Annotated in this window: 108 protein-coding genes; 46 read left to right on the top strand and 62 right to left on the bottom strand. The window is 39.9% G+C overall.

Annotation, left to right across the window (positions count from 1 at the left end; all coding sequences use genetic code 11):
- Positions 1 to 59 precede the first annotated feature (59 nt).
- From S4054249_RS27195 to S4054249_RS22470, 4 genes are all read right to left on the bottom strand, one after another.
- On the bottom strand, positions 60 to 194 hold the full coding sequence (locus S4054249_RS27195; RefSeq protein WP_256370563.1) for a hypothetical protein: 135 nt from the start codon (positions 192 to 194) through the stop codon (positions 60 to 62).
- Between the two features lie 43 nt (positions 195 to 237).
- A complete protein-coding gene (locus tag S4054249_RS22485; RefSeq protein WP_046356028.1) occupies positions 238 to 2,274 on the bottom strand; it encodes a S9 family peptidase in 2,037 nt (678 codons plus the stop codon).
- Positions 2,275 to 2,643: 369 nt separating this feature from the next.
- Complete coding sequence (locus S4054249_RS22480) at positions 2,644 to 3,048, bottom strand: hypothetical protein (protein WP_145925100.1); 405 nt, start codon at positions 3,046 to 3,048, stop codon at positions 2,644 to 2,646.
- A gap of 173 nt (positions 3,049 to 3,221) precedes the next feature.
- On the bottom strand, positions 3,222 to 4,010 hold the full coding sequence (locus tag S4054249_RS22470) for a helix-turn-helix domain-containing protein (RefSeq protein ID WP_046356025.1): 789 nt from the start codon (positions 4,008 to 4,010) through the stop codon (positions 3,222 to 3,224).
- 96 nt (positions 4,011 to 4,106) lie between these two features.
- Between S4054249_RS22470 and S4054249_RS22465 the strand changes: the two genes are divergently transcribed.
- The 3 genes from S4054249_RS22465 (at position 4,107) to S4054249_RS22455 (ending at position 8,288) form a co-directional block, all read left to right on the top strand.
- The gene (locus S4054249_RS22465; protein WP_046356024.1) at positions 4,107 to 4,478 is read left to right on the top strand and encodes a DUF3224 domain-containing protein; all 372 of its coding nucleotides are present in this window, start codon (positions 4,107 to 4,109) and stop codon (positions 4,476 to 4,478) included.
- 234 nt (positions 4,479 to 4,712) lie between these two features.
- Positions 4,713 to 6,662 (top strand): discoidin domain-containing protein, encoded by a 1,950-nt coding sequence (locus S4054249_RS22460; RefSeq protein ID WP_046356023.1) that lies wholly within the window; start codon positions 4,713 to 4,715, stop codon positions 6,660 to 6,662.
- A 273-nt stretch (positions 6,663 to 6,935) separates the two neighbouring features.
- A complete protein-coding gene (locus S4054249_RS22455; RefSeq protein ID WP_046356022.1) occupies positions 6,936 to 8,288 on the top strand; it encodes a M24 family metallopeptidase in 1,353 nt (450 codons plus the stop codon).
- Positions 8,289 to 8,589: 301 nt separating this feature from the next.
- On the opposite strand, the gene S4054249_RS22450 is transcribed toward S4054249_RS22455, so the two are convergent.
- Positions 8,590 to 8,925, bottom strand: coding sequence for an antibiotic biosynthesis monooxygenase family protein (locus S4054249_RS22450; RefSeq protein WP_046356021.1), 336 nt, complete (start codon positions 8,923 to 8,925; stop codon positions 8,590 to 8,592).
- 1 nt (position 8,926) lies between these two features.
- Positions 8,927 to 9,259: an NIPSNAP family protein gene (locus tag S4054249_RS22445; RefSeq protein ID WP_046356020.1), complete on the bottom strand. Its 333-nt coding sequence runs from the start codon at positions 9,257 to 9,259 to the stop codon at positions 8,927 to 8,929.
- A gap of 84 nt (positions 9,260 to 9,343) precedes the next feature.
- Between S4054249_RS22445 and S4054249_RS22440 the strand changes: the two genes are divergently transcribed.
- On the top strand, positions 9,344 to 10,033 hold the full coding sequence (locus S4054249_RS22440; protein ID WP_046356019.1) for an ArsR/SmtB family transcription factor: 690 nt from the start codon (positions 9,344 to 9,346) through the stop codon (positions 10,031 to 10,033).
- Between the two features lie 98 nt (positions 10,034 to 10,131).
- On the opposite strand, the gene S4054249_RS27340 is transcribed toward S4054249_RS22440, so the two are convergent.
- On the bottom strand, positions 10,132 to 10,470 hold the full coding sequence (locus S4054249_RS27340; RefSeq protein WP_052960953.1) for a CPBP family intramembrane glutamic endopeptidase: 339 nt from the start codon (positions 10,468 to 10,470) through the stop codon (positions 10,132 to 10,134).
- A gap of 288 nt (positions 10,471 to 10,758) precedes the next feature.
- Here S4054249_RS27340 and S4054249_RS22430 point away from each other — a divergent pair, with 288 nt between their 5' ends.
- Entirely contained in the window at positions 10,759 to 11,829 is a 1,071-nt protein-coding gene (locus S4054249_RS22430; protein WP_046356018.1) for an esterase-like activity of phytase family protein, read from the top strand.
- Between the two features lie 127 nt (positions 11,830 to 11,956).
- On the opposite strand, the gene S4054249_RS22425 is transcribed toward S4054249_RS22430, so the two are convergent.
- The 9 genes from S4054249_RS22425 to S4054249_RS22385 all read right to left on the bottom strand — a co-directional run bounded on the left by S4054249_RS22425 (position 11,957) and on the right by S4054249_RS22385 (position 21,139).
- Positions 11,957 to 12,508 carry a helix-turn-helix domain-containing protein gene (locus S4054249_RS22425; protein ID WP_230851938.1) on the bottom strand — a complete coding sequence of 184 codons (552 nt, stop codon included), beginning with the start codon at positions 12,506 to 12,508 and terminating at the stop codon, positions 11,957 to 11,959.
- 63 nt (positions 12,509 to 12,571) lie between these two features.
- Positions 12,572 to 13,417, bottom strand: a complete 846-nt coding sequence (locus tag S4054249_RS22420; RefSeq protein WP_046356016.1) for a DUF4437 domain-containing protein — start codon at positions 13,415 to 13,417, stop codon at positions 12,572 to 12,574.
- Positions 13,418 to 13,673: 256 nt separating this feature from the next.
- Positions 13,674 to 14,183, bottom strand: a complete 510-nt coding sequence (locus S4054249_RS22415; RefSeq protein WP_187301408.1) for a hypothetical protein — start codon at positions 14,181 to 14,183, stop codon at positions 13,674 to 13,676.
- A gap of 366 nt (positions 14,184 to 14,549) precedes the next feature.
- On the bottom strand, positions 14,550 to 15,311 hold the full coding sequence (locus S4054249_RS22410; protein ID WP_230851936.1) for an acyl-CoA desaturase: 762 nt from the start codon (positions 15,309 to 15,311) through the stop codon (positions 14,550 to 14,552).
- Positions 15,312 to 15,607: 296 nt separating this feature from the next.
- A complete protein-coding gene (locus S4054249_RS22405) occupies positions 15,608 to 17,680 on the bottom strand; it encodes an EAL domain-containing protein (protein ID WP_230851935.1) in 2,073 nt (690 codons plus the stop codon).
- An 86-nt stretch (positions 17,681 to 17,766) separates the two neighbouring features.
- Positions 17,767 to 18,057 carry a hypothetical protein gene (locus S4054249_RS22400; RefSeq protein ID WP_052960952.1) on the bottom strand — a complete coding sequence of 97 codons (291 nt, stop codon included), beginning with the start codon at positions 18,055 to 18,057 and terminating at the stop codon, positions 17,767 to 17,769.
- A 40-nt stretch (positions 18,058 to 18,097) separates the two neighbouring features.
- The gene (tsaB, locus tag S4054249_RS22395) at positions 18,098 to 18,784 is read right to left on the bottom strand and encodes a tRNA (adenosine(37)-N6)-threonylcarbamoyltransferase complex dimerization subunit type 1 TsaB (RefSeq protein WP_046356014.1); all 687 of its coding nucleotides are present in this window, start codon (positions 18,782 to 18,784) and stop codon (positions 18,098 to 18,100) included.
- Positions 18,774 to 20,696 carry an ATP-dependent DNA helicase gene (locus S4054249_RS22390; protein ID WP_063881454.1) on the bottom strand — a complete coding sequence of 641 codons (1,923 nt, stop codon included), beginning with the start codon at positions 20,694 to 20,696 and terminating at the stop codon, positions 18,774 to 18,776. The genes tsaB and S4054249_RS22390 overlap by 11 nt, the downstream gene beginning before the upstream one ends.
- 131 nt (positions 20,697 to 20,827) lie before the next feature.
- A complete protein-coding gene (locus tag S4054249_RS22385) occupies positions 20,828 to 21,139 on the bottom strand; it encodes a hypothetical protein (RefSeq protein WP_052960951.1) in 312 nt (103 codons plus the stop codon).
- Between the two features lie 264 nt (positions 21,140 to 21,403).
- Between S4054249_RS22385 and hisG the strand changes: the two genes are divergently transcribed.
- The 13 genes from hisG (at position 21,404) to S4054249_RS22320 (ending at position 32,968) form a co-directional block, all read left to right on the top strand.
- Positions 21,404 to 22,303: an ATP phosphoribosyltransferase gene (gene hisG / locus S4054249_RS22380; RefSeq protein WP_046356012.1), complete on the top strand. Its 900-nt coding sequence runs from the start codon at positions 21,404 to 21,406 to the stop codon at positions 22,301 to 22,303.
- Positions 22,304 to 22,306: 3 nt separating this feature from the next.
- A complete protein-coding gene (gene hisD, locus S4054249_RS22375; protein WP_046356011.1) occupies positions 22,307 to 23,602 on the top strand; it encodes a histidinol dehydrogenase in 1,296 nt (431 codons plus the stop codon).
- Positions 23,602 to 24,651: a histidinol-phosphate transaminase gene (hisC, locus tag S4054249_RS22370; protein WP_046356010.1), complete on the top strand. Its 1,050-nt coding sequence runs from the start codon at positions 23,602 to 23,604 to the stop codon at positions 24,649 to 24,651. The genes hisD and hisC overlap by 1 nt, the downstream gene beginning before the upstream one ends.
- Positions 24,652 to 24,660: 9 nt before the next feature.
- Positions 24,661 to 25,722: a bifunctional histidinol-phosphatase/imidazoleglycerol-phosphate dehydratase HisB gene (hisB, locus tag S4054249_RS22365; protein ID WP_046356009.1), complete on the top strand. Its 1,062-nt coding sequence runs from the start codon at positions 24,661 to 24,663 to the stop codon at positions 25,720 to 25,722.
- Positions 25,719 to 26,309: an imidazole glycerol phosphate synthase subunit HisH gene (gene hisH / locus S4054249_RS22360; RefSeq protein WP_046356008.1), complete on the top strand. Its 591-nt coding sequence runs from the start codon at positions 25,719 to 25,721 to the stop codon at positions 26,307 to 26,309. Before hisB ends, hisH begins: the two co-directional genes overlap by 4 nt.
- A gap of 12 nt (positions 26,310 to 26,321) precedes the next feature.
- Positions 26,322 to 27,056, top strand: coding sequence for a 1-(5-phosphoribosyl)-5-[(5-phosphoribosylamino)methylideneamino] imidazole-4-carboxamide isomerase (locus S4054249_RS22355; protein ID WP_046356007.1), 735 nt, complete (start codon positions 26,322 to 26,324; stop codon positions 27,054 to 27,056).
- Positions 27,038 to 27,811 carry an imidazole glycerol phosphate synthase subunit HisF gene (gene hisF / locus S4054249_RS22350; RefSeq protein ID WP_046356006.1) on the top strand — a complete coding sequence of 258 codons (774 nt, stop codon included), beginning with the start codon at positions 27,038 to 27,040 and terminating at the stop codon, positions 27,809 to 27,811. The genes S4054249_RS22355 and hisF overlap by 19 nt, the downstream gene beginning before the upstream one ends.
- Complete coding sequence (gene hisIE / locus S4054249_RS22345) at positions 27,808 to 28,419, top strand: bifunctional phosphoribosyl-AMP cyclohydrolase/phosphoribosyl-ATP diphosphatase HisIE (RefSeq protein ID WP_046356005.1); 612 nt, start codon at positions 27,808 to 27,810, stop codon at positions 28,417 to 28,419. Before hisF ends, hisIE begins: the two co-directional genes overlap by 4 nt.
- A 58-nt stretch (positions 28,420 to 28,477) precedes the next feature.
- A complete protein-coding gene (locus tag S4054249_RS22340; protein WP_046356004.1) occupies positions 28,478 to 28,975 on the top strand; it encodes a hypothetical protein in 498 nt (165 codons plus the stop codon).
- A gap of 1 nt (position 28,976) precedes the next feature.
- The gene (locus tag S4054249_RS22335) at positions 28,977 to 29,735 is read left to right on the top strand and encodes a glycosyltransferase family 25 protein (RefSeq protein ID WP_046356003.1); all 759 of its coding nucleotides are present in this window, start codon (positions 28,977 to 28,979) and stop codon (positions 29,733 to 29,735) included.
- Positions 29,736 to 29,917: 182 nt separating this feature from the next.
- Complete coding sequence (locus S4054249_RS22330) at positions 29,918 to 30,631, top strand: DM9 repeat-containing protein (RefSeq protein ID WP_046356002.1); 714 nt, start codon at positions 29,918 to 29,920, stop codon at positions 30,629 to 30,631.
- 288 nt (positions 30,632 to 30,919) lie between these two features.
- On the top strand, positions 30,920 to 31,942 hold the full coding sequence (gene glf, locus S4054249_RS22325; RefSeq protein WP_331245607.1) for a UDP-galactopyranose mutase: 1,023 nt from the start codon (positions 30,920 to 30,922) through the stop codon (positions 31,940 to 31,942).
- A gap of 3 nt (positions 31,943 to 31,945) precedes the next feature.
- Positions 31,946 to 32,968 (top strand): hypothetical protein, encoded by a 1,023-nt coding sequence (locus S4054249_RS22320; RefSeq protein ID WP_046356001.1) that lies wholly within the window; start codon positions 31,946 to 31,948, stop codon positions 32,966 to 32,968.
- Positions 32,969 to 33,289: 321 nt separating this feature from the next.
- Here the strand turns inward: S4054249_RS22320 and S4054249_RS26230 are convergent, their stop codons facing one another.
- The 15 genes from S4054249_RS26230 to S4054249_RS22250 all read right to left on the bottom strand — a co-directional run bounded on the left by S4054249_RS26230 (position 33,290) and on the right by S4054249_RS22250 (position 49,026).
- Complete coding sequence (locus tag S4054249_RS26230; RefSeq protein ID WP_230851934.1) at positions 33,290 to 33,577, bottom strand: metalloregulator ArsR/SmtB family transcription factor; 288 nt, start codon at positions 33,575 to 33,577, stop codon at positions 33,290 to 33,292.
- 153 nt (positions 33,578 to 33,730) lie between these two features.
- A complete protein-coding gene (arsM, locus tag S4054249_RS22315) occupies positions 33,731 to 34,525 on the bottom strand; it encodes a putative arsinothricin biosynthesis methyltransferase ArsM (RefSeq protein ID WP_046356000.1) in 795 nt (264 codons plus the stop codon).
- A gap of 12 nt (positions 34,526 to 34,537) precedes the next feature.
- Complete coding sequence (locus S4054249_RS22310) at positions 34,538 to 35,740, bottom strand: MFS transporter (protein WP_046355999.1); 1,203 nt, start codon at positions 35,738 to 35,740, stop codon at positions 34,538 to 34,540.
- Positions 35,741 to 35,753: 13 nt separating this feature from the next.
- Positions 35,754 to 37,001, bottom strand: coding sequence for an ATP-grasp domain-containing protein (locus tag S4054249_RS22305; protein WP_046355998.1), 1,248 nt, complete (start codon positions 36,999 to 37,001; stop codon positions 35,754 to 35,756).
- Complete coding sequence (locus tag S4054249_RS22300; protein ID WP_046355997.1) at positions 37,001 to 37,315, bottom strand: hypothetical protein; 315 nt, start codon at positions 37,313 to 37,315, stop codon at positions 37,001 to 37,003. The genes S4054249_RS22305 and S4054249_RS22300 overlap by 1 nt, the downstream gene beginning before the upstream one ends.
- Positions 37,316 to 37,329: 14 nt before the next feature.
- Positions 37,330 to 40,428: an efflux RND transporter permease subunit gene (locus tag S4054249_RS22295; RefSeq protein ID WP_046355996.1), complete on the bottom strand. Its 3,099-nt coding sequence runs from the start codon at positions 40,426 to 40,428 to the stop codon at positions 37,330 to 37,332.
- 17 nt (positions 40,429 to 40,445) lie between these two features.
- Positions 40,446 to 41,321: an HlyD family secretion protein gene (locus S4054249_RS22290; protein WP_145925101.1), complete on the bottom strand. Its 876-nt coding sequence runs from the start codon at positions 41,319 to 41,321 to the stop codon at positions 40,446 to 40,448.
- Complete coding sequence (arsL, locus tag S4054249_RS22285) at positions 41,315 to 42,589, bottom strand: arsinothricin biosynthesis radical SAM protein ArsL (protein ID WP_046355994.1); 1,275 nt, start codon at positions 42,587 to 42,589, stop codon at positions 41,315 to 41,317. The genes S4054249_RS22290 and arsL overlap by 7 nt, the downstream gene beginning before the upstream one ends.
- 35 nt (positions 42,590 to 42,624) lie before the next feature.
- Positions 42,625 to 43,374, bottom strand: a complete 750-nt coding sequence (locus tag S4054249_RS22280; protein WP_046355993.1) for a methyltransferase domain-containing protein — start codon at positions 43,372 to 43,374, stop codon at positions 42,625 to 42,627.
- 10 nt (positions 43,375 to 43,384) lie between these two features.
- Positions 43,385 to 44,188, bottom strand: coding sequence for a phosphate ABC transporter ATP-binding protein (locus S4054249_RS22275; RefSeq protein WP_145925102.1), 804 nt, complete (start codon positions 44,186 to 44,188; stop codon positions 43,385 to 43,387).
- Positions 44,185 to 45,036 carry a phosphate ABC transporter permease PstA gene (pstA, locus tag S4054249_RS22270; protein ID WP_046355991.1) on the bottom strand — a complete coding sequence of 284 codons (852 nt, stop codon included), beginning with the start codon at positions 45,034 to 45,036 and terminating at the stop codon, positions 44,185 to 44,187. Before pstA ends, S4054249_RS22275 begins: the two co-directional genes overlap by 4 nt.
- Positions 45,033 to 45,902, bottom strand: coding sequence for a PstC family ABC transporter permease (locus S4054249_RS22265; RefSeq protein WP_052960950.1), 870 nt, complete (start codon positions 45,900 to 45,902; stop codon positions 45,033 to 45,035). The genes pstA and S4054249_RS22265 overlap by 4 nt, the downstream gene beginning before the upstream one ends.
- Before the next feature lie 2 nt (positions 45,903 to 45,904).
- Entirely contained in the window at positions 45,905 to 46,708 is an 804-nt protein-coding gene (locus tag S4054249_RS22260) for a phosphate ABC transporter substrate-binding protein (protein ID WP_046355990.1), read from the bottom strand.
- A 35-nt stretch (positions 46,709 to 46,743) separates the two neighbouring features.
- Positions 46,744 to 47,184 (bottom strand): hypothetical protein, encoded by a 441-nt coding sequence (locus S4054249_RS22255; RefSeq protein WP_052960949.1) that lies wholly within the window; start codon positions 47,182 to 47,184, stop codon positions 46,744 to 46,746.
- 1,353 nt (positions 47,185 to 48,537) lie between these two features.
- Positions 48,538 to 49,026, bottom strand: coding sequence for a GNAT family N-acetyltransferase (locus S4054249_RS22250; protein WP_046355989.1), 489 nt, complete (start codon positions 49,024 to 49,026; stop codon positions 48,538 to 48,540).
- 579 nt (positions 49,027 to 49,605) lie between these two features.
- Between S4054249_RS22250 and S4054249_RS22245 the strand changes: the two genes are divergently transcribed.
- The gene (locus S4054249_RS22245) at positions 49,606 to 50,157 is read left to right on the top strand and encodes a YkvA family protein (RefSeq protein ID WP_046355988.1); all 552 of its coding nucleotides are present in this window, start codon (positions 49,606 to 49,608) and stop codon (positions 50,155 to 50,157) included.
- 54 nt (positions 50,158 to 50,211) lie between these two features.
- Here the strand turns inward: S4054249_RS22245 and S4054249_RS22240 are convergent, their stop codons facing one another.
- Complete coding sequence (locus S4054249_RS22240; protein ID WP_046355987.1) at positions 50,212 to 51,990, bottom strand: M61 family metallopeptidase; 1,779 nt, start codon at positions 51,988 to 51,990, stop codon at positions 50,212 to 50,214.
- Positions 51,991 to 52,164: 174 nt separating this feature from the next.
- Between S4054249_RS22240 and S4054249_RS22235 the strand changes: the two genes are divergently transcribed.
- From S4054249_RS22235 to ilvN, 8 genes are all read left to right on the top strand, one after another.
- Positions 52,165 to 53,697 (top strand): GGDEF domain-containing protein, encoded by a 1,533-nt coding sequence (locus tag S4054249_RS22235; protein ID WP_046355986.1) that lies wholly within the window; start codon positions 52,165 to 52,167, stop codon positions 53,695 to 53,697.
- A 14-nt stretch (positions 53,698 to 53,711) separates the two neighbouring features.
- The gene (gene ppnN, locus S4054249_RS22230) at positions 53,712 to 55,055 is read left to right on the top strand and encodes a nucleotide 5'-monophosphate nucleosidase PpnN (protein WP_046355985.1); all 1,344 of its coding nucleotides are present in this window, start codon (positions 53,712 to 53,714) and stop codon (positions 55,053 to 55,055) included.
- A gap of 125 nt (positions 55,056 to 55,180) precedes the next feature.
- Complete coding sequence (xni, locus tag S4054249_RS22225) at positions 55,181 to 55,948, top strand: flap endonuclease Xni (RefSeq protein WP_046355984.1); 768 nt, start codon at positions 55,181 to 55,183, stop codon at positions 55,946 to 55,948.
- 78 nt (positions 55,949 to 56,026) lie between these two features.
- Positions 56,027 to 56,422, top strand: a complete 396-nt coding sequence (locus tag S4054249_RS22220; RefSeq protein ID WP_046355983.1) for a DUF3192 domain-containing protein — start codon at positions 56,027 to 56,029, stop codon at positions 56,420 to 56,422.
- Positions 56,412 to 58,097, top strand: coding sequence for a hypothetical protein (locus S4054249_RS22215; protein ID WP_046355982.1), 1,686 nt, complete (start codon positions 56,412 to 56,414; stop codon positions 58,095 to 58,097). The genes S4054249_RS22220 and S4054249_RS22215 overlap by 11 nt, the downstream gene beginning before the upstream one ends.
- A 202-nt stretch (positions 58,098 to 58,299) precedes the next feature.
- On the top strand, positions 58,300 to 59,307 hold the full coding sequence (locus S4054249_RS22210) for an isocitrate dehydrogenase (protein WP_046355981.1): 1,008 nt from the start codon (positions 58,300 to 58,302) through the stop codon (positions 59,305 to 59,307).
- Positions 59,308 to 59,805: 498 nt separating this feature from the next.
- A complete protein-coding gene (locus S4054249_RS22205) occupies positions 59,806 to 61,527 on the top strand; it encodes an acetolactate synthase 3 large subunit (RefSeq protein ID WP_046355980.1) in 1,722 nt (573 codons plus the stop codon).
- Positions 61,527 to 62,024, top strand: coding sequence for an acetolactate synthase small subunit (ilvN, locus tag S4054249_RS22200; protein ID WP_039610358.1), 498 nt, complete (start codon positions 61,527 to 61,529; stop codon positions 62,022 to 62,024). The genes S4054249_RS22205 and ilvN overlap by 1 nt, the downstream gene beginning before the upstream one ends.
- A gap of 174 nt (positions 62,025 to 62,198) precedes the next feature.
- On the opposite strand, the gene hupB is transcribed toward ilvN, so the two are convergent.
- The 14 genes from hupB to S4054249_RS22130 all read right to left on the bottom strand — a co-directional run bounded on the left by hupB (position 62,199) and on the right by S4054249_RS22130 (position 73,070).
- Positions 62,199 to 62,474: a nucleoid-associated protein HU-beta gene (gene hupB / locus S4054249_RS22195; RefSeq protein ID WP_046355979.1), complete on the bottom strand. Its 276-nt coding sequence runs from the start codon at positions 62,472 to 62,474 to the stop codon at positions 62,199 to 62,201.
- 151 nt (positions 62,475 to 62,625) lie between these two features.
- Positions 62,626 to 63,144: a DUF2878 domain-containing protein gene (locus S4054249_RS22190; protein WP_052960948.1), complete on the bottom strand. Its 519-nt coding sequence runs from the start codon at positions 63,142 to 63,144 to the stop codon at positions 62,626 to 62,628.
- Positions 63,116 to 64,381 carry an SAM-dependent methyltransferase gene (locus S4054249_RS22185; protein ID WP_046355978.1) on the bottom strand — a complete coding sequence of 422 codons (1,266 nt, stop codon included), beginning with the start codon at positions 64,379 to 64,381 and terminating at the stop codon, positions 63,116 to 63,118. The genes S4054249_RS22190 and S4054249_RS22185 overlap by 29 nt, the downstream gene beginning before the upstream one ends.
- A 1-nt stretch (position 64,382) precedes the next feature.
- Complete coding sequence (locus S4054249_RS22180; RefSeq protein ID WP_046355977.1) at positions 64,383 to 65,108, bottom strand: DUF1365 domain-containing protein; 726 nt, start codon at positions 65,106 to 65,108, stop codon at positions 64,383 to 64,385.
- Positions 65,101 to 66,357, bottom strand: a complete 1,257-nt coding sequence (locus S4054249_RS22175; protein WP_046355976.1) for an NAD(P)/FAD-dependent oxidoreductase — start codon at positions 66,355 to 66,357, stop codon at positions 65,101 to 65,103. Before S4054249_RS22175 ends, S4054249_RS22180 begins: the two co-directional genes overlap by 8 nt.
- Entirely contained in the window at positions 66,354 to 67,073 is a 720-nt protein-coding gene (locus tag S4054249_RS22170) for an SDR family NAD(P)-dependent oxidoreductase (protein WP_046355975.1), read from the bottom strand. The genes S4054249_RS22175 and S4054249_RS22170 overlap by 4 nt, the downstream gene beginning before the upstream one ends.
- Positions 67,070 to 67,495, bottom strand: coding sequence for a nuclear transport factor 2 family protein (locus S4054249_RS22165; RefSeq protein ID WP_331245602.1), 426 nt, complete (start codon positions 67,493 to 67,495; stop codon positions 67,070 to 67,072). The genes S4054249_RS22170 and S4054249_RS22165 overlap by 4 nt, the downstream gene beginning before the upstream one ends.
- Positions 67,496 to 67,497: 2 nt before the next feature.
- Positions 67,498 to 68,880, bottom strand: coding sequence for a deoxyribodipyrimidine photo-lyase (gene phrB / locus S4054249_RS22160; RefSeq protein WP_046355973.1), 1,383 nt, complete (start codon positions 68,878 to 68,880; stop codon positions 67,498 to 67,500).
- On the bottom strand, positions 68,877 to 69,833 hold the full coding sequence (locus S4054249_RS22155; protein WP_046355972.1) for a YbgA family protein: 957 nt from the start codon (positions 69,831 to 69,833) through the stop codon (positions 68,877 to 68,879). The genes phrB and S4054249_RS22155 overlap by 4 nt, the downstream gene beginning before the upstream one ends.
- A gap of 14 nt (positions 69,834 to 69,847) precedes the next feature.
- On the bottom strand, positions 69,848 to 70,528 hold the full coding sequence (locus S4054249_RS22150) for a ChrR family anti-sigma-E factor (protein WP_046355971.1): 681 nt from the start codon (positions 70,526 to 70,528) through the stop codon (positions 69,848 to 69,850).
- Positions 70,521 to 71,144, bottom strand: a complete 624-nt coding sequence (locus S4054249_RS22145; protein WP_039610349.1) for a sigma-70 family RNA polymerase sigma factor — start codon at positions 71,142 to 71,144, stop codon at positions 70,521 to 70,523. Before S4054249_RS22145 ends, S4054249_RS22150 begins: the two co-directional genes overlap by 8 nt.
- A gap of 58 nt (positions 71,145 to 71,202) precedes the next feature.
- Entirely contained in the window at positions 71,203 to 71,775 is a 573-nt protein-coding gene (locus S4054249_RS22140; protein WP_046355970.1) for an LON peptidase substrate-binding domain-containing protein, read from the bottom strand.
- Positions 71,776 to 71,881: 106 nt separating this feature from the next.
- The gene (locus tag S4054249_RS22135) at positions 71,882 to 72,187 is read right to left on the bottom strand and encodes an MGMT family protein (RefSeq protein WP_046355969.1); all 306 of its coding nucleotides are present in this window, start codon (positions 72,185 to 72,187) and stop codon (positions 71,882 to 71,884) included.
- On the bottom strand, positions 72,177 to 73,070 hold the full coding sequence (locus tag S4054249_RS22130; RefSeq protein ID WP_046355968.1) for a LysR family transcriptional regulator: 894 nt from the start codon (positions 73,068 to 73,070) through the stop codon (positions 72,177 to 72,179). The genes S4054249_RS22135 and S4054249_RS22130 overlap by 11 nt, the downstream gene beginning before the upstream one ends.
- A 107-nt stretch (positions 73,071 to 73,177) precedes the next feature.
- Between S4054249_RS22130 and S4054249_RS22125 the strand changes: the two genes are divergently transcribed.
- From S4054249_RS22125 to S4054249_RS22115, 3 genes are all read left to right on the top strand, one after another.
- Positions 73,178 to 74,257 (top strand): efflux RND transporter periplasmic adaptor subunit, encoded by a 1,080-nt coding sequence (locus tag S4054249_RS22125; protein WP_046355967.1) that lies wholly within the window; start codon positions 73,178 to 73,180, stop codon positions 74,255 to 74,257.
- Between the two features lie 2 nt (positions 74,258 to 74,259).
- Positions 74,260 to 77,328: an efflux RND transporter permease subunit gene (locus S4054249_RS22120; RefSeq protein WP_046355966.1), complete on the top strand. Its 3,069-nt coding sequence runs from the start codon at positions 74,260 to 74,262 to the stop codon at positions 77,326 to 77,328.
- Positions 77,329 to 77,449: 121 nt separating this feature from the next.
- Positions 77,450 to 78,775, top strand: coding sequence for an IS4 family transposase (locus S4054249_RS22115; protein ID WP_069949099.1), 1,326 nt, complete (start codon positions 77,450 to 77,452; stop codon positions 78,773 to 78,775).
- 26 nt (positions 78,776 to 78,801) lie between these two features.
- On the opposite strand, the gene rluF is transcribed toward S4054249_RS22115, so the two are convergent.
- From rluF to S4054249_RS22060, 11 genes are all read right to left on the bottom strand, one after another.
- Entirely contained in the window at positions 78,802 to 79,698 is an 897-nt protein-coding gene (gene rluF, locus S4054249_RS22110) for a 23S rRNA pseudouridine(2604) synthase RluF (protein WP_046358098.1), read from the bottom strand.
- 119 nt (positions 79,699 to 79,817) lie between these two features.
- Positions 79,818 to 80,906, bottom strand: a complete 1,089-nt coding sequence (locus S4054249_RS22105; protein WP_046358097.1) for an ABC transporter substrate-binding protein — start codon at positions 80,904 to 80,906, stop codon at positions 79,818 to 79,820.
- Positions 80,907 to 80,908: 2 nt separating this feature from the next.
- The gene (locus S4054249_RS22100) at positions 80,909 to 81,994 is read right to left on the bottom strand and encodes a DUF418 domain-containing protein (RefSeq protein ID WP_046358096.1); all 1,086 of its coding nucleotides are present in this window, start codon (positions 81,992 to 81,994) and stop codon (positions 80,909 to 80,911) included.
- A complete protein-coding gene (locus S4054249_RS22095) occupies positions 81,994 to 83,211 on the bottom strand; it encodes an EAL and HDOD domain-containing protein (RefSeq protein WP_063881456.1) in 1,218 nt (405 codons plus the stop codon). The genes S4054249_RS22100 and S4054249_RS22095 overlap by 1 nt, the downstream gene beginning before the upstream one ends.
- A 144-nt stretch (positions 83,212 to 83,355) precedes the next feature.
- On the bottom strand, positions 83,356 to 84,885 hold the full coding sequence (locus S4054249_RS22090; RefSeq protein ID WP_046358094.1) for a glycogen synthase: 1,530 nt from the start codon (positions 84,883 to 84,885) through the stop codon (positions 83,356 to 83,358).
- A gap of 9 nt (positions 84,886 to 84,894) precedes the next feature.
- Positions 84,895 to 86,193 carry a glucose-1-phosphate adenylyltransferase gene (gene glgC, locus S4054249_RS22085; RefSeq protein ID WP_046358093.1) on the bottom strand — a complete coding sequence of 433 codons (1,299 nt, stop codon included), beginning with the start codon at positions 86,191 to 86,193 and terminating at the stop codon, positions 84,895 to 84,897.
- A gap of 30 nt (positions 86,194 to 86,223) precedes the next feature.
- Complete coding sequence (locus S4054249_RS22080; protein ID WP_046358092.1) at positions 86,224 to 88,707, bottom strand: glycogen/starch/alpha-glucan phosphorylase; 2,484 nt, start codon at positions 88,705 to 88,707, stop codon at positions 86,224 to 86,226.
- On the bottom strand, positions 88,700 to 90,751 hold the full coding sequence (gene glgX / locus S4054249_RS22075) for a glycogen debranching protein GlgX (RefSeq protein WP_052961144.1): 2,052 nt from the start codon (positions 90,749 to 90,751) through the stop codon (positions 88,700 to 88,702). Before glgX ends, S4054249_RS22080 begins: the two co-directional genes overlap by 8 nt.
- A gap of 2 nt (positions 90,752 to 90,753) precedes the next feature.
- Entirely contained in the window at positions 90,754 to 92,991 is a 2,238-nt protein-coding gene (gene glgB, locus S4054249_RS22070; protein ID WP_046358090.1) for a 1,4-alpha-glucan branching protein GlgB, read from the bottom strand.
- On the bottom strand, positions 92,988 to 94,979 hold the full coding sequence (malQ, locus tag S4054249_RS22065; RefSeq protein ID WP_046358117.1) for a 4-alpha-glucanotransferase: 1,992 nt from the start codon (positions 94,977 to 94,979) through the stop codon (positions 92,988 to 92,990). The genes glgB and malQ overlap by 4 nt, the downstream gene beginning before the upstream one ends.
- A gap of 5 nt (positions 94,980 to 94,984) precedes the next feature.
- Complete coding sequence (locus tag S4054249_RS22060; protein ID WP_046358089.1) at positions 94,985 to 95,287, bottom strand: isoamylase early set domain-containing protein; 303 nt, start codon at positions 95,285 to 95,287, stop codon at positions 94,985 to 94,987.
- 457 nt (positions 95,288 to 95,744) lie between these two features.
- On the opposite strand from S4054249_RS22060, the gene S4054249_RS22055 reads away from it, so the two are divergent.
- Entirely contained in the window at positions 95,745 to 97,658 is a 1,914-nt protein-coding gene (locus S4054249_RS22055; protein WP_046358088.1) for a putative bifunctional diguanylate cyclase/phosphodiesterase, read from the top strand.
- Here S4054249_RS22055 and S4054249_RS22050 read toward each other — a convergent pair.
- A complete protein-coding gene (locus tag S4054249_RS22050) occupies positions 97,655 to 98,083 on the bottom strand; it encodes an Lrp/AsnC family transcriptional regulator (protein WP_046358116.1) in 429 nt (142 codons plus the stop codon). The genes S4054249_RS22055 and S4054249_RS22050 overlap by 4 nt on opposite strands.
- A gap of 152 nt (positions 98,084 to 98,235) precedes the next feature.
- Between S4054249_RS22050 and S4054249_RS22045 the strand changes: the two genes are divergently transcribed.
- From S4054249_RS22045 to S4054249_RS22020, 6 genes are all read left to right on the top strand, one after another.
- Positions 98,236 to 99,441 (top strand): aspartate aminotransferase family protein, encoded by a 1,206-nt coding sequence (locus S4054249_RS22045; RefSeq protein ID WP_046358087.1) that lies wholly within the window; start codon positions 98,236 to 98,238, stop codon positions 99,439 to 99,441.
- 37 nt (positions 99,442 to 99,478) lie between these two features.
- Positions 99,479 to 100,504: an arginine N-succinyltransferase gene (astA, locus tag S4054249_RS22040; protein ID WP_046358086.1), complete on the top strand. Its 1,026-nt coding sequence runs from the start codon at positions 99,479 to 99,481 to the stop codon at positions 100,502 to 100,504.
- A 71-nt stretch (positions 100,505 to 100,575) separates the two neighbouring features.
- Positions 100,576 to 101,379 carry a DUF1338 domain-containing protein gene (locus tag S4054249_RS22035; protein ID WP_046358085.1) on the top strand — a complete coding sequence of 268 codons (804 nt, stop codon included), beginning with the start codon at positions 100,576 to 100,578 and terminating at the stop codon, positions 101,377 to 101,379.
- 160 nt (positions 101,380 to 101,539) lie between these two features.
- A complete protein-coding gene (locus S4054249_RS22030) occupies positions 101,540 to 102,310 on the top strand; it encodes a helix-turn-helix domain-containing protein (protein WP_046358084.1) in 771 nt (256 codons plus the stop codon).
- An 11-nt stretch (positions 102,311 to 102,321) separates the two neighbouring features.
- Entirely contained in the window at positions 102,322 to 103,137 is an 816-nt protein-coding gene (locus tag S4054249_RS22025; RefSeq protein ID WP_046358115.1) for a polyphosphate kinase 2 family protein, read from the top strand.
- Between the two features lie 2 nt (positions 103,138 to 103,139).
- Positions 103,140 to 104,438, top strand: a complete 1,299-nt coding sequence (locus S4054249_RS22020) for a DUF2252 family protein (RefSeq protein ID WP_046358083.1) — start codon at positions 103,140 to 103,142, stop codon at positions 104,436 to 104,438.
- On the opposite strand, the gene S4054249_RS22015 is transcribed toward S4054249_RS22020, so the two are convergent.
- Positions 104,415 to 105,368 carry a ribonuclease Z gene (locus tag S4054249_RS22015; protein WP_046358082.1) on the bottom strand — a complete coding sequence of 318 codons (954 nt, stop codon included), beginning with the start codon at positions 105,366 to 105,368 and terminating at the stop codon, positions 104,415 to 104,417. The genes S4054249_RS22020 and S4054249_RS22015 overlap by 24 nt on opposite strands.
- Before the next feature lie 77 nt (positions 105,369 to 105,445).
- On the opposite strand from S4054249_RS22015, the gene S4054249_RS22010 reads away from it, so the two are divergent.
- The 6 genes from S4054249_RS22010 to zapE all read left to right on the top strand — a co-directional run bounded on the left by S4054249_RS22010 (position 105,446) and on the right by zapE (position 110,642).
- Complete coding sequence (locus tag S4054249_RS22010) at positions 105,446 to 105,979, top strand: isochorismatase family protein (RefSeq protein ID WP_046358081.1); 534 nt, start codon at positions 105,446 to 105,448, stop codon at positions 105,977 to 105,979.
- 49 nt (positions 105,980 to 106,028) lie between these two features.
- Positions 106,029 to 106,292 (top strand): DUF3081 family protein, encoded by a 264-nt coding sequence (locus S4054249_RS22005; RefSeq protein WP_046358080.1) that lies wholly within the window; start codon positions 106,029 to 106,031, stop codon positions 106,290 to 106,292.
- A complete protein-coding gene (locus S4054249_RS22000; RefSeq protein WP_046358079.1) occupies positions 106,285 to 106,602 on the top strand; it encodes a hypothetical protein in 318 nt (105 codons plus the stop codon). Before S4054249_RS22005 ends, S4054249_RS22000 begins: the two co-directional genes overlap by 8 nt.
- A 201-nt stretch (positions 106,603 to 106,803) precedes the next feature.
- The gene (locus S4054249_RS21995; RefSeq protein WP_046358114.1) at positions 106,804 to 108,411 is read left to right on the top strand and encodes an AbgT family transporter; all 1,608 of its coding nucleotides are present in this window, start codon (positions 106,804 to 106,806) and stop codon (positions 108,409 to 108,411) included.
- Between the two features lie 317 nt (positions 108,412 to 108,728).
- A complete protein-coding gene (locus S4054249_RS21990) occupies positions 108,729 to 109,364 on the top strand; it encodes a glutathione S-transferase family protein (protein ID WP_039610979.1) in 636 nt (211 codons plus the stop codon).
- A gap of 192 nt (positions 109,365 to 109,556) precedes the next feature.
- Positions 109,557 to 110,642: a cell division protein ZapE gene (gene zapE, locus S4054249_RS21985; RefSeq protein WP_046358078.1), complete on the top strand. Its 1,086-nt coding sequence runs from the start codon at positions 109,557 to 109,559 to the stop codon at positions 110,640 to 110,642.
- A 442-nt stretch (positions 110,643 to 111,084) separates the two neighbouring features.
- On the opposite strand, the gene S4054249_RS21980 is transcribed toward zapE, so the two are convergent.
- Positions 111,085 to 112,383, bottom strand: coding sequence for a DEAD/DEAH box helicase (locus S4054249_RS21980; protein ID WP_046358077.1), 1,299 nt, complete (start codon positions 112,381 to 112,383; stop codon positions 111,085 to 111,087).
- 57 nt (positions 112,384 to 112,440) lie between these two features.
- Complete coding sequence (locus tag S4054249_RS21975) at positions 112,441 to 113,355, bottom strand: 4-hydroxy-tetrahydrodipicolinate synthase (RefSeq protein WP_046358113.1); 915 nt, start codon at positions 113,353 to 113,355, stop codon at positions 112,441 to 112,443.
- A 150-nt stretch (positions 113,356 to 113,505) separates the two neighbouring features.
- Here S4054249_RS21975 and S4054249_RS21970 point away from each other — a divergent pair, with 150 nt between their 5' ends.
- Positions 113,506 to 114,159 carry a DUF6058 family natural product biosynthesis protein gene (locus S4054249_RS21970; protein WP_046358076.1) on the top strand — a complete coding sequence of 218 codons (654 nt, stop codon included), beginning with the start codon at positions 113,506 to 113,508 and terminating at the stop codon, positions 114,157 to 114,159.
- A 115-nt stretch (positions 114,160 to 114,274) separates the two neighbouring features.
- On the opposite strand, the gene S4054249_RS21965 is transcribed toward S4054249_RS21970, so the two are convergent.
- Positions 114,275 to 114,550 carry a hypothetical protein gene (locus S4054249_RS21965; protein WP_046358075.1) on the bottom strand — a complete coding sequence of 92 codons (276 nt, stop codon included), beginning with the start codon at positions 114,548 to 114,550 and terminating at the stop codon, positions 114,275 to 114,277.
- A gap of 192 nt (positions 114,551 to 114,742) precedes the next feature.
- On the opposite strand from S4054249_RS21965, the gene S4054249_RS21960 reads away from it, so the two are divergent.
- Together S4054249_RS21960 and ykgO are read left to right on the top strand one after the other, a co-directional pair.
- Positions 114,743 to 115,000 (top strand): type B 50S ribosomal protein L31, encoded by a 258-nt coding sequence (locus S4054249_RS21960; protein ID WP_039610316.1) that lies wholly within the window; start codon positions 114,743 to 114,745, stop codon positions 114,998 to 115,000.
- 87 nt (positions 115,001 to 115,087) lie between these two features.
- A complete protein-coding gene (ykgO, locus tag S4054249_RS26225) occupies positions 115,088 to 115,228 on the top strand; it encodes a type B 50S ribosomal protein L36 (protein ID WP_080760261.1) in 141 nt (46 codons plus the stop codon).
- The last annotated feature ends 115 nt before the right edge of the window (positions 115,229 to 115,343 follow it).

Below are 115,343 nucleotides of genomic sequence, written 5' to 3'. Positions count from 1 at the left end.
ACTCGTCCAAACCATCATATGTGTCTAAAATATCACTACTTAGTGGCTAACAGACCCGTTTACGTTAAGTTAAATTGAACAAAAAACAGCTCACCATACAAAATTTGTGTTTTAAAGCGCCCATCTTGGAAATGGTCTTTGCAACCATCTTCTTCAACGGGCTTACACTTGATATCTTCATTTAGCAGGTGCATAAATAAAGGAGATCTAATCACCTTTATTTATGCTTTAAACAAATTAACCTTTATAACGCTCAAACCATGCCAAAATATGCTCTATGCGAGCAACTAGATTGGTTGGCTTGCCTGAGCGTGATAGTGAGTGCGTTTCTCCTTTAAATATCACCATTTCTACAGGGACTTTATTCACCTTAAGGGCATAGAACCATTCTTGTGCCTGTCCAATTGGTGTGATCATATCTGCATCACTATGAATAATAAGCGTTGGTGTTGACACTTTGTCCGCGTATTTTAGTGGTGATCTATACCAGTACGCATTAAAGTTATTCCATAAATGGCCACCAAATTCTACCGTCATTTGGTTAGGGGTATATTCCTGAGTACCAGCTTCTGAAATCCATGAGCTCACACTGCGTTGAGTGACTGCGGCTTTAAATCTATCTGTTTTAGTCGTGATCCAATTAGTCAAAAAGCCACCGTGACTTCCACCGGTAACAAACAGCTGGTCTTTATTCATCCATGTGTTTTTAGCCAACACATTATCAAGAAACTGAATATTGTCTTGGTAATCAGCACCACCATAATCTTTTCGAACAGCTTGGCTATGAGCAACACCATAACCACTGCTTCCGCGATAATTGACATAAACAACAGCATATCCCTCAGCAGCATACATTTGATTTTCAAAAAACCATTGATGCCCCCACATACCACCAGGGCCACCTTTAATATTTAAAATAACCGGATATGACTTATGCTTATCAAAGTTGAGAGGTTTGTGAATAAAGCCCTGAACCTTCATGCCTTTTTCGTTCTCAAACCAGATTTCTTCAGCTGGTGATAAGATTTTTTTTGCGCGCAATTTGTCATTGAACGAAGTTAATTTGCTTACTTTGTTATTACCAAGATCTAGACGATAAAGCGCTGGTAATTCTGTAGAGCTTTCAGCTGTAAATACTAAAAACTGACCGCTATTCGATACTGCAAGATTGCCAACTTTCTGATTCTTATTTAACAGCCTTTTTACTTCACCACTTTCAACTGATACCGAGAATAAGCGATGCGCACCATGGTCGTTGGCCGTAAAGTATAGATGCTTGTTGTCAGCCGACCAGATAGCTGGTTTAGCATCTCGATCAAAGTCCTTCGTCAAATTGACTGGTTTCTTAGCGTTTTTTGCTAACCACATTAAATCAACTTGCTCATATGCCTCTTCTGTGTGCAAATAAACAATTTTCTCACTTTCAGAAGATAGACTGGCACTAAATTGATTATGAGGATGGTTCGTGATTGCAGTGATGCGTTTTGATGCAATGTCCAAACGGAAGATGTCACTGTTTTGATCCCCTTCGTACTCGTGGCCCGTTTTATTGGCATGGAAATAAACAGATGATCCATCTTTTGAAATGACAGGGTCGTTTGCATTCCAACTTGCACCTGATGTAAGCTGAGTCAACGCTTTTGTTTTAATATCAAATTCAAATAAATGAGTGCGTTTGTCACTTAAATAACCAGCCCCGTTCGATATGTATTTTGCATGTTTAACAATGACAGTATCAGGCTCAGCGCGTTTTTTTGAATCATCCGTGCTTTTATTATTCTCAGAATCACCATCGTATTCTACGCTGAGTGATAAAAGTAATTTATCTCCCGACGGAAACCACTCGAACCCAGAAAGGCTGCGTTCTAACGAGGTCACCGCTTTTGCTTCGCCGCCATGAGCCGGCATAACAAAGACTTGAGATTGCCCATCTACCGAGCGGATAAAAGCAACTTTGCTGCCATTGTGAGACCACTTTGGAGAGCTATCTCGTTTCCCCTGCGTAAACTCGGAAACGACCCCACGTTTATCAACTTTAAAAATTTGATTGTTTCTTCCACTGGCATCAGCATTGACTGTTTGTTTTACAAATAAAATATCATCATTACTAGGTGATATTTGTGGGCTTTTTATGTAAACGAAGTCAAAATAATCTTCTGGTACTAAACCCGTTTTTTCTTCGTTTTTTGCCGCCACACTTGAGTGCCATACACTTAATGTCATCGACAGTAATAACAAGCTCGTTGAGCTAACATATTTTAATTTTCTAATCATCAAATAGTTCCAGAATGCACTTTTCCATATGTTACTAAATATCAACAGGTCTTAACATTTAATAGAGACGAAACACATTCTTATGCTTTGAATTGACGGGAGAAACTCTGAAAAAGGTTTATCTTTGTTGCTCGTTACTTGGCGCTATAATTATTTCGTTTTTATTAAAACGATAATTTCGCCAGAGTTTGTAGATAAATAAACTGTAATTGACGCGTTCACAGTGCCAACGGTAAAACACAACACATATCAATGAATGGGTACTATTATGCATCATAGCGACTAAAAGCGAGTTTAAATTGGCTAATTTTGTATTACTACTTTAGAATCGCAAACACTGAAAAGTAACAGATTTAAAGGTGGTTTTCCTCAAGCTTGGGACTGCTTTAATGTTATGAGCAAATAATCAGGTTTATCCAATGATGGAATTTTAAAACGAAATTGAACTGTTTGACTGGTTTTACCTGCTAATTCCTCCGAGAACACTTCTGAAAATAGCTGTTTATTGATTTGGGCATCTCCAATCCACTTAACTTTTACGCCAGTCACTCTCACGTCGATTGGTATTGTGGCATTTTTTGTTGCCGCCGCAACAATTGTTACCTCGCAATAGCCTGCTTTACAATCATAAGACTGTGATTCAATGACAAAATCAGCATCAACTTGAGCTTGATACAAAAATGCAATCGCCATAAGCAATACACATGCGATTAATACTCCCTTTTTTATGACACTTAAAAGCTTAACTCTAAAATCTCTTTGTTTTCTAGTCATCGTTTTAAACATCACTCCATAAAATTAGTTTACCAATATTACATGGCCTAAATATGTCCTTTTGCACTGGACAAGTATGTACAGCTAAAAATTTTATGTCTAAAAGCAAATGAGCACCAGCTATAAGGAAATCTTTTTGAGCGCTTACTATCCTAGATTGAAAAGGTGCTGCTTTATTTGACATATTGACCGGGTGTAACGCCTATCACCTCTCGGAAATCACGGATTAAATGTGCCTGATCTGTATATTCCAGTAAGCTAACAATATCTAGAATGTCTAAGTTACCTTGATCAAATTGCTGTAATACTTGATGCAACCGATACTTCCTAATAAGCCATTTAGGAGTTAACCCAACATACTTGTTGAATATTCTCTGGATGGTTCTTTTTGACAGATTACTTTTTTCAGAAAGTGCCTCAACTGTAAAAATATTTGAATCATTTTTTATTAAGGCACATAGATCCACAGCTCGGCTCTGGTTTATATTTATCGGCGTGGTGTAATTTTTCAAGAATGCGCTTAATGAGTTGCAAATATCTCGATCACTCTCACAACTATACAAAGATAAAAGCACGTGCTCAGAAGTCTCTCCAAATATATCCCGCACAGGTAACTCTGTATCAACATATTCACAAAGTGGCTTTTTCAGCAAGTGCAGTATCGAAGCAATCTTAAATTTTACACCTAAAACACGACCTTGTTTACACATGTCATAGGCATATACTTTGCTAACTGGGCCCATTACACGTACTCTACGAGACTCAATGACTAAATGAAAGTTAGGGTCAGGTAAGTTCTTTTGGGTATGCACTTTTTGTTCTGAAAGATGCCAATCTACAAACCAAAATTGTTCAATAAAACCTGCAAGTTCAGCCTGAGGATAATATCTACGCAAATCATAGTGCTTAGCACTTGCCTGCTGATAAAATACCCCTGAAACCTCTTCGTTATTTGATCGCAAAATTTAACCACCACCTTAAGTGTCGCGTTTATACAATACCAGATACCCATTTAGATGCTAATCTGCACAAAATAATTATTACAAGGGAACCACAAAATGAAACTTACAGGTTTATTTCAAGTACACGATTGGCAGGAATCGGTAATAACTTTACTCAACGAAGATACAAAACTAAGTAATGCCACTGTACTCCAAACATATGAAGGTGATCTTAAAGGCACCAGCACTGTTTACTACCAACTCTACTATGATCGTAAAGGAAACGCTGTATTTAATGGCTTAGAAGTATTTCAACACGCAGACAACGATGAAAATACACTGGTTATTCGTCATAAAGGGCAATTTGAAAATGGAATTGCATCGAGTACTTTTACCATTATTGACTGTGAATACAACCCAGAAATGATAGGAAAAACAGGTAGCTTTGAGTCAATTGAGGGCCAAAAATCTGCCTATTCAATTGAATAGTACAGTATGTCATATGTGTTACACGAGCTCTGATATCATCGTATTTTATGGGCTCATAATTTAATTGCACCGATGCACGACCTAACATCAGATAACCGCCCTCATTACAATTATTAAATTATTAATATAAAACAATACATTAAGTCGTTTTCACCATTCAAAAAAACGTTATTATTCTATATAATAACTATAGATAAGATAAATAATATCTAAAGACAACAAATAAGGATGGCTATGTTTAAACTTCTTGGTATTTGCTCTTTGGCTTTTGTCACAGCCGCTAATGCGCAACCTTTTACTCTCATCGAAGACGTCACAATAACAGACCAAAAAATCACAGTCCCTATCAATGGTTTTAATGATCCCGTTGTATTTGCTTCAATCCCCACTCTTAATGACCCACAAGCGGGTGTTGTATCAATTTCAAATGTGACCGATTCAAGTTTCGATGTTCAATTTAAAGAATGGCCATATTTAGATGGCATACATGGTGAAGAACGAGTTGCCTTTTTAGTAGCGGAAAAAGGGCGTCATCAACTTCAAGATGGCAGCTTTTGGGAAATTGGTGAATTTACCATGACTGGTGGCTCCACCCATCAATTTTTTAACGAGAGCTTTGCCCATACACCGCATATTTTACTCAGTGGTCAAACACAAAATGACCCCGATGCCTTTTCATTGCGTGTATCAAGCGCGTCAGCATTAACCTTCGGTGTAGCACTCAATGAGCAAGAAGCAGGAAATAGCCATACTGAAGAATCAATTGGCTATCTTGCCGTTTATAGCCCTACCAATGCAGGGATCACACACAATAATGAAGCTTATGAGTTGACGCACCAAGCCATTAACCAAGAAGGGTTTCAAACCGTCAATGGAAAGCTGCTCGTTCAAGAAGAGCAATCACGTGACACCGAAACCGACCATTTACTTGAAATCATAAATATCCTAACGGTTAAGAATAAGCTGTTTGCTCAGGATATTACTCACTATGGCAAAGATACGATGGCCCTTCGTCTAGATACTGGTAGTCAATTTGCCATTGACCCTGGAGAAGCAACTGGGCAATATGGCAACATTGCACTGCTAGGCAGCAATGGGCTAACTGAAGCCTCTTACACCGCTAGTAACTCTTATTCAAAAGATAGCCCTTCAGGCGCATTTGATGGCTTTAACAACGGCCTACAAGTAAACATTGACTCTCCAAAGCGCATCAGGCGTGGGATATGGGTCTCTACAATCGAGCAAGAACACTGGCTACAAGTCGCGTTTGAGCGTAATGCGTACATCACTTCTTTTAGAGTTATGCTTTATGAAGGAGCTAAAACTATGGGACCAAAAGAAGTTACCCTGCAAGTTTCGCAAGATAATGTGCACTTTAGAGACCACGAGACTTTCACAGTCCCAATGGGCCTTAACCAGCTTATTACTTTAACAGAGCCTGCTATCGGGAAGTACATCAGGCTAAAAATTCACTCTACACATAATAGTACTAGCTCCATGCGTGTAATAGGCGAATTAGAGTATTATGGGGGCTTTGTAACACATGATACCGTCATTGAACCTGAGGACCCAACACCAATTGAAGGCACCACATGCGCTTCAATAAAACAGCAAACACCAAATGCAACCACAGGGATTTATCAAATAGACCCAGATGGAAATGGCGGTGAGCCTGCATTCTATGCGCATTGTGAAATGACACTTAATGGGGGTGGCTGGACACTGGTAGCCAACCACTCGGATGGACTAAATGAACTGGTTGTAACTTCACCGGTCACGGAGACGACTAGCGGTGTATTACCAGCAGCACAATGGCAGAATATTCAAAAGCAGATGACGTCAGGAATGATGTTTGTAGATGAATACAATCAGGTATCACAGATCAGCAAAGCTAAATTAACCAACGCTAACTGTGTTTCCTTGCAACAAAATGTTGATTTAAGCCAGCCCAAAGTCCCCTATGATACAGCTGTCCTATGGCAAAACGAAGGAACTGGATGTAGCCTATCCGGTCTTGATTACTCCTTTATTAGTTTAAGTACAAAACCAACAAGCCGCGGTGACGGTTACACTCGTAATGGCGCATCGCTATATCAGCATAATGTTAAATTTGACCTCTGGCCATATAATAATGGCGTATACAGTGGTGCAGAACAAAACTCTTTGCTGTATTACGTTAAATAAATTTAAGGCCAACTTAGCATATAAGTCGGCCCCAGTTAATAGTATTGGTAAACAATAAAATAACTCTCTGCGATTTAATAGTTACTCAATGTTAAATCGCAGCATAATTTCATATTATGTAAAAAAGCTGCTTTGTAATTCATGGCATTTCAGTTGCCGTCAAATTTTCATTCGCATATCATCATTGCTCTTACTAACAATAAAGACACTGATTTTAGGGCTCGTAATAAAAGGTAGCCTTCAAATTTTGATTAAATAAACAGTAGGATCAATATGTATAAGATTTTTGGACTATTTGGAGCCTTTTTAGGTCTCAGCACGTCTCTTGCTGCACAAGAATTCTCCCAAGGACGCGAAATTAAAGCACTACCAGACGTATTAAGTTTTAAAGAGCGTGTAGAGCCAATCAATAGAATGGTCACCAATAGACTCGATAACCTCCTTCCTAAACTCATGGATGAAGCCGACTTAGATATGTGGTTGGTGATTAATAGAGAGTACGGAGAGGACAAATTGTTTTATACACTTGTCCCGCAACCGACTTTTGCAGCTAGACGCACAACTTTGCTCGTTTTCTCTAAGAAGCCAGATGGTAGTGTGGAGCGTTTCAGTGTTAGCCGCTACCCAATCGGGGATCTATACCCTACTGTTTGGAAAGGCGGCAGTAATGAAGAACAATGGCAGCGTTTGGCCGAGGTAATCGCTGAGAAAGACCCAAAACGAATTGGTATAAATATCAGTGAAGACTGGGCGCTCGCAGATGGTTTAAGTGTTGGCTTACACAATCAGCTGAAAAAGTATTTACCTAATAAATATGAAAAGCGGTTAGTCAGTGCTGAAAACCTCGTAATCAGATGGCTAGAAACACGCAGCGAAAAGGAACTTAATGTTTACCCTCAAGCGGTCACCATTGCAAGACGCGTTATTGCTGAAGCCTTTTCAAACAAAGTAATAACCCCTGGAGTTACAACAACCACAGATGTAGAGTGGTACCTTCGTGAACGCTTTGAAGAACTACAACTTCGTCCTTGGTTCCAACCTTATGTCAATATTCAACGCCGCGGTGATAACCCTCCGAAAGATGAAGTATTCATGGGTAAGTATAACCGAGTCATTTTACCTGGGGACATCATCCACACCGATGTAGGCATATGCTATCTCAATCAATGTACTGACACGCAAGAAATGGGCTACGTATTAAAGCTCAATGAAACGGAAGTACCAAAAGGATTGAAAAATGCAATGTCTGTTGGGAATCGCTGGCAAGACATTCTAACCAGCAACTTTAAAACAGGACTTACAGGTAATCAGATACTGGCTGATACCATTCGAGATAGTAAATCTGCAAATATTATCAGCAGTACCTATACGCACCCATTGGGTTTCGTTGGTCATGCACCAGGTCCAACAATAGGTATGTGGGATAATCAAGGTCCAACTCCTATCCAAGGTGATTGGAAACTCTATCCAAATACGGTATATGCCATCGAGGGAAATATTAAGATTCAATTACCAGAGTGGGATAACCAGTGGGTTCAGATCAAGCTAGAACAAGACGCGGTATTCGACGGTACGCATGTTTGGTATTTAGCTGGCAGGCAAACCAAGTGGCACGTGATCAGATAAAGTTGCTCACATCAAGCCTCTTATTTTTTAGTTTGATTGAAAATATAAAGCCACACTAAGTGGCTTTGTATTTTACCTCTTTCAATTAATAGAAAGTTTACACCAGGTCCTGAACATAATTAGTACTGTTAGGAGAAAACACGTTAATGAGGAAAAAACTCACTCTCGACTTCCTCTAGCGAACTTACTGCTATGGAGAAATGTACTTCAGCAACTTGCATTGAATTTAATACTCAAAAGCATGGTCCAGCAATTTTTGTTCAGTCTCACATGCACCTTTAAGTACCCGGTAATTTTCACATTAGATCTCTAACTTTCTCTGCGTGTCACTTGAGCCACTCATATCATAATCTCTAATGACAGTAGCAACACGCAGTCGGAAATCTGCAAATAGCATAGATTTACCCAATACTTGAGCGCGCTGGTGTTCGATATTAGCTCGCCACTTTAAAACCGAATCTTCATTTTCCCAAAATGATAAGGAAAGATATTTGTCAGAGTGAGAAACATGAGCAAAACGCTCAATTGAGATAAACCCAGCTTGCTTTACAAGTAAGTTTTTCAGCTCGGCAGCTGTATCAAAATAGCGCTCTTTGCCTTCAGGTTTGAGAGTCACTTCAAATATCACTGCGATCATCTCATTTGTCTCCAATTAATGTTAATGTGCCTTCAACACCACTCAGGAAATAACGTTTTTCGTGCAAAATAAAACGCTCTCGTAGCGCAAACTGAAAGTTTGCTTGAGCTTGTTCATCAGCCCTTAATCTATGACGGTATGACTCGTAATCTGCAAGACTGCTAAATGCAATAAGGCCATAGGCTCGCTTATTGTCCCCTTCATAAGGCATGAAGTAGCCAATCAACTCTCCCCCTAGGCGAGGAATAATCTCTCCCCAATTTTTCGAGTATTGATTAAATTGCGCTAATTTACTTGGGTCGATTTCGTATTCTATGAAACAGGTCATATACATTTAGTTTGCTTCCTTTATTGTTTTGAGGCAGTCTAACGCTTTGAAAATGTTATGCTTCGATGTGCATCGAACTATTAAGAAGTTATGGAACCAAATATTTCGAATGTCGCAGGGTTAATTGCAGACCCTGCTCGCTCAAAAATGTTGATAGCCCTTATGGGAGGAAAAGCCCTCACCGCAACAGAGCTGACTTTAGAAGCCGAGATCACAGCGCAGACTGCCAGTAGTCACCTGGGAAAATTAGTCGACGGCGAGCTATTGCAAGTTCGAAAGCAAGGTCGTCATAAGTATTTTCAATTAAAAGGGCAACATGTTGCGACAGTGCTAGAACAGTTACTTGTTGTCTCATCTTATTCATCAGCTACTGTCAATACAGGACCAGCGGACCCCAGATTAAAATTTGCTAGAGTATGCTATGACCATTTAGCTGGTGAGCTTGGGGTTAAGCTTTATGATGCGCTGGTATCAGCCGATATGCTTATAGACTTGGGTGAACAATCTGTACTCACTGAAAAAGGCAAAGCCCACTTTAACAGTTTAGGCGTCGATGTATCGGCGCTTGAGAAAGCTAAACGCCCGATCTGTAAATCATGCTTAGATTGGAGTGAGAGAAGAAACCACTTAGCTGGCAGCTTAGGAAGATGGGTTTTAGATTTCATATTTGAAAAGCAATGGGCAGAAAGAGACTTGGATAGTCGCGCTATTACCTTTTCGGCAAAAGGGCTGAAGTCTTTTCACACAACATTTTTGATAAAACCTCAAACCCAAAGTTAACCTAAACTAGCAACGTGGAACAGATGCATGAGTAAACTATTAAAGTTTACTCTCTTTGAAAGTGTGAACCGAATCAAAGAACCTTTTGCTACGCCTATTTAAAAGAACTGTCCGATTAGGTTAATTGCATTATGTGACAAAATAGGCATAAGTAAACTGCCTGTTCGCTCTCTGAGCCACAAGAATATAAATCCGTAAAACCCTGTAAGTAAGGTATTTAAAGCAGAAAAAACAATATCACCATCACTATAAGAAAGGCCATGCAATAAACCAAACAATATAACAATAGCTACTCTTGCGATATTGATCTCGGCACCAAAAACATGCGGTAGGGATCTATTTTGCTTTCGTTGTAAATAACTTAATAATAAACTGCTGTATCTAATTTTGGCACTAAGTAACAGACTGTAATGTAAATTAATTAAAAATTTAATCAACGAAGTTCACAGAGCCATAATCAGCTTTTTCGGAATGAAACGAATGCCCTTCAGTCTCCTTCAAACTTATGATTGAATCACGACTGATAAAAGTTTTCTCGGCCAGCAGAGGTTATGTTGCCCACTAAAACCGGGCACAATTTTCTCCGCTAAGCAATATCCACAAACAATAAAGACTTCTGTCAGTACAGAAGTTCAAATTAACTAATTTTTTATTAGTATTGTGATGCAAACTTAACGATACCCGCGTATATTCCTCAGTTCTAATTCATTTGTTGATAAAACATTATGCGCAATTATTTATTCTTTGCCCTTTTAGCACCTTTTTTTGCTCACTCTGCAACTATGCAGCTTTCATACTTAGATGAATTCATTGTGCCTGCAGACCTAAAAATCAAAGGAGATACTGTCGGGGGCCTATCAAGTATTGAGTTTGCAAACGGCAAATACTTGATGATTGCAGATGACGCAGATAATCCAAGGTATTTCTCCGCCACTATTCAAATCAATGAAAACAAGTTTACCGATGTTAAGTTTGAACAATCTATCCAACTAATTAGCAAAAATGAACGGTCAATCGTCGCCGATCCAGAAAGCCTGCGCGCATTGCCAAATAATAGCGGTATCGCTTGGAGTAGCGAAGGCAGCATAAAGTACAACAAATCACCTGCAATATTCTTGCAAACAGAATCAGGCATGTCACGATTTGAGCTACCAAGCATGTTTGATATAAACAAAGTATCCGGACCTAGACACAACGCTGTGTTTGAAGGGTTGACGATCTCACCATCAGGTAAAGGTATGTGGGTGTCAATGGAGGGGCCACTCAAACAAGATGGAGAAAAAGCCTCTATCAAGCACGGTAGCATGATCCGTATTTCTTACTTTGATTTCGTCTCAAAAAAAATGCAAAAACAGTTCGCTTATTTTCTAGAACCTATGGTCAATCGCCCCGAAGCAAAGCCTGATGCATTTCGTACAACTGGACTCGTAGAGATTTTACAAATTAATGAACATCAGTTCTTAACTATGGAGCGCTCATATACAGCGGGGATCCCAGACGGTGGGAATAGCGTTAGTATCTTCCTCATTGACATTAAAAATGCAACGGATACGTCGCAATTAGCATCATTGAAAAGTGATCCTTACCAAGCTGCAAAAAAAACATTAGTGTTAAATATGGAATCAATAAAACATCAATTAGGTTCAAAGCATATTGACAACTTAGAAGGTATGACATTTGGTCCGCGACTTTCAAACGGAAATCAAAGTTTGCTAATGGTATCAGATAATAACTTTAACATTCATGGCAAGCAGCTTAGTCAGATTTTGTTGTTTGAAGTAAAAAATAAAAAATAGCTCAATAGATAAGAAATTGATTTGTCAGATCTGAGGCTTGCTCATTTCTGGCAAATCAAAACGACTCATCTAATCAATTATTCGTCAATCTGTAGTTTAAACCTGATAGATTATGGATACACTGGCCTTATTTATTGTTGGTGTCATTAAGTAATCTTTTTTGAGACAGATAGTCATAAAGAATATTCAGCCCTAACAAAACAAACCCAATGACGAAACAGGTTCCACCAAAGTCTAGGTACCTAAAGTTGCCATGCAATTCATACTGTTGATTAAAGTCAGCCCCTTTAAGCGTCGGTATAAGAATATCAATTATCCACATTCCGAAAAATAGGCTTGCAGCAGCAAATGCCATTAACCACGCGTATTTACATATAAAATTAAATGTCATGTTTTCAACCCTTTTTGAGGACTGAAGGGCTGTGGGTGTAACACCAAAAACAGATGCAAGCGCTTTTGTGGTTTCCAACGATGCAGACCCCGTTTTTTCCACCCGCTGAATAGTCCTGACACTTAAACTGCTCGCAGCTGCAAGTTCATCCTGACTCCAGCATTTAGCCATACGCAATTTATGTATTTTTTCTTTACTTAATTTCACATCCTGACTCATATTTGCCATCCCTTTAAAATGATAATATCGGGTCATGATACTAACTGTAAGAAAAATATTACCTGACACTGACCAGACCCGATAGCGACAGCAGCATGACACAAACACGCCAATGACATGACAGAGCTCTATTTATCTGATCTCAAATTGATTATCTGTGCGAATATACAAAATAACATCTTCATTATTAGGGGTCGTCACAAAATGATCCAATGCAGCTGTGGATTCAATGTAACTACCAGCGTCTAGCGTTATAACGTTTTGCTCACTAGAGCGATAGCTTACTTGTCCGGAAATAACTACGGCTCTAAATTCGCTTGCTTTGCTCACTATCACACCGTTAAATTTCTTAGGCAGCTTTATCATATACCCACTCACTGCGTTGTCACTACGCCACAGCTGTGTTGCCCTCACATTGGGACTTTTAAGATATGAAGCCGCTTTTTGATCAAGCCAAACAATATTGTTTTTGTGCAGGTTGAGCGGTCTTTCTCCATTATCAAATGCTTGATCCATAGGTCTTACCAAATAAGGACCTGAATCGATTTCAAGATATATCATATTAGTATTGCCACTGGCTGCAGTGATATGAGACTCTCCTGCAGGCTGAGTCCAATACGATCCTCTGGGCATCCACATTTTTTCAGCACTTGGGTCATCATTGTGCAATAGACCATCGATCACCACACCTCGGTAGGTGATATTATGTATATGCGGTGGAGACTCAAACCCTTTTTTAAAGCGGACTAACATACCTGTGGCGCTATTTTTTGTTCTATCTCCCCAAAGGTTTACCGCGCCAGGGCTCAACTTTCCTCTTAACGGGTTGAGATACCCCCACTCTAAGTGTTCAGTAGTAACCACTTTGGATACTCGTGAGCTCGCGAGTGATTCCGGCGTATGCAATAAAAGTAATAAACAAGATAAAGATGAGATGATGAAACGCATAAAACTTTCTTTCATTATGATTTTGAGCATGATTTTATGCCAAACAACCGCCAAAAATTAGAAGACAAAAAATATAAACACTTTCAATTTATGGCAGATAATAACTCGGAGTGTTGTAACTAATTACACGCCCTTATGTCAAATGCACAATTACTAAATCGTAGACCAAAAGGTATGTTTTAAAAGAAGCGATAAAATAACCACTGGGAGTTTGGCGAGCTCGCTTTAAAGAACATACGCCCAATACCTGCATCACACAGGTATTGGAAGCACGATTAAAGCGCAGTTACAGCTTAAATGGCAAAGAAGAGTGGTGAAGGTTAATTTTTACATTACCTGCTTCGTCTTTGATATAACCAAATGAATACTCTACTTTAATTTCTTCACCATTTTTCTTAGTAAAGTAGTAATTACCCATCGACATAGCTGAGTTACCATCTGTGATGATCCCTTCATTTTCCCAGCGAACCTTAACATAAGGCGCTAATGCGAACCCTTTGTCTTCTGCCAAATCTTGGCCTACAAAATAAGATAAAGCTTCTTTTTGTGTGCCTCGAAATTGGTCAACTGACGCCAAAGTCGGCTTAAACAGTACCTGACCGTTATTAAACGCATAGAATTCCTCCAAATGCTTAATCGCTGCTTTTTTTGGATCTTTCGCTTGTCCGATTTTTACGATCCCTTCACCCCAGCCTTTTTGTGCGGCTTCTACTTCAACCGTTGTAATAGGCGCAGCCTGTGCACTCAGTGACACCATTGAAGCAATTGCTAGTGATATTGCAGCTAACTTAATCATGAAACTCTCCTTTTGAATGTTCTTTATTTCTTATCGCTAGTTAAACTCGACCACAATATGTGACCGATTTTAGGGGTCGTCAAACCTCATACCCTTTTGCGAGTATCAATATCTCGCCCAAAAGGACTACGGTAAAAGGTACCCCCATTGTCGTTAAAATTAAGTTATATAACAATTAACTTTATGTAATATTACAAAGTTTCAAGATAAATAAATTAAACTAGGAAAATGGACTGAAAACTCTAGCAGGCAACATCAAAAACATTCATATAAAAATACCAATAGCCTTAGCCAATTAGCCATGCATTTGGTGTTAAACAAATGCTTTTTTTGGGGCTCCCACTCATTGGTTGAAGCACAAACTAGCTAAATGCCTTTTCGAAGAAACTGAGCAACTTTGCAATCTTCTTGCGTCCGTTCAACTCGTTGTGTCATATTATTAGCCACAATCACTAGTTCAGTGCGCACAGGTAACTGCTCAGGTAATTTGATATTTTTTACGATGCCAAGGTTGTGCAAAGCGTTTAACACCCACCAACCGGGATCAGGCTCATCCTTATAAAGCCCCAACATGGCAGATCCGGGGTAAGCATGATGATTGTTATGCCAGGCTTCTCCCATGGACAAAAGCCCTGCCATTCTGATGTTATGCCCCTGCACTGCGGCTCCCTCAACTTCCCACGTTTTATCTCCTTGGTTGTGAGCAAAATACCCAATCAGCCAATGGCCTCCAACAGATATGACAATCCTTACGGACACACCCCATACCAGCCAAGCTAGACCGCCATGAATATATAAAGGGACAGCTAAAATTAACTGCTGAAGCATCCACGTTTTTTCTAGCAATTGATAAAACCGACTTTTAGATATCCTGTCTTCCATCTCAAATTTAGGAGGATTATTTAGGACAAGATCGCAGTTAAGTTGCCACCAAGCATCTTTTATAATTTTGGACCCATGTAGTAAATAGTCATGGCATTTATTTTGTCTTTGCGCCCAATCCCTAAGGTCATGTTGGATCAACATACCAATGGGGCCTGCCATACCAACTAATACGCCCAAGTATACAAATAGATACTCCATCCACTTAGGACAGTCGTATGCACGATGAATAAGCAATCGATGCATTCCAAGGGAATGTCCAAAGCATAATGTAATTGCCGAGAGAACAAAGAATATTAAGACTGAAGAGAGAGAAATAACAAAAGGAGCAACTAAAATAGTTACTGCAAAATGCATTAGAAACCAAATGGATTTACTTGGCTTCCACCTTACCGTTCCGCGATATGCACTCGTAGTATCTGGAGATCTAACTCTTTGTGTATTTGACATAAAAACCCTGTTATTGAATTATTGTAATTCTGACTCAATATTTTTTATAACAGTAACTTAAATATAGATTTGAGCACACACTAAATAGCTATCTACTCTTCAACGGGCTCACCTTTATCTTTTGCCGTATTCGCGTTGTCGGCTGTATCACCTTTGGTCATATACAAATAAATGGCTTCTTCTACTGGCATGGCTTTGAAGTATAGAAAACCTTGCACGCACTCAATGTGAGACTGTTTTACCACCTTTTCTTCATCGGTAGTTTCAACACCTTCTGCCACCAGCTTAAAGCCTAATTTTGAGATCATTTCAGATAAATTGGTATATAACGATATAGACTTACTATTTAGTTGTTCTGGCAACAAACTTCGGTCTAACTTGATGGTTTCAATATTTAACTTAGACAGCACAGACAAGCAGGAATACCCCGTACCAAAATCGTCCATTGCACACGCAATTTTATTCTTTTTAAGCGAATCAACAATAGTCACTGTTTTATTAAAATCTTCAATATAACTGGACTCCAGTAACTCAACCTCAACTTGACCTGGAAATTTGGCAAATGCCTTTATAATTCTTCGATATCCGCCTGTTAAAAGATTTTGTGGTGATATATTAAAGCTAATTTTCGGTTTTAAGCCATGCTTCGAAAACTGCTCTAAGTCTATCTCTAACTGATCAATGACGTAGTTGTCGATGATATGCAGCAAGTTATGTTGATCCAACGTTTCTAAAAACCATGGGCCAGAAACAGTACCATCTTTGTTCGTCAGCCTTAATAGCGCTTCAAAGCCAACAACCTGCTTGTTATATGGATTAATTTTTGGTTGATAAAATAAAGTCAACGCCCCTTGATTTAATGCCTCTGTCACTTCCTTTAGGCTATGAGCACTGATCTGTTCTTTTCTTTGTGTTTCACTGAAAGAGCCTTCAGCGCCTTCTTCAATCAAACGCCCTGCGGTGTAGCGTTTCATCAACACATCAAGTGCCTTACCTGATAAGTTGTTGTCTCTATTTGCCTTTAAAAACGGAAAATAAATCAGCGCATTAATCAGTACTAAACCCACTTGTAATACAATACCTTTCACACTCTCTGTAAGGAGCCAACCATTTACAAAAATTGGTGTAAACCATGGAATTTCATCGGCGTACTCAACTGATACAAAACCACTATAAAATGCAAAATATGCAATTGATGCATTAACTAGTGGGCAAAGTAAAAATGGCAAAAGAATATATGGGTTAAAAACGATGGGTAATGCGTATATCATCACCTCACTGATGTTAAAAAGTGCCAAAGGAGAGGAAATAGCTGCAATACGCTTTTCATGTTGACCTTTTTTCAAAAATATCGCGGCCACAATCAAGCCCCACAAACACCCAGTTCCACCTAAAATGACAAACCCAGTAAAAAAGTTATAACTAATTAAATCAGGTAAAACATAGTAGCCAGTCAACTCACTAGAAACCAGCAATTGATAAGTGTTATCACCATGAACACCTATAAACCAAAGCAAATGGGAGATGATCAGCTGCATTGATAGCTTTTCAAACACGTTCCAGTGGGGGTTAAGAGATCTTAGCAACTCCACGATAGAATCAGCGGCCATATCAATATATGGAAATAGCAGCAACACGACACTGGTAACGATTAGGTAGGGTAAAATTAAATTTAAGTGTTTTCGTAAAAATAGACTAATTGAGCTTACGCCAACCAAACGAAACACTCTTAAGCGCTCGAGATAAGACAGAAAATAGCAACAAACAACGGGCATGAGCAATGAGTATAAAGCCCCCATACGATGATTAATGGCCAGATCACCATCAGAAATAGTGATGTATCCTGTTGTCGCTGTGAAACAAGTAAAGACTAATATTGGACTGGCAATTGAGTGGACTTTTAAGTTTTTAGATAAGTAGTAACTAAAAGACATCAAGGTTAATACAGGAAAAATCCCCCATACCAACACATTAAAGTCTTCTAAAAACTGATGCTCAACGCCCTTCATGGATATATTGAGCCATTGATTAATGAGTGTGATTAACGACGCAACGATGAAAAATGGAATTAACGCAATATACCCCTCTCGCAGTGACAATATCACTGTGTTAGAGGAAATTTTGAATGCATATTGGTTAAATTTATTAAGCAACGTTCTTGTCACAACTCAGTTTTTCTTTTTACATTACCCCAATAAATTTAGATTACAATCGGTTCTTGCAAATTTTTACTGAAAATAATTCAACCTGATCAAGCGTATAAATCAACACCTATGAGCGCTTGTATTTCTGAGCGTCTGTTTTCGTTTTGTACGGCTGAATATGACTGAACTGCTTTGCTAGCGTTGAAGGAAGGTTGATCGTAGATAACCGAGCGCTTGTCCTGCTGGAACTGCTCCGCTAATTTAATGCCTTGTTGGCTGAATTTGATATCACTGACTGGGCTGGATTGATCATTCGGGCGCGTATTCTCCTGAGTTTTAACAACCTTGGAGTTGAACTGATAAGTGTTCTGATTTTGAACGACTTGATTAATCCGCATGCTACGCGCCTATATTTGTGCCTAATTTAAGGATAGTAACTTATTCGCGACCTGGCAACTTCTTCCAGGTCACCGTATCCCTAACATAATGCGGCTGAGCATCTTGAGCTGCGACCGTGTCACCATTGCTAAATGCAATATCACCAATTGCCAACATGTATTGCGCATTTGGTAATGACACTGAGTCGATGACTGATACATTCAGACGCTGTGCATCCTCAACATAAGTTTGCCAACCGGTACCTACACCTTTAATACCGTTAAAATCATCGCTGAGCGTATCTGGCTTAACAACAATCTCGGCTTGTTTGGCAACGGCATTACCCTGTTCATCTTTACCAAAATGACCAAGGTAAATCTCACCCATACGTGCATCTATGGCACTGATAACTTCATTACAGTCCTGTGTTTGCAATGCTTCTTGTGCCATGGCTTGTAATGTTGATACACCGTGTAATTTCAAACCTGCCGAATACGCTAGACCTTGTGCGACTGCTACACCAATGCGCACGCCAGTAAAACTGCCCGGCCCGCGGCCATATACAATGCCATCTATATCTTTAAGTGTGCAATTTGCTTCAGATAATAACGCATCTACAAGCGGCAGAATTTTCTGGCTGTGTTGCTGTGGACACACTTCAAAATGAGTAAATGTATTACCTTTAAAGTGAAGGGCAAGGCTCAAGGCTTCTGTAGAAGCATCTATTGCTAGCAAATTATGTTTCATGTTTATCGATGTTCTCTAAAAAATTCAATGCCTTCTCCAAGTCTCGCGTACGCGTCATGGGGGGAAGACTTTTAATAAACGTTTCGCCGTATTTTCTCGTAACTAAGCGATTATCGCAAATAATAAGCACGCCTTTATCAGATCTATCTCGGATCAAGCGCCCTACTCCTTGCTTGAGTGCAATGACTGCCTGTGGTAATTGAATATCCTCAAAAGGCTCTTTACCGCTGAGCTCAGCATCTTTCATTTTAGCTTGTAACAGTGGATCATCTGGAGAAGTGAAAGGCAGTTTGTCGATGACAACACAACTTAAAGCATCTCCTCGTACATCCACCCCTTCCCAAAACGAAGCGGTGCCGAGCAAAACGGCGTTACCATGACGTATAAATTGCTCAAGTATAATACGCTTTGAGGACTGCCCTTGCATAAAGACGGGGTACTCAGTCGCAGTGCTGATCCCTTCATACACCAAATGCATCACACGATAACTGGTGAAGAGTAAAAATGTGCGCCCCTCGGCCGCATTAATAACCGACTTTGCTATTTTAACCAAAGAGTGCGGCATGAGTTCGTCTTTGGTCTCAGGTAAATATCGAGGTAAACACAATAATGCTTGCTTTTGATAATCAAACGGACTGTCTACAATTTTGTGAAAATCCGGTTTTAGACCAAGGCTTGCATTAAAATGGTCAAGCTTATTGTCAACCGACAGCGTCGCTGAGGTAAAAACAAAACCGGCCTCTGTTTTTTTAACTAATTCCTGAAAACGGTTTGAAACATCCAGCGGAGTAATGTGAATGGTTACAAATCTACGTGTGGTTTCAAACCAGTAACTATACCCAGTTTGAGCAACATCAAATGCCCGCTCCATCTGGCCTTTAAACGCCAATACGCGCTCAAATGGATGTTCTATTTTATCACTTCTATCGAGACACAGCTTGAGTACTTTATATAAAAACTCTAAATTGCCAATCACTCGATGTAGTGCCTCACAAATCACTTTGTCTTGCAGTGCTTCTCGCCAATCTCCGCGCGCGCCATCACCACCAAATACAAGCCTTAAATCAGCGATACTGGTAGTTAGCTTGTTGAGCGTTTTACCCAATTGCAGCATATCAGGCATGTCACTGAGATAGATGACACGAATGTCATTAACTAAATCATTTAGCTGCTTAGTACTGATTGACTCGCCAAAATAGTCGCTCGCAATTTCATTGACCTGATGCGCTTCATCAAAAACATAGGTATCTGCGGTTGGCATCAACTCAGCAAAACCAGAATCCTTAACCGCCATATCAGCAAAGAATAAATGATGATTAATCACGACCAAATCGGCTTCCATTGCTTTTAGGCGTGCTTTGCGTATATAGCACTCAGCAAAATCAGGACATTCTTTACCCAAGCAATTATCTGCCGTCGAACTCACATACGGTAGTACTTTTGCGTCTTCTTCAATCCCGACACAGTCAGCCAGATCGCCACTTTGCGTTTCTGTTGCAAACTTCGCAACCATTGCAAGTTGATGCATCACGTCCGGGTCATCTGTTGGCACATGGGCAACATGCTGATTTAGACGATAAGTACACAAATAGTTGGCTCGGCCTTTAAGCAGAGCAGTTTTACGCCCTTTACCCAGTGCTTTTAAAAGGCTGGGTAAATCTCTGTGGTACAGTTGCTCTTGGAGGGCTTTTGAACCTGTAGAAATAACGACTTTTTTGGGACTTATCAAAGCAGGAACGAGGTAGGCAAATGTTTTACCAGTACCCGTACCAGCTTCAACAACGCATTGACCACCGTTTTTGACTATGTCATCAATCGCAACAGCCATTTCAATTTGAGGTTGTCTTGGCTGGTATCCACTAAAATGATTAGCAAGAGGGCCGGTCGCTGAGAAGTACTGTTCTATGGACAAAGAAAAATATTACCTGACTAAATAACTCAGGCAATTCTAATTTTAAATCAAAGCAAGAGCAAGTTACCCAACAATCCCAGCCCTTGTTTTTCTATATAATTAGTAAATTAACGCTCACTTTTTCGCTTATATTAAGCCCAAGTATCCAGATGTTTTTCATCGTCAGAACTATTCTTGTTCTCCTCATCGTCATCTGGGGGCAACTCCCGTTGATGTTTTAGTTCGCTGTCCACACCATTAGCTTGAGATTTTCCTTTGATCTTTTCAGCTTTGTTATCAAGCACACCGACTATTTTAAACGGCCCATTATGTGCAACTTTTAATCGAACAATAGGTGCCATGTAAGGCTTAAAAACATCCATAAGCTTATCCTCCAACGAAATAAACCACTGACCTATATACTTATTATCGGCAGCTATAAAGTATTCTTTATTTATTTTCAAAAAGTACTTGCATGCTTTGGCAATTTCATGATTATCTATAAAAAGTTAATCGAATTACAGAATTTTTTACAAATAGGTAAGAACATGTTTTTAAATCTGACAGCAGTACATCATCACCATCATACATCGGGATAGCCTGTCAGGTATTTCGCTGGTGGGTTATTCCTAAAAGGAACCTCCGGCGAATCATTCAACGTATTTAAAATTTATTTCGCCCTGAGGTTCCCTCGGGGTTTTTCGTTTTTGAATATTAGGAAATAAATTATGAATACATCTAATCGCTTACGTATCGCAATCCAAAAGTCAGGCAGATTATCAAAAGACTGCCAATCATTATTAAAACAACTCGGTGTTAAGCTGAACCTTCGCGAACAACGCTTAATCGCTCACTCGACCAATATGCCAATTGATGTACTTCGCGTCCGTGATGATGATATTCCAGGCCTAGTAATGGACGGCGTATGCGACTTGGGCATTGTCGGTGAAAATGTACTGGTAGAAACGCAAGCAGAACGAGAACGCGCAGGCCAATCTAACGCGGTTAAAAAACTGTCGAAACTTGATTTTGGTTATTGCAGATTGGCACTTGCTTGGCCACAAGAGTTAGGTGAGCAGTCAAAAGACTGGTTTAACGGTAAACGCATTGCCACCACCTACCCTGAAATTCTTAAGCAATACCTTGTTCAAGAAAACATCGATGCCAGCGTGGTTATGCTGACGGGTTCGGTGGAAGTTGCGCCTCGTGCAGGCCTTGCTGACGCAATTTGCGACTTGGTATCTACAGGCGCAACACTGGAAGCAAATGGTTTAATGCAAGGTGATACCATTTTAGAGTCAAACGCATGTTTAATCCAAAATGCGAACCTGAATGACGACAGTAAGCTCTCATTAATTAACAAATTATTACCACGCTTAAAAGGCGTTCGCCAAGCCAAAGAAAGCAAATACATCATGCTACACGCACCAAAAGCAAAGCTTGAAGAAGTCTGCGCTCTCCTACCTGGAACAGGCCAACCAACGCTGCTATCACTTGCTGGCAGTGAAGACTACGTTGCCCTGCACATGGTAAGCAGCGAAACATTATTCTGGGAAACCATGGAAGAGTTAAAAGCACTTGGTGCGAATTCCATCCTCGTCATGCCAATCGAAAAAATGATGGAGTAAGTTATGCTAGTTTGGGATCAACTTGATCAACAAGCACAGCAAGCAATACTCACTCGCCCTGCCGTTAGTGCAGGTGCGGGGGTGCAAGCTGCAGTCGAAGACATCATTGACAGCGTACGTCAAAAAGGCGATCAAGCATTAATGGAAATGGCCAAGCAATTTGATAACCGCCAATCAAATAGACTACGAGTACCTGAGGATGAAATCACACAAAGTGAGTTTCAACTCAGCAATGAGCTAAAAAGCGCCATCGATCAAGCTTATAGCAACGTGCGCGCATTTCACGAGCTTCAACTACCTGAGCCTAAACAGCTTGAAACGCAGCCCGGCGTGGTATGCGAGCTAAAGTATCAAGCCATTGAAGCTGTCGGGATTTACGTGCCGGGCGGGAGCGCACCTTTGCCCTCTTCTGTGTTAATGCAAGGTGTCTGCGCACAGCTAAGCGGTGCAAAAACTGTGGTGCTCGCGACCCCAGTGAAAGGCGAAGAGCCAATCCACCCTGCTATTTTATATGCGGCAAAAAAATGCGGCATAAATACCATCATTGAAAGTGGTGGTGCAGGTGTGATAGCAGCTATGGCACTGGGTACTGAGACTGTACCAAAAGTAGATAAAGTATTTGGTCCAGGTAATGCATTTGTCACCATGGCAAAGCAATTGTTGTCTCAGTCTGTACCAGGCTTTGCTATCGACATGCCAGCAGGGCCATCAGAGGTACTGGTCATCGCAGATGAAAGCGCTAACCCTGCTTTCGCCGCAGCAGATTTACTATCACAAGCTGAGCATGGCGCTGACTCTCAAGTACTGCTGCTAACTGACAGTGAAACCTTTATCACTGAGGTAGAAGCAGAAATCACAAGGCAATTGGCTGAACTATCTCGCGCTGAAATAGCAAAAAAAGCCATGAATAACAGTGCTTTAATTCTAGTTAATTCAATCGATAAAGCATTTGAATTGTCGGCTGAATATGGTCCGGAGCACTTAATTCTGCAATTAAGAGATGCACAGTCTCGTGTTGATTTGGTGAAGAATGCAGGCTCTGTTTTTGTCGGCGATTACACACCAGAATCAGCTGGCGACTATGCATCAGGAACCAATCACGTACTACCAACGTATGGTTACTCTAAAACTTATTCCAGTTTAAATTTAATGGACTTTTTTAGAACCTATACTGTTCAGTCCATCACTAAACAAGGCTTATCTGATTTAAGTAAGGCTATCTTGCCATTAGCAGAAGCCGAAGGACTTGATGCGCACGCTAATGCAGTAGCAATTAGATTAAATGGTGGAAAACAATAATGGCAACTTCATTATTACCAAAAAATATCGAGAGCTTGAAAGCATATAGCTCAGCGAAAAGCGAAAAGCTCACGGGAAATACGTGGCTAAATGCCAATGAGAGCCCATTCAATAAAAGCATTGAGATTTCTATTGATGACTTAAACCGCTATCCGGAGCCTCAACCTGAGTCAGTAATTAATGCATATAGTAAGTATGCACAATTGTTGCCAACACAGGTGTTGATGACCCGAGGTGCCGATGAAGGTATCGAGCTATTAATGCGCACATTTTGTGAACCTGCCAAAGACAGCATCGCCATATTTACACCTACTTATGGTATGTACAAAGTCTCAGCTGACACGCAGAACATTGCCATAAATGCGCTTTCGCAAGCTCAATTACAAGAAGAACATGCGAGTGAACTAAGCGCACGTATCGGTGATGCAAAGCTGGTATTTATTTGTAACCCAAATAACCCAACTGGCAGCCTGACACCAATTGACAAAGTTGCAGCGCTTGCCAAAGCACTTGAAAACTCAGCTCTGATTGTTGTGGATGAAGCCTATATCGAATTTGCACCAGAACAAACTGCGGTGTCTTTGCTACAAGACTTCGATAATGTGGTGGTACTAAGAACTCTCTCTAAAGCTTTTGCGCTGGCAGGACTTCGAACAGGGTTTTTATTGGCCAACGAGGCAATATTAAACCCTGTGCGAAAAGTCATTGCGCCCTACCCAGTTTCAACCGCAGTAGCAAAAATAGCGGAGCAAACGCTGTCGGCAGATGCAATCACGCAAATGCGCAGACAGGTAAATATCTTAAATAGTAATAAAGCCAAACTAAAAACATGGCTAAGTAACTCACCTAAAGTCACTCAGGTTCTTTGCGGTGAGGGCAATTTCGTGACGCTGCAATTAAGCGACAAAGCACTTATCGAACAAGCAATGAAAGCCGGCACCATTATGCGTCCGTTTACACTATTTGGTGAAGACAACTGGCTAAGAATATCAATCGGTAGCGAGCAAGAATTAGAACAAGTCAAACGTTGGCTAGAGCAAAGCGAGTAAGGAAGTAAAATGAGTACGCCATATCTATTCATCGACCGTGATGGCACATTAATCGAAGAACCTGTAACAGACAAACAGGTAGACAGCCTAGAAAAGTTAGCGCTTCTCCCTAATGTGATCCCAGCAATGTTGGCACTGCAAAGTGCAGGATACCGCCTCGTGATGGTGTCTAACCAAGATGGGCTGGGCACAGACAGCTTCCCAGAAGACGAATTCGCCGCGCCGCACAACAAGATGATGGAAATTTTCTCATCACAAGGCATTAAATTTGACGAAGTGCTGATTTGTCCGCACTTTGATGAAGACAACTGTGATTGTCGCAAACCCAAAACGGGTCTACTCACTTCGCTGATGCGCTCAGGTAAAGTGGACCTTTCACGCTCTTATGTGATTGGGGATCGCCAAACAGACATCCAGCTTGCGCAAAACCTGTGTATTCAAGGGATTTTGTACGACGGTGATTGGAACAAAATTGTCACCGAGCTGACCACGCAAAACCGCCAAGCCAGCGTGATCAGAAATACCAAAGAGACGCAAATCTTAGTTGCGGCAAACCTAGACCAAACCGCCAATGGCGACATTAATACTGGCCTTGGCTTTTTCGACCACATGCTTGATCAGATCCGTACTCACGCCAATATTGGCCTTGAAATAAAGGCAAAAGGCGATTTACACATAGATGAGCACCACTTAGTCGAAGACGTAGGTATCGCGCTTGGCCAAGTATTACGAGAAGCTCTCGGTACTAAATCACAAATCGCACGATACGGTTTTGCCTTACCGATGGATGAATGTAAAGCAGAGTGCCAATTAGATTTATCCGGCAGAGCATCATTTGTGCTCAATGCCAACTTTAGCCGTGAAAATGTCGGTGACTTAGATGTACAAATGGTCGAGCACTTTTTTAAATCATTGTCAGACAATGCGCAAGTGAGCCTGATACTCAGTGTTTCTGACGGCAACTGCCACCACCAAGTTGAAGGGTTATTCAAAGCATTTTCTCGTGCGTTAAGAATGGCCATTGCTAAAGATACCTCTCAACTTACTGCTAGCTCAAAGGGGTGTTTATGATAGCCATAATTAATACTGGGTGTGCCAATATCAACTCTGTACGCTTTGCATTCGAGCGCTTGGGCGTGACACCTGAAGTGTTATCTGACCCAAATCAGTTAGCTAATTTTGACCGCGCTGTCCTCCCAGGAGTTGGGCACGCCAATGTAGCCATCAAACGCTTGAATGAACAAGGATGGAAAGAAGCCATTAACGCTTACCAAAGGCCCCTCATGGGAATTTGTTTGGGTATGCAAATGCTCTGTGATGACAACGAGGAAGGCGATGTCAAAGGACTTGGGATCATCGACGGTAACATTAAAGCGCTGCAAACCGGTGAATTAACGAGTCCACACATGGGTTGGAACAATATCAACGTCACTAAGGTACACCCTTTAACACAAGGGATCAGCAATGATGATCAGGTTTATTTTGTGCACAGCTTTGCCCATGAGCTCAATGACACAACGCTCGCGAGTTGCGAGTACGGACAAGCATTTTCTGCCATCGTCGCCAAAGATAACTACGCAGGCATGCAATTTCACCCTGAGAAAAGCGCCAAAGTGGGCGCACAGCTTTTAACTAACTTTATGCAATGGCAAGTTTAATAAGGAACGAACATGATAATTCCAGCACTCGATGTTTTAGATAGCCAAATTGTTCGCCTCTATCAGGGCAAATACGATACAGCGCAATTTTACCCGTTTGACTTGCAAACTCGCTTGCATGAATACCAAGATGCAGGAGCAATAAAATTACACCTTGTTGATTTAGAGGGCGCGCGCGATCCAAGTAAAAAGCAGTGGCAACAAATTCAAACAGCGACAAGCAAACTGGATACACCATACCAAGTAGGTGGTGGGATCCGCGCTTATGAAGATATAAAACAGTGGCTTAAAGCAGGTGCAAACCAAGTAGTTATTGGATCATTAGCCGTTGACCAAAAAGAGCAATTAGCTCAGTGGATCCAAGAGTTTGGCGCGGAACGTTTTGTCATTGCATTAGATGTAAATAAAACAGCAAATGGCTGGTCTGTTGCTACGCACGGCTGGCAAAGTGACTCAAGCGTTTCACTATTTGAGTTAATCGACTTTTATCTGGCACTTGGCGTGTATGACTTCCTATGCACGGACATCAGTAAAGATGGCACCATGACTGGTCCTTCATTTGAACTGTATCAGCAAATAGTACAATACAGTCCAGCCGCAAAAGTACAAGCGTCAGGCGGTGTGAGCTCATTGGACGACATCAAACAGCTTATTGAAATTGGTGTCGCAGGCATTATTTTAGGCAAATCTTTATTAGATGGCGCATTTAGTGTTGAGGAGGCAATTGCATGTTATCGAAACGTATAATTCCCTGTCTTGATGTAAAAAATGGCCAAGTCGTCAAAGGGGTCAAGTTTAAACAACACGAAGTGGTTGGAGACATCATTGAACTAGCCAAGCTATATAGCGAGCAAGGTGCGGATGAACTGGTTTTTTATGAGATCAGTGCCAGCGTAGAAAAACGCTTGCTTGATTTAAATTGGGTCAGAGACATCGCGAGAAATATCGATATTCCTTTTTGTGTTGCAGGTGGCATTAAATCCGTTGCAGATGCCGCAAAAGTGTTAGAACAAGGCGCGGATAAGATTTCTATTAACAGCCCTGCGATAGCTAGGCCAGAACTTATCAAAGAATTACACGATGAATTCGGTAAGCAATGTGTGGTTGTGGGTGTAGACAGTTTTTATGATGATAAAAGTAGTGAGTATTTAGTCTACCAGCTAACCGGCGACCCGAACGCTGCCAGCCAAACACGCTATAAAACGCAGGAATGGATCCAGCGAGTGCAAGATTTAGGTGCTGGTGAAATCGTACTAAATTGCATGAATCAAGATGGTGTTCGCAAAGGTTATGATTTATCACAACTCAGTAAAATGAGAGCGCTTTGTGACATCCCGCTTATTGCATCTGGTGGCGCAGGCAAAGAACAAGATTTTGTGGATGTATTTAACCAAGCAAATGTAGATGGTGCGCTGGCAGCCAGTGTATTCCACAAGCAAGTAATTGAAATACCGAAACTAAAACAGTATTTGAAAAAGAATAAGGTAGCGACAAGATTATGAAATTAACACCAGACAACATAAGCTCTGTCGACTTTGGTAAATCAGAGTTGATCCCTGCGATAGTACAAGATTACGAAACGGGCGTCATTTTGATGCAAGGGTTCATGAACTTAGAAGCACTGCAAGTGACGTTTGAAAAAAAACTTGTCACCTTTTATTCAAGATCTAAGTCAAGACTGTGGACCAAAGGTGAATCTTCAAACAACGTACTCAAGCTCATAGAAGCACACACTGACTGTGACAAAGACAGCATATTAATTTTGGCAACGCCTGCTGGCCCTACTTGCCACCTTGGCACCGAAAGTTGCTTTGATGGCGCTCAACCCGAACTCGCCTTTTTAGGCACACTGCAAAAAGTGATTAAGGAGCGTAAAAACGCTGATCCCGAGTCCAGCTATACCGCATCACTGTTTGCCAAAGACTTAAGCCGAAGCTGCCAAAAAGTCGGTGAGGAAGGTGTTGAAGTAGCACTGGCTGCGATGAAACAAGATAAAGAGGAATTACTTAACGAATCTGCGGATTTAATTTACCACTTATTAGTACTTTTACAACGAAGTGAACTCGACTTATCACAAGTTGTCGAGACATTAGCCAAAAGACACCAATAACCTACCTCATCCCAAATGACCATGGTATGCTTAGGGAAAATTCGATAAGGAAGCTGCCATGGTTTTTCGCCACCTAATTTACTCACTAAGTTTCATCACATTAGTTGGGTGCAACTCATTACCCAACGACGTTCAGAAAAAAGTCGAAAACATGACTGACTGTGAAAAAGTCAACGCATTAATCACGGGTGCAGGTGATGGCTTTTCTATTTTGAAAGGCAGTGAAATAAATGGCAAGTTAATGAAAAGCTGGCGACCAAAAGCGCATCTAATTGAAAACAGCTGCCAGATCAACTTGTACACAAGTGGCAACACAGCCTATGAATGTAATAAATCTTTCTCAGGTAAGACTGAAGCGCTAGTTAGGTTTGAGCAAGTAAATGAACAGCTTAAAACCTGTTTAAGCCCTGACTGGGAAGAAAAGCAGCACTTTGGTAACGAAAGCAGCCGATCCACTTTTACGAGTGAGCTTTCAGAAACTAAAGTTGCAGTCAATTTTGGTACCACCCTTGATAAACAGAAGCCTTGGGCGGTCAGCTTGGAAATAGTAAAGTAATATGACTCAACCACCAATATTTTTAATAAACTTAGATAAAAGCACAGATAGATTAGATGCAGTTACGCAAAGACTTGCGCCTTTCGATATAAAATTTGAGCGTATAAGTGCAGTATTGGGAAACCAAGTAGATCCAATAACACGTGACAGGTTTTATTCTGAAGAAAAAAATAGCCGTGATTACCATAAACCGCTGAGCCCAGGAGAGATCGGCTGTTACATGAGCCATCTAAAAGTACTGCAACACATTGTAGACAATGAAATTCCTTGGGCCATCATATTAGAAGACGACTTTGAAGTTGTAGGCAACCTAAATGAGGCCATCTCCGCTCTATCAGAAATTGATTTTGAATGGGATATGATAAAGTTAGCTGAGTACGGTGATCGCACTCGTCCTACGGCTTATGAGTTTAAGCTCAATGCAACTTTCAACTTAAAGGTTCAAAAAAAGGTGTCTGCGGGAACCTGCGCACAGGCAGTCACGCTAAATGGTGCAAAAAAAATCCTTCAGTCGAGTATTCCGTTTGGCCGCCCTGTTGATACTGATTATCAACATTGGTGGGAAAAGAATATCGAAATTTTAACTTTATCTCCTTGTCCTTTAAAACAAGACCTAGATTTTGATTCTACGATAGGAAATATGAGTAAAGGCCTCTCTTTTAAAACCGCTTTTTGGAGAAGGAAAATACAACAAATAAAATATAAGGCATTAAATAAATCAAATACACGCAGAGTTATTAATAAATTAATTAACCAATAGATTTAATAATCTTATGATTTGCGGGTTACCTACCCGCAATACACCTTCCTCTTCACCAAGCCCTTCAGTTAATTAAATATTTAATCATATTTAATATTTTCACAAACAATAAAATCAATTTATTGCCAGGGGTTTTTAATTAATTTAAATTTCTTTCCGATTTTAAATCAAAGGAAATTATAATGAAAAATAAACTCTTATTAATAACATCTTTAGGGGCTGCTTTATTTTCACTAAATGCTGAATCAGCAGTCTTCGGAAGCTATATCTCTACAGATAAATCGAACTTTAATCGTGCTTGGGAAGATATTCATTGGCGACACGGTACATCACATTTACACCCTCAAATTGTTGACTATGCTGAAAGTTCTGGTAAATGGCCTTATTTCTCACCTTCTCCCATTTTAGGGCTAAATTTATCTTTTGGCGGTCCAGGTATTTGTATCGACAATAGTTCACGAAAAGTTGCCGGCAAGATTATCAATGGTTCTTGCTATGTAGAGCACAATGGTAAAAACTGGAAGAATGATAGTTACAAATATCTTGCATATGATAAAAGCTACACATGGCGTGAAGTGCACAGCAACTATCGCCTGCAAGGTGACGAAGTTACAGCTGGTGGTTGGGACTCTGGGGAATACGTTTACCACTGCGTAGCTGAAGGTTGGCATGGTGATAGGAGCTACAGAATTGTAGGTAAATATATCCATAATCAAAAACGTTGCTATGTAGGTGTTGGCGAGCACAAAAACAGAACAGATCACGCATCTCTACATAATAGATACGAACGAGTTTGGGTACTTGCAGCGCCTGGAAAAACCAAGCCTGATCCACGTCCACCAATTGATCCAGAACCATGTCCAATAGGTGAGTTTGCTTGTCATTCATCTCATTAAGAATTAGCAGCTAAGCTTTAGCTGCTAATATATTTAAATCCACTCAATGAATTATATACCATAAACTTTACCCATGAAAAATATTATAAAGTATTTTCCCACCTAAAAAACTAAAAATACCTTCAATAGTTCTGGATTTAAAAAATCACTTTACCATTTACTTAAATATATAAAAAATAAAGAAACACCATGTAGAATAAAAAATCATTATGACTATCTAATAGTTGGTGCAGGTTTAGTTGGTGCAGTGTTTGCCCGAGAGGCCACAGATCAAGGAAAAAAGTCTTAATAATTGATAAGCGCGATCACACTGGTGGTAATATCTATTGTGAGAATATAGAAAGTATTAACGTCCATAAATATGGTGCACATATATTTCATACTAGTAATCAGCAAGTCTGGGATTATGTAAATCATTTTGTTACGTTTAACCATTATGTCAACTCCCCTGTTGCCCGCTATCAAGACAAGCTCTATAACTTGCCTTTTAACATGAATACATTTTATCAATTATGGGGGGTAACTACGCCGCAACAAGCAAAAGATAAAATCGCTGCAGAACGTGCTCCCTATAATGATTTAGAACCACAGAACTTAGAAGAACAAGCACTATTTTTGGGTGGACAAGACCTGTATGAAAAACTAATTAAAGGGTACACTGAAAAGCAATGGGGCCGTCCAGCAACTCAAATCCCTGCATTTATTATCAAACGACTGCCCTTCCGGTTTACTTTCGATAATAATTACTTTAATGATACTTATCAGGGTATCCCTGTCGGTGGCTATAATGCATTAACTGACGCGCTGTTAGAGGGCGTCGAAGTGATAACAGGCATAAACTACTTTGACAAAGCTGATGACTATAATCAACTAGCAGATAAAGTATTGTATACAGGTAAGATTGATGAGTTTTTTGATTGTCAGTTCGGTGCTTTAGAATATCGCAGCTTGCACTTTGAAACAGAGATTTTAGAACAAGAGAGTTATCAAGGTAATGCTGTGGTTAACTATACAGAGCGAGAAGTACCTTACACTCGAATTTTAGAGCACAAACATTTTGAGTTTGGCACAAGCAATAAAACTGTTATCACAAAAGAGTACCCGCACGAGTTTAGTAAAGACAACGAACCTTACTACCCAATTAATGATGACACAAATAATGCGCTATTCGCTAAATATCAGGAATTGTCTAAAACAGCACCTTATGCTGACAAGTTCATTTTTGGTGGACGGCTTGCCAATTATAAATACTACGATATGGATGACACCATTGAAGCCGCACTTGCCCTAACAACTCAGGAGTTCGTTTGAGGTATGAGTAATAAAGTATACATAGCGAGAAACTACCGTTCTAAGTTTGATGCAGCGGGTAAAGCCAAAATGGACTGTGAATCCATATTAGAAAACAATGGCTGGAGCAATATTGGTTTTAAACAAACATGGATTTCAAATTCGATTTTAGGCACTTTAATTAGTGCACTAGGCGTTACTTGGGCTATTTTAAAACTAAAATCAGGCAGCACCGTATGCCTACAATATCCATTCAATAAATTTTATGGTTATTGTTTATGGGGCGCGAAATTGAAAAATAGCAAAGTGTTAACCCTTGTTCATGACCTAAAAAGCTTAAAAGGTAAATATGGTCATTCAGACAAAGAAGTCGCACTTTTAAAACAATCTGATCAGTTAATTGTCCACAATGATAAAATGGCCGCTTGGTTTGACGAACAAAACTTCCAAGCTCAAATTACCAATATTGAGGCTTTTGACTATTTGCACACCGACAACCCTAGTGCGAAGCGAACGGATACTGATTATGACAAAATCCGCGTTGTGTTTGCAGGTAATATGGGCCCATTTATTTATGAGCTAGATAGCCTTGACCGTGGTAACTTTAAATTTGATTTATATGGTGTGGGGTACGATAAAAATAAAGTCAAAAATATCGAAGACACGGTTTTAGATTATAAAGGCTGCTTCCCTTCCAATGAGGTTATTGACCATATTGATGGTGACTTCGGTCTAGTTTGGTATGGCAATACCTTAGACTCATGTGATGGTGTAACGGGCAAGTACTTAATGTACAACAATCCTCACAAACTATCATTATATTTGCTCTGTGATATGCCAATTATTATTTGGGATAAGGCTGCAATGGCCAGTTTTGTCGAACAAGAGGGTATTGGCTTTAGCATCAGCTCTCTTCGTGATATAAAACATAAATTAGCTGAGCTGACTCCTGAGAACATTGAACATATGAAACAGAATGTACAGCGTGTTAAAGCGGATGTTCAGTCTGGAAAGTATTTAGAGAGAGCGCTACACAAGTTATCTTAATTAATAATAATCTAATATAGCCTCAGCAATTCCAAATAAAAGCCTTATTTAACATAAAGGCTTTTATTTGTATTCTACCAGTCTAAGTTAAAACACTATCAATCTCTTAACCATCGCCCAGTCCAACCAATTGCTACCTTATTCTAGTAATCATCATCGTGTACTACCTACTATCACCCAGCATTTGTATACGGTCGATATGATGTAAAAAGCGATGCGAATACACGGCTTATGTGTAAGGTGAAATAAGCAGTTTTAACAAATACTCACGGGGTTAGATGAATGAGTGTGATCACCCAAGGATATTTATGGTCAGCCATCTTACAACTCTCGTTCCAAGCAGCTCCTCTGAGTGTCAGCGCTAGATTTCCTCTCCCACACATTGACGTCATCTGCTAAGTAAGAGGCCGATGTTTTTAATATATTCAAAAACTCATTTGGCATATCAGGGTGCAAAGAATAATAAATCCACTGCATGTTTCTACTCGTGGTTAATATTTTACACTTTCTCAATACCGCCAAATGCCTAGAAACTTTTGGTTGAGAAGTATTCTGGAGCTTGTCAGTTAAATCACAGACACAAAGCTCACCACTTTGGTAAATTAACATTACTATCGTCAGCCTTGTATCATCCGATAGGCATTTAAAAAGCTGTAGTAATCTGTTGTATTTAGCTAAATGCATTTTTTAACTCTCAATAAATCGATGCCTAATAAAGTAAGCCAGCTCTGCTCTGCTCTGCTGGCTTATCTATCTAATCATTTATTTTTTAGCCATGATCACGTAGTAGCCAATTTTGTTTTCTAAAAACTCCGCTGTTTCTGGGTGTTCAGCAACAAACTTATCCCATTCACTGCGCATTGTTTCACTTTCAGCTCTTAACTCTTCATACCGTTTGTTTTTATCATCTGTGAAATTAAAAATTTCTAGATGCTCAAACCCTATCGATTCTAATTCTGAGATATTTTGACTTAAAGGCACGCTACCGGCACGGCAACCGCTCACCAGTTTTAAGTTTTCTTTAATTGAATCTGGTGTATCTGCAAAACTGACAAAGTCGGTATAAATAAAGTACCCACCTTTTTGCAACATACGATATGCATTTGAAATAACCTCCATACGGTTATCAGTTAAGTTAAGCACACACTCACTAAAGATCAGATCAAACGTCGAATCAAAGTAAGGTGCTGAATGCACATCATTAACATAGAACGATGTTTTGTCCTGAATTGATTGCTCTGCTTCAGCAAGCGTAGCATTTGCTTTTTCAATCATCTCAGCAACAAAATCAATCCCCACCACTTTTGTTGATGAACGGACTTCTTCACTGACTCGAATAGCTGAACCACCCATTCCACAGCCTAAATCTAGAACAACTTCTGATTTGAGTTCATTTGCAAGTTCAATGATTTTGTCAGTAGGACCTGATGGCGAAAATTTAGCATTTCCGGTAGCATACGGGCCGGCATCCTTCGCCGCACTCGTGTAAAAATCATGGATAGCTTGAATTTTTTCGTTAAACTGTGGCTTTTCAGCACTGCAACAAGGTGTTGACATGGCATGTTTCCTTTATTTCTTATTTATAATTAAAAAACTCGCTAATGTGGCAATCGCCCAAAAGGAGGCTACTAAGTAAAATGTGTATTCACTCGAAAAACGGTCAACTAAGAACCCGCTTATCAAAGGGGTCATTGCAAAACCGAAGCTTTGAACTGTGCTAAGCTTGCCCATAACAGAGCCCATACCTTGGCTTTTTCCGATTTGGGTTAACGCAGCCGAAGAGATCACTAGTGCTAAGGAGCTTGCTAATCCGGCTACCAGAATGGCAACAATGATCATTTCTAATTGCTTGACGCTTGGCAATATCAAACAAGCGAGCGTGACGACAATACAGGCTAAACTCAACAAAACTCTGTTTTTTGCAGAATCAGCTAGCTTGCCAAACGGTACTTGAGTTAATGCAATACTTAAATTGTACAGCGATAACAGTAAGCCAATGTATGCCGTGCTAATACCAATTTCGTCAAGGTAAAAAACAAAAAATGAAATCGAATGCATCGAAAATGCAGCGGCTGAAAATCCAACCAATAACATAGCGATAAGAATTACATTACTATGAACAACAGCACTCGTTTCAGCATTTTTAGGCTCAGTACTTGCTTCTCCATTAGATGGTTTTTCAGTCGCTTGTTGTTTAACAGGCTGAAGTCCAAATGCACAGATAAGCAAAGAGATAGCAGCAAGCACAAATAAACTGGCAAAAGCGCCTACAAAACCATAATTATCAGCAATAACACCGCCTAACAATGGTCCTATCGCATTGGCAAGAAACACCGCACTGTTGTAATAGCCCATATACCGCCCTTCTTGGCCAGAAGGTGATAATAATCCTACGTAGGCCATGGCCATAGGAAGCATCATCGCAGAAGATAGACCATGAACAAGTCTTGCAGATAACAGACCTGGATAATTTGCTGCTATAAAGTACAAACTTGCAACAACGAGATATATAACTAGGCTAATCAACAGGACATTTCTTACCCCTAACCTATCTGACAAAATCCCAATTGGCGTTGCGAGCAATAATCTAACCGCATAGAAACCAAAAAATAGTGTACCGAGCATAAAGCCATTAAGTCCCAAAGATGTACCATAAGGAACCAATAATGGAGCAACAATGCCGGTACCAGTCACTAACATCAAAACAACAAAGCACAACAGTAAAGCTGGGTGTGTGATGTTGAGTGCTTTTAATGATCCAACCATTTTCATAAGTGTCCGATCCCTAAGTACAACATCCATTGGCCGTTACTTTAAAGCCAATAGAGTCAATATAGTTTTGTGTTACTTGCAACGCATCGTTGTTTGAAGAAATAGCCAACACATAACCAAGTCGATTGTAGTTATTCGTCGTTTCTACTACTTGGCTATTCGGTTGCACGGTTATCTGAGACTTTACGATTTGCGGCATGACTGTTTTGGGCGCCATATATTCTACTTCCCCATTTTCATTCGCTAAAAAGAACTGCACAGCAGCCGATTCAGCAATGACAGGGTGTTTAACATAAGTCTCAAACTCATTCCCCATAGCGATGTGTGCACCCAACTCACTTAGACATATCCCCGTGGTATATTTGACTAACTCAGGAATATGATCGCCACCAGGTCGGCCGTTAATTTCTATAATTTCTGGTCCTGAGGGTGTTAATTTGAATTCGGTGTGGGTTACTACGTTGTCAATCCCTACACGTTGGTGACTTTGAATAACCAACTGTTTAATACGTTGCTCTTGCTCGCTGTCAAACAGTGCAGGCACAAAGTGGGACTGTTCAATAAAACGAGGTGGGCCCGAAGTTTCTTTTTGCGTGATAGCGATCACATGGGTTACGCCATTAACAGTGCATGACTCAACACTGTACTCTGGACCCACAGCCATCTCTTCGATTAATATTTCCGGATCAATACTCTGACCAACGTAATTGGTGGTGTTCGCTGTTATCTCATTGACCGCTGCACAGGCCTCTAACATGTCATCGCATTTAAAAACGAAACGACTTCCTGCGTCATTAGATGGCTTAACGATGACAGGGAAGCGCAAAAACATTGATGCTGCCATTACCTCTTTTGAGCTTTTAACTAATTTGTACTTCAGTTTTGATAAGCCATTATCGAAAAGTATTTTTCGCACCAATTTTTTGTTTCGACAATTTACGGCACCATCAACGGCAACCGACTTGCCCACTTTAAAATAATTTGCAAGTTTTGCCGCAACTGGGACACGGTATTCATTTGTCGTGTAGAAGCACGCTAACTCAACCCATGACGGCAATGCTTTAATTGCATCTATGACCGCAGCTTCGTCGTCAAGATCTACATCTAGACAGTAGTCATACGTTAAGCTTTCTTTGAGTGTACATTTAGACGAAATCAGTAAGGAATAAATATCCTGAGCTTTCAGCCAATCGAGAAGCTCTTCTAAGCCTGCTCTGACACCGACAAATGCCACAAAACGTCTTTTTTGAAAGTCCTGCATTAGCTACAACACCCATCATTTTGAGTTGGCGCACAGCAGCTTTCACTATCTAGAGGCGCTATTAAGGATTGAAACCCTTTGCTCTGCCTTTCTAAAACTAGCGCTGCTAGTTGACCTATATCATCATTCGTTAATTGTTGTTGTTTGGCAGTAATAATTGCATCAGTGATCAGCGCTTCATTGTTCATAGCAAGACTGATTGCCGTTTTTGCTATCGCGATATCTCGTGCTGTTAAACCGCAACCACATGACGATGTGACTGATTGCTCGAAGGTATTAAACAACTCAGATAATTTTTCATTATATTTCAACATATCTACTCCAGTAGTTAATTAGAAACTGCTTTGTTATGAACATGATTAGTGAACTTAGCGAATAACCGTTGGTGCGCCGCCAATAGAACAGGGATAATCACGATACTCAGTAACGCGATTGTGAGCATTCCACCACACATCGCTAAACCCAATGGTTGCATTATTGGACCACCATTTCCGAATCCATAGGCAAGTGGCAACATACCCAGTATTGTCGATATAGACGTGATAAATATTGCTCTGAGCCTAGATACAACAGCGCAAATAATATTCTCATACACATTATTACTAGGATATTTAATGGTATTATCTTGATAACTATGAATTATCAAAATGGAGCTATTAACACCTATACCCGCCAGCATAATCATCCCAATTAATGAGTTGACCGAAAATGTACCTCCAAAATAGAACAAACTATATGAAGCCCCCACCAAACCAAATGGTATACAAGACAGAGCGACTAATGACAAAGTTATACTTTTTAAATCTATAATTAAAATTAAGAATACGATAATAACCGAAGCATATAGGGCATAAAGTAAAGACTTGATATTATCATTCACCTCACTTTCTACACTTACAACATTTATACCTAGGCTTTGCAACTCCAAACTTTCAATAACTTTGCTTATAGTTTCATTCGCATTTTCAACATCTTTTGCCACCCACAACTCAAGCATATACACATCAGAGCCATTTCTGCTGTGATAATATAAATAGTCATCATAAGTAACGAACTGTGCCAACTGTCCAAAGTTAATTGCAATACCATCCAACCAAATTGGTAACTGTTCTATTTCTGCAATGCCACTTAACCCACCTTGACCTACTTGAATTGATAAAGGTGTATCTCCCACATTCATATTAATGGAATATAAATACTCTTCTTTGAGAGATAACTTTGAGAATAGAGATAAACTATTCTCTAAATCACCATAATCAACACCATTGCTCAGGCTAGACACCACCATTTGATTTAACTTAAGGTTTGCAATTGATGATTTTTTAATTTTTGGATAGGGAACAACTTTTATAATGGCGTTTTCCGCTTTAAAGCCTTTATATAAATCACTTACTAATTTAACGCCTCTTTCATGCTCACCATTTGGTATATAGATTCTATAGTCTGGCTTGTTTTCAACTTTTACTGATGCACTTACCCATGGAGATATATCAGCTGTATAGTTTTCATTATCTGGAACCACCTTTTTTAGCTCTTTAATTATACTAGGCGCCTGATCGTAGTTATTTAAATGAAGTGATATATAGGCAACGCCTTTTCTAATGTCAGTAAATGAAAATTTGATTTCGTCTTTTAAAACTTGCTCAACTTGTTCTTTAACAGTAAATGCCAATTGCTGGCGTTTAGATAGTGGCAGCTCAGTATCATTAAAATATAAACCTACATCGACAATATTGGGGAGTGGTTGTGCTATCACATCACGTTTAACATCATGCCAAAGCAATCCAATTGCATGACTACATAGCCAAATGGTCAGCAATAATATGGAAATTGTGATCCAAACATTGCTGAGTAGCCTTTGAGTTTTAGGATACAAACTGGTTGTACGATGGTTGTCTTTTTCAGCGTTATCCTGATTGAAACTTGTAGTTTGCAAAGACAATTTTCCAGGAAATAACAAGATTAATGCCGGTAAAACAAATAAAGAAAACACTATCGAGGCAAGCAGTAGCACGATAATTACGAGCGATAACTCGCCTATCAAAGCCTTTATAATCGGCTGAGTAAAGAGTAAAGGTAAAAATACCGCAATACTTGTCATGGAGGTAGAGAGTACCGAACGGACAGATTCTCGTACTGCACCTATTACGGTGCGTGAATAACTGGTTGAACTCTCATTAGCTCTCAGATTAGTCAGTTTTGACCTGATTTTTTCGAGCACAAATACACAACTGTCAACGACTAGACCACTTGCAATACCAACAGCGCCCACAGATACTAAGTTTATGCCAGCGTTAAACAAAAATAGCAAGCACACACCAAATGCGATGGAGATTGGCATACAGAGTGTTATCAAGACCGTCGCACTTAGTTTTCTGAAAAAAACTAGCACGCTGAGTGCAGTAAATAGCATCCCAACTAAAACGGCTACCCCCATCTGATAAAGGCTTACTCCAATGTACTTCATCGGGCTATTTAATACGATTACTTCGCCAAGCCCATTTAGCTCCTTTGCAACAGCAGACTCAAATTGTTTTGAGATATCATACAAGTTTGTATCTGGAAGCGGCCATGCAGCGACCGCTACAACTTGCATATCATCAACATAAAAATAGCGGCTTGACTCTTTCACCTGCAACTCAACAGTCGCAACATCAGACAGCTTTACTAGCCTTCCAGCACCCGAACTAAGTACAAAGTTCTCAATTTCAGAGATAGTTTTTGCTGCTTGTCCAAGTGTCACTTGATATTCGGGCGTGTCACCAACGCTTCGAATCGTGCCTAAATGGGCATCAAAACGTGATTCTTTTAATTTATCAAGTACATCTTCTATACTGAGTTTGTACCTTACTAATGAATACGGATTTATTTTTACGATAACCTCTTTTTGGTCTACCGCAGAGACATAAACAGAGGAAATACCTGAGATGCTCGATAGAATGGGGGTTAGCCTTTGCTCTAAAGCAACACTCAGCGCTTCACTAGACATCTTTGTAGATTTAACTGCAATATAAAGTTCCAGGCCTGCATCATAGTAATAAGTTTTGATCGGAGGATAATTGCTGGGTAACTGAGATTGGTAAAAAGAAGCGACAGTGGCGACTTCCTTCATAGCTTCATTTGAGCTTTTATTCCACTCAAAAGCAGTATAATAAGTCGTTTTACCCGGTCCATATTTTGCGTCGACACGATCAACCCCTTCGATATTACGAAGAGATTTTTCCAATTTCTTACCTACAAGTTCTTTGAATGAGCTGACATCCATGTCATAACTTGCAACCACTCTGACCGTTGGCTTGGTACTGTTAGGGTACAGCGACACGGGCAGTAGCTCGACAACAAATGTGCTAAGCAACACTAAAAAGAATGTCAAACCTAATATAAATGCCCTATAAGGGTGCAGTTTCTTTAAGTAGAGATCTTGCATGCTATCCGTTCACAACTCTATAATTTTTCTTTTACTACAGAAGGCTTTTCACCATCATTTGGAATGCGATTTGATTCGACAATGACGTTCATATGCGTACCATAAGCGAGCTTAACTCGAGCGTATTGATCATCTAATTTCAAAATATCGACATGAGTCGTCTCAACAACACCTTCATCGTTCAATACGTATACAGCCTTCATACCCTTTCTTAGATAGCTGATGGGTATCTCTGCAACTTCATTAACGGTATTTTCTACCGTCACCTTGGCTACAGCAGAAGACAACTCAAAACCTTTACAGTTTAAAACTCGGCAATTTAGCTCAAACTCAACAATGTAAAATGGATTACTTTGAATCGGACTCACGACATTGTAATCGGTCAAGGTAAAGTGCTGGCTATATTTAGTTTGCGGAAATAGCTCTCCAGAAATAAGCGTTTGTCCTGATTGCAACAAAGCCAGCTCATTGGGAAGCATTTTGACCTCAATTTTGTACTCGTCTAGTGGAACTACATACGCCAACGTTCTGTTCTTTTCTACAAACTGACCTTGCCTTATCTTAGTCTGGATCACTTTAACCTTTCCAAACTCATTATTAATAAGCGCATTTTCAAACCCAGGATCGAGAATTTTTATTTCGTAAAGTGCTGCTTTATCTTCGATTACTTGACCATGAGTTACCGATGCATGTTTTACCAGACCGCTCACATGCGATACGATTTGATACACATCTTTATGCGCTACCATTCCGACAAAACTTCGTGAAGTCTTATTACTGTTCGCACTGATCGCTTTCACAGAAACTTCTAATTTATCTTGTTGATCCGCATAGCAAGGACTAGCAATTACAACTGCTAGTCCAACTGCGCAAGATGTTATTTTAGTTAGCATTTTAAACAGCATCTTTTAAAAACACCTTCTTCTACTGGCGTTAAATTACTAAAATATAAATTGTCTATTTCAGGGTTAGGATGCTTCCAATCGAAGTGAAACTCTTGTTCTTCCAACTCGAGGGGCTGAGTAGATTCTCGGTTAAGTAATGGCGATCCTTTATACAATTTTAAGCGTGTTTCATACTGGATAGGATCAATGATATCCGCAAGGTCATTACGAACAACAAACTGTTGGAACTGTGATAACTCTTCCTTATCAATCCAAGGGTTATACATAATAAATGTTGGATTGAGCTTTATATTTGCTTTGTTACAAATTTCGATAGCACGCTCGATATCTTCTACAGTGATATCTTTTGCGACTATGTCTAAAACATTTTGAGTAGGAAACTCTAATGCAGATGTAATAAATTTAACATTGCACGCACTTAATACAGGGATCAAATCTTCCAGATCAAGAATAAAATCCACCCTTGTCGTAAAGTCGAAAGTCAATTGAGGAAACTTTTCGTGCAGGGTCTGTATTAGCTCAACATTTCTTCGCTTAGCATTGAAAAAATCCGCATCCATGAAGGTTAAGTGATCCATCCCTTGAGCGACCATTTGCTCAATATCATCAACAATATACTGCTCATCAACCTTCACCACTTTAGTATCGTAAGCGGCAAAAACCGAACAGTATGTACATTTATGAATGCACCCTCTAGATGTTTCTAAACCACCTACAACCGCGCTTCTTTCGAGTAACTTTTCTACTTGCGGTTGTGGGTATTTAGACAATGGTGGTGCATAAGAGCGAAGTGGCATTCGAATGTTTTTTCTCGTAATGAGCGGATTAGGGATTGATCCGAGTTCCGCCATTTCGCGCGTACAAATACCCGCTAGGTCCAGCTCTTTACCTAATACCAAGTGATTAGCTAGACTCACAATTGGTTTCTCCCACTCTCCAACTATCGTGAAATCAACATAAGTTTGACTTAAGCGTTGCGGGTTAAGCGTCGCATATTGTCCAAATGCAATCAAAATTGCACTCGGGTTAAGTTCCTTAATTTGCTGAATAAGTTGAACGCCAGACTCAAGTGAATCGAACAATGGCATTGACACAGCAATTACAGTCGCAGCTTTAATTTTATCTTCATCAACACCATCAACATAAACATCTAATAACGTCGGGCTAAATCCCTCCGCTACCAAGGAAGTCGTTGCTGCTAGTGCAGAGATGGGTTGATAACCACCTTCGAAGGTGGACACAATTAGAATATTCATTTCTACCTCAAAAACTTTACTCAAAAATGTTTATGTCAACAACAAGATGACCCTGAACAACAGCTTTCACTATTTACATTACTAACGCTATTTTTACGTGTATTGCGAACTGCTCTAATAACTTTTAACTGCTCAGTACCACAGCAGTTTGATTGCTCAAATTGCTGATTAAAAAAGTTAATACTTTCAAAATCCGCACTAGATAAGATTCGCTCGTACTGCTCAATGTTTTTCTCAAGCATGGAACTACCAGAAGGCGTCAACATAAAAAGGACTCCTTTATCATTAAGTACCCTTGAAGCCTCATGAAAAAGTTCAATAATCTGGAAATGAGTCAATTGGCCAAGGTCGACGCTTGAAAAAAGGACATCAATAGAATGAGAAACGACTACTGGATTGTTGTTAAAATACTCAACACTACGGTGTGTAAATGCAGAGAAATCGCTGAAACTCTCCATTTTAAGGCGTTTGAATAGCGTTGACTGGCGGTATACATCTGTTCTGAGATCATGGTTTTGTCCGTGATAAAAATACATATTGTCATAACCTAGATCGTCAGCAACATCCCCCATCATGCCGTAAACATCTCTTAAAACAGCCGGATCGCTTTCAATGCCAATAACTTTCCCACCAGCACCAACTAATTTGGCAACTTTAAAAGCTAAGTGACCATCACTACACCCCAAATGTAGAAAGCGATTATTCTTATTAAGTGATAAATCAAATATATTCATCAATTCTCGCGTTAACGAATCGCCTAGCAGTATAGATAAACTGTTTTTCATTACTTGCCTCTTAAGAAATTAATCCTGTTAAATACTCTCTTGAAACTGCAGTTGTAGGTGCAGAAAATAAAGTGTGGGCTTCCCCTCTTTCAGCTAAATACCCAACTTCATCTTCGGTCCAAAACACGCAGCAGTTATCAGCTATTCGCTTTGCTTGCGCTAGATTATGAGTTACCACGATAATTGAAATTTCTTTTTTTAATTCAATAAGTAACTCTTCAATTGCTTTGGAAGAATATGGATCTAATGCACTACACGGCTCATCTAGAAGTAGAATTTCTGGCTCTAGTGCCAAAGCACGCGCAATACAAAGTCGCTGTTGTTGCCCACCCGATAGCGCGAGTGCAGAGTCATCTAATCGACTTTTTACATCATTCCAAAGCCCTACTTTCTCTAGTGCGGTTTGCATTTTTTGATAACGTACGTGTTTGTCACCAATACCATGATGCTTTAAAGGGAACTCAATGTTTTTCCTAATTGAAAGTGGAAATGGTTGTGGCATTTGGAATATGGTGCCAACGGTCCTTCTCAGCTGAACTTTATTTAAACGACGAACACCTTTCATCGGTGTTTTTGAGGCAATACAGATCTCTCCATCAAATGTACAATTTTGATAATCGCAGTTAATAGCATTAATCACATTTAATACACTTGACTTTCCACAACCAGAAGGCCCGACAAATGCCGTTATTTTATTTTTCTCTATATTGAGATTTATATTTTTTACTTTTTTCTCGCCTGAATAGAAAACATTAACATTAGATAGAACTATTGCATCATGTTGCTTTTCACACATTCTTATATTAAGGCTCACTGCATTATTCCTTCCATTTTTATATATAACCTTTGGAGCATATATAAAATAAAATTAAAGCTCATAACAATCGCAATAAGTACAATCGCCGAAGCATATACGTTGTGATCTGCTCCTGACACATTCATTGATAAATCAAATATATGAACAGATATACTTCTACCAGAATCCATAACCGATTCGGGAGTACGGGTGACATAACCTGCGGTATACAATAGAGCAGCGGTTTCTGCTAAGGCTCTACATATACTCAGCATAATTGTGAGAAAGATTCCCTTTGATGCCATTGGAATAACTAACTTTTTAATGCTGCCTAGTTTAGATAACCCCAATGCACAGGCGGAGTACCTAATCCTATCTTCAACATCTTTAAAAGATTCAATACACCCAGTTATAAATAGGGGTAAAACCATTAATGCCAGTGTTAATCCACCAGACAGTACCGAGAACCCCATACCAAGTTGGACACAAAAGAATTGATTTCCCATCAACCCAAATACAATCGAAGGGGTAGACGCTAGAATATCGAGTACAAAATATAAGAACTTGGATAACTTTGAGCTCTTATTTATATACTCAGAAATCAAAATAGATGCGCCCAACCCAATAGGTAAAGCAACAACAACACAAATAAAAAGAATCAACAGAGTAGACACTATAATGCTAAAAATGCCACCCTCTCTCCCTCCCATCTGGGGCACTTCGGAAAGAAAACCTAATGAAAGGTGTTCCACTCCACCAGCAACAATTGACACCGCCATATGCGAAAACATAATCAAGCAAACGATAAAAGCTGCGCTACACAGCATGTAGTTATGTAACTTTAAGTTCAGTTTTGAGATACTCATCGTGCAACCCCTATACGGGCGAGTGCCAACCTAGCTGTAGACAGAAAAACAATAAAAACCAATAAGATAAACCCACTAAAGAACAATGCAGAGCGATGTTCATCTACTGCGTATGCCATTTCCAAAGCTATGTTTGCGGTCAAAGTACGCACAGGGTCAAAAATTGAGTCAGGAACAGCCACTACATTACCTGTCACCATGGTGACAACCATGGTTTCTCCTATCACACGGCCAAAGCCCAGAATAGATAGAGAGAAAATAGCAGATAACTGGTTGGTCACATACAAAGGCCAAATCGCAGAATACTCGGTAATACCTAGTGCTGAGACCTGTTGTTGATGCTTTTTACGAACAGTTTCTAACTGAGATTTGAATAAGGCGATCAACAAGGGCGCAACCATCATTGCCAACACAATTTGTCCAGCAAATAAACTTGCTCCAGGTGATTTGATCTGGTTTATAAAGGGAACAATATAAACCATGCCCCAAAAACCATAAAAAACTGAGGGCAAAGCAGCGACAACAACAACGAATAGGTGAACTACATGCTGAAGTTTATTTGGCAAATAAAATACAATATAGATTGCGACTAACAAGCATAAGGGCACTGCAAGAACCATAGCCCCAACACTCACTAAAATTGACCCCATTAGCATGGGCACTAAACTCAGCTCACCATCAAGCGGAAACCAACCCTGCTCAAACGACATAAGTTGTTTGATTCCAATGTTACTAATAGCGAGCATAGAATTATTTGCTAGCAAACTGAAAATCAAAGCCACACTCACTGCAATGCATATGACTGCAATAAACATCCAAGTGTACCAAGTAGCTGTAAACAGCTTTGCTCGTCCGGCAAACATCATATTTATTCCGCTGGAACGAAGTTGAACGCTTCTATTAAACTGCTCTGGTGCAAAGAAAATTTAATAAATTTGTTTGCCGAGTCCGTCTCATTCCCGGAAGTGACCAAGTTTAATTCTCGGGTCATAGGGTACGTACGCTTGCGGACATTCTCCAAAGAAGGTATGTGGCCGTCAGCAGAAATTAGTTTGATTGGGGCTCCATTCTCAGCTCGATATTTCGCAGCGCCTATAGACACATAGCCAATTGCGAACTTATTTGACTCTACGGCCTTTATTCCTTGCTCGTTATCACCAATTACTATGTCAGCTTTTATTTTTGAATGCTTAATGCCTAAATATGCTAGGAATAATTCAAGAGTAGATCTTCCTGCCGCCTTAGAAATAACGACAATTTCTTCTTCTGGACCACCTAACATTTTCCAATTGTTTATTTTGCCGGTGTATATATCTATGATCTGTTTCTTGGTTAAATTACTCAGCGAGTTGCTACTGTGAGTAATTAAACTAATCCCATCAAACCCCAAAGTATAAGATTTGAGATCTTGCTCGGATTGTTTTAAAGCTCTCGATACCATACCGATATCACTCAACCCGCTTCTTGTGTCCATAACCCCCTTGCTAGAACCACCGGTTTGAACGTCAACAAGTACTTTACTTTGTTGCTGTTCATATACTCTCGCTATTTCTTGTATTACCGGAGAAACCGTTGAAGACCCCGTAATAAGCAGCTTTTGCTTATCATTGGCACTGGCTAAATTAGCACTCATCATGAGTGCCGTATAAAATATTATGCTTCTTATTTTCATTATTATTCCTTTGTGCAACAATCAAACGCTAAGAGTTAAGCAAGCGTTGGCTTTTCTGCTTGTGCAAAATAGTCATTTATTTGGCTAAGCGGCTCATTATCTCTAAGCATTTCCAGCAACTTAGGAAGCGACTCATAAAGATAGTTACCTACCTCAGCAAAAAACTTAGTTGATTCTTGTTCAGAGCTATTGGGAACAGCAGGATCCGGGAGAATCAATCTCAGTACCTGTGCTTTAAAATTAGGTAAAGGACAGACGTCATCAATTGCGCCACCACACACTGCAACAACCAAATCATCCTCTTTTAGTTCAAAAGGTAATTGCTCTAAAGATTTAGAAGTAAGGCCTTCGGTAGGAATTCTCTTTGAGTCTAAAAACCCAAGTGCATACTTGTTAACCATTCCAGATGATTTGCTACCCGCGCTATAGACGGAGAATTCATTTGGATTCAGATAATTAAATATTGATTCAGCCATTATACTTCTGGCGCTATTAGCGGTACAAAGAAAAACTATGTTCCTAGTTGACATGTTCAAAATTCCTTTCTCTTTATTGTTAGTTAACAAAAACAAAACAAAGCACAATGCACCAAATTAGTGCATATAAAACAATGAATAAAATATTTCTTTAAGGTACTAACTTGGTGAAAAATGTTCCAACAACCAAAACAAAAAATCAACATATGTTAACTTGAAAAAAATTCACGTTACCATGAAAGCTACGAAATAAGCGGCATTTGCGGGTTGAAATTTAACAAAACAAAATATTTATTTAATGAAAAATATTCGAAATAGTGAAAAAACCAAAGAACATAACGCTAAAAATAAATTAAATTACAAATAAACGGGGTAAAATCCATGAACTCACAAAAAACCAGATTTTAATAAGTATGTAATAAAAAAACGTTAAGATCAGTTCACAAACCAGTGGGGAAATAATTAACAAAATAAATGATGAGATTTTTTGTGGCTAACAACAATTGCCCATCGTGTGAATTAAATAAGCATTTGGTATAGCGCTAGTTCCAAAAACAGCAACTAATCAATGTGTAGAATTTCTGGGCTAAAACCAGTTTAATAACACTTTATTTACAAATGGGGGTTTACACTCATAGTAAGATCGAAGATACTCACATAGTTATATTAAAAAACAGAATTTCCCAATTTAGGTTAGACTCTACAATTCCCCCACCAGCGCTAAACATGAAAAACAAGTGTCGTCGACAATAATTTCAATCTCGTTTTGAGGACCAAGCAGGCCAGCGCAAACGTTAACTTCGAATTAGCGATACCGATATATATGCCGAAGAACTTAACAAGTCTTAATATTATTTAGAAAGCAAAACAGTATTGATGATAAACATTTATCAAAAACATAGTCTCACTATGGAGTAAGCTATACACCTAGCAAGGGAGGCATGAATAAATACGCAGTGCCTGTTTTCGCCCTCTCAAGGGCGCATCCCACAAGTAAATATGCTCGAAGTAATAAGCTATTTGCCTTGATTAGACACCCATTGGTCCGCCTTCATTTATACAATTGTTTGCACCTTTAAATAACTGTGCGAATGGGCCATTTCCGTAAGTAGCCCAAATTAAGGTTAACGGTGACTATCTAGTTACCTTAAACAATTGGATTTAGGCTGCGATGATATCGCAATAAGAGATTATGGGTGCCCCTATATGCATTTTCCGTAAACGATTTTAACGCCTAGAGACATAGCGAATTAAAATATATTTGATAATTTCACGGCAAATTAGCTGCTTAAAAACAGTTAAAATGGTTCATAATGCTTAATTGACCGAAGGAAGGTGCATATATTAGCCTCTCTATACACCAACAGCTTTACTGCGCCTTTCCATAAGCACAACGTCACGCCAAATTTCATGCATTTTGCCAAGCTTTTCACGAACACCCACTTGACGAAATCCATTTTTCTTATGTAGAGCTATACTGGCTTGGTTTTCAGGAAAAATAGCCGCTTGTAACATCCAAATATTGTGAACTTCTGCCTCCTGAATCAGCCGTGATAATAATTTTTGACCTAAACCTTTTCCCTGAGCTTCGCTTGCAATATAAATACTCACTTCAACAACCCCAGAATATACCGCTCGACCTGATACTGGAGAGAGTCCAGCCCAACCTACAACTTGACTACCTTCAATAGCAACAAGGCGACAACGTTCTAACAATGAACTATTCCATTCATCCCAATCTTTCGCTTTCTCTTGGAATGTTGCATTACCTGTATCAATCCCTTGCTGGTAAATTTCTTTAACCGAATGGAAGTCACTTTCATCAAATTCTCGAATAATCACTGTATCTCCGTGGGCAACTAATAACCTTAATTATCGAGCGACTGGGCCATTTTTATACCGAGAGCGCCTCGTTTTCATGCACTGTATACTTTTACCACTGATCCTAACTAATTGCTATAACATGCTTTCAGTGATTAAGTTGAGATAAAAATGAGCTACTTTGTCTATTTCCTCACAATAAGAAAAAGTATACGTAAACATCCTAAAATAAAGACGAATGAGATCTACACTTCGCTCAAGTTTTGTGAAAACTGGCAAAGCATGGATCCTGAAACGACAACGCACGAAACAGCAAGTCTAGTCGTACTTTCATCAAACCTAAAATCAGCGATGATTTAACATTTATAAAAGTAAACATTAAAAATTTAGCACATTGGGCTGCCAAAAATGGCTTCTTTTACTAAGATATTTATAAGGTTGAACACTACACACTCAACTTTTGACTTTTTTTCAATTATTGTTAATTTGAACTTAAATTAGTGATGATTTAATGGCATAGTGTCGTAACTATAGTGGGTAATCACATGCGGTGTATTACCCAACGGATATAAAAATAAACAAGTGCGTAAGGGAGAAATAATGTCCATCCAAGTAAATTTTGAACTCACTGATATTGATTTAGAACACTTTCGTTCTATGATGCAATCTGCGATCGAACGAAGTACCCATTTGAGTGAAGAAGAAATTATCACTAAAGCGCGCGAACTTGTCGAGCAAATGGAAGGGACCAATGTGCCTGAGTTTGTTAGAACAAGAATGATGTCGCTTTCAGCGCTTATTGATGCAGTTCAAGATGATGAGTGGCAAATGCCAGAAGATGAAAAGAAAGAAATTATGCTTTCTTTGGCTTATTTTGGTGAACCTGAAGATATTGTCCCAGACAATGTGCCTGTGCTTGGCTACATTGATGATGCCATTATGATTGAATTAGTTTTACAAGACTTATCTTTAGACCTAAAAGCATATCGTGAATTCTGCGGGTTCAGAGCAACTGAAGAAGCTAGACGTGGCGAGCATGCAAAAGTAAACCGTGAAAGTTGGTTAGCAAGCACTCGAGCACAAATCCGCTCTTCTATGCGCAGAAATCGTTCAGGTTCAAAAGGCTCTCGTTTCTTCTCTCGTATTATGTAATCGCCTTTGATGTACATTAAAATGCGATAAAGGGAGCATGGCGCTCCCTTTTAGTTATCTTGCATTTGGGTGAGCCACACCTAGCCAAGCTTTGTAAAGTTTAGCTTGTCTTACTGATGGCCGCTCAATAGCTCTGATATACTTATCTCTACTCGCTTTTCCAGATAGTTTAATATCAGTTTTCATAAGTTTATGTCGACGAATAAAGGTAACTTCTACTGTTTGTTGTGCACTAAATAAAGACAATGTATGAGCTAGATCTTTCCTAACATGCTGGTGATCGATTGCCACTATCTTATCGCCAACGGTCAATCCAGCAAGCCAGGCACTGCCGCCTCTGGCAACGTGCGTTAACTCTAACATTTGGCCAACACTCTTAGCAGTTCCATCAATACTGGCAACTGTTATCGTGCCAGACGGATAGACATGTTCTAAACCTACTTTTTCAAATAGCTTGTCAAAATCAATGATGGCAGGTTTTTCGACATACTTATCCCACCACGCAACATAACTATGACCGCTTATTTGTTTGAGGATCCGTTTGACATCTTCACTATTAAACGAGTTTGGTAGTTTATGCTGAGTATATAACTCACGGTGAACATCTCGATAGCTCACCTTACCGTCACTTTTATCAATAAGATCAATATCTAGTACCATTGACACTAATGCACCCTCTAAATAAATGTTAGTACTATAGTTTTTTCCGTGATCACCACCTTGGTTAATCCATTTGTCAAAGCTCGTATCCGCGACCGACTGCACCTCTCGGCCTGGGGTGGTTAAATGGCGGTTTAGTGTTCTCGTCAAAGACTTGTAAAACTCATGATTAGTTATAATGCCGGCACTTAACAACAAAAAGTGTTCCAAATAGCTTGTTGACCCTTCGACTAACCACAGCAAGTCACTATAGTTAATATCGACATAATCATAGGGAACTAACCCATCCGGTCGATAGTGCTTTACGTTCCAAATATGAATAAACTCGTGAGCTGCTGTTGAAATAAAACCAAGATAATCATCTCTAGATGCGAAGCTATCTCTATGCCTCTGAATTATGGTTGAATTTAGATGCTCTGTTGCCCCCCTTGCTCCATCCGTCGCGTGTACCATAAATACATATCGCTCATACGGATAATCATGCCAGATTAAACTACCTGTTTTAACCAGCTTTTTTAAATCTCGGATCATCAGGTCAACATCATAATTACCCTCCCCCCAAATAACCAATTCATAATCTCGGCCATCAACCGAGTACGTGTGTAACTCATTGATACCGGTTTCTATTGGGGAATCAAGCAAGACATCATAATTTGCTGCTTTAAAGCTGTGTTTTGTGTCAGCAAAATCCATTCCTGATACGGAGCGCCAATCGCTGGGTACACTCAAGCTGACTTTAACAGGCTCTTGTCTAAAAGAATCACTGAACATAAAAAAACCTGAAGCATCTATGAATGCATGGCTGTCATCTATATGCCGAGATCTAAGCGCTAACTCATTAGCATAAACTTGATAAGAGACAGAAACTTGTGCTGGCGCATCTAAATGCACTCGCCAAGTATTTTTATCAATTTTGTCCCATTTTAAGGTTTTACCTTGCGGTGTCTTAGCAGAAAAAAATCGAATACCATTGGCCATATCGAGTATTTCGTATCGGCCCGTCCGCCAATCGGGCAACATCACGTCAACATAAGATTGCGCAGACTTAGGAAAAGTAATTTCAACATTACCAAGGTGATGCTCAGGCTCTGTAATAGCAAGTCTGTATTCTACATCCGCAAAAGAAAGTGTACTAAAAAGCACCAACGAGGCCAGCGAGAGATTTTTTTTCATATCATAAAAAATTAAATAGTTTTCTTAAAATTAGCAAAATTCCTTATACTTGAGTTAATAAATTCGTTAAAGCTACATGATAAAAAGCCAAGTTGAGCATTAAATTCTCCCACATTTTTCAGTAATTTGATGTAAACTTGCAATTGATATAGTAAAAAAAGATGTTGGATTTTTGTGACTGATAAAACTGCACTATTGGAAAAAAAACTCTCTCAAGCTATTTCAGCAAGAAAAGCTTTAGAAGAGGCAAAAAAGACACAAGTTTCGATGCTATCTGATTTCGCGACCCGCCTTTCTTTTAGCTGTCGAGGACAAGATGTTGCGTTAGATAATCAACTTGCAAAATTTCGCAGTGCTTTGAATAAAGGCATGGAAATAGAACAGATCACCCCACTAATCGAAACAGCCATCTTACAATTAAAGCAGCAAGAAACTGTTTATGAAGCTAACGAGCGAGCGTTAACAACACACATTCAGTCTGCTGGAAAACAATTACAAAAATTAAAAGGCTTACCAGACGACACAAGGCGTAAATTACGACACCTACTCGACCATGAACTTGGCGATATCAAAGCAATCTCTGAGTTTATCCCTTTACTCGAAAAAGTGTTGCAATTTTACATGCAGACTTTACAAGCCAAGGCTGCACCTGAGTTCAGTTCATCACAAAACAACCCAGAGTTAGCCATCGAATTATTATCTCTGACTAATGAATTGGTCTTTGAAGAAGATGTTTCAGAAAAGATAAAACAAATAAAACAAAGCTTGTCTTCTGATGACTCAATTGATTCATTACTTGATAACGCCGTCAATATTATTCGAATTTTTGCAAAGTCAATTGCCAGAGAGCGTCAGTCTGCTCAAGGGTTTTTAGTTTCTTTAAATCAGACACTTGAAGAGCTGCACAAGTCAATTGTAGAGACAACTAGCCAATCAAAGTCAGTTAACCAAGAAGTGTCCGCTCTAAACAAGCGCATTGAAGAAAAAATCTCGACACTCAACACTCAAACTCAGCAAGCCACTTCGATCACTGAGTTAAAGCAGCTCGTTGATAATGAATTAAAAGAGCTAAGTAAAGATCTCATCGAAAGAGAGAATATTGAACGACGCGATAAAGAAGTTTTACTGCAAAGCTTCGACAAAATAAATGACCGCATCAATCTACTAGAAACAAAAGTAACAAATTACAAAAAACGTTTGAATGAGCAAAAATTCAAAAGCTTACTTGATGGTCTAACCAAGCTTCCTAACCGCGCAGCGTTTGATGACAGATATAACCAAGAATTTCACCTTTTTGAAGTTCACAATAGTGACGTGACACTCGTCGTAATCGATGTCGATCACTTTAAATCAATTAATGATAAATATGGTCATAGTGCCGGCGACAAAACATTACAGGTCATCGCTCGCGCACTGAAAAAATCAATACGAAAAGCAGATTTTATAGCCCGTTATGGTGGTGAGGAGTTTGTTTTATTGATGCCAGGGATGCCATTGAGCTCAGCACAGAGTCCGCTTGAAAAAATACGTAATACTGTTAAATCGATCCCCTTTAAATTTAAAGACAAAGAAGTACAAATTACGATTTCGCTGGGCGCGACACAACTTAAAAAGGGCGATACAACATTGTCTGCATTTGACCGTGCTGACAATGCCTTGTATGACGCCAAAAACTCAGGTAGAGATAAACTTTGCATTAGAGAATAACATGGAGAATGCCTATGCATGTACAGCTAAACCCCACTGGAGTTCTTAATTTATTATCACAATTAGAAGTAGACTTACTACAACAGTCTTCAACTTTCGAGAGATATCAATTATTTAGAAACTGCGTTTTAGCGGTACTGAACGTAGGCAGTCACACAGATTCAAGTTATGAGATTTATAAAAAGTTTGAAGATTTTAATGTCAAATTAGTCGCTCGCGAGCGTGGCATAAAGATCGAATTAACGAACCCTCCCGAGTCTGCTTTTGTCGATGGCACCATCATAAATGGTATCCACGAACATATTTTTTCTGTCATTCGTGACATTTTATTCATATGCCAACGCCATCAAGATACGCTCGTTGATCCTAAAGAAATTACCCATATGGTGTTCGATATGCTTCGAAATGCTGACGCTTTAGAGGTAAACACTGACCCTAATATGGTGGTCTGCTGGGGAGGGCACTCAATTAATGAGCAAGAATACAAATATACGAAAGAGGTAGGCTATCAACTTGGTCTGAGAGGGTTGAATATCTGTACTGGGTGCGGACCTGGCGCGATGAAAGGCCCAATGAAAGGTGCCACAATAGGCCATGCTAAGCAACGTATAACCAGCAACCGTTATTTAGGTCTCACTGAACCAAGCATAATTGCAGCTGAGCCACCCAACCCCATTGTTAATGAACTGGTTATATTGCCAGACATAGAAAAGCGACTTGAAGCCTTTGTTAGAACAGCACATGCGATTATCATTTTCCCTGGCGGTGCTGGTACCTCAGAAGAGTTACTCTATTTACTCGGTATTTTGCTGCATCCAGAGAATAACAAGCAAGTTCTACCTGTAATACTAACAGGTCCCGCTTCAAGTGCCGATTACTTTGACGAAATCGCGATGTTTGTTGAAAAAACACTTGGCAAAGAAGCACTCAAAAAGTTTGAAATTATCATTGATGACCCAGAGCGTGTGGCAAAACACATTAAGTCTGAAATGCCAAATGTCAGAGAATACAGAAAGTCAGAAGGTGATGCGTACTACTTTAACTGGACATTAAAAATAGAAGAGCCTTTTCAAATGCCATTCGAACCAACGCATGAAAACATGGCATCATTAAATCTACATTTAGATCAACCAAAAGAAATATTGGCGGCAAATTTAAGACGCGCGTTTTCAGGTATTGTTGCAGGTAACGTTAAAGACAATGGCGTCAAAGCCATTAAACAGAATGGACCCTATATTCTCGAAGGTGATAAATCCCTGATGTCAGATATGGATAAACTATTGCAAGCATTTGTCAGTCAAGGACGTATGAAGCTTCCAGGCAGCAAATATACTCCATGCTATAAAATTCAAGCTTAGTGTTAATTGAATCGACACAATTTACATTTTTAATGAAAACAAAACATTGTGGGGCGATGAACTCTCATTGCCCCTCTGATATAATCCGCTTTATTCTGAACTCTTTATGTTAATTTTGTTTATATATGGCTCATTTATTACTCATAGACGCACTAAACCTAATACGTCGTATTTATGCCGTTGATTGCGAGCAAGCTGGTTTAAATGATGAGCAAATTATTAAAAGCTGTTCCCAAAGAGTTAAAAATGCTTCTCGTAAATTATTGAAAATTACTCAGGCTACTCATGCCATTGCCGTTTTTGATGGCGATAAAAGTTGGCGATATCACCTTTACTCAGACTACAAAGCAACGAGAAAACCTATGCCTAACGAGCTTAAGGTCAATCTAGAAAATGTTGCTTCAGCGTTTACGGATAACAATGTTAAAGCCTATTTCCCAACGCAAGATGAGGCAGATGATATTCTTGCGACACTTGCGTTCAAAGCCTCAAATCATGGTGTTGCCTCAACCATAGTGTCCACCGATAAGGGGTTTTTACCGCTCATTAGCGAACACATCAAAATTTACGATTATTTTAAGCAGCAGGCCATATCAGCAGATGATGTGGAGAATAAATTCTCTATAGATAAAAGTAAACTCCATGATTTTTGGGGATTAATGGGCGATAAGACCAACGATATTCCGGGCGTGAAGGGGGTTGGGAAAAAGACCGCTATTGAAGTACTAAGTCAATTTGATTCGGTAGAACAAGCACTGGCACATCCGGAATTATCATCACCTGTGAGAAAGAAAATCGAGTCTGACATAGACAATTTCATTTTAAGTAAATCATTGGTTGCCTTAAGAACAGACATTGAGGTGGGTTTTACGCTCAAAGAGCTTCGGCTCTAGTTATTGCGTTAAACTCAAATTACTTGTTATAGATACAAGCTTCGGATAGTCTTACCCTGCTCTTTTCAGGTGACTTAAATGATAAAAAAAGTTCTACAATATATATTTCTAGGCCTCGCAGTATACGCTGGCATTGTCTATCTTGTTATCAACTTTTATAAAGATGATCCAAGAGCAATGCTTTGGAAAGATCGCGAAGCATTTAATAAGAGGTTCATTAGCAAACTAAAACCAGATACGCAAATGAACTTAGAAACAGTATTGGACAACCTCGGCAGCCCCGACCTTACTTATGTAAAGTCTGATGAAGATACCGTTTTTCAAATCGTATATTACAGAACACAACTGATGAAACCAGATGGTATAACCACACAAGACGAGTGTACCGGTTTATTGTTTAAAAATGGTCAGCTAATATTATGGGGTGCTGGTGCCATTGTAGCCTACGAGAAAGCGCTCAAGAATGACAAATAATAAAGATGTATCAAAACAACTTCATGAATTAGTGAATAAAACAGAGCAAACCCTAAGGCTTTATTACAATAAACAAAAATGGCCTAGTATCTTCCCCACGCTTGCTGAACTCGCGCAACTGTATGCAGAAACCTATCAAAACACACCAAACGCGCTACACAGTTATTTAACATTACATTTTAAACAACTTTCCCCTACTACAAACTTGATAGTAAAAAAATGCATATTAGTTTGTATTATTTCTCAAGGGCAGGGTTATTCATATAGGATTCGTCAGGAACTGCTTGTGGCATGTCTCGCAAGCTTCTTATGCGTAAAAAATGAAAGTGATAAACTACTGACTGCGAAACCGTTAACGGACCAAGGAAAAAAGATCTGGAAAATTAGGTATCAACTTGCGGTGAAAGTACTCCAGCATGGAGGCTCAGTAAACAAACAAGCTGCACGCATGATGTCTAGGCTCTCCCCCTATTGCGATACATTGAAAAGTAAGCGACTGTCCCCGCTATATGACAACATCACGCTCATCGTTGCTATTGCGCAAATCATTGCGACTGCTTTGGTTCAAAAACCAAAGCCCAACGCACTCGCATATGCAGTAAAGAAGCTCTATCTAGCTAGCCAAAATGACTTTGTTCGAGATACATTAAATAAGTTAGCAACACAATTTAGTCATTACCCTGTGGGCTGTAGTGCCCAATACAAGGGACAACATGCCTTACTACTGCAAAAGAATGAAAAAAACCAGATAATTTGTACATTCAAAGATCATAAAATAGACCGACTCGTCAAGACACAACAAAGACTCAACTTTGAATTTACGCCTATCAGCAGCGCAGATAAACATCTATTATTTAAAGTTTGGAGTCATATTGAATCTCAGCCGCTCGAATTGAGCCCAGACGGGTTTGATGCAACCTACTCAGTAATTGATAAACTTGGACAAAACAGCTTTAGTAGCTTTAGAGCAATTGAGAAAACCATTGCACCATTTCCATATATAGAGCAAGCTCTTCAGCAAGCAGCAAAACAGTACAATAGAGAATCACAAAAAGGCGCTAATACCCGCCACTGTTTAACTATGGTAGGCTTAAATACAGCTAGCCTTTTATGCCAAAGGGTGCTTATAGAACAAGTGATTTCACAACTAAAGCACCCTTTTGCAGTCGACATTTGGCATAAATACCAACAGCTTTCTTTAATACTCGCTACCCTAACCAAACAAGCCTATGGCCAAGCATATGAAAGTATACTATCACCAATTAGTGCAGTGATTGCTTTTATGCTTAAACATCATGACATAGATATAAAACGATTTACTTGTGTCAGCACGCAAAGTGATACTGCGACCCCCTACTCATTAGCAAGATTATTTGGCTTTTTAGAATTCAGCTCCGACAAGTTAGATGATTATTTCGCTCATCATTTTGATAACAGTGAGCCACATCGTGCTTTTAAACAGTCAGAGCGAGAAAAAAACAATTCGTTAAGCGAAGAAGCTAAGACATTTGTTGCTATCAAAGTACTTTCGATGATGTGGAGTAGTGCCTACTTTCAACCTACGGCATGGCAACGTCTTGTTTTAGAAAACCAAATAAAAAAGTTTGGTTGGGAAAGTGAAGAGCAGTTACACAGGGCGATTCTCGAGCTTTCGCTTCACAGCATGATTGAATAATATTTATTCTATAAATGTTAAATATACCAAACATAATTCTAATTTATGTCTTTTTATCATTCCTTGCTGGAATATCTATGAATAAATTGCTATAAAACGCGCTTAATTTTTCAAGCGAACACACACTTTTTATTTGATTGACTACAATAAACAAGTCCTTCTTTAATCTTGTGTACAATTTATTTTGATAAAGGAAAACTAAATGGCTAAGCAAACAGTTACCGTTATTCGTGGTGATGGTATCGGTCCAAGCATCATCGACTCAGCAATTGAAATCTTAAACGCAGCAGGCTGTGACTTCGAATACAAATACGTTGACGCAGGTCTTGCAGCGCTAGAAAAAACAGGTGAGCTTCTTCCACCTGAAACTCTAGAAGCAATCGAGCGTAACAAGCTTACATTAAAGGGTCCTTTAACAACGCCAGTGGGCGAAGGCTTTACATCTATCAATGTTACTTTACGTAAGCAATTCGGCTTGTATGCTAACGTTCGCCCAGTTAAATCTTTCGAAGGCACTCAAGCGCGTTATGAAAACATCGACATTATCACAGTACGTGAAAATACGCAGGGTATGTACTCTGGCCTTGGTCAAGTAACGTCTGAAGATGGTACTGAAGCTGAAGCAATGTCAAAAATCACTCGTGAGGGTGCAGAAAAAATTGTCACTTTCGCTTATGAACTTGCACAACGTGAAGGTCGTAAAAAAGTCACTGCCGTTCATAAGGCAAACATCCTTAAATCAACTTCTGGCCTATTCCTTAAAGTTGCACGCGAAGTTGGTGAGAGATTCCCTGATATCGAATCAGCAGAAATGATCGTTGATGCTACGTGTATGAAACTAGTTATGAACCCTGATGAGTTTGATGTTGTTGTAACAACAAACTTATTCGGTGACATCATCTCTGATCTATGTGCTGGACTTGTTGGTGGTTTAGGTATGGCACCAGGTGCAAACATTGGTGAAAACGCAGCAATTTTTGAAGCGGTACACGGTAGTGCACCTGATATCGCTGGTAAAAACCTAGCTAACCCTACATCTGTTATCCTAGCGTCTATTCAAATGCTTGAGTACTTAGATATGGGTGACACTGCAGAGCGTATCCGCAGCGCAGTTGCTGATGTAATCAAATCTGGCGACCGTACAACCCGTGACCTTGGTGGTAACCACGGCACTACTGACTTCACACAAGCTGTGATCGAGCGTCTTTAATTTTAAGACTTATGAGATAGTGCGCCCTGCACTATCTCTGTTTATTATTTACTGACTTCCCTGATAGACCCCTGCTTTAAAAGTTTCAAACTCTTTTTTCATTACTGCTGAGCTTTGCACGATTTTTTGTCAATATCGCCTTAATAAAACGCGACTTTTTGTTCCTTATTCCAAAATATTAGCACCGCTAAATTACGCATAATTCACTGTTTTTATAAAATGAAATACTACATTTCAAATTTATCAACGCAAAATAGGGATATATTATGCGCATTAATGGATGGCTCGCTTGACAGAAACATCAATTGCCCTTTAAATAAACAGTGTTTAAATAATTTAGCAGATTTGAAATGACTTTAGTTAAGCTTGTACAAATGGTTCTCGTGGTGGTCTTATTATTAAGTCCATAGGGGCCTGTGTGAGTGTACGCTTTCATCGACCCCGCCAATCAGCGGGGTTTTTTTATGCCAAGATTTAACTTGGCTGAGGAATGAGGTAATGAATGAGCAATTTAACGGCTCCGAGTTAGTTGTAAAGGCGCTGAGCGATTTAGAAGTAGAGTTTATCTTTGGATATCCAGGCGGTTCTGTTTTAGACCTATATGATGCCCTGTTTGAACAAAGTGATGTAGAGCATATTCTCGTTCGTCATGAGCAAGCCGCTACGCATATGGCAGATGGGTATTCTCGTGCAACTGGCAAAACAGGTGTTGTACTTGCCACATCTGGCCCCGGAGCTACAAATTGCATTACTGGGATAGCAACCGCTTATATGGATTCGATCCCCATGGTTGTACTTTCAGGACAAGTACCATCAAACTTGATTGGTGATGACGCGTTTCAAGAAACCGATATTGTTGGATGCTCAAGGCCAATCGTAAAACATAGTTTTAACTGCAGACACGCTGAAGAGATACCGGCTATTTTAGCGAAAGCTTTTTATCTAGCAGGTTCGGGCAGGCCTGGACCTGTGGTTGTAGAGTTACCTAAAGATGTTTTAAACCCTCAAATTAGATTTAACTATACCATGCCTAAACAATTAGACATGAGAACCTATAACCCCAATAAAAAGGGGCACACTAAGCAAATTAAAAAAGCGGTCGAAGCAATTTTACAAGCGAAGAAGCTGGTTATTTATTCTGGCGGCGGAATTATACTTTCCAATACGTCGGAGAAACTGACGGAGCTTGTCGAAAAACTGAATGCCCCCATCACCAACACCCTGATGGGCTTAGGGGGGATCAGTGGCAGCCATCCAAACTTTATTGGCATGTTAGGTATGCACGGCTCTCTAGAAGCAAACAAAGCAATGGCCAATGCCGATACAATATTGGCGCTAGGAGCAAGGTTTGACGACCGCGTAACAAACAATGTAAGTAAATTTTGCCCAAATGCAAAAATTGTCCATGTTGATGTTGACCCCACGTCAATTTCAAAAACGATTCAGGCACATATTCCTGTCGTTGGTTGTTTAGACACAGTGCTTTCACAACTGCTAGAAGGCATTAACAATAGCAATATTGCTATTGATCGCAGTGCACAGGAAGTTTGGTGGAAAGACATAACCCAGTGGCGAGCGCAAAAGTGTTTGGATTTTAAAACTGATGCTGACAAGATCAAGCCACAAACCGTTATTCAAAAGTTATATGACGTCACACATGGCAATGCATATATTACCTCTGATGTTGGTCAGCACCAAATGTTCGCAGCGCAATATTACCCATTTAAAAACCCTCGCCAATGGATCAACTCAGGCGGCCTTGGCACGATGGGTTTTGGGCTTCCCGCTGCGATGGGCGTCAAGGTCGCTTTTCCTCAGGATGAAGTTGTATGCGTAACGGGAGATGGTTCTATCCAAATGAATATTCAAGAACTCTCTACCTGTCTACAGTATGGACTGAATGTTAAGGTAGTCTCTCTTAATAACCGCTCCTTGGGCATGGTGAGACAGTGGCAGGACATGCTATACGATGGTCGTCACTCAAGCTCATACATGGAGTCTCTGCCAGACTTTGTTGCTCTTGCAGAAAGCTATGGGCATATCGGGATCCGTGTTGACCACCCTGATGAACTTGATAGCGCACTTAAAAAGGCATTTTCAATCAACGATCGCCTTGTATTTTTAGATATTAGAGTTGATGAAAGCGAGCATGTTTACCCGATGCAAATAAAACATGGTGCCATTGATGAAATGTGGTTGAAAAAAGGAGTAAAAGTATAATGCGGCGTATATTAGCGATTTTATTAGAAAATGAACCTGGTGCACTCTCTCGTATCGTTGGCCTTTTTTCTCAAAGAGCATACAACATCGATAGTTTAACAGTTGGTACAACGGATGATAAGACCTTGTCTCGTATCACTATTACAACACATGGTGATGATAGAGTGGTTGAGCAAATCACTAAGCAAGTCAATAAACTTGTCGATGTGCTTAAAGTGTTTGATCTAACAGAAATCAATCACATTGAAAGAGAGCTTTTAATGGTAAAAGTCTTTACCAGAAATGAAGCAATGAGAGCCGCTGTGACACGTGTTAGTGATGTATTTGGTGCCTCAATCGTCGATATGGGCAAACAAAGCTACACTCTACAATTAGCAAGTAGCACGGATAAAATAGAAAGCTTTCTTGATATGTTGCGTCATGAAAGTGATTTAATTGAATTAGTTAGGTCAGGCGCGGTGGGTATAGGCCGAGGTGATAAAGCACTTAAAAGCTAATAAACACCACCCAATACTGTGAGCGGCGCCGTTCACAGTAGAACAAATTTTTGACTACACAAGCAGGTCAAACAAACTACAAATTCCAATTAAAAATAAAAAAAGAGCCATCAGGCTCTTTTTTTATTTACAGATTTGAGTCTTAAACTCAAACTGAATGTATTCATCACTGAATTACAGGTTAACTTGATCCTTTAGACCTTTACCCGCTTTGAAGCTTGGGATATTAGCAGCTGGGATTTGGATTTCTGCGCCAGTCTGCGGGTTACGACCTGTACGTGCTGCACGCTCTTTCACAGAGAAAGTACCAAAACCAACTAGTGCTACTGAGTCGCCATCTTTTAGAGCTTCAGTTACAGCACTAGTTAAAGCATCTAATGCACGGCCAGCTGCCGTCTTAGAGATATCAGCGTCGTTCGCGATCTTTTCAACTAGTTGAGCTTTGTTCATTTTAAAAATTCCTATATTTTTTATTTTCTGCCGGAGCAAATTCTATGTTTATTCATTTTAAGCATTAGTGCAAGCCAAAATTGAACTATATTCGAAATTAATCTGACAAATTGTACTTGCACCACATGCATTTAGCTAAAAAAGGAACGAATTAGCTTATTACCTCATCATTCCGTCTTATGTGCGATTGTGCGTCTAGCCAGCGCAAACACTCAAAACCAATAAACCATATTGCGCCATAGATAATCCAAAATAGCCATAACGGTTCAAGCGTGCTCAATACACCAGCCTTTGAACCCGCGTAATAGCTACCGGGCGTGCACAACCAAACAATAGGCGCTCTAAACTTTATTGGCAAATGAAAAAGCTTATTTAATGACTCTCTAAATGAAAATAATAATGCAATCCACAGCATGACCAACCAAATAGGAATTAAGGCTGTACCGTAATTAATAACACCTACAGTGACAGCTATTATCTCTATCGATAAACCAACTGATAAGCCAACAAGCACAAATTTAAAATCTCTACCTTTATGCGCACTCAGTAAAAACATCAGTGCAATGGTAGTAGCAACTGGTAATAAGGCGTTCTCTTTTAAAAAAAAGACAGAAAACCAAGCTAACTGAAACAATACAAAGTTAGTAACGACAGAATACTTTTTCATCATCGCTTAAATACCTTGGTTTTCTAGCGACCAGATGCACAGCGCTGGTCGCTCTTTGTTTAAACCCACCTTCACAATAACACAGGTAGAATTCCCAAAGGCGATAAAAGCGCTGATCAAATTTTTGATTATCTAACGATGGCCATGCTTTATCAAAGCGTTCTCGCCAATCAAACAATGTTTTGGCATAGTGTAAGCCGATATCTTTGACAGAATGGACGACTAAATCTGTACTGCTACATATTTGCTTACTCATCTCAGTGATTGATGGCAAGCAGCCACCTGGAAAAATATATTGTTGAATGAAATCAGAATTTTTTAAATAATGGTGATAACGCTGACATGCAATCGTGATAGCTTGTATCAACATGACGCCATTAGGCTTAAGCAAGCTGCTGCACTTTTCAAAAAAACCGGACAGGTATTCATGACCAACAGCCTCAATCATCTCAATAGACACGAGTTTATCAAACTTACCATTCAATTCTCGGTAGTCATCTTTAAGTAGCGTAATTTGGTCCTGTAAGCCAAGCTCAATAATCTTCTCTCTGACATACGCATGCTGTTCTTCAGAAATAGTGGTAGTGGTAACTTTGCACCCATAATTTAGAGCGGCATATATTGCAAATGCTCCCCACCCTGTCCCAATCTCAATAACATGGTCAGTTCTTTGTAAATCTACCTGTTCACATATTTCTTTGAGTTTATGTTGCTGAGCCTGCTCCAGTGATGCGTTATGAGTTGGATACACCGCGCTAGAGTACAGCATTTCTTCACTAAGAAATGAACTGTATAAATCATTGCCTAAATCATAATGCGCAACAATATTTTTCTTTGAGCCAGATTTTGTGTTTCGATTTTTAAAATGCGTTATTTTGTTAAATAAACCAGAAACCAAGGCAAACTTCTTTTCAAATGCATCAAGCACATCTTGATTTACCACAAATATCTCAATCAATTTAGTTAAATCAGAACAGGACCACTGCCCTTCAATATAAGACTCTCCTGCACCAACGCTGCCGCCTAATGCAAATTTGTTATACATTTGGCTAGATTCTACATGAATGACGGTACTATCTAAGCTGTTTTCATCGCCGAAGATATATTCTTGGCTTCCGTCGATAAGCTTAATTTGTCCCCAAGTGATTTGTTCTAACGCTTTTAACACCAATGCTTTACACATTTTAGTTAAAAAACTGTCATTGCTCTCACTGCTATAGGATTGTGTCGTTTTTTCCATCTTACAAACTTCCAGGATGACTGATAAAAGGAACTCGCTTTAAAAAAAGCTTCAACGCCTGCCAATAAATACCTTTTAAAATTGAAAAGGTCATTGCTGGAAACTGCTTTAATAAATGACTCACCGAAGATTTTTCTAGTGGTACTCTTTGCAGTCTCAATGTTGCGTCAAATAAAAGTTCACGCTCTTTTTTATTTTCAATATGGACAAAGGCATGCTGCGAAGGCGCTTTTATATGCCAATGATATTCCATATCTAAATTCATGAAAGGTGATACGTGAAAGGTCTTTTCAAAGTTCACTTTTTTCCCGAGAGGGACAAGGTAATAATGCCGTTCATTCCATGGTGTGTTACTAACTTCAGCAATCATGTGGGTATATTCCCCATCTTCCTTTGAAAAAAAATAAAAATTGACTGGGCTAAAATAATAGCCAAAACATCGACACTGAGCCATCAAATATACTTTGCTATCAGGTGCATCTACACCCATTTCACGGCTTTTATCTAATGCACGCTGTTTTAAGCTTTTCGAAGACCCTATTAAATAATCTGCCTGTTCAAACCGTAGTAGCTTTTTTCCCTTAGTGCCAAATAATGGATGAATGTCGTCTAAAAGGTGTTGCTCATCAAGATCAATACACATCATATACATGGGATATTTAAAGTGATGTTCAGCTACTGCAAAGCGTCGATGCCTTACATCACCTAAATAAATGGCACTATTCAAAGCTCACCCCGAGCTTCTCAGCGACATCAACAGCACTTCTTATTCCATCTTCATGAAAGCCATTAAACCAATATGCACCACAAAAATAAGTTCGGTTTATACCGTCAACTTCAGACTTTCTTTTTTGTGCACGAATGCTTTGTGTATTAAACACTGGATGATAATAAGTAAATTTTTGAATTATTTTATCTTGGTTTATCTGTTCATCATTGTTTAATGTTACACAATACTGTTGTGAAGAAGATAAGCCTTGCAGGATATTCATTTGATAAGTAACGCTTGCAGGCCTTGTTTGACTCTCGTCTAACGCATAATTCCAGCTCGCCCAAGCAGCCCTTCTTTTAGGTAACACAGATATGTCTGTGTGCAAAACCACGCTGTTAGGTGTGTATGGAATCGCGCCAAGTACTTCCTGTTCTATTTCACTAGCGTCACCGAGCAACTTTAAAGCCTGATCTGAATGACAAGCAAATACTACTTCATCAAAAAGCTCTGTACCGCCATCATCAAATGTGATTTCAACACGATCCTCAAAGCGCATCACCGAGGTTATATTTGCACCTAGCCTGATCTTGTCTTTATAGGATCGCGTTAATGGGCCAATATATTGTTTGGAGCCACCTGGAATAACATACCATTGAGGCCGACCGGCTACATCCAATAAACCATGGTTGAAGAAAAATTGAATAAAAAACTGAATCTCAAAGTCAAGCATTCCCTTTAAACTGGTAGACCAAATTGCCGCACCCATTGGCAAGATATAATGCTTTTTAAAAAACTCATCAAAACCATGGGCGTCAAGAAAGTCTCCCAAATTTGTATGCTTGGAGTAATCACCACTGTGATAAAGCTCTTTAGCCAAACGGTTGAATTTAACAATACTGTATAAGAAACGCCAGAAAGTTGGTGACAACACATTGCGCTTTTGTGCAAACAAAGAGAAAAACGTATGACCGTTATATTCGAAGTCTCTATTAGCCGTTTTGACACTGAAACTCATTTGGGTCGGCTTACGTCCTACACCTATTTGATCGAGCAATTTTTCAAACAAAGGATATGTACGGTCATTAAACACTATAAAACCTGTATCAATACCTTTGACGCCTTCAGGCGTATCAACATCAATTGTCGCAGTATGACCACCCAGTCTATCTTCTTTTTCAAATACAGTGACGTTATGTTTCTTATTTAATAAATATGCCGCACTGAGGCCAGATATGCCGGAACCAATTATTGCAATATTTTTCAACGTTTTATCCTTTTGGCTAGTGGCAGCCATAAACTGAATGGAAGTAATGAGAACAGTTTTAAAAACAGCGTGAAACGCTTTGGAAAATGCACTTCATTCTTACGCTTTAAGACACCTTGATAAATTCTATCTGCGGCTTGTTCAACACTCACTAAGCAAGGCATAGGGAAATCGTTTTTATTAGTCAATGGTGTCTCTACAAAACCGGGATGAACCAAGGTTACATCTATATCTCTAAGTTCAACCTGCATGACACGCGTTAAATAGCTTAATGCCGCTTTTGACGCCCCGTACGCTTGGGCTCGAGGCAGCGGCAAAAAGCTCGCGCTAGAACTGACGATTACGAGTTGACCACCTTTTTTTATTTTTGGTATGAATGCTTCAAGACAGTACCCTGTTGCAATCAAGTTTGCATGTATCACTCGTTCAAATAATGCCGAATCAAATTTGTTGGCGTCATCTATATATTCGCATACACCAGCATTTAAAATTATTATGTCGTGCGCATCCATTTTTTCTGCTGCATCAAAAACCTGTTGTTTTTCGATCATATCGAATCTTGATGTGGTCACACCCCGCGATTCAAATTCTGCTAGTTTGCCTTGGTTACGTCCGCAGGCTGTCACAATGGCTGACTGTGCGTACTTGTAAACCAAGGCTTCTCCGATACCAGAAGTTGCACCGGTTACCAGTATATGTTTTTTGCTTTCACTCATGAAACAGCCCTTTTCTCAAGCGTCTTAATTACGCTACCAAGAAGCGGTATGTTCCTGTACAACAACGCCCCCACATCAAAGTAGTCTCTGTGACTAATGACTTTAGATCCTTTAAAAGTGAGCTGGCTATGACCTGCTACCGTGATATTTTTCTTGTTATTTAGCTTGCTATGAGAAAAGTGCATTTCCCAATATAAAAAACCTTTATTATCTACAACATAATGTTCGTTAATATCAAAAGAAATGGAATTTACATTTGCATATAAATTCTCAAAATATTTAGTCAAAGCTTCAATTCCTTCAACTTTATGTAAAGGGTCTGAAAAGACCACACTATCATCGTAAATATTTTTCAATAAGTTAAGGTTTTTATCTGACAGCTGATTATAAATATCTACAAAGTTGTTAAGGTGTTGTTCCATTTCTATACCTTAAATGCATCAAGCGCTCTGGCTCTCGCTTCTTTATGTTCAACTATAGGTGCTGTATAACACGGTCTGCCGACAGCGTTAATATAATCATGAGGAAAATGAATATATTTAGCAGGCACCCATTCTAATTCTTGTACATATTTACGAATAAAAGTTCCATCAGGATCAAACTTTTCACTTTGGGTTATCGGATTAAATATTCTAAAATATGGCTGTGCATCGCACCCAGTGCTCGCAGCCCATTGCCAACCACCATTATTTGCAGCCAGATCACCATCAATGAGCTTACTCATGAAGTAAGCTTCACCTTTACGCCAATCAATTAATAAGTGTTTAGTTAAAAAGCTCGCAACGATCATTCTCAGTCTATTATGCATCCACCCAGTTTGATTCAACTGACGCATAGCTGCGTCGACAATGGGGTACCCTGTCTTACCTTCACACCATGATGAAAATGCCTCTTCATCATCTAGCCACTGCACCGCATTATATTTTTCATTAAAATTATTGCCCTTGCACAGTTTTGGAAAGATAAACATTAAATGCCGATAGAACTCTCTCCAAAGTAACTCATTTATATAAGTAAATGCAGAGGTTTTAGTTCTATATAATACATCTGGCATCCGTTGTTGAATTCGGCCAATTATATCTTTTGCAGATATAATCCCTAATGCAAGATAAGGACTCAACCCAGAGGTCCCTTTAATACTGGGTATATCTCGATATTCACTATATTCGTTTAACTTATCTTCTAAAAATTGTTCAATAACCTGAGAAAGTACATGGTCATCTACTGGCCACTTTTCAGAAGCACCGTTAGTAGCTAACAAGTCCGATGTTTGCCAAGCAACAGGCTGATTTACCGAGCGAATATACTCGCTTATTGGAAAAGTATACTGTGAATATTGTGACAGCCATGCTTTTTTAAACGGTGTAAAGACCTTAAACATCTCTCCACCTTTAGTAACTACACTACCGGGTGGACAAAGCACATCACCATCATACAAATGCAGCTCAGCCCCTAATGACATGCACTGTTCATCACGGTTTAATTCATTAATTTCGTACTCTCTATTGGCATAGATATGAGTAAAACCATGCCGTGCAATAAATTCTTCAAGTCTACTAGGTAGTTGCTGAAAGTCTTGTGCATCAATCACATGAAGCGTTATACCCAACTCTGCTAATTGACCTCCAAGATAATCAATACGCCTTTTAACTAAATCAACCTGTATTTCACTGGTCTTGTGTGATTGCCATTGTTTTTCACAAACAAAAAACAGCGCCTCAGTGGCGCCGTTGTTAATTGCGTCTTCAAGCGCTTGGTTACCAGATAACCTTAGATCACGCCTGAACCAAAAAAGTGCTTTACTCAAATTGAGAACCTTAATTTTAAATCATTTGGATATGGGTCAAAGTACACTTGTTGTTCTAAATAAGACTTGGGGTGCACACGCAAATGATGCTTCAACAGTGTCAATGGCACATTCAATGGCACAAGCCCTGTTCTGTATTCATCAATAGCTTCAACCATTTCGGCCTTTTCAATACTTGATAACTCGTTTTTGAAATAACCTTGTAAATGTGCCAACGTGTTTGCTTGCGCTTTTCTACTTGCTGGCTTTTTCAAAGCTGACATTAATCCGCTAATATATTGATGTGCGACTTGGACTGACTCTTTTGGTTCGCCTTCAGCAAGTAACCGACCAAGCGTCCTATAAGCAGCGTAGTTATGACTCATAAGTAAATACTTGTGTTTGGCATGGAACTCCGTGAGCATGTGCTTGGTGACATCTTTTTCCATTAACTCTTGCCACGACTTATACACGAAAACTCTCATTACAAAATTCTCGCGCAAATGCACATCGTTCAACCTGCCGTTTTCTTCACATGGCAGTAAAGGATTGTGTCGCATTATCTCAGCAGCGAACGCTCCGACACCTTCAGCTGTAGCGCCAGTACCTGTATCGTTATAAACTTTCACACGCTCCATACCACAACTTGGGCTTTTTGCGCAAAAAACGAACCCAGACAACTCTTTAGCTTTTGTTTGTGCGATTTTTTTGCCGTATTCCGTTAATTTCGGACCAACATCTTGTGACCCGTCAGGTCTACATACTTTGATTGTATCACCATAGCGAACTTGCCTTATGGTCTCACGAGGCACAGGCATACCGATGGCTACTTCAGGACAAAACTTAACAAACTCTACATGCTTGCTGAACTCGTCCATACAAAAATTCGAGCGTTTATGTCCTTTATCAAAACGAACCCTGTCTCCACCAAGGCATGCGCTTAATCCGATCTGTATAGGTGTTTCAATTTGCATACTTATATTGCTCCCTAATAAATCAGTTTGCCAATAGGGTTTAGAAGCTTACTTAACCCTTTGTTAAAATGCAGGGCATTATCAACTAGTGTGAAACACAGACAACCTTCTTCAGTTTTAGGGGTGTGATTGTGACGCCCATCTAACATGATAAAGTCGCCAGGAACATATTTGCCACTCTCGTCTTCAAACGTCCCATCCAAGAGTAATGTTAGCTCAAAACCAGTGTGAGTGTGTTCTGGTATCTCTCCACCAGGTTTAATATGAAGTAAACTACTACGCATTGGGCCTTCATCGAGTTCGAAGCGAGCACGAGATACCTTGCCTGCGTTGATGAAACTGCCAAGCTTCAATGCTGCGATGGCTCGTGGTAATTGCACAGATTTGTCTTGATAATCAAACATGCTAGCTTCGAGAGGTTTAACATGTGTATCAACATCAAGGGACGTAATATCACTCAACATAGCGTCGAACAATAAATCATCTTCTGTCGAAATATTGTCGCCATGGAAACCACACTCCGCTGATTCACTGTTGAAGAACTGCGTTGCTAGCTTCGCTTCAAGCTCTTCTACTTCACACTTACATTTATCGCAAAGTTCAATGTGGGCAGCTATGGCCACACTCAAACCAACAGGCAGTTCTCCGGCGACGTGCTTGTGCATTAACTGTTTAGAGGGATGATATTTAATCATGCTGCTCTCCCAATTCGACTTTTAACTTCTTCAACGCCAAGCGTAATCTAGATTTAACAGTGCCTACAGGGATCCCTAAATGATGTGCAAGCTGTTCTTGCGTCATATCTTCAAAATATACTCCCACGACAACGTCTCTTTGTGCAGCGGGTAAATTTTTGATTTTTTCTTTGAGTTGATTTGTTTGTAAGTGATCTTTAAAGCTTTTCTCACACACTTGCTCATCATGAAACAAGGGCCATATTTCTTCGCTTAAATTGTCTTCTCTGTTACTTTTAACTTTTCTTAGCGCATCAAATGACGCATTACGCATAATTGTGTATACCCAAGTTGTTGCTGCGCCTTTATCTTGGTGGTAAAGCTTGGCCTTTCTCCACACTGAAGTCATGGTGTCCTGCACCAGCTCCATTGCCATCGCTTCCGAGCCAAATTGTTTAATACCGAAGCGCTTTATTTTAGGTGCAAAATACGAAAACAGATATGCGTAAGCTTTTTTGTCTGCATCATTCGCAACTTTAACTAATGCTTGAGTTAACTGCTCTGAAGGGGTTTCTTGCATCCCTTGGTTTATACCTTTTTTTGTGCGGCAATCTCGTGATTGCTCTAAACTAACCATAATGTAACACTCTCAGCCAGTAACATATTAGACTATACGGCGTACTTTCACATTGAGATCACTCTTGTTCATCAAAAACTTCAAACAAAACGCCCGCTACGGCTTGATAAGTTCGACAGCTTTGAATTTTTTGCTTTTGAGTCAGCGTGAGCGGTAACAACTCCAACCACCTGGCTGCAACCCAAATCGGATCCGCATAATTTTTCTTTTTATAAAGATCATTGAGCTCAGTGTTAACCACGAATAGATCTCTCAGCAAATCAGCTAAACGTTCATGATAAACGAAGCCATCACTACCAAGTTCCCACAATGGCTTATCAACCGTCTCACACCAGCCATACTTTAAATTCAATTCATCAGTCGACACATCTGAAATCAACACTCTGTGCCGAGCATATACGTCTATAAGCAGCTGACCGCCGCTGTCTTGTGAAAAGTCAACAATTTCAACAAATACACCTTCTCGTGAAACTTCTGTCGTAGACGTTTTATCGCTGTGACACAACACAAAACCACTGTGCTCTTTCATGGCCGTTTTAACCATATGCAAATAGCGTGGCTCGAATATACGTAACCGCGTATAGCCTTGCGGTAAAATATATACTGATAAAGGAAAAAGTGCTCGTTTCATATTAACTTAGTTGTGATAATCTCTAAGTCTATTTACGCCAACGTGTTCTAAACCGATCAACCCAATTTCCGAAATTATCTCGATGCTTTCTTACCAATCCGCTTAATTAACGCCACAAATACTTGCCAAGAGATATTTTTCCATTAAGCATCTCTACACCCTCTTCCCGAAGCTTCAGCGACTGGGCGTTAAACTTCTCACTGTCAGTTGGAAAAGAAATTTTCCCCTGACTGTTGATCACTCTGTGCCAAGGTAAAGTGCTGTCACCTGGCAAATGCTTTAATAGATAGCCCACCGAACGCGCATGTTTGGGAGCACCAGCAAGCTTTGCTATTTGACCATAAGTAGCGACATTCCCTTTCGGAATAGCGCCTATAAGTGTGTATACATTCTGTTTGAATTCATCGTTCACTATACTGCTTACCTAACTCTTTAAACCCTTCCCACAAATACTGCGCAACAGAGCCATGATGGGGTAACTGCCTTCTAAACGCATGGATATCAACAGTGAACTGATCTTGCCTATCTGAAACCCTTATTTGTTCAAGCAACCCTTGTTCTAACTCTTGTTCACAGTGGTTTAATGTCACAATCGCAAAACCAAGTCCTTGCAATAAAAACATTTTGATTGTTGCAATGTCATCAAGTTTCATGACACTGCGACTTTTTGAATACTCTAGACGGTCACTATCAAACTCAAACCCACTCTCCGTCATTGCCAAACATGGGTACTGATTTAACGCTTCGAATGTCAATTTGCTCGGCAGCAAGCCCTTTTTGGCAACCAGTCCCAGCTTTACTTCACCAATCGCTACAGACTCTAAATCTCCTGTTGCATGAAACAAATTAAACCACGGTCCGACTCCAATATCAGATAAACCTTGGTTCACTCTATCCAGTGCAACAAAACGCTTACCACTGGTAATTTCAAACGCTGTTGACGGAAATTGCCGAAACGTACGTTTAATAAGCTCATTACAGCTATAGTCATAACTCATTGCTTCATAACAAATATTAAATTTTGGCTCATTTCCCTGGGCAAAGTCCGCAGCCATTGATTTAAGATTTTCATGATGCTCAATCAATTTTACTGCTTCTTTATAAAAGCGCTGACCCTGTTCTGTAAGCTTAATTCTATACTCCTCTCTAGTAACCAAGGGAAAGCCCAGCTCAGTACTTAATCTTTTCAACGCTTGTGTTACCGCAGGTTGTGTTTTGAATAGACGTTTAGCTGCATCATTAAGGCTTTGAGAATGAGCAACGACATGGAGCACTTCTAAATCCGACAACTTCATAAATTTTATTTATTAAAACTCTAATTATTTATAATTTTTATTTTAGTACTATTTTATATATCCTGCACTACATTATCTTAGGAGTCATATATTTCGGAGTAACTTAAGTGTTTAAACGCGTACTCGTATTATCATCCGCACTTTTACTTGGAGCTTGCCAAGATGAAGTTATCCAATCACCAAATCAAGATTTAGTTAGGCCAGTTAAGCTACACACGGTTAGTGACCCAGCGGCTGCAGCAATTAGACATTTCCCCGCAGAAGTTGTCGCCAATCAAGGTTCATACTTAGCATTTCGAGTCAACGGAGAGCTTATTGACTTTCCCATATTAGCAGGCCAAGAAGTAAAAAAAGGCCAACTACTGGCAAAGCTTGACCCTGAAGACTTTGAACTACAGTTCCAACAGAGGAAAGCACAATATGAGCTTGCAGCATTACAGCTCAATCGTATTGAATCCCTTTTTAACAAATCAACAGCAAGTAAAGCTGAATACGATCAAGCTCTCGCCAACAAACAAGTCTCAGAATCAGCGTATAGAATTGCACAAACAAATTTACAAAACAGTGAATTGCGTGCTCCTTTTGATGGCACTGTCGCAAAAGTATTTGTCAAAAATTATGAAAACATCGTTGCCAAACAAAACATCCTCAGGCTTGAAACTCGCGACCGAATGGACGTTGTCATTCAAGTACCGGAGAAACTTGTTGCACGTGTAAACAAAGATTTAGATTATCACCCAACCGTTGTTTTTGACGGTTTTCCCGATAAATCATACTCATTGACCATAAAAGAGTGGGACACTCAAGCAGATCCGGTTACTTTGACATACAAAGTCGTTTTTTCACTTCCCATTCCTGAAGATTTCAATCTATTTGCAGGTATGACTGGACATGTGTATATCGACCCTAGCAAAGTAATGAACTTGCAAAAAAGTTCACTCTTAGTCCCTAACGAAGCTGTATTCTCAGCTCAAAATGAGCAAATTGACAATAACCACTACGTTTGGGTGTATAACACTAAAACGAATACGGTCAACAAACGTCATATCACGCTGGGTGAAATGAGGGAGTCGAGCATTGAAGTTTTAGATGGGCTTAAAGCAGGTGAAATTGTGGTTGCCGCTGGCGTACATCATTTAAAAGAAAACTTGAAAGTGAGACCTTGGACAAAAGAGCGAGGCTTATAACGATGAGCTTAGCAAGTTGGTCTATTGAGAATAAAGTCATTAGCGCGATGTTTGCCGTGCTGCTATTTGCTGCAGGTGGTGTCTCATATTTCGGTCTTGGCCAGTTGGAAGATCCTGAGTTTACCCTAAAAAAAGCCATGGTGATCACAGCCTACCCTGGCGCATCACCACAACAAGTAGAAGAAGAAGTCACTTATCCTATTGAGAATGCAATACAGAGCTTGCCATACGTTGATTATGTCACCTCTATTTCTTCGCCAGGTAAGTCTCAAATTTCAGTAGAGATGAAAAGCACTTATCGGAAAGAGGACCTCAAACAAATATGGGACGAGTTAAGACGCAAAATCAATGATCTTACACCCCAGTTGCCATCTGGTGTGCAACCGCCCACAATTATGGACGACTTCGCTGACGTATACGGGATGTTATATGGCGTGACTGGTGCAGGTTACACTTATGATGAGCTCAAAGACTATGTCGATTTTTTACGTCGAGAGCTCGTATTAGTAGATGGTGTAAGTAAGGTCACGGTAGCAGGTGAACAGCAAGCCCAAGTCATTGTTGAGATTTCGACCCAAAAGATGTCACAGTTAGGGATATCTCCTAACCATATTTTCTCATTACTCCAAACACAGAACACAGTATCGAATGCCGGTAAAATTCGTGTAGGAAATGAGTCTATTCGCCTGCATCCTACTGGTGAATTTTTAGATGTCTCTGAGCTAGAAAATTTACTGATATCTCAACCGGGTGCTAAAGAACTGATCTATTTGGGCGATGTCGCTACAGTCTCAAGAGAATACCAAGAAGTACCCAACCATATTACTCGCTTTAATAATAACAGAGCCTTATTGGTTGGTATTTCATTCACATCTGGTGTGAATGTGGTTGATGTAGGCGTAGCAATTAAAAAACGCCTCGCTGAATTGGATTATCAAAAACCTTACGGCATTGAAGTAAATAGTGTTTATAACCAGCCCGCTGAAGTTAAAAAGTCAGTGGATGGCTTCATAGTAAGTTTATTAGAAGCCGTTGCTATCGTTATCATTGTCTTGCTCATTTTTATGGGTGTAAAAAGCGGTATCTTGATCGGCGGTATACTTCTGCTAACCGTTTTAGGCACTTTCATCTTTATGAAGTTATTTGCCATTGATTTACAAAGAATCTCGCTTGGTGCTTTGATTATTGCATTAGGTATGTTGGTTGATAATGCCATCGTAATAACAGAAGGTATATTGATTAACTTGAAACGCGGTCAGTCAAAAGTAAAAGCTGCGGTTAATATTGTCGAGCAGACCAAGTGGCCACTACTTGGCGCGACCATCATTGGTATTACCGCTTTCGCGCCAATTGGTTTAAGTTCTGATGCCAGTGGCGAGTTTGCAGGTTCATTGTTTTGGGTGTTGTTTATCTCACTGCTACTAAGCTGGGTAACCGCTATTACTCTCACTCCTTTTTTTGCAAACATGCTTTTTAAAGAAGAGATTAAAGCAGGTAGTAATGAACAACAAAACGACCCATATCAAGGTATCATTTTTACTGCATACAAGGCATTACTCGCGTTTAGCTTACGTAATAGGTGGGCGACAATGCTCTTTATGGTCATACTGCTTGGCAGTGCGGTGGTTGGCTTTAAATCTGTTAAGCAATCATTTTTCCCCGCATCAAACACGCCGATGTTTTATGTAGATTATTGGAATTACCAAGGTTCGGATATCCGCGCGACTTCAGACAATGTAAAAAAGATCGAAACATTCCTCAGACAACACGACTCGGTAACAGACGTCACAGCAACTATTGGACAAGGTGCGCCAAGGTTCATGCTCACATATAGCCCTGAAAAGCAATATGATGCATACGGACAGCTTATTATCCGTGTAAAAACACGTGAAGATGTGACTGACATGATAGCAAAAGTCCGTGCCTTTTCTGGAGAAAATGAACTAGATGGCCAGCTGAAAATTAAACGTATGGAGATTGGCCCTTCTACCGATGCTAAAATTGAAGCCCGCTTCTCCGGTCCTGATCCAGTGGTTTTACGTCAATTGGCAGCTGAAGCCAAAGCCATTTTAGAAAATGACCCTGGCGCGCACAGCATTAAAGACGATTGGCGCCAACGTAGCAAAGTACTCCAACCAGTATTTAATGAGCAGAAAGCCCGTCGTTTGGGGATCAGCAAAACCGACCTCGACCAATTACTACTTACTAGCATATCTGGTAAACAAGTTGGCCTATACCGTGACGGTACACAAATGTTACCTATCGTCGCTCGCTCCCCAGAAATAGAGAGATACAGTGTTGAAAACTTACAAGACTTACAAGTATTTAGTCCTGTATTAAATGTTTACGTACCTGTTAGCCAGATCGTAGATAGGTTTGAAGTGGTCTGGGAAGATAGCTTAATCATGCGTCGAGATCGAAAACGTACTATTACGGTAATGGCTGACCATGATGTCATTGGCAACGAAACACCTGCAAAACTCTTTACTCGTATCAAAGCAGATATCGAAGCCATTGAACTGCCCATTGGCTACAAAATGGAATGGGGCGGTGAATATGAATCTTCCTCTAAAGCAAAAACAGCTATCTTTGGCTCTCTCCCTCTGGGCTATTTAAGTATGTTTATGATCACAGTGCTACTGTTTAACTCGATTAAAAAGCCTTTAGTCATTTGGAGTACTGTACCACTGGCCATTATTGGTGTTACAGCAGGACTGGTTGCTTTTCAAGCTCCATTTAGTTTTATGGCACTACTTGGATTGTTAAGTCTATCTGGCATGTTAATTAAAAATGGGATTGTTTTGATGGATCAAATAAACCTGGAAATCGACAGTGGTAAGGCACCTTACCAAGCAGTTTTTGACTCAGGGGTAAGCCGTGTAAGGCCAGTATCAATGGCTGCAATCACAACGATATTGGGCATGATCCCCCTGTTATTTGATGTGTTCTTTAAATCAATGGCGGTAACAATTATGTTTGGGCTTGGTTTTGCCACAATCTTAACCTTAATTGTTATACCGGTTGTCTACTGTTTGGCTTTCAAAATTAAAGCGCCAGAAAGCGTTCAATAACAAATTAAAAATGGCCGCAATTGCGTAATGCCGATCAGTTAAGAAATATTTTAATGATCAGTTGACTGATCTTTTCAAGGCTTCAAAATCCGATATCAGTATACTGGTATCGGATTTTTTAATGGAATTGTCAGAAGCACTTGCACGCACATCTATCTCTCGCCTCACTGAATTTAAAAGCTTGGCTGATGTTTTAGAGCCAGAGATTATACAAGCCTGTTTAGAGTCCAATGGTGTAGCAACATTGCGTAAACGCAAGCTCCCAATGGATGCCATGATTTGGGCAGTCATTGGTATGTCCTTGTTCCGAACTGAATCCGTTCGTCAACTAATTAATAAGTTAGACATCGTCTTGCCTCAAGACGTGGACTATGTCGCCCGAAGTGCCGTCACTCAAGCTAGAAAAAAGCTAGGTAGCAATGTAGTACAAGATGTTTTTTACCGTACAGCCCAAACTTGGCATGAACGTGCGGAGCATCCACATTGGAATGGACTTAATATTTACGGTGTTGATGGTGTAGTTTGGCGAACGCCTGATAGCGCAGCAAATAGTGCGACCTTTGCTCGAACGGCCAATAAAGCCAGCTATGCTGGTTATCCGCAAGTCAGAATGGTCTGCTTAATGGAGTTAAGCAGTCATCTCATATTGGGGAGTGCCTTTGATAGTGTAAGTGAAAACGAGATGAACCTAGCGAGCAGACTCATTAACCATATTCCAAATAACAGCTTGACGCTATTCGATAAGGGGTTTTATTCACTTGGCTTGCTACATGAATGGGAGCAAAAAGGGAGTAACACGCATTGGCTGCTCCCCCTCAAGAAAGGGACCCAGTATGAAGTGATTGATAGCTTAGGGAAGCAAGATAAGCTGGTTCGTTTGACAACGACGCCGCAGGCTAAGAAGAAGCGCCCTGACTTACCCGACTCTATAACCGTGAGATTATTGACAAGGCGAGTGAAAGGAAAAGAAGTGAGTGTACTCACATCAATGACGGATGCAATGGCATATCCAGCTTCGGAGATTGTAGATTTATATGCACACCGCTGGGAAATTGAAATGGGCTATCGAGAAATGAAGCAACATCTATTGGAAAGTCGATTCACCTTGCGCAGCAATTTACCGGAGCTAATTCACCAAGAGCTATGGGGCTTGTTACTGGCTTACAACCTTATCCGTTACAAAATGGTATTAATGGCTAAATCACTAAAAAGTGTTTACCCAAATCAACTTAGCTTTAGAGATGCCTCATCACATATCATCTACAAACTTACTCAAATGCCTATATATGCTCCAGGAAATGTGCCTAAAATCATCCTGGATATAGAAAGAAATGCGAGTCAGTTTAAGCTTGAAGGAAAACGAGAACGAAGTTACCCGAGGGTATTAAAGGTGTCTAAAAACCGATACCCAGTTGCTAAAAGTACAAACGCCGCTCACCTTAAGTGAACGGCATTACGCAATTGCGGCCATTTTTATCTTTTCAGTGAAAGCGTCCCCTTTACACGCTCCGGCTTTTTGCCAGACCTTCTTTTAGGTTTATCTGAGCGTGCTTGATTATCCCGATTCTTACTGCGAGGCTTTTCAGATGAGTTCCTATTTTGACTCAACGACTCCTTTGGTCGTGTTCTTTTTTTACTATCAACGGATGCTTCTTCCGTTTTTGAAGAGCCTTCAATAGAAGCATTGATCTCTGACATTTCCTTTTCACTTAAATGGCGCCATTCACCTGCTCTTAGCCCATTGAGATTTACATTCATGATCCTAACTCGTTTCAGTGTTTGTACTTCGTAACCAAAGTACTCACACATTCTACGGATCTGTCTGTTTAGCCCTTGTGTAAGCGTGATTGTGAACTTTTTAGGGCCTGTTTTTTTCACAAAACATTTTTTTGTCACCGTGCCAAGAATTGGTACTCCTGAACGCATGCCATGAATAAACTTATCATCAATGACTTTATCCACCGTAACAATATATTCTTTTTCGTGATTGTTGCCAGCACGCAAAATCTTATTAACAATATCACCCTCGTTGGTCAAAAAGATCAGCCCTTCAGAAGGCCTATCCAATCTTCCTATTGGAAAAATGCGTTCAGGATAATTAATTGCGTTGACGATGTTACTTTTAATTTTTCGTTCAGTAGTGCATGTTACACCTACAGGTTTGTTGTAAGCGATATAAACACGTTTAGGCTTGGATTTTAAAGGCTTATTATCTACCAAAATATTATCTGCATCAGTGACCTTTAAGCCCATTTCAGCAACTTGGCCATTTACAGACACGCGGCCTTCACTGATCAGTGTATCTGCTTCTCTTCGGCTACAAAATCCAGTTTCACTGATATACTTATTTAATCGTTTTGGTGTATCCACGCCATTCTCAATGTTCTAAAAAAGCTGATTGTATAATGATTCCAACGTAAAATGAATCAGATCACTTAAGTACTCAGCAGATTATCACTAAGAAAGCCGTGATTTTGGGTGAAGTAAGCTTAGTTTTGCTTCTGCCTCAACTGTTCAGGGGAAAAATCGTATGATCTCGCTCTCGAATCCAAAATGCTTAAGCCCTTATAATTAAGCTTAGACCAATCTGGAGAAGATGAAATCCACAAAAACTCTTCAACATTGTCACTTGTGATAGCTGACAAATTGAAGGTAATTGCATTATTTTCTTGCCAATATTTCGCACCGTAATGAAAGTCAAACAGAGACACTAGTGCCCAGCCCCCCATCATAAAATGCCCCCCAACTGAAGCCGTTAATGTCTCTTGCTCAATTAATGCTAAACTATCAGACAACCAGTCAAATCCGCCAATAGCAACCTTACCTGCGTCATTTTTCACCAGTTGCCTAACTGCTGTTTGCGCTCCCATAGCCATTAAATCTGAAGCGCTCCAAATAATATGAGTTTGGGGGTAACGTTTAAATAAACGTTTTGTTTTTGAGTAAGCTTGCTCTTTTGACCAACTGGCATGGACCGTTTGCTGAAGATTTATATCATGCTCTTTAAAGTAGTCTGCAGCACCTTGATTGCGTTTATCTGACTCACTCCCGTAATGTCCATTAATCGCCAATCCATTTACTTCACCTTTATGACCACCAGCGAGCACTTTTTGGTGTAAAGATTTTGCGAGATCATAACCTGCTTGGTAATTATCAAAGTATATTTCACCTAACCAATGCTCAAAGCGCTTTTTGGGGAAACCAATCTCTTCTTTTTCAAGTCCAGTAATCGTTTGTTCGAGCGTGATAAACTTAATACCATAATTATTGAGCATGGTGAGTGTCTGCTCAGCTCCCCCTGGGTAGAGCATCAATATGACATAGTCCGGGCTTGCTCGATAATCAAGATACTTTTTAAGCTCTGCCAATTGAATATGGCGATTACCATCACCATAAATCACATCAATGTTCACATCGAGTTGAGCTGCCGCTTCTTCAGTGATTTTCTGAACTTTCCCCCAAAAAGGCTCCCCTTCTAAGGACGGATTAACAAACAGTACAGAGAAGTTATTTTTCGCATAAGACATAGACGAAAACGCCAGTGTAAATAACAGAAAAAACACTTTTATCAACGACATTTTTACTCTCTTCTATTAAAATATTTCTGGCAGTGTGCAATCCCCCACTCTGCGGGGCCCCTCAATGACATGCGATAAAAACACCACACTAATGCCAATTGTAGGGTAGTAAAGCTTATAAATAGTAAAAAATAGTCCGTATGCGTGAAATAAATCTTCCATGTTGGGAAAGCAAACTGAAAAAGCCATACCCCAAGCACAGACTGCATCAAATATAACGAAAGAGAGTTTTTGCCAGCGTATGAGAAAACAGTCCCTTGAAAAGCTTTAGCTTTATGATAATTGAGTGCAATACAGACTAAAGCAACACTCAAAGGAATTGCACACAACCAGTTCAATAAATCATATATCAAGCGATAATCTGCTACGAATAGAGATCGAGCTACTATAGAGCTAATCACTGAAAGGGGGATCAATATAAAAACACAGAGCCACAGAGGTAAAGTTGTATTGACTTGCCAATAGGCCCTATAGAGTAATACACCAATCAACATTAAACCAAAGACATACCACAAAGTTATCGTTGGAAGCAGTACCAACATCGACAAGTAATTTTCAAAGTTAAACGCGAGGAGTCCTAAAATACTAAATCTAATTTCATCCAGATCAATGTGGTAACTATTTGTTTGTTCTCCACCTTGATAGATCAATAATATGAGTATGCCGATTGGGATTAAGATGGTGCAACCAACAAGCTTTATCAAAGTACACGTGTCAAGCCTGATAACAGACAAAACAAGTAAACCGGATAGCGCATAATTGAGTAAAATATCACCCGGCCAAACAACAAAACCATGAATGCATCCAATCCCCCCCAAAATGAGAAGACGGCTTTTAATTCCAGCGCCCCGTTGCTCTTTTAGTTTGGCATGAAGTAAGCACAGTGACAGTCCAAATAAAATGCTAAATACAGTTCTGAATTTACCATGTGCAAAAATATCAGCAAGATAGCTTATAACCTCGTCACTCCATTGCGAGCTGGGAGCTACACTTCCAGAAGTAAAGTTTGCCATGTACATCAAGTTAGTAAGAGGCAAGCCAATCACAGCAATGCCTCTAAGAAAATCAATGGCTTCTATTCTGCGCATTAATAGACATGTTCACGATACATATCAGCCCAGTTTACAGCCTGTGCATGAAAATCAGGTAAATTCTCATCAGAAATATTCAGCATGGTACAGGCCTCTTGCATCGCCCACCAGCTGCCACTCTCATAAGCTTTAACCGTATTTAATATGTAGTATAAAGTGTTGGGCTCCCCTATCAAAGCGTCTCTTAGAACCTCAGGAAAGGGCAAACGCTCAACGACAACATCCATTGGTTTATCTAGAATAGCATCAAGTAAAGAAAATAAGCCTGTTAAGAAACTCATACTAGCTAGTGACGGTGCGACTTGCCTGCTGAGTAATTCACAAAACCTAGAGCGGACTATGCTTAAGCGTGTTAATTCTGTTGGCTTTGTCTCGGCTACATGTGCTGTCATAATTAAATTAACAAATTTAATTATGCGTTCGTGCCCAAGATATACCAATGCTTGTTTTAATGATTCAATTCGATTTTTAATAGGAAATACACCGGAATTAATTAACCGAAGTAACTTATATGCAAGCGCAGTATCTTGTGCAAACAGCTCGGCTATTCTTGGTATATTCATATTTGGTTTCAACGCTTCCGCGTATATCAGCATCACTATCGCATAATTAATTTCAATATCATTTTGCGCGATCATAGTGGGCTTTGCGAAAAAGTACCCCTGAAAAAAGCTAAACCCCATTTTTTTAGCAGTAAGAAACTCTTCTTCGGTCTCAACCTTCTCAGCCAACAACTTTAGATTTTTACGCTTTTTGAGCTGTTCAACCAAAGGCTCTATTTGCTCAAGAGGTGTTTCAACCAAATCAAACTTAACAAGTCTTGCTAGTTTTAAGAACGGTTCCCACTCTTTCGAATAGTTAAAATCGTCTAATGCCAAACGATAGTTGCTATGAAATAGCTGTCGAACCTTTTCATAATTTTCATTTGTTGGAGCAATCGTCTCCAGTAGCTCTAAAATTACATCATCCGCGGGTAAAAACCTCGCAAGCTCTTGATTTAGAGAATCCTCTCCAATGTTTATAAGTGCTTTTTTTCCTGAAGTTAGATAACGCGTACCAAGGTTCAGTTGATTATCCATAATTAGCTTTGCTGTAGCAGCGTTTTCAGCGACATTAGGAAAGCTGTTTTTTGTGCCATCACGAAACAATAGCTCATAAGCTACTACGTGCTTTTTGCGATTAAAAATGGCTTGTCGAGCCACAAACACTTTCAAATCATCGCTCCTAGCTATACTGTCAAAATAACAGTACTTTTGTTTTATGCTTTTTTATTATTTTAACCCGAATTTCTTATAAATAAAATCAAACTAAAACATTAAAGTACTAGTTTCGTAACACTAGGATGAGTAGATTACTATCTACTCATATAAATTTTCCTTGTACTGAATAGCGCTTTGTTCCCATGTGAATCTACTCATAGATGCACCAGCGGCTATCCTATTATACTCATCTCTGTGATGGATAAATACATTTATGCAAGCTTTAAACCTATTTATTAAGTTATAAGCTTGGCTTTGTATATTATCTCCACAAAAAGTAAACCCATTTTCATTATCAGTTACGGTATCCGCCAGTCCCCCAACCGCATTAACTAAACAGGGTTGCCCCGCTCTCATTGCCAACATCTGGCTAATACCGCAAGGCTCAAATGAGCTTGGCATTAAAAACAGATCACCCAATGCGTACATCAGATCACCAACCTCTTGTCCGTAACCATTTAAGTAAAGCACATTTTCATTGCGAGCCATAACTTGTGCAAATAAATATTCCAGTTCATGATCCCCAGAGCCAAGTACAATAATTCTTCCCTTTTGCTCTTGAAGCGCTCTAGCCAAATGGTCAAACACCATGTCTCCATCAATGAGCTGTTTGAGCAAAAATACTTTTTGATTTGTTAACCGACCCACACTAGTTACTACAGGACCCTCACAAGGTGTTTTTTGCCATGCTAGCAAACGTTGATGTGCAATGTAATAAACACTTTTCAACTCAGTCGACTTCGACATCCATTTAAAGATATTTGATTCAGCGCTATTGAATAAGTCTTCCCACCTTGGTTTAGGTAGTTCTTGAGTATACTCACACCCGTTTAAAATCCCGACAAGTTTGCCTTTATTCGCAGCAATTTGCATATCATGTTCTAAGCCTTCACCACCAAAAAAACCTGCCTGATGGTCACTACTTTTCTGCACTTCACTACAGTATGTAGGCGACACCAAGTGCACTTTATCTACTAAACCAATCGCAGCTCTCATTGGATTAAAGCAATGCGGGTAAATATGATCGCAAATGAGTTGCCCATCATAGCTCAGCGTTGGAAACCAAGCTTCAAGACTTGACTCGTCACCATTGAATGGCCGAACACCTTGCAAAGCAAGATTATGGACTGTAAATACGGTTTTTACTTGCTTAAGTACATTAAAGCGAGGACTGAACTGACGTAATACGGAAACACAAGCGGCATGCCAGTCATGCAAATGCAATACATCAACATTTCCGATCAGCTCATGTTCAATTACTTCGCACACTGCTGCACTAAAAAATGCAAACTTATTAGAATCTGTATAAAACGGCCTGTCCACATCATTACAATAAACCGAGCCACCATGCTCAGAGAAAAGTGAGTGGGATATGACATACTGCGACACTCCATCATTATTCTCAACCAACCAAAGTACCGCTGTTTCGAGGTGCTGTTTAAAAGGCACAGCAATATCGGCAATAAACTCTCGGTTTACATTAGCTTGACCGTAATCGGGCACAATTACAGATGTACAAATATCTAGACGAGACAAAGCGTAAGGGATATCACGAATGACATCCGCGACTCCCCCAACCTTGCAATTTGGCAGCCTATCATTTTCTGCTGCCACCATTACTACATGCATATTATAACCTTAGGCACTTTCCAAACTTGACTCTTTTGGCTTTTGGCTAGCTTGCAAGGCTGCAAGCATATCTCTAGTAACCAATACGATTCCTTTATTTGAGACTCTAAAACCATTACTGCGATCTTCTTCAGGATCAAACCCAATCCTCATACCTGTCGGTATCTCACAGCTTCTGTCAATAATCGCGTTTTTAATCCTACAATGACGATTTATTTTAACACCTGGAAGTACAACTGCACCTTCTATTTCACAATAAGAATGCACATGAACATTTGAAAATAATAGAGATTTACGAACAACAGCGCCTGATATTATACAACCACCTGACACAGTAGAGTCTACCGCCATCCCACGCCTATTTTCATCATCAAAGATAAACTTGGCAGGCGGAAGCTGCTCTTGATAAGTCCAAATAGGCCAAGACGGGTCATACAAGTCAAGTTGAGGTTGAACAGACACCAACTCCATATTCGCTTCCCAAAATGAATCAATGGTACCTACATCTCGCCAATATGGCTGTCCTGGATGGCTAGGATCTCTAAATGGAAATGCAAACACATTATGCTCTTCGATGATGGATGGAATGATATCATGTCCGAAATCACGACCTGAGCCCTCTCTTTGAGCATCCCGTTTTAACTGCTCAAATAAAAACTCAGTATTAAACACATAGTTCCCCATAGAAGCTAAGCAAGTACCTGGCTTACCTGGAATAGAAGTCGGCTCAGCTGGCTTTTCATCAAATCGACGCACCCGTTTACCTTCATCTACAGTCATTACACCGAACGTATTAGCCGCTTCATCACAATCAACCTCAATGCAACAAACCGTCATATCTGCGCCAGTTTCTACGTGTTTCGCAATCAATGCACCATAATCCATTCTATACACATGATCGCCTGACAAGATCATGACGTATTTTGGCAGTTCATGGCGAATTATGTCCATATTCTGAAATACTGCATCCGCAGTGCCGCAATACCATTCATCGCCATAACGCTGTGATGCAGGTAGAATTTCTACAGACTCCCCCAATTCCTTTTTAAAGTGACCCCACGCTCTATTTACATGCCTTATAAGCGAGTGAGACTTATATTGTGTTGCAATTCCAACTCGGCGTATTCCTGAATTAATACAATTAGACAGCGGGAAATCAATGATTCTGTGCTTACCACCAAAGTACACCGCTGGCTTTGCACGCCAGTCGGTTAATTCGTGCAACCGACTGCCACGTCCACCTGCAAGGATCAATGCATAAGTGTCTCTTGTCAGGTTACTTATATAACGGTTTGCATAACTCGGCATTTCTTATCTCCATATTATTGTTCAAGGCGGTTACTGCATTGGTTTCAATCGCCAAATCTCTTCGCTGTACTGAGAAATAGTACGATCGCTAGAAAAAGTGCCACTAGCCGCAGTATTTAAAATACTCATACGATTCCACAGTGTTTTATTCGTATAACTTTTTGCAGCCCGCTTTTGGGCTTCAAAATAACTTTCAAAATCTTGAGCAACCAGCCACGGGTCATTTGGACTCGTAATTGATGCGGTTATATCATTGAAAATATTAGGTTCAAATAGATTAAAATGGCCACTTTCAAGCAATTTCATTGCATTTCTCAATGGTTCAAAGGCTTCGATAATACTTACCGGGTCATAATGCTGCCTTACCTGACTAGCTTGATCTGCTGTCACCCCAAACAAAAAGAAATTATCATCTCCAACCTGTTCTCTAATTTCTATATTTGCACCATCCAGCGTACCAATAGTCACCGCACCGTTCATCATGAATTTCATATTTCCCGTCCCACTGGCTTCTTTACCAGCTGTGGATATTTGTTGGGACAGGTCAGTGGCCGCACAGATAGTTTCCATTGCGGTTACATTATAATTTGGTAAAAAAGCGACTCTTAAGTAAGGCTTGGCTGCACTATCTTTATTGACCACATTTGCCACATTATTAATAAGTTTAATAATTAGCTTAGCCATGTAATAACCTGGTGCTGCTTTGCCACCAAATAAAACACACCTAGGCACAATATCTTTTACCTCGCCTCGACGGATCTGGTCATATAATGCAATAACATGCAAAATGTTTAAAAGTTGGCGTTTATATTCATGAATTCGTTTCACTTGCACATCAAATATCATGCTTGTATCGAACTCAACACCACAGCGTGCTTTGACCAAGTTAGCTAATTTTTCCTTGTTAGACTCCTTAACTTTTTGCCACTGCGCCTGAAAAGCTGGTTTATCGTAATACCTTCTGATCGAACTGATCTCTGAAAAATCAGCTTGCCACCCTTCGCCTATTTTATCGGTGATTAATACCGCTAAATCTGGATTGCAATGCGCAAGCCACCTTCTCGGTGTTACGCCATTTGTTTTATTATTAAACTTTTTGGGCCACAAATTATAAAAGGTATTAAACAGTCCGGATTTGAGCAGTTCAGTATGCAGAGCGGCGACACCATTTACAGAAAAGCTACCCACAATGGCTAAATATGCCATTCTAATTTGTGGTTCTGGTCCTTCCTCAATCAAAGAAAGTTGTCTTTGTTTTTCCACATCTCCAGGCCACTTCAGTGCCACTTCTGCCAAAAACCGAGCATTAATTTCGTAAATGATCTCAAGCACTCTTGGAAGTAGGCGGCTAAATAAAGATACCGACCATTTTTCCAAGGCTTCTGGTAATAAGGTGTGGTTTGTATAAGCCATAGTCGTGGTCGTAATTTCCCAAGCTTGCTCCCATTCGAGTTCATATTCATCGAGTAGTAAGCGCATTAGTTCAGCAACGGCGACACTGGGGTGAGTATCATTAAGCTGAAATACATGATATTGAGCAAAATCACTAAAATCGGTACCATGCTGTTCAGTCCATTGGTGTAAAATATCTTGCAAACTTGCACTTGATAAAAAGTACTGCTGTCGCAATCGCAGCTCTTTACCATTTTCGCTGGCATCATTTGGATATAACACCATGGTAATTTGCTCAGCCAAATTTTTCTTAGCCACAGCCTCTGAATAACTACCTGCGTTAAACTCTTTAAGGTTAAATTCATCCGTGGCTTCTGCTTTCCAGAGCCTAAGTGTATTGACTACTCCGTTACGATAACCAGGAATTGGAACATCAAAAGGTACAGCTAATACATCTTGTGAGTTGACCCATTGGTGGTGCGTACGACCATGTTTGTCAGTAAGAATTTCTACGTTGCCGAAAAACTTAACAACTTTAGCTTGCTCGGGTGCGCTCAACTCCCATGGGTGACCTTCTCTAAGCCATTTATCTGGTTGTTCTATTTGCACACCATGTTCGATTGATTGATTAAACATCCCGTATTCGTAACGAATACCATAACCGACAACCGGTAACGCTAACGATGCACAACTGTCTAAAAAGCATGCGGCAAGCCTTCCCAAACCGCCGTTCCCTAATCCAGCATCATGCTCAGCAGACTCAAGTTCTTCCAAATCTGTACCATATTCTTTGAGTGCAGACTTTACTTGCTCTTCAAGATCTAAATTCAAAATTGCATTACCCAATGCACGGCCCATCAAAAATTCTAGTGAAAGGTAAGCCGCTTTTTTGGTTTTTTGCTGCGATAAATGTTGATTAGTAGCTCTGCATCGAGCCACCATCCTATCTCTGATTGTTAATGCTAGCGCTTGAAATAAATAGTGCTTAGACTCTCCGACCCTATCGCGACCTAAGGTATAATAAAAATGTCGATTTAAATCATCTGCTAGTGCGCTTTCATTAAGCTTAGGCGCGTCCTGCCAGTGTTTAACAACACACACATTAGACTTTTTGTCAGTCATTCGTGTTTTCCTCTAAATTTGATACGAGTACCCAGGCACTCTGTCCAGTTAGACAAAAAGAGATAGGAACTATATTTGCGTCATAAGCTTGCTCTGACGTAAACAAACATTCCCAGCTGCTAGAAAAGGGAGAAATAGGCAACGATATCGATAAGTGCTGTGTATCAGCATTTAAAATGACCATCACCGCTTTTGATTTGAGCTTATCAGCAAGGACATACATGAGAGTTTTGTTCTCTTCGTCGTGCCAATCACTTTCACTCATTGGAAGCATTTCTTTATTTAGCCACTCTACCGAAAATCGTTCATCATCGGCATGGACAAAAAATGGATGCTGAAACACACTTAATTGTTTTCTTAATTTCATTAGTTCGGAAATAGACTGACTCAGCGATTGAGTCATGTTTTGACCTGACCAATCTAACCAACTCACCTCATTATCTTGACAGTAAGCGTTATTATTTCCGAGCTGAGTATGATTCAACTCTGTCCCAGCAGCCATCATTGGCACCCCCTTTGACAAAAACAGGGTGGCCAATGCATTCAATTGCACCTTAAGACGTAGGCTATTGACTTCATTATCACTTGTTACGCCTTCAACCCCGCAATTAAACGAATAATTTTCGCTATGTCCATCGCGATTGTGTTCGCCATTTGCTTCGTTGTGTTTATGCTCAAAGCTTGTCCAATCCGCAAGACTGTAACCATCATGACTAGTCAAAAAGTTAATTGAATTAAGCGGTCCCCTTTGATTATGCTCGAACAAGTCGTTAGAGCCATGGATCCGCTTTGCAAGTTCAGGTAATGTCCCACCATCACCTCGCCAAAAGCGTCTAACTACATCACGATATTTATCATTCCATTCTCGCCAAGGGGGTGGGAATGCACCTAGTTGATAACCTCCTGGCCCTACATCCCAAGGCTCTGCGATTAATTTCACAGAAGACAAAACTGGGTCTTGTAAAATTGCTTGAAAAAATGAGTGTCGACTCGAAAAACCTTCTGAGGTGCGTCCAAGTATTGTCGCTAAGTCAAACCTAAACCCATCAACTCCCATTACCTCGACCCAATACCTGAGGCTATCCATAATGAGCTTTAATGTGAGCGGGTCATCAATATTCACCGTGTTGCCACAGCCCGTATCATTGATGTAAGTAGACTCTGAAGAGTTTAATGTTCGATAATATCCATTATTATTTAGCCCCTTGAAGGACAACATAGGACCATCAATGCCGCCTTCTGCAGTATGGTTGTATACAACATCGATGATCACCTCAATATCATGTTCATGAAATTGTCGAACCATACTTTTAAACTCATTGATATCGCCATTTACACAGTAAGATTTGTGGGGAATAAAAAAGCTTAGAGTGTTGTACCCCCAGTAATTTTGCAGCCCTTTAGTGGTTAAAAATTGTTCACTCACAAAGGCGTGCACAGGTAACAGCTCTATCGCTGTCACACCCAGTGACTTAAGGTGTTGCAAAAAAGCCGGTTGCGCGAGTGCGGCAAACTTTCCAACCTTGGATTTTTCAATTTCGGGGTGCAGTTGCGTCGCGCCTTTCACATGACACTCATAAATAAACGTATCACACCAGGCAATATTTGGTTTTTTACCTGTATACAGTTGCTCTTTAATAACCTTGCATTTGGGCATGTCAATCGCATTGTCTAAGGTATTAAACTCACCAACAGGTAGATGGCAATAATGACGTTCGCTCCAAGTAAACTCACCACTAAAGTCTTTTGCATAAGGGTCGAGAAGCAGTTTATTAAAATTAAAAAAATGTCCATCTGAAAGGTCATATGGGCCATTCACCCGATAACCATAGAGAGCCCCCTCCTTAAGAGAGTCTACAAAAACACTCCACACGCCCCCTTCGTGGATAAACATGTCAATCCTGTCTCGCTCACATCTGCCAAAACCATCAAAGAGGCAAAGACACACTTTGTCTGCATGTGGGGCGTAGATAGCAAAGTTAACACCCGCCTCAGTGACAGTGCTGCCAAGAGGAAACATATTACCTTTATGAGATATAACCATGCTTATGCCGATATATACTTTAAATAGACAGTACTGAGAGGTGGTATCGTGATCTCAATACTATTGTCTAAGCCATGACTAGGGAGCGCTTTACTTTGAACAAGTTGCTGCTTATGAGCCACAACGTTAACGCCACTACCATAAAAACGATGCTCGTCCGAGTTAAAAACAACTTGATAAACGCCACTTTTGGGCACTCCCAAACGGAAATGATGGAATACCTGAGGCGTAAAATGACTCACAACAACCATAAACTCCGACTGCTTCTTACCATATCTCACAAAGCTCAATATGGATTGCTCGCTATTGTCGCAATCTATCCATCTAAACCCAGAGGGCGAACCATCGACTTCATATAGTGATGGTGTTGAGTGATAAACAGTATTAAGCGCTTTAACAGATTCAAATATCCCTCTGTGAGCATCACTTTCCAATAAAGACCAATTGAGTTGTTGATTGTGATCCCATTCTTCTCTTGGAGCCAACTCACTCCCCATAAAGAGTAATTTTTTACCCGGGTGAGCATACATAAAGCCATAATAAGCACGAAGGCTGGCAAATTGCTGCCAATCATCCCCTGGCATTTTGCTCAATAACGACCCTTTACCATGTACAACCTCATCATGACTTAATGGCAAAATGTAATTTTCTGAAAATGCATAAGCCATTGAGAACGTCATTTCATGGTGGTGGAATTTTCTATGGATCGGATCTCGCTGCATATAACCTAGGCTGTCATTCATCCAACCCATATTCCATTTGTATCCGAATCCGAGCCCACCATGGTCAACACTTTGTGTTACACCTGGCCAGGCGGTAGATTCTTCAGCAACCATCATGGCATGAGGTGAGTTTTTATAACAAACGGCATTGCTTCTTTGTAAGCAATCTATTGCCCCGAGGTTTTCTCTGCCCCCATATTGGTTTGCTACCCACTCGCCGTCATTTCTGGAGTAGTCCAAATACAGCATGGATGCCACTGCATCGACTCGCAACCCATCCAATTGAAACTCTGAAACCCAGTAATTTGCATTAGAGAGCAAATAGCTTTTTACTTCTGGCCTATCATAATTAAAAACACAGGTGTTCCAATCAGGATGAAACCCTTGACGTTTGTCAGCATGTTCATACAAGTGCGTACCATCAAAGCGGTTTAGGCCGTGCGGATCTGTCGGAAAGTGACCTGGCACCCAATCTAGCAAAAGGCCTATTTCCTGCTCGTTACAAACCTTACTGAAATACAAAAAGTCGTCTACAGAACCAAAACGACTTGACGGCGCAAATAAACCTACTGGTTGATAACCCCATGAACCGTCAAAGGGAAACTCACTAATGGGCATAAGCTGGATATGGGAAAACCCTAGCTTTTTCACATATGGAATAAGATCATCGGCGAGTTCTCGATAAGTTAAATAACGATTTCCCTCGCTCTGCCTGCGCTTCCAAGAACCTAGGTGCACTTCATATATAGATATTGGTGACTCTACATGATTACGTTTTGCACGTGCTTGCGATTTTTTTTCGTCTAAATTCCGTATATTTATACTTTGTTGCAGTACGCTCGCTGTTCCTGGTGCCTGCTGCATTTTTCTAGCATAAGGGTCTGCTTTCTCAAGCTTCTCTCCACTTACCGTGGTGATGGAAAATTTGTAGCAACTGTCTTCTGATAAATTGGGAATAAATAAATCCCATACTCCACTAGCTGGGTGATGACGCATAAAATGTTGGCTAGATTGCCAATAATTAAACTCCCCAATGACTGACACACTTTTTGCGTTGGGCGCCCAAACACTAAACTGAACCCCCTGTGAGCCCTGATGTTCAATAAACCGTGCGCCAAAATGTTCGTACCCATGCTCCAATGTCCCTTCATTAAATAGATACATAGCATCTTCATCCAGCGCACTGCTAAAGCTATAAACGTCATCAAAAAGGAAAGAACCAGACTCAAACTCTACTTTTATTTGGTAATTTCTACTATCTAGCTCAGTATTTAGTACGAGGGTGAATAAGTCAGTTTCTAAATAACGCACCATTGTCTTCGCTTTTTTGTTTAATACAACGGAGACATTGCGGGCGCTTGGAATAAAAACACGTAACACTGTATATGCTTTCGACCCAACCTTTACAATGTGAGGGCCCAAAAAATTAAATGGATCCGAAAATGTGCCGGATTGTAAGGCACTCACTTGGTCTGTGTAATCTTCTAAAATCTCAACATTTTTACTTACGGTATTCATTGCTGCTTCCTGATTGCACTGAGATGCTGAATAAAATCTTTATTAAATTCGAATAACTCATCAAGTTCATGATTTAATTTACGACGCCAGTTGGGGTATTCCTTATTCGTACCTGGGATATTTACGGGGAATGCTTGCAAATCCAGATCATCTAACTGAATCGCTAACAGCTGGCTCGGGCTTTTTGCCAATATTCGCATGATCGCTCTGTATACATCTTGACTAAGTGAATTTGACTGGAATTCTGAGCCATCATGCTCAGTTAACCACTTAACTAATCGCTGCTTCTCTATCGCACGAGCATGCTTTTGATCACCAGACTGAGAGTCATCAATGAGACCATACTCAAGCTTTATATCGATGTCTTTCCCCGTCCACCAGCCATGAAATGGCGGTACATCGTGGTTGGCAACCATAATTAAGGCCTTTTCTCTAAGCTGCGCACAGGCCTTAAATTCTCCCTCATGATTCTTTTCAAAATAAAAGAGTGTATTTCCAAAAATAGCAGACTCGTCGAGTGCTTTGGTTACTTCAGGTGGCACAACACCTAAGTCTTCGCCTATAACAAGTGAACGATGCAAGTGTGACTCAATTTTGAGTATCGCCAACAGGTAATCAAATGGATAATAAACATAACAACCCAGCTCTCGCCCTTCATGAGTAAAGCACCACCATAAACGTCTCAATGACATCACATGGTCTATACGTAAAGCTCCAACTTGACTCAAATTAGAACGGACAAGCGACTTAAAATAAGCAAACTTATGCTGTTTAACTTTTATTGGGTTTAACGCTGGCATTCCCCAATTTTGACCTTGCTCTGCCCAAGGGTCTGGTGGCGCACCAATATTCGCTTTTTCAGTAAAGCAGGACCTAAAACTGCCAAACTCTAACCCTCCACCAGTACATCCAACCGCCAAGTCATTAACCAGCCCAATCCCCATCCCTTTAGCTATACACAGCGCTTGGCAGCTGGCCAACTGCTCAGCACACAACCATTGTAAAAACCATTCAAAACGGCTTAACTCGAGGCCTTCCAAGGTGGCTTGTTTTTCAACAATAAATCGGTTGAAACAATCTTCATTATTTGGGCTTTTCAACCAGCATTCATACAGCTGTTGAAATAGCTTATATTTCAAATTTGACGTTTTGGTGTAGTCGATAAATTTACTTGATACAGCCCTGCCTGATTCTACGTCTGTAGTCGATATAAATCGCTGCACACACTCATCGCCAACTACCTGTGGAAGATCATCAAGGGCAATATACAAAGGGTTAATGAGGCAACGATGAGAAGGACTATATGGACTGGCTTCCTCTGGACTATCTGAAAACAATAAATGAAGAGGGTTTAAGAGAACAAAGTCGCCCCCTTGTGAAGCAAATAAATCAATCAGCTGCTTTAAATCAGCAAAATCTCCAATGCCATAATTTCGGTCACTGTTGAGCGTATATAATTGTAAAGATATCCCTAAAGGCTTTTCCTTATTGCCGCAATAATAAGGGTTATAGCAATGTTTTGGCACCGACCACAACTCAGATGTGATTGCACCAAACGCCCCCTCAAGAGCCAGCTCAAAATAGCCAACGGGTAGCTCACCTAGGCAGATTTCTAATCCTATATAACGATCGCTTCCATGAATATACTCCCCCACTTCTTCACATGTATTAAGTGATATCGTCGCATCAATGCTGGCTGACTGAACTTTAACACTGACCATTGATTGCCTTAAAGATTCATGAACCTTAAGTACAAATGCGCCAGATTCACTGCTGCATAAAGTAACTTCGTCAACGACTCTCTTCCAAGTTGCAATATCTAGTTCAAAATTTAAATCTTGAATGGCTTGCGGATCATGAGGATTCACTCCACAGCACTCAAGTGCAGCTTGTCTAGTTAAATTGTCAAAAACGACATGCTCTCCATCATATTTAACAAAATCAAACCCAATACCATGAAGATAAAAAAGTTGCTGTAACCCTTCCATTGGCACTAAGCCAATCTTTGTGTATCGACAATACTGTTTTCGCTGCCAAAGCCATTAGCAGCATAGCCATCAGCACAATTGTCGTTATCCCATTGGTTACCATTTATCAAATAGCGGAAATGAAATTTTTTGTCCGTTGGCAGCCTATGCTTGAGCTTAAATCGCTTCTCTTTTTTATTGAATCTCATATTGAGAGGCTGCCAATCATTAAACTCAGCAACGAGTTCTACTTTTTTTGCTTCAGGGTGAGAAAATTCAAATGTGATTTCAGCTTCGTTTTTCGTTTTAAAAAAACGTTTTGTTAACATTTTTGGCTCCAAAAACCTAACTTGGTTGGTGTTCCTTGCCACAAAACTATGTCGTATAATATATCGCTATACGAACACGCTTTGTGAGAATAGTTTAGTACATAAAATAAACTTGTACGCCTCACTACAGTGCAAAACAGCAAAAAATTGCACCAGAAAAGTACATTTTTGGACAGTAAGCCCATTTCTTGTTAATGCCCATATCAAAGAGAGCAATAATTAGGCCAATGACATAAAAAAGTAGATAAGAATCATTATCGTGTAAAGTGAATTATATTGATATTTGATCTTGCTCAGAAAAGTGTAAATGATTGTCCCTAAAATAAATTGAAATAATTTTGATAATTGCACTTGAAAATAAAAGCGTGTAAAAGGTTGTCATCCCTGAAGTCAAATTGATGTATACTACAGGAACATGAAGGATCCGTTTTTCGGTTAATTTTGGATTGTTTAAGTCATGCAGAATGTTTTTAAAAATTTAGCTTATGCTGTTGTTAGTGTTGTAGTAATTGGTATTGCTGCAAATCTAACATTCGCTAAACACGTCCTGAATGCGCAATCCGGGTTGCTCTCTTTGCACACCCAAACTTCAAATATTGACCATGTGGAGGAAACTTCTCCTTGGTATCAATTTATTTATTATGACCAAACATTCGTCAAGGACAATAACACCACATTTGTAGTAATCAATAAACAACCCACACAATATACGGTTGCGCCAACCTCAAGCATTTTTAAACTAGTGTGGTCCTCTCCGACATTGCTCATGCTATGCATATTGGCCGTGCTGTTTTTTATTGCACAGCACAAACGAAATAAGCGTGAACAAACACAATTAGATGCACTCAATGCAATCAATAATGATCTCAATACATTACTCAATGGCCTTGATATCAAGCACAAGGAGCTACACTCAGGTGGGCCAGTTACGCAAATCTGTTACGCAGTGCAATCGTTAAGCGACAATTTACAGCGTATTAAAATCCAATCAGATAGCCACGTTTATCAAGATAAACTTACCAAGCTCATCGACAGACATGCGTATATTGAACATATCAGCGAGCAACTCACAGCTGCAGATCAAAGCAAGTCAAAATGCGGATTACTGTTTATTGATTTAGATGGATTTAAACAAGTCAATGACTCTTTCGGTCATAGCTTCGGTGATGAAATATTAATACAAGTTTCAGGAAGACTAGAACAAGTAGTCAGACAATTTAAGCTCAATGATGCCCACCCTGTACATGGCTTAGACCAAAACTTATCTCGATTAGGTGGAGATGAATTTTCAATATTTGTTCCCAACTTAAATGACACCAGCTTTTGCACCGAGATAGCACAAACTATTCTTAGCGAAATCGAGCGTGATTTTGTGCTCGGAAACAAATTAGTAAAAATAAGTGCCAGTATTGGTATTGCAGTATTCCCAGATAGTGCTTCTACTCCGAATGCCCTTTTGCAAATGTCAGACGTCGCAATGTACCGTGCAAAAACAGATGGCCGCGGTATATTTAGAGTATATTCTCCGGAGATGGGAAACAAGATTAGACGCTATCATTATCTGCTTGAAGAGTTAAGACTGGCGATTGCCTCTCAGAATTTTCAACTCTCCTTCCAGCCCATTGTGCATGTTGAAGATTGTTCAATAGATTATTTCGAAGCACTGACTCGTTGGCACCACCCTATCGAAGGATTAATACCACCTTCTGAATTTATTCCAATAGCCGAAGAATCAAATTTAATTTTGGAATTAGGTGATTGGATCTTACTTGAATCATGTCGGCAGATGTCTGCTTGGCACAATGCAGGTATGAAAAAAGTAAAAATCTCTGTAAATGTCTCTGGTATTCAGCTTAAACATAGGCCGGTGTATGATTGGGTTTTAGAGGCACTAGATAAGTCAGGACTTCCTGCAACCTCATTAATGATAGAAATCACAGAGTCGACGTTAATTACCGCGAGTGATGAAATTATTGCTCAGCTTGAACGTTGCCGCAGTGCGGGTGTAACGATTGCGATTGATGATTTTGGCACGGGCTTTAGCTCGTTAAGTACGCTGGCCGATTTACCTATCGATGTGATTAAAATTGATAAACTGTTTATTTCACAGGCGAAAGACAACCCTAAATACTTTAAGATTTTAAACTCTATCAGCGAGCTTGGCGCGCAGCTTGGCCTTAAAATCGTTGCAGAGGGTGTAGAGCAACTTGATCAGTTCGAATTAGTCAAAGATATGGGTATTTGCTGTGTGCAAGGCTACCTAGTAAGCCGCCCTGAGACCTCACGAAATGTGGGAGATAAAGTACTCAAAGGCAATGTGAATCACATCGCCACTACTGGCACAAGTGTGTGGTTACCCAAAGCAAATTAACGTTGAAACTTCGTTTCTAAAATAACAGCTGAATTGGTTCTTTCCACCCCATCTAGATTACCAATTTCATCCAACAGCTGACTTAATTGCTCTAAACTTTGCGCTTCTACTATTGCTATCATGTCATATTCACCGCTGATCGCATACAAAGCAGAAATATGTGAGAGCTGTTTAAGCGCAATATTGGTTTTTGCCGTTAACTTTTGCTTGACCTTGATTGACACATGCGCAGACACAAGATTACCTAAATAATCTTGCCCAAAATCAATCTTATAACCTTGAATAACACCACTTTGCTCTAACTTTTGCAATCGCGATTGCACTGTTGTTCGAGACATGTCCAACAACCTTGCTAGTTCAGAAATACTCGCCCTTGCGTTGCTGCGTAGTACAGAAATCAGTCTCTCATCTTGTTTGCTAATCATTTTGCATAATACCAATGTCATTTTGACGAACATTCTACTCATTTTATACAAAATTACACTGCAAATTTTCATCGTATCACGCAATAATGTCCGAATAAGAATAGGCACAAATATATGTGCCCTTGAAGTTGAAGTAAATTGAGGACGACGTCATGCAAGTGAATCGCGAATTATTCGATGAAGTAATGGTACCTAACTACAACCCATCTGCTGTGATACCAGTTAAAGGTAAAGGTGCACGAGTTTGGGACCAAAACGGTGATGAGTACATCGACTTTGCTGGCGGTATCGCAGTAAACTGCCTAGGCCACAGCCATCCAGCTTTGGTAAATGCACTGAAAGAGCAAGGCGAAAAGATTTGGCATTTATCTAACGTCATGACTAATGAACCTGCACTTCGTCTAGCTAAAAAGCTGACGGATGCGACATTTGCAGACAAAGTCTATTTTGCAAACTCAGGCGCGGAAGCGAACGAAGCAGCTTTAAAACTGGCACGTCGATTTGCACTTGATAAATATAACGAAGAAAAAACACAGATCATTGCATTCAATAAAGGTTTCCACGGCCGTACTTTCTTCACAGTAACCGTCGGTGGCCAAGCTGCCTACTCTGATGGTTTTGGCCCTAAACCACAAGATATCACTCACATTGACTACAATGACTTAGAAACATTCGCAAAAGTAATCTCTGACAAAACGTGTGCAGTTATGATGGAGCCTCTGCAAGGTGAAGGCGGTATCATCTCTCCAGATATTGAGTTTGTGCAAGGTGTAAGGGAGTTATGTGATAAGCACAATGCCCTGCTTATTTTTGATGAAGTGCAAACAGGTGTTGGCCGTACAGGTGACTTGTACGCATACCAAGGCTTGAATGTTACTCCTGATATTTTAACAACGGCTAAAGCATTAGGTGGTGGCTTCCCAATTGGTGCGATGATCACAACCACTGACATTGCAAAGCATTTAAAAATCGGCACGCACGGTTCAACTTACGGTGGTAACCCACTTGCCTGCGCCGTTGCTGAAGCTGCTTTTGACACGGTTAATACCCCTGAAGTATTAAATGGCGTGAAAGAACGCGAGCAACTGTTCCGTAATGGCCTAAATGCAATTAACGAAAAGTACAATGTATTTAGCGAAGTACGTGGTAAAGGCCTATTGTTAGGTTGTGTACTAAAAGGCGATTATGAAGGTAAAGCGAGAGATTTCCTAGTCGCAAGTGCACAGCATGGCTTAATGACGTTGGTCGCTGGCACTAACGTAGTTCGTTTTACGCCTTCTCTTGTGATTACAGAAGAAGAAATCAAAGCTGGTTTAGCACGCTTCGAGCTGGCTGTGGCTGATGTAGTAAACGCTTAACTTTTACGGGCGACTCGTCGCCCTAAATGATATTTTTATGCAAGTACTTAGACCAATTAGCAGCAAAGACTTTGCTGCTTTAAAAAACATCGCAGTAGAGTCAGGCCATGGTTTCACATCTTTACCTGTCGACGACGAGCTATTAGCGAGTAAGATACAACGCTCTCAAGAAAGCTTCAGTAAATCATTAAATGCGCCAATCGATGAGGGGTATTTATTTGTCCTAGAAGATTTAGAAACAGGCGAAATTAGTGGCACGACAGCCATTGAAGCAGCTGTGGGCATGCAGGTGCCACTGTACCATTACCATCAGGGTAAAACAGTCCATCACTCCAGCACCTTAAATGTGTACAACACCGTTGATATTCTATCAATATGTAATGATTACACTGGTAGTTCGGAAATCTGCACATTGTTCTTACGAGAGCAATTTAGACGTGGATTAGCAGGTCGATTCTTGTCGCGTATTCGCTTCTTATTTATGGCTGAACATGCTGAGCGCTTCAGCGATAGAGTCATTGCTGAAATGCGTGGTGTTAGCGATGAACATGGACACAGCCCTTTTTGGCAGTGGCTACAAGAACACTTTTTCAGCATTGAGTTCCCAAAGGCAGACCACCTAGTCGGTTTAGGTGATAAAGTATTTATCTCTGAATTAATGCCGAAGTATCCTATTTACGCTAATTTACTCAGCCCAGAGGCCCAAGCAGTCATAGGCCATGTACATGAAAAAACAAAGCCTGCACTTCGTCTACTACAAAAAGAAGGTTTTGAGCATAGAGGGTATGTCGACTTATTTGATGCAGGCCCAACAGTCGAAGCAAGATTAGAAAATATCAGAACGGTTCGTGAAACTCAAAACGGTACATTAGATATCGTCGAAGAGCTGCCACACAGTGAAACAACCTGGGCACTATCCAATGGACAACTAGCGGGCTTTAGAGCCACATTTACTACTGCAGTAGTATGGAATGAACATACACAAACATTCACAATCACCTCAAAAACGGCAGAAGCATTGCAGTTAAAGCAAGGTGATAAAATCAGTGGGTTTGTTTTATAAAAACTAAATACGTCGTGCTTTGTCGTAACATTTACAACGCGGCCAAGCCGTTATATTAAGGAATTGTCATTATGCACAACAATGTAGATAGCTTATTTGAGAATCTGTGGAGCAACTATTTAGAAGTCACTCCTTCAGCTGTTAAAGTACACGAGCTATTAGGTTCAACTCAAAAAGATGATGTGATCAACGACCATATCGCACTACGTACTTTCAACCATGAAAAAATTGGTTTAGAAAAGCTGGCTGCACATTTTAAAGCGGTTGGTTACAAAGAGTGTGGTGAGTATCACTTTGAAGCTAAGAAGTTGTACGCTAAACACTATGAGCATAGCGATCCAAGCAAACCAAAAATATTCATCTCTGAATTACTTTTAGAAAAGTGCTCAGAAGATCTTCAAGAAATCGTTGGCCAAATGATTGATAGCATCGATGAAAGTGCCATCACTGCAGAAAACTTTTTGTACTCTGGTACACATTGGCAAGTGAGCCATGAAACCTATAAAAAGCTACTTGCAGAAAGCGAATATGCGGCTTGGATGTCAGCTTGGGGTTACCGTGCAAATCACTTCACGGTAAACATCAATTACCTAGCTAACTTTGAGACCATAGAAGCAGTAAACCAAGCACTTAAAGATGCGGGTTTCCCTCTAAATACATCAGGTGGTGAAATCAAAGGTTCACCTGAGGTACTACTTGAGCAATCTTCTACACTTGCTGATCACCACCCTGTTGAGTTCTCTGACGGCGAGTTCGAAATCCCAAGTTGCTTCTACGAATTTGCCCTTCGTTACAACAAACCTGACGGTGAATTGTACACGGGCTTCGTAGCTGCTTCTGCAGATAAAATCTTCGAAAGTACCAACGCAAGATAAACACCTTGTTTTGATATGAATTGAAGTAAACTAACTTAAACACCCAAAGCAGCCAATGGCTGCTTTTTTATTGCGTCGAATAAGTTTAAGAGATAAATTTAAAACAACGAATAAGATAATAATCATGTGTTTTAGAGTAACCTACAAGGATGAGGGCACCATGTACACTATTTTAACCCCACCGCCAGAGCTCTCTCCCTTTGTAATCAACTTTTGGTATGCAAATACGCATTGTTTATTACCCCAAGCCTTACATAGTGACGGATGCATATCGATTTTATTTGTTGTCTCAGGTAAATCTAAGATGGATGAGGTTAATCTGTCGAATAGAGCTTACTTTATCGGCCCACAAACCAAGACCACTATGTGGTATTTTCAACATGAAGTGCAAAACCTAGTAGGCGTTAGACTTACACCTCTTGGTGCCAAAAACTTTACCACTCTGCCATTAAAAGAGGTTAAAAATCGATGCGTTGAACTTGTAGATGTGGTATCAAATTGCCATAGTTTAATCGCAAAAATAAACCAGAAAGATATCTCCATAAAAGATAAAATATCTTTTCTCTCTTATTGGCTAGAACAGCGATTCAAACAGCTAAACCAGCCAATATCAAACTTACTAGAAACCATCACAAAAGAGATAGAGTTATCACCCAGATCAATAAAACTTGCAACTATTTATGACACGCTACATATAAACAGTCGACGTGCAGAGCGGGCTTTTGACCAAGCCTTAGGCATGACAGCAAAAGAGTATGCTACGCTCATGGAAATAGCCAAAGCCAGAAGCATACTCAAACAAAGCCCAAAGTGTTCTTTAACCGATATTGCACACCAGCTTGAATACACTGATCAATCCCATTTTAATCGACAGTTTAAAAAAGTAATGGGAATAACACCGAAGCAATACCGGCAGAGGATAGCAACTTGAATAGTAACAATATGCCTAGTGGACCATCAAGCCAAACACCCTCTTTAAAAAACGTAAATGAGTTCCCCGCACTTGAGAATAAAAAAGCTTATAAGCAAGCCCTAAAATATTGGCAAAATGAGTTGCTGCATGTTCAGCAAGCCTACCACCACCAAGGACAGAGAGCTGTCATCGTACTAGAAGGCTGGGATGCAGCTGGCAAAGGTGGTGCAATTAGACGTGTTACTGAAAAACTCGATCCTCGAGGCTATCAAGTATACCCCATCGCCGCACCTAGCAAGGAGGAGCAGGGCCGACACTATTTATATCGATTTTTTAATAAGCTTCCCAAACCTGGGTCTTTAACCATATTCGATCGATCGTATTACGGCAGAGTATTAGTTGAACGGGTTGAAAAGTTTGCAACAGAGCCTCAGTGGCGACGAGCATATCGTGAAATCAACGAATTTGAACAACTTTTACTCGACGATCACATTAAAGTCATAAAACTGTTTTTACATATAAGTAGCTGCGAGCAACTTAAGAGATTTTCTGAACGGTTGAACAACCCATATAAACGCTGGAAGTTAACCGAGGAAGATATCCGGAATAGAAACAAACGACATGAATACGAAACTGCAATCGAGGATATGTTTTCAAAGACGCATACGCGTTATGCACCTTGGTCAATAATACAAGGCGACCATAAATGGTTTGCACGTGTTGAGGTACTGAAAAAAATTACCCTCGCACTCAGCGAAAATGTAAATATCGAACCACCACCGATAGATCCCAAAATAGTGGAACTTGCAGAGCAACAACTCGGAATCACGCACAAGGGGACGTAAAAATGAATCGTAACAAATTACTTATTCAGTATTTTGAGCGCCATGATGGAACAACACCATCTACAAGGTTAAATAAGCATGAAAAAATGGCAGCAAGTGCATTTCATTTTTTCCGCGGCACAGCACCACTGATGTACAGTGACATTTTCGATGGGGTAATTGACCTACCAGCCTCAGTGTACGATATTCCAGTGACTATGATAATGGGAGACTGCCATACCAGTAACTTTGGGTTTTTAAGTGAAGAAGGCTCTCACGGTGAAACTCTAGTATTCACACCTAATGACTTCGATGATGCCTGCGTCGGTCATGCTATTTGGGATATATTCCGGTTCTTAGTCAGCTTGAACTTAGCACAGCAAGCTGGGCTTGATGTAAAAGAATCGACGGACTCGATGAACATAAAACAAAAACCTGCGGTATTAGCAGAGCGCATACCACACGCCCAAAGTGAGTTTTTGGCGCATTACGTTGCGACTTGCGAAGCGTCTTTACGCGGGGAGAATAATAGCCAAAGCGCGCTTACCGATTTCGACAAAGATCATATATTGCATAAGCGGTGGCAAAAGGGCTTGCAACGTTTGGTTGGTGGCTCAGCATTTAACGTCAAAAGTACCCTAGCGAAAGATGTTGAACTCACTTCAGTGCCATTGCGGTTTAAAGCTGATCCATTAAAGTTTGAACCCATTCATAATGATATTAAAGCTAATCTGCTAGAACAATTTAGGCCTTATGTCGACGATGATATTATCGACTGTGTTGAGCGGTTAGATGCAGGAACAGGTAGCAATCATTTAAAGCGCTTTTATCTGCTAGTGGGCCCCAAAGATCTAAATACACCAGAGCTTTATCATATTATCGAAGTCAAGCAACAAACCTTGGCAGCACCTTTGCACTACTTTAAAGATTTAAGTCCAATTAATCGCCTTAACCATGCTCATTTAACCGTGAACTGCCAACGTCAAATGCAGCGTAGACCTGATTTAATTATTGATGATGCGCTTTGGCAAGGTGTTCATTGGCTGGTACGTTCTCGTCATCATGCCCGAGTCGGTATTGATCCTGAACATATTACCCTAGGAAAACGTGCTGCTGAAAAAAATGGCTTTGAGCAATATGCCAAAAGCTGTGCGCAAGTTTTAGCTTACGCACATATGCGAGGCGACAGACGCTCAATGACCTATCAAGAACACTGTATAACCACTCTACCTCCACTCTTCACTGCACTTGTAAGCAAAGCAAACCAATATGCAAAGCAAGTGAATGAAGACTGGGAACTATTCAAGGCACTCAGAAAGTAGTACCTTTGGAATATCCAACGTTAGCCCATCACTCGCAAGGACAAGCTCTCCTTGATAATATGTGTGGGCTTCGTCTTCCAAATTATCCAGCAATCCAGGTCCATGATAACGAACGCTAAAGTGGGTTAAGACTAATAATGGAACTTTGGCCTGCTGAGCAAATTCAGCTATCCGCTTTGCATCACTATGCCCTGTATGATGGCCAACTTTTTTGAGATCTTTATGAGTAAAAGTCGCTTCATGGACTAATGCGTCTGCACCATCCACGTACTCTTTTAATAAACTCGGCTTCTCATTATCGCCACACACAATGACGGTGCGAGGTTGCCAACTGGGAAAAGCATATTTTTTAGATTCGAGCATTCTTCCCTGATACTCTGCATCAATGCCTTTTTGTAATTGATTAAAGTGAGGTCCTGTCGCAATATCATGCTGCTTCAACAAGCCAATATTTAACTTATTCGGTATTAGAGTTTCACTTACCTTAAAGCCAAAACTCGGAACACGATGCTTAAGCGTAATAACTTCCAATTTACAGAAATCAAAATGCAGACACACTTCATCCAGCTCTTCAATCGCGTTAGTTTTAAGATCAAAAGGCAAGGCTAAATCAGTGAGTGAAAATGTGGCATGTAAAAACTCAATGACTTTTTTGGGCGCTAATAGATAGACGGCTTCCTTTCTTCCCGACATTGCCATAGATGCCAATAAACCTGGTAGCCCATAACAGTGATCGCCATGGACATGGCTAATGCAGATCAAGCTGAGTTGATACAGGGATAATTTGGATTTTAGTATTTGATGCTGCGTCCCCTCACCACAATCAACTAAAACCCACTCTTTTGACTTTTCAAATTTAACCGCTGTTGCTGAAACATTTCGAAAAGTGGACGGGCTCCCAGATGAAGTCCCCAAAAACTCCAATTGCATAACTAACTTAAATCCATAATGATGATACTACAGTAAACAGTTTAAGTGATGTTAAACAATAGCTAAAGGGTTAATCCATGGACCATACTGCCACTCATCAAATTCTTGCTGTCGATATACAAGAGCGTTTTCTGCCACACATAACGCAATATTCAGAAGTTGTGAACAACACTGAAAAGCTACTAACTGCTGCTGAATTATTATCACTCGAGATATTACTGTTTGAGCAGTACCCTCAAGGATTGGGACGTACAGATGAGCGACTCATAGGCTTTCACATACGTCGTTTTGAGAAAACATCATTTAGTGCGCTTAACGACCCTTTGTCAAAAGCGGCCATCAGTCTAAATCCGACAACAATCAAAGTGGTTGTTGGCCTTGAAGCGCATGTATGTGTCTATCAGACCGTTCAAGATTTGTTGAGATTAAAACAACCGGTTATCGTCGTTGCTGATGCGATAGCATCTCGAAATATCCAGCATAAGGCATGGGCAATTGATCAGCTACGCAATGATGGCGCGATAATTATGAGTTTAGAAGCTGTGTTATTCGACATACTTAAAGATGCAAAACACCCTCATTTCAAAGCCATATCAAAACTGATCCGTTAATACGCTTTGATAGTAATAATAAAAATGAATATCAAAGCATTGGTGTGTTATGAAGAATGAACTCAATAGCAACCTCATCTTAAAAGTGTATGAGCATATCAGACAGCAAGGGCAAGATTATGAGCAAGGTAAGCAGTTTGAAGGGATCACTGCCTTCTCAGATCCTGACGGTTATACAATTTATCTAAAAGGCAGTGGCGTTTTTTTACGATTTGGCTTTCACAACACATATCAATTCAATTATGACAAAGAGTCTCAAAAAAATGATTTCATGAAAAAGATTAATTACATTGCGAGCATGTTAGATGGCTAGAAATAGAAACAGAGCAAGTGCACAGTCATCACAGACCTACATGGAGCAGGTCGTCAGCGCCTTAAAACAAAACCCAAACGCAATTAACGTGATTAAAGCTAATTGTCAGTACTATCAGGAGCAAGCCTATTTAAAAAAAGGGCTCAAACGTACCATTGAACACTTAGAGTGGGTGCTTGCTGCGGATGATAATATTGAGCGTATTTGCCAACAAATTATGGCTGATGACCACATTGGTAATAAGTGTCGTCAATACCCGTTACTTTTTAAAGGTGTCACTCCCCCCAAAAAAAATAGAATAAAAAATTAAAAACTCAACCAAACAAAAAGAATAGAGCAATATTTATGCAACCAAAACAAAGTACTTACTTACATCATGAATCTTGTATGCTCTTCATCATAGATAGTTGTAATTTTATCTCATTTTCACCTTGAGTTAACTTTTATAAATGACCGCTGAATGAAAAAGTGATATGGTATGTCGCATTTTTTGGAACCGAGAAAACTTGCTATGTCGAATGCAGTAGAGACTAAAGCGAATAAAAACTCTCCAGCGCCAGAACAACAAAGCGGCTTATTTAATCGCTTCTTGGCAACGGTGGAGTTTTTAGGGAACATGCTCCCACACCCAATCACCCTATTTGCAATGCTGTGTGTTGCAATCGTGGTCTTCAGTGGCATTGCCGACTGGATGGGCTTGAGTGCAATTGACCCTCGCCCAGAGGGAGCCAAAGGACGTGATGCTGACGGTGTCATTGAAGTAGTTAGCCTGATGAGCGCTGAAGGCCTACAAAAAATAATGACAGGCCTTGTCACAAACTTTACTGGATTTGCACCACTTGGGACTGTGCTTGTTGCATTACTTGGTGTCAGTGTTGCTGAGCACTCAGGCATGCTTTCAGCTGCTATGCGAGGCATGGTTATGGGTGCGTCTAAACGCCTTGTAACCTTCATGGTTGTCTTCGCGGCAATTTTATCAAATACCGCATCTGAACTCGGTTATGTAGTCCTTATTCCGCTAGCTGCCATGATTTTCCACAGTCTGGGCAGACATCCATTAGCCGGCCTAGCCGCTGCTTTTGCAGGTGTATCCGGCGGCTACAGCGCAAATCTACTTCTTGGCACAATCGACCCATTGCTTGCAGGTATTACAACACCCGCTGCGCAAATGATTGACCCAACTTATCATGTTGGACCAGAGGCAAATTGGTACTTCATGATGATTTCAGTATTCTTAATCGCCATTGTTGGTACTTTAGTTACTGAAAAAATTGTTGAGCCACGCCTTGGTAAATACAACCCAGACGATGCAAGCGTTGACTTATCAGAAAATAACATTGAGCATTTGACCGATAAAGAGAAAATCGGCTTGAAGTGGGCTGGTGTTTCTCTACTGATTGTATGTAGTATTCTAGCGCTAACTATCGTACCTGAGGATGGTATCCTTCGTCATCCTGAAACCGGTGCTGTAGCAGGCTCTCCATTCCTTAAAGGTATAGTTGTACTAATTTTTGTAACGTTTGCAATTCCAGGCTATGTATATGGTCGTGTTGTAGGCACTATGAAAACAGACCGCGATGTCATTGATGCAATGAGTAAGAGCATGAGCTCAATGGGTATGTATATTGTACTTGTGTTCTTCGCAGCTCAGTTTGTCGCATTCTTCAAATGGACTAATTTAGGAACTATTTTAGCGATTAACGGTGCGGCATTGTTGCAAGCGCTAAACCTTACGGGTCCAGAAGTTTTCATATTGTTCATCATGATGTGCGCAATGGTTAACCTATGTTTAGGCTCCTCTTCTGCACAGTGGGCCGTAACTGCCCCTATTTTCGTACCAATGTTAATGTTGGTTGGTTATGCGCCGGAAACTATCCAAGCTGCATACCGTATCGGCGACTCTGTGACTAACTTAATTACGCCTATGATGAGTTACTTTGGACTTATTTTAGCTGTAGCGACAAAATACAAAAAAGACATGGGAATAGGTACTTTGGTAGCCACAATGTTGCCTTACAGTATGTTCTTCTTTGTTGGTTGGGTCGCATTATTCTATATTTGGGTATTTGGGTTTGGCCTACCTGTCGGTCCAAACTCACCAATATACTACACACCTTAATTAATAATATGAGCATTTTTGCAACTGCAAAAATGCTCTTTCCTTTTCTTAGCTTCTCTTAAAATCGCCACTAATTACTTTTTTCATTATTTTTGTTACATGTAATTAAATGCGTAGATAACTTTCCTATTTAAGGTAAAATCATTAACGGCAGAGAAATTCCAGGTTAATCTTGTTAACTTACTTTGGTTGATTTAAATTTTTAAATAAAAATACGTCAAAGCATTTGTTATTATTCAAATGCTGTCCTAAAGTGCTAAAGGAATAACCGTAAAAGGAGCTTTCTCACCAATAAAAACTTGATGATAAGGCCAGTTATGTACACTTTGTTTTATTACCCTCGTAATGCCAGTCTTGCTCCACATTTTGTATTAGAAGCACTCAAAGTGCCGTACCAACTAGAACTTGTTGACCGTAAGAAACACGCTCAAAAATCTGCGCAATATTTGAGGCTCAACCCTACAGGTAGGATCCCCACACTTGTAGATGATGAGTTTGTGCTATTTGAAAGCGGCGCGATATGCTTATATCTTGCAGAAAAACACCCTGAGAGCCAGTTGATACCCACTGACCCTGTACAAAAAGGTGTTTTTTATCAATGGTTAATGTACTTTACAACGACAATACAAGCTGAATTAATGATTTATTTTTACCCTGAACGCCATACACAAAGTGCTTTAATGTATGACGATATCATTAAAACCCAGCAAACACGGCTCACTGACATGTTCACTATTGTGAATAGACATTTGGCTGGTAAAAGCTATGTAGTGAATGAACAATTCACTATATGCGACTGCTATTTATTTATGTTATGTATTTGGGCAGATGAGCTAAATACTCCTCCACTTCAATTTGAACATTTAGCAAAATACCTTCGTGAAATGGCAAAGCACCCTGTCATCAAAAAAGTTTGCGAAACTGAACAAACTGATTTAAGTCCATACAAATAAAACCTGTAACATAGAGTTGAGTATATAAAACAAAAGCCAATTTTACATAATGTCCTTTCAAATGTAGTTGGCTTTTAATTTACTTCATTTTTGGAGTCAGGCTTACTTAAGCATAACTTTAATCGAATACTTAGCTTTATCTCACACATAACTCAAAGTATTATATTACTCAAATTCCCTACCCCATTACTTATGCATCGTCTTTTAGATAAATATAATCAGCTTATAAAAAGTAGTACTTTAACTTTTGACCCAGCACAAATATCAGCTATTGATGAACTTGATAAGCTTTGCAATCAAATTACAACAGCGGCCCCTTCAAAAGGAATTTACCTATTCGGACCTGTTGGACGAGGTAAATCCATGCTTATGGATATGTTTTTTGAATCATTGACCATAAAAAACAAGCAAAGACTGCACTTTCATCATTTTATGCAAATAATCCATATGCAACTCAAAAAGTTCCAAGGGAAAAAAGATCCACTGAAGTTGATTGCTATTGACTGGGCAAAACATACAAAAGTACTCTGCTTCGACGAGTTCTTTGTGAAAGACATCGGTGATGCTATGATTCTAGCAGGCCTATTAGACGCGTTCTTCAAAGCTGGGGTTGTATTTGTCGCGACCTCGAATTCGCACCCTAGTGAACTTTACAAAAATGGACTGCAAAGAAACCGTTTTGAACCAACCATTGACTTACTCATGGCCAATTGCAACCTGATCAATATTTGCGGAGAGCATGACCACAGATTTGCAAACGGTTTTTCAGCAAACTTTTATTTTGAAAGTAATGAATTGGGTTTTTCATCTTTATTTTCATCACTTGGTGGCTCTCTGGGACTTACCCATATCAGTATCCAAAAGCGACCAGTGGAAATCTTAGGTGAATGTCAAAACGGCTTATTAGTTGATTTTATGGCCTTGTGCTCTGAACCACGATCAACCCCAGACTACATTCAACTTGCAAATGACTATGAGATAATTTTCATCAAAAATATACCTGCAATGGGATGTTCAGCTACGAATAGCTTAGTTGCTCAAGGCACTGAAGATGGCTACATAAGAGAGAAACAAGCATTTGAAGTAAGGCACTTTGATGATGAAGCAAGACGATTTATTGCACTCATAGATGAATTTTATGACCGTAAAAAGCTCATAGTCATTTCTTCAACGTATGGCCTACAAAATCTCTATACTGGGGAATTACTGGCTTTTGAATTTGAGCGTACCAAGAGTCGCCTGGTAGAAATGCAGTCATGGCCCTTACCTAGTCCATAACTTTTAAACCGTATTCGATACTTTATTTATGTTCTATCCACTTACCCCCTAAGCAACTGAAAAATTTATATCGTTAACGTACTTTTTATACCCCCATTTTATCGACTACTAATTAAGTTACTGAGTACTTAATTTTACACGCTGGAAAGTAGTAGAGTCGCAGGCTGAACCGCTTAGTGGGAGAGTTTTTATAATTTACCTGACTGCCCTGACGCAACCTGTGATACACAAACCTTCCTGCAACAGCAATTGGTGCACCTAGCTTAAAGCCAAAGACATCAAATCAATGCTCCAACCAAGCAATAAAACTTTTTAATTGGCTGCTTTTTACACACTGAGCGACTCAGATTTTACAGTTTAAAACTTAATCCACCATTGTTTTATGGACACAAAAAAAGCGAGCTATTTACTCGCTTTTTTCTAGTACTGACAGCTTTAGCATCTACTTATCTAGTTTAAGCTTCACGCCTTTCAAACGGCTTCTCACTGAGCTTATTTTACTGCGGTTTTTAACCCGCGCTTCACCACTCGCTTGGTTGCTCGGCCTGTTAGTACGCACTTTACGTCTTTGGTGGCTTGGCTTTTTACTTAAGTTATCAATTAAGTTTTCACGGCTAGCAACTTCATAGCCAGGAAGGTAATAACGTTTTATCTTTTGGCCGATCAAAGCTTCAATATGAAGCAAAAATTGTTCTTCTTCTCGGCTAACGAATGAAATTGCTTGACCTGAGTTGCCTGCACGGCCCGTACGTCCAATTCTGTGTACATAGTCTTCTGGAAGATAGGGTAAATCGTAGTTAACAACGCGTGGCAAGCCTTCAATATCTATTCCTCGTGCCGCTACTTCAGTAGCAACGAGAACGCGAACTTTACCTTCTTTGAACTCTCTCAGCGCACGGCGTCTAGCACCTTGCTTTTTATCACCATGACAAACAGTGGCTGCAATACCATCAAGCTCAAGCTCTTTTACAATTGTATCAGCATCATCTTTCATATTGACGAATACCAAGACTTGCTGCCAATTTTTCTTACCAATAAGTTCAGATAAAAGCTCTTTTTTACGTTGTTGCTCAACTGGGTAAACCACATGGCGCACTGTTTCTGCCGTCGTATTCTCCGGTGCTGTTTGAACTAGTTTTGGTTCTTTTAGTACCTGCTTGGCAAATTGCTTTACCGCTGATGGGAAAGTTGCTGAGAATAGTAATAGCTGTTTGTCTTCTTTAGCAAGCGCAATGACACGCTGCATTTCATCGATAAAACCCATGTCTAGCATACGGTCAGCTTCATCAAGCACCAAATGCTCGATATTTGCTAAATCGACACTGCCTAGTCGAACTAAGTCTAGTAACCTACCCGGTGTAGCAGCAACGATATCAGCACCTTGTGCCAATCGCTGAGTTTGACCATCAACGTTTACGCCACCAAAAACAGCAACGGTGCGCAAAGAGGTATGCTTTGTGAATGATTCACAATTATTCGCGATTTGCTCAGCAAGCTCTCGAGTCGGTGCTAGAAATAAAGCGCGAGGCGACTTTGTTGCCGTACCTTTTAATAGGTTGTGGATTACAGGTAAGGCAAAGGCAGCTGTTTTACCCGTACCAGTCTGTGCTGTTGCAAGCACATCGTGACCTTTTCTGATCACAGGGATGGCCGCCTGTTGGATCGGTGTGAGCTCTGTAAAGCCAATTTCATCTAAGGCTTTTAACAAAGGCTCTGGAAAACTAAACGATTTAAAATTCATAACGGCAAACCTGCGACCAATACTGAAGGGTCGCAGATTATACGTCAATTATTAGGATTAACAAAGCTTAAGTAGCGTCTCATCCACTAAATTTGCCTTTCCACCAACAATATACTGCTCATCTACTGCATTTATTAATTTTTGGCCTTCTATTTGTTGCTCTTTGTTCAGTGGAACATAAGGCAATCTAAACACAGGGCTTACAGCACCAGTCATAATTAAAGCAGTGTTGATAGCAATTGGGTTTGGCTCACAAAACAGCCACCCCATCAATGGTTGTAGATCCTTATTTAGTGTTTCATTTGGCGTATCCATTAATTGTCTAAATAGTTTAGGTACCAAATTTGATGTCACCGAGATCACGCCATGCGACTGAAATTTGTGACGCCCATCATGTGCTTCGTCATCATTGCCTGACCAACACGCAATCCCCTTGGCTTCATAGTGAGCAATTCGATCGTTACCGGCACATTCTTTCATACCAATAAAGTGCTTATGTTTGGAAATTGGTTCGATAATATCTGGCGTCAAATCTTGCCCTGTTCGACCAGGCACGTTGTAGATAAACGCCGGACCTATTTCAAGCACTCGATTAAGGTGCTCCAATACGCCAGCATCAGACGTGCGACCATAATATGGGTTTATTTGTAATGCAGCGTCCATACCAGACGCAAAACCATACTCGGTTGCCTTAATGGCTTCTCGAGTGTTGTTACTTCCTGTATTACCCACAATCACCAATTTATCTGAAAACTTGTTGACGCTATGTGCAATGAGCATCAAATGCTCTTCCCAATTCATCAGTTGGCCTTCGCCAGTTGTGCCACCGACTATAATACCGTCGACACCCGCAGCAATTTGCATTTCTACTAATGCGTCGTACGCCTGTAGATCAATTTCGCCTGACATGAGATATGGAGTTTTGATGGCCGTAATGAGGCTAGCTTTTCTTATCGTTTGTATACTTCGCATGCAATTTTTAGATAATTGTTTATATACGACATGTTTTATCACAATTGGCCCAGTATGCCGAGGGGAAAAGAGTAAGATTTAGAAAATTTCTTGCTTAAGTGATAAAAATCATACAAACTAAAAAACACTGTATAAATAACCAGTACCACTATGCGATTATCTGAATATTTAAAGTCAAACTTTTATGACGCTAATGAGCTATGCGCATTAATAAAAATTGAGCACGAACAGCTGCACATGTGGCAAGAAAACAGCATTTTCCCAAACGCAAGTTACAGCATTGAGAATCTAATTAAATGTAGCTCATATCTCGGCTTATACGAATGTGTAGAAGTCACCGACTACTACCCAAGGGGGGCGCTCGATTGGGGCCAAATGTTAGTTAAACATGCAGTAGAACATTCAAGTCACGCTTACGAGCTGTTCCAAAACAAATACATAACTGTACTCAAAGCATGTGCTGATAAAGGTGTTTTCAGTGAAGACGATAAGTTTGGAGATGATGTAATAGAACATATCCAGCAAGTATGGCAGCAGTTTTTATGCAGTAAATACGGAGTAATTAGCCAAAACGGGACTGTGGAAGAAGTCGTTTTTATTGACCTTGGTCGCTCAATCGTGGATACATTAACTGATGATAGAACCAGTAATAATATTCCGTCTGAGCACCGCTTACTACTGCATGAAGCACTTAAACTTCTTAACAAAGCACTAAGTTACAATGCAGCACACGAACAGCAAGACTCATTAAGATACAAATATATAGACAGCGTTATTCAAAAATATGATCTATCAGTACGGTAAGGCTTATTATATTTTGAATGTGATGTAATCCAATTGATTTATTCAATGACTATGAAAATAAAGCCGCTTTGATTACTCTCAGCGGCTTTATAGTTAAAGAATAAATTAAATTAGATTAATCATTTGCTGCAGATTGTAACTGCTCATAATGTGCTCTATATAATTCAAACCCTTTTAATACCCTCAACTTATCTTCACATAAACTGTCATACCAAGTATCAAATTTATCGTCGTCGTCTTGCTCACTCAAAACCTGATATTGGGCTAACAACTCTATAATGTCACTGTGTTCGCAAGTTAACTCATCTAATTGCTGAGCTAGCGTAGAATGATCCTTATTTTGCAGTTCCGCAATGACACTGTTATCTAATTGTTGTGATTCTTCGCTCACAGTGTTGTCCTCTTTCTCAATCTCGAATCTAGTTATAACAGGCTGATATTGAAGATCCAGTAACAATTTACTTATTCGTATAATCAATAGACAAAAAAGTGTAAAAAAAATTTCAGACAACCAATTGAAAACTATTCTCAAATAGAATATCATTTGTGACGTTATCACATTTCGTAAGGTTTAAATTTAATTATGAAAGCAAATATCCACCCGGATTATCAAGCTGTTGCATTTCATGACACGGCAGTAGACAAGTACTTTATCGTTGGTTCAACTATCAAGTCTGATAGAACCGTAGAAATCGATGGCGTTGAGTACCCGTATGTGCCAATTGATGTTTCAAGCGCATCACACCCGTTCTACACAGGTAAACAGAAAATCGTTGCTAGCGATGGTCGTGTTGCTAAGTTCAACCGCCGTTTCAAAAACCTATCTGCTTCAACTAAGTAAGATTCGGTTTTTAATTTACACCGCTATTTTATTAAGTAGCGGTGTAAAACGCCAGCAAGGTGTAATAAATATACTAAGGAGCATAAGTTGAAAGTTCTAAGTTCATTAAAAAGCGCAAAGAAAAGACCTGGTTGTCAAGTAGTTAAGCGCCGCGGACGTGTTTTCGTTATTTGTAAAACAAATCCACGATTCAAAGCTGTACAAGGTAATAAGAAAAAGAAGCGTTAATTATCTTCACTACAGTAAGAGCGCTTTTTCAACAAAGTGCTCGTTCATCTCAAGTCATTACCTCATCCTTACCTATTTTTTTAATACCCTATAAATAAAAAAGCGACTTTCGCCG

The organism is Pseudoalteromonas luteoviolacea (assembly GCF_001750165.1).
Classification (GTDB): Bacteria; Pseudomonadota; Gammaproteobacteria; order Enterobacterales; family Alteromonadaceae; genus Pseudoalteromonas; species Pseudoalteromonas luteoviolacea_G.
The sequence above is the reverse complement of the archived record's forward strand: the minus strand, read 5'-3'. Positions and strand labels throughout refer to the sequence as shown.

What these genes read in the sequence shown, in the direction of transcription:
- glgX (WP_052961144.1), bottom strand. Translation starts at nt 90,751, where the DNA reads ATGGTTATATCTCATAAAGGTAATATGTTTCCTCTTGGCAGCACTGTC.
- zapE (WP_046358078.1), top strand. Translation starts at nt 109,557, where the DNA reads ATGCATCGTCTTTTAGATAAATATAATCAGCTTATAAAAAGTAGTACT.
- S4054249_RS22205 (WP_046355980.1), top strand. Translation starts at nt 59,806, where the DNA reads ATGAATGAGCAATTTAACGGCTCCGAGTTAGTTGTAAAGGCGCTGAGC.
- hisD (WP_046356011.1), top strand. Translation starts at nt 22,307, where the DNA reads ATGCTAGTTTGGGATCAACTTGATCAACAAGCACAGCAAGCAATACTC.
- S4054249_RS22440 (WP_046356019.1), top strand. Translation starts at nt 9,344, where the DNA reads ATGGAACCAAATATTTCGAATGTCGCAGGGTTAATTGCAGACCCTGCT.
- S4054249_RS22090 (WP_046358094.1), bottom strand. Translation starts at nt 84,885, where the DNA reads ATGCATGTAGTAATGGTGGCAGCAGAAAATGATAGGCTGCCAAATTGC.
- S4054249_RS22155 (WP_046355972.1), bottom strand. Translation starts at nt 69,833, where the DNA reads ATGCAAATTGAAACACCTATACAGATCGGATTAAGCGCATGCCTTGGT.
- S4054249_RS22255 (WP_052960949.1), bottom strand. Translation starts at nt 47,184, where the DNA reads ATGGCTGAATCAATATTTAATTATCTGAATCCAAATGAATTCTCCGTC.
- S4054249_RS22035 (WP_046358085.1), top strand. Translation starts at nt 100,576, where the DNA reads ATGCACAACAATGTAGATAGCTTATTTGAGAATCTGTGGAGCAACTAT.
- hisC (WP_046356010.1), top strand. Translation starts at nt 23,602, where the DNA reads ATGGCAACTTCATTATTACCAAAAAATATCGAGAGCTTGAAAGCATAT.
- S4054249_RS22260 (WP_046355990.1), bottom strand. Translation starts at nt 46,708, where the DNA reads ATGAAAATAAGAAGCATAATATTTTATACGGCACTCATGATGAGTGCT.
- S4054249_RS21975 (WP_046358113.1), bottom strand. Translation starts at nt 113,355, where the DNA reads ATGCGAAGTATACAAACGATAAGAAAAGCTAGCCTCATTACGGCCATC.
- S4054249_RS22215 (WP_046355982.1), top strand. Translation starts at nt 56,412, where the DNA reads ATGACAAATAATAAAGATGTATCAAAACAACTTCATGAATTAGTGAAT.
- S4054249_RS22400 (WP_052960952.1), bottom strand. Translation starts at nt 18,057, where the DNA reads ATGCGGATTAATCAAGTCGTTCAAAATCAGAACACTTATCAGTTCAAC.
- S4054249_RS22105 (WP_046358097.1), bottom strand. Translation starts at nt 80,906, where the DNA reads ATGTCGTTGATAAAAGTGTTTTTTCTGTTATTTACACTGGCGTTTTCG.
- S4054249_RS22015 (WP_046358082.1), bottom strand. Translation starts at nt 105,368, where the DNA reads ATGCAATTGGAGTTTTTGGGGACTTCATCTGGGAGCCCGTCCACTTTT.
- hisB (WP_046356009.1), top strand. Translation starts at nt 24,661, where the DNA reads ATGAGTACGCCATATCTATTCATCGACCGTGATGGCACATTAATCGAA.
- hisG (WP_046356012.1), top strand. Translation starts at nt 21,404, where the DNA reads ATGAATACATCTAATCGCTTACGTATCGCAATCCAAAAGTCAGGCAGA.
- glgC (WP_046358093.1), bottom strand. Translation starts at nt 86,193, where the DNA reads ATGCCGAGTTATGCAAACCGTTATATAAGTAACCTGACAAGAGACACT.
- S4054249_RS22145 (WP_039610349.1), bottom strand. Translation starts at nt 71,144, where the DNA reads ATGGTTAGTTTAGAGCAATCACGAGATTGCCGCACAAAAAAAGGTATA.
- S4054249_RS22455 (WP_046356022.1), top strand. Translation starts at nt 6,936, where the DNA reads ATGTATAAGATTTTTGGACTATTTGGAGCCTTTTTAGGTCTCAGCACG.
- S4054249_RS22245 (WP_046355988.1), top strand. Translation starts at nt 49,606, where the DNA reads ATGTCCATCCAAGTAAATTTTGAACTCACTGATATTGATTTAGAACAC.
- hisH (WP_046356008.1), top strand. Translation starts at nt 25,719, where the DNA reads ATGATAGCCATAATTAATACTGGGTGTGCCAATATCAACTCTGTACGC.
- hisIE (WP_046356005.1), top strand. Translation starts at nt 27,808, where the DNA reads ATGAAATTAACACCAGACAACATAAGCTCTGTCGACTTTGGTAAATCA.
- S4054249_RS22450 (WP_046356021.1), bottom strand. Translation starts at nt 8,925, where the DNA reads ATGATCGCAGTGATATTTGAAGTGACTCTCAAACCTGAAGGCAAAGAG.
- S4054249_RS22020 (WP_046358083.1), top strand. Translation starts at nt 103,140, where the DNA reads ATGAATCGTAACAAATTACTTATTCAGTATTTTGAGCGCCATGATGGA.
- S4054249_RS22420 (WP_046356016.1), bottom strand. Translation starts at nt 13,417, where the DNA reads ATGCTCAAAATCATAATGAAAGAAAGTTTTATGCGTTTCATCATCTCA.
- S4054249_RS22300 (WP_046355997.1), bottom strand. Translation starts at nt 37,315, where the DNA reads ATGTTGAAATATAATGAAAAATTATCTGAGTTGTTTAATACCTTCGAG.
- glgB (WP_046358090.1), bottom strand. Translation starts at nt 92,991, where the DNA reads ATGAATACCGTAAGTAAAAATGTTGAGATTTTAGAAGATTACACAGAC.
- S4054249_RS22265 (WP_052960950.1), bottom strand. Translation starts at nt 45,902, where the DNA reads ATGATGTTTGCCGGACGAGCAAAGCTGTTTACAGCTACTTGGTACACT.
- S4054249_RS22410 (WP_230851936.1), bottom strand. Translation starts at nt 15,311, where the DNA reads ATGCATCGATTGCTTATTCATCGTGCATACGACTGTCCTAAGTGGATG.
- S4054249_RS22210 (WP_046355981.1), top strand. Translation starts at nt 58,300, where the DNA reads ATGGCTAAGCAAACAGTTACCGTTATTCGTGGTGATGGTATCGGTCCA.
- S4054249_RS22185 (WP_046355978.1), bottom strand. Translation starts at nt 64,381, where the DNA reads ATGGAAAAAACGACACAATCCTATAGCAGTGAGAGCAATGACAGTTTT.
- S4054249_RS22290 (WP_145925101.1), bottom strand. Translation starts at nt 41,321, where the DNA reads ATGCTAACTAAAATAACATCTTGCGCAGTTGGACTAGCAGTTGTAATT.
- S4054249_RS22120 (WP_046355966.1), top strand. Translation starts at nt 74,260, where the DNA reads ATGAGCTTAGCAAGTTGGTCTATTGAGAATAAAGTCATTAGCGCGATG.
- S4054249_RS22480 (WP_145925100.1), bottom strand. Translation starts at nt 3,048, where the DNA reads ATGACTAGAAAACAAAGAGATTTTAGAGTTAAGCTTTTAAGTGTCATA.
- arsM (WP_046356000.1), bottom strand. Translation starts at nt 34,525, where the DNA reads ATGTCAACACCTTGTTGCAGTGCTGAAAAGCCACAGTTTAACGAAAAA.
- S4054249_RS22140 (WP_046355970.1), bottom strand. Translation starts at nt 71,775, where the DNA reads ATGAAACGAGCACTTTTTCCTTTATCAGTATATATTTTACCGCAAGGC.
- S4054249_RS22430 (WP_046356018.1), top strand. Translation starts at nt 10,759, where the DNA reads ATGCGCAATTATTTATTCTTTGCCCTTTTAGCACCTTTTTTTGCTCAC.
- S4054249_RS21995 (WP_046358114.1), top strand. Translation starts at nt 106,804, where the DNA reads ATGTCGAATGCAGTAGAGACTAAAGCGAATAAAAACTCTCCAGCGCCA.
- ilvN (WP_039610358.1), top strand. Translation starts at nt 61,527, where the DNA reads ATGCGGCGTATATTAGCGATTTTATTAGAAAATGAACCTGGTGCACTC.
- S4054249_RS22190 (WP_052960948.1), bottom strand. Translation starts at nt 63,144, where the DNA reads ATGATGAAAAAGTATTCTGTCGTTACTAACTTTGTATTGTTTCAGTTA.
- S4054249_RS22485 (WP_046356028.1), bottom strand. Translation starts at nt 2,274, where the DNA reads ATGATTAGAAAATTAAAATATGTTAGCTCAACGAGCTTGTTATTACTG.
- S4054249_RS22240 (WP_046355987.1), bottom strand. Translation starts at nt 51,990, where the DNA reads ATGAAAAAAAATCTCTCGCTGGCCTCGTTGGTGCTTTTTAGTACACTT.
- S4054249_RS21990 (WP_039610979.1), top strand. Translation starts at nt 108,729, where the DNA reads ATGTACACTTTGTTTTATTACCCTCGTAATGCCAGTCTTGCTCCACAT.
- S4054249_RS22030 (WP_046358084.1), top strand. Translation starts at nt 101,540, where the DNA reads ATGTACACTATTTTAACCCCACCGCCAGAGCTCTCTCCCTTTGTAATC.
- S4054249_RS22005 (WP_046358080.1), top strand. Translation starts at nt 106,029, where the DNA reads ATGAAGAATGAACTCAATAGCAACCTCATCTTAAAAGTGTATGAGCAT.
- S4054249_RS26230 (WP_230851934.1), bottom strand. Translation starts at nt 33,577, where the DNA reads ATGTTAATTTACCAAAGTGGTGAGCTTTGTGTCTGTGATTTAACTGAC.
- S4054249_RS21960 (WP_039610316.1), top strand. Translation starts at nt 114,743, where the DNA reads ATGAAAGCAAATATCCACCCGGATTATCAAGCTGTTGCATTTCATGAC.
- S4054249_RS22115 (WP_069949099.1), top strand. Translation starts at nt 77,450, where the DNA reads ATGGAATTGTCAGAAGCACTTGCACGCACATCTATCTCTCGCCTCACT.
- S4054249_RS22045 (WP_046358087.1), top strand. Translation starts at nt 98,236, where the DNA reads ATGCAAGTGAATCGCGAATTATTCGATGAAGTAATGGTACCTAACTAC.
- S4054249_RS22010 (WP_046358081.1), top strand. Translation starts at nt 105,446, where the DNA reads ATGGACCATACTGCCACTCATCAAATTCTTGCTGTCGATATACAAGAG.
- S4054249_RS22170 (WP_046355975.1), bottom strand. Translation starts at nt 67,073, where the DNA reads ATGAGTGAAAGCAAAAAACATATACTGGTAACCGGTGCAACTTCTGGT.
- S4054249_RS22050 (WP_046358116.1), bottom strand. Translation starts at nt 98,083, where the DNA reads ATGATTAGCAAACAAGATGAGAGACTGATTTCTGTACTACGCAGCAAC.
- S4054249_RS22055 (WP_046358088.1), top strand. Translation starts at nt 95,745, where the DNA reads ATGCAGAATGTTTTTAAAAATTTAGCTTATGCTGTTGTTAGTGTTGTA.
- arsL (WP_046355994.1), bottom strand. Translation starts at nt 42,589, where the DNA reads ATGAATATTCTAATTGTGTCCACCTTCGAAGGTGGTTATCAACCCATC.
- S4054249_RS22150 (WP_046355971.1), bottom strand. Translation starts at nt 70,528, where the DNA reads ATGATTAAATATCATCCCTCTAAACAGTTAATGCACAAGCACGTCGCC.
- pstA (WP_046355991.1), bottom strand. Translation starts at nt 45,036, where the DNA reads ATGAGTATCTCAAAACTGAACTTAAAGTTACATAACTACATGCTGTGT.
- S4054249_RS22280 (WP_046355993.1), bottom strand. Translation starts at nt 43,374, where the DNA reads ATGAAAAACAGTTTATCTATACTGCTAGGCGATTCGTTAACGCGAGAA.
- S4054249_RS22460 (WP_046356023.1), top strand. Translation starts at nt 4,713, where the DNA reads ATGTTTAAACTTCTTGGTATTTGCTCTTTGGCTTTTGTCACAGCCGCT.
- S4054249_RS22295 (WP_046355996.1), bottom strand. Translation starts at nt 40,428, where the DNA reads ATGCAAGATCTCTACTTAAAGAAACTGCACCCTTATAGGGCATTTATA.
- S4054249_RS22025 (WP_046358115.1), top strand. Translation starts at nt 102,322, where the DNA reads ATGCCTAGTGGACCATCAAGCCAAACACCCTCTTTAAAAAACGTAAAT.
- astA (WP_046358086.1), top strand. Translation starts at nt 99,479, where the DNA reads ATGCAAGTACTTAGACCAATTAGCAGCAAAGACTTTGCTGCTTTAAAA.
- S4054249_RS22415 (WP_187301408.1), bottom strand. Translation starts at nt 14,183, where the DNA reads ATGATTAAGTTAGCTGCAATATCACTAGCAATTGCTTCAATGGTGTCA.
- S4054249_RS22220 (WP_046355983.1), top strand. Translation starts at nt 56,027, where the DNA reads ATGATAAAAAAAGTTCTACAATATATATTTCTAGGCCTCGCAGTATAC.
- S4054249_RS22000 (WP_046358079.1), top strand. Translation starts at nt 106,285, where the DNA reads ATGGCTAGAAATAGAAACAGAGCAAGTGCACAGTCATCACAGACCTAC.
- S4054249_RS22100 (WP_046358096.1), bottom strand. Translation starts at nt 81,994, where the DNA reads ATGCGCAGAATAGAAGCCATTGATTTTCTTAGAGGCATTGCTGTGATT.
- S4054249_RS21970 (WP_046358076.1), top strand. Translation starts at nt 113,506, where the DNA reads ATGCGATTATCTGAATATTTAAAGTCAAACTTTTATGACGCTAATGAG.
- S4054249_RS22355 (WP_046356007.1), top strand. Translation starts at nt 26,322, where the DNA reads ATGATAATTCCAGCACTCGATGTTTTAGATAGCCAAATTGTTCGCCTC.
- hisF (WP_046356006.1), top strand. Translation starts at nt 27,038, where the DNA reads ATGTTATCGAAACGTATAATTCCCTGTCTTGATGTAAAAAATGGCCAA.
- S4054249_RS22060 (WP_046358089.1), bottom strand. Translation starts at nt 95,287, where the DNA reads ATGTTAACAAAACGTTTTTTTAAAACGAAAAACGAAGCTGAAATCACA.
- S4054249_RS22445 (WP_046356020.1), bottom strand. Translation starts at nt 9,259, where the DNA reads ATGTATATGACCTGTTTCATAGAATACGAAATCGACCCAAGTAAATTA.
- ppnN (WP_046355985.1), top strand. Translation starts at nt 53,712, where the DNA reads ATGCATGTACAGCTAAACCCCACTGGAGTTCTTAATTTATTATCACAA.
- S4054249_RS22310 (WP_046355999.1), bottom strand. Translation starts at nt 35,740, where the DNA reads ATGAAAATGGTTGGATCATTAAAAGCACTCAACATCACACACCCAGCT.
- S4054249_RS22080 (WP_046358092.1), bottom strand. Translation starts at nt 88,707, where the DNA reads ATGACTGACAAAAAGTCTAATGTGTGTGTTGTTAAACACTGGCAGGAC.
- S4054249_RS21980 (WP_046358077.1), bottom strand. Translation starts at nt 112,383, where the DNA reads ATGAATTTTAAATCGTTTAGTTTTCCAGAGCCTTTGTTAAAAGCCTTA.
- S4054249_RS22465 (WP_046356024.1), top strand. Translation starts at nt 4,107, where the DNA reads ATGAAACTTACAGGTTTATTTCAAGTACACGATTGGCAGGAATCGGTA.
- S4054249_RS22130 (WP_046355968.1), bottom strand. Translation starts at nt 73,070, where the DNA reads ATGAAGTTGTCGGATTTAGAAGTGCTCCATGTCGTTGCTCATTCTCAA.
- S4054249_RS22320 (WP_046356001.1), top strand. Translation starts at nt 31,946, where the DNA reads ATGAGTAATAAAGTATACATAGCGAGAAACTACCGTTCTAAGTTTGAT.
- hupB (WP_046355979.1), bottom strand. Translation starts at nt 62,474, where the DNA reads ATGAACAAAGCTCAACTAGTTGAAAAGATCGCGAACGACGCTGATATC.
- xni (WP_046355984.1), top strand. Translation starts at nt 55,181, where the DNA reads ATGGCTCATTTATTACTCATAGACGCACTAAACCTAATACGTCGTATT.
- S4054249_RS22305 (WP_046355998.1), bottom strand. Translation starts at nt 37,001, where the DNA reads ATGCAGGACTTTCAAAAAAGACGTTTTGTGGCATTTGTCGGTGTCAGA.
- S4054249_RS22330 (WP_046356002.1), top strand. Translation starts at nt 29,918, where the DNA reads ATGAAAAATAAACTCTTATTAATAACATCTTTAGGGGCTGCTTTATTT.
- S4054249_RS22165 (WP_331245602.1), bottom strand. Translation starts at nt 67,495, where the DNA reads ATGGAACAACACCTTAACAACTTTGTAGATATTTATAATCAGCTGTCA.
- S4054249_RS22335 (WP_046356003.1), top strand. Translation starts at nt 28,977, where the DNA reads ATGACTCAACCACCAATATTTTTAATAAACTTAGATAAAAGCACAGAT.
- malQ (WP_046358117.1), bottom strand. Translation starts at nt 94,979, where the DNA reads ATGGAAGGGTTACAGCAACTTTTTTATCTTCATGGTATTGGGTTTGAT.
- S4054249_RS27195 (WP_256370563.1), bottom strand. Translation starts at nt 194, where the DNA reads ATGCACCTGCTAAATGAAGATATCAAGTGTAAGCCCGTTGAAGAAGAT.
- tsaB (WP_046356014.1), bottom strand. Translation starts at nt 18,784, where the DNA reads ATGAAACATAATTTGCTAGCAATAGATGCTTCTACAGAAGCCTTGAGC.
- S4054249_RS22340 (WP_046356004.1), top strand. Translation starts at nt 28,478, where the DNA reads ATGGTTTTTCGCCACCTAATTTACTCACTAAGTTTCATCACATTAGTT.